The 87,606-nt window shown below is 38.1% G+C and carries 74 protein-coding genes; 53 read left to right on the top strand and 21 right to left on the bottom strand.

Annotation, left to right across the window (positions count from 1 at the left end):
• Window positions 1-756: 756 nt before the first annotated feature.
• Window positions 757-1,479, bottom strand: a complete 723-nt coding sequence (locus tag ACI6MV_RS11865; protein ID WP_407270512.1) for a 3-ketoacyl-ACP reductase — start codon at window positions 1,477-1,479, stop codon at window positions 757-759.
• Between the two features lie 585 nt (window positions 1,480-2,064).
• Window positions 2,065-3,492 carry an MDR family MFS transporter gene (locus ACI6MV_RS11860; RefSeq protein WP_407270511.1) on the bottom strand — a complete coding sequence of 476 codons (1,428 nt, stop codon included), beginning with the start codon at window positions 3,490-3,492 and terminating at the stop codon, window positions 2,065-2,067.
• Window positions 3,493-4,224: 732 nt separating this feature from the next.
• Here ACI6MV_RS11860 and ACI6MV_RS11855 point away from each other — a divergent pair.
• The 8 genes from ACI6MV_RS11855 to ACI6MV_RS11820 all read left to right on the top strand — a co-directional run bounded on the left by ACI6MV_RS11855 (window position 4,225) and on the right by ACI6MV_RS11820 (window position 11,421).
• Window positions 4,225-4,761 (top strand): TetR/AcrR family transcriptional regulator, encoded by a 537-nt coding sequence (locus ACI6MV_RS11855; RefSeq protein ID WP_407270510.1) that lies wholly within the window; start codon window positions 4,225-4,227, stop codon window positions 4,759-4,761.
• A 252-nt stretch (window positions 4,762-5,013) separates the two neighbouring features.
• Window positions 5,014-5,892: a beta-keto acid cleavage family enzyme gene (locus ACI6MV_RS11850; protein WP_407270509.1), complete on the top strand. Its 879-nt coding sequence runs from the start codon at window positions 5,014-5,016 to the stop codon at window positions 5,890-5,892.
• 14 nt (window positions 5,893-5,906) lie between these two features.
• Entirely contained in the window at window positions 5,907-6,866 is a 960-nt protein-coding gene (locus tag ACI6MV_RS11845; protein ID WP_407270508.1) for an L-carnitine dehydrogenase, read from the top strand.
• A 24-nt stretch (window positions 6,867-6,890) separates the two neighbouring features.
• The gene (locus tag ACI6MV_RS11840; RefSeq protein ID WP_407270507.1) at window positions 6,891-7,361 is read left to right on the top strand and encodes a thioesterase family protein; all 471 of its coding nucleotides are present in this window, start codon (window positions 6,891-6,893) and stop codon (window positions 7,359-7,361) included.
• Window positions 7,362-7,390: 29 nt separating this feature from the next.
• Window positions 7,391-8,173: a carbon-nitrogen hydrolase family protein gene (locus ACI6MV_RS11835; protein WP_407270506.1), complete on the top strand. Its 783-nt coding sequence runs from the start codon at window positions 7,391-7,393 to the stop codon at window positions 8,171-8,173.
• A gap of 21 nt (window positions 8,174-8,194) precedes the next feature.
• Window positions 8,195-9,184, top strand: coding sequence for a glycine betaine ABC transporter substrate-binding protein (locus ACI6MV_RS11830; protein ID WP_407270505.1), 990 nt, complete (start codon window positions 8,195-8,197; stop codon window positions 9,182-9,184).
• A gap of 159 nt (window positions 9,185-9,343) precedes the next feature.
• Window positions 9,344-10,201, top strand: a complete 858-nt coding sequence (locus ACI6MV_RS11825) for an ABC transporter permease (RefSeq protein WP_407270504.1) — start codon at window positions 9,344-9,346, stop codon at window positions 10,199-10,201.
• A complete protein-coding gene (locus tag ACI6MV_RS11820; protein ID WP_407270503.1) occupies window positions 10,201-11,421 on the top strand; it encodes a quaternary amine ABC transporter ATP-binding protein in 1,221 nt (406 codons plus the stop codon). The genes ACI6MV_RS11825 and ACI6MV_RS11820 overlap by 1 nt, the downstream gene beginning before the upstream one ends.
• Window positions 11,422-11,747: 326 nt before the next feature.
• Here the strand turns inward: ACI6MV_RS11820 and ACI6MV_RS11815 are convergent, their stop codons facing one another.
• Window positions 11,748-12,518 carry a helix-turn-helix domain-containing protein gene (locus tag ACI6MV_RS11815; RefSeq protein WP_407270502.1) on the bottom strand — a complete coding sequence of 257 codons (771 nt, stop codon included), beginning with the start codon at window positions 12,516-12,518 and terminating at the stop codon, window positions 11,748-11,750.
• A gap of 209 nt (window positions 12,519-12,727) precedes the next feature.
• Here ACI6MV_RS11815 and ACI6MV_RS11810 point away from each other — a divergent pair, with 209 nt between their 5' ends.
• From ACI6MV_RS11810 to ACI6MV_RS11765, 10 genes are all read left to right on the top strand, one after another.
• Window positions 12,728-13,483, top strand: coding sequence for a sugar phosphate isomerase/epimerase family protein (locus tag ACI6MV_RS11810; RefSeq protein ID WP_407270501.1), 756 nt, complete (start codon window positions 12,728-12,730; stop codon window positions 13,481-13,483).
• Window positions 13,484-13,495: 12 nt separating this feature from the next.
• The gene (locus ACI6MV_RS11805) at window positions 13,496-14,242 is read left to right on the top strand and encodes a ThuA domain-containing protein (protein WP_407270500.1); all 747 of its coding nucleotides are present in this window, start codon (window positions 13,496-13,498) and stop codon (window positions 14,240-14,242) included.
• 1 nt (window position 14,243) lies between these two features.
• Window positions 14,244-15,269: a Gfo/Idh/MocA family protein gene (locus ACI6MV_RS11800; protein WP_407270499.1), complete on the top strand. Its 1,026-nt coding sequence runs from the start codon at window positions 14,244-14,246 to the stop codon at window positions 15,267-15,269.
• 240 nt (window positions 15,270-15,509) lie between these two features.
• Entirely contained in the window at window positions 15,510-16,553 is a 1,044-nt protein-coding gene (locus ACI6MV_RS11795; RefSeq protein WP_407270498.1) for a Gfo/Idh/MocA family protein, read from the top strand.
• Window positions 16,554-16,571: 18 nt separating this feature from the next.
• A complete protein-coding gene (locus ACI6MV_RS11790; RefSeq protein WP_407270497.1) occupies window positions 16,572-17,540 on the top strand; it encodes a sugar phosphate isomerase/epimerase family protein in 969 nt (322 codons plus the stop codon).
• A 620-nt stretch (window positions 17,541-18,160) separates the two neighbouring features.
• On the top strand, window positions 18,161-19,054 hold the full coding sequence (locus ACI6MV_RS11785) for a carbohydrate ABC transporter permease (protein WP_407270515.1): 894 nt from the start codon (window positions 18,161-18,163) through the stop codon (window positions 19,052-19,054).
• On the top strand, window positions 19,055-19,882 hold the full coding sequence (locus ACI6MV_RS11780; RefSeq protein WP_407270496.1) for a carbohydrate ABC transporter permease: 828 nt from the start codon (window positions 19,055-19,057) through the stop codon (window positions 19,880-19,882).
• 75 nt (window positions 19,883-19,957) lie between these two features.
• Window positions 19,958-21,307: an ABC transporter substrate-binding protein gene (locus ACI6MV_RS11775; RefSeq protein ID WP_407270495.1), complete on the top strand. Its 1,350-nt coding sequence runs from the start codon at window positions 19,958-19,960 to the stop codon at window positions 21,305-21,307.
• A gap of 77 nt (window positions 21,308-21,384) precedes the next feature.
• On the top strand, window positions 21,385-23,184 hold the full coding sequence (locus tag ACI6MV_RS11770; protein WP_407270494.1) for a cache domain-containing sensor histidine kinase: 1,800 nt from the start codon (window positions 21,385-21,387) through the stop codon (window positions 23,182-23,184).
• The gene (locus tag ACI6MV_RS11765) at window positions 23,165-24,757 is read left to right on the top strand and encodes a response regulator transcription factor (RefSeq protein WP_407270493.1); all 1,593 of its coding nucleotides are present in this window, start codon (window positions 23,165-23,167) and stop codon (window positions 24,755-24,757) included. The genes ACI6MV_RS11770 and ACI6MV_RS11765 overlap by 20 nt, the downstream gene beginning before the upstream one ends.
• A 284-nt stretch (window positions 24,758-25,041) precedes the next feature.
• On the opposite strand, the gene ACI6MV_RS11760 is transcribed toward ACI6MV_RS11765, so the two are convergent.
• The 4 genes from ACI6MV_RS11760 to ACI6MV_RS11745 all read right to left on the bottom strand — a co-directional run bounded on the left by ACI6MV_RS11760 (window position 25,042) and on the right by ACI6MV_RS11745 (window position 30,598).
• A complete protein-coding gene (locus ACI6MV_RS11760) occupies window positions 25,042-26,139 on the bottom strand; it encodes a Ger(x)C family spore germination protein (RefSeq protein WP_407270492.1) in 1,098 nt (365 codons plus the stop codon).
• On the bottom strand, window positions 26,136-27,239 hold the full coding sequence (locus tag ACI6MV_RS11755) for a GerAB/ArcD/ProY family transporter (protein WP_407270491.1): 1,104 nt from the start codon (window positions 27,237-27,239) through the stop codon (window positions 26,136-26,138). Before ACI6MV_RS11755 ends, ACI6MV_RS11760 begins: the two co-directional genes overlap by 4 nt.
• A gap of 9 nt (window positions 27,240-27,248) precedes the next feature.
• Complete coding sequence (locus ACI6MV_RS11750; protein ID WP_407270514.1) at window positions 27,249-28,766, bottom strand: spore germination protein; 1,518 nt, start codon at window positions 28,764-28,766, stop codon at window positions 27,249-27,251.
• Between the two features lie 485 nt (window positions 28,767-29,251).
• On the bottom strand, window positions 29,252-30,598 hold the full coding sequence (locus ACI6MV_RS11745) for a LysM peptidoglycan-binding domain-containing protein (protein ID WP_407270490.1): 1,347 nt from the start codon (window positions 30,596-30,598) through the stop codon (window positions 29,252-29,254).
• 250 nt (window positions 30,599-30,848) lie between these two features.
• Here ACI6MV_RS11745 and ACI6MV_RS11740 point away from each other — a divergent pair, with 250 nt between their 5' ends.
• The 11 genes from ACI6MV_RS11740 to ACI6MV_RS11690 all read left to right on the top strand — a co-directional run bounded on the left by ACI6MV_RS11740 (window position 30,849) and on the right by ACI6MV_RS11690 (window position 45,774).
• Window positions 30,849-31,841 (top strand): galactan degradation operon transcriptional regulator GanR, encoded by a 993-nt coding sequence (locus ACI6MV_RS11740; protein ID WP_407270489.1) that lies wholly within the window; start codon window positions 30,849-30,851, stop codon window positions 31,839-31,841.
• Between the two features lie 219 nt (window positions 31,842-32,060).
• Window positions 32,061-33,338, top strand: a complete 1,278-nt coding sequence (gene ganS, locus ACI6MV_RS11735; protein ID WP_407270488.1) for a galactooligosaccharide ABC transporter substrate-binding protein GanS — start codon at window positions 32,061-32,063, stop codon at window positions 33,336-33,338.
• Between the two features lie 207 nt (window positions 33,339-33,545).
• Complete coding sequence (gene ganP, locus ACI6MV_RS11730; protein ID WP_407270487.1) at window positions 33,546-34,799, top strand: galactooligosaccharide ABC transporter permease GanP; 1,254 nt, start codon at window positions 33,546-33,548, stop codon at window positions 34,797-34,799.
• Window positions 34,800-34,802: 3 nt separating this feature from the next.
• On the top strand, window positions 34,803-35,654 hold the full coding sequence (ganQ, locus tag ACI6MV_RS11725) for a galactooligosaccharide ABC transporter permease GanQ (protein ID WP_407270486.1): 852 nt from the start codon (window positions 34,803-34,805) through the stop codon (window positions 35,652-35,654).
• A 36-nt stretch (window positions 35,655-35,690) separates the two neighbouring features.
• A complete protein-coding gene (locus tag ACI6MV_RS11720; protein ID WP_407270513.1) occupies window positions 35,691-37,748 on the top strand; it encodes a beta-galactosidase GanA in 2,058 nt (685 codons plus the stop codon).
• A gap of 135 nt (window positions 37,749-37,883) precedes the next feature.
• On the top strand, window positions 37,884-40,703 hold the full coding sequence (locus ACI6MV_RS11715) for a glycosyl hydrolase 53 family protein (RefSeq protein ID WP_407270485.1): 2,820 nt from the start codon (window positions 37,884-37,886) through the stop codon (window positions 40,701-40,703).
• A 249-nt stretch (window positions 40,704-40,952) separates the two neighbouring features.
• Complete coding sequence (locus ACI6MV_RS11710; protein WP_407270484.1) at window positions 40,953-41,657, top strand: response regulator transcription factor; 705 nt, start codon at window positions 40,953-40,955, stop codon at window positions 41,655-41,657.
• The gene (locus ACI6MV_RS11705; RefSeq protein WP_407270483.1) at window positions 41,654-42,649 is read left to right on the top strand and encodes a sensor histidine kinase; all 996 of its coding nucleotides are present in this window, start codon (window positions 41,654-41,656) and stop codon (window positions 42,647-42,649) included. The genes ACI6MV_RS11710 and ACI6MV_RS11705 overlap by 4 nt, the downstream gene beginning before the upstream one ends.
• Before the next feature lie 89 nt (window positions 42,650-42,738).
• A complete protein-coding gene (locus ACI6MV_RS11700) occupies window positions 42,739-43,503 on the top strand; it encodes an ABC transporter ATP-binding protein (protein WP_407270482.1) in 765 nt (254 codons plus the stop codon).
• On the top strand, window positions 43,478-45,376 hold the full coding sequence (locus tag ACI6MV_RS11695; protein ID WP_407270481.1) for an ABC transporter permease: 1,899 nt from the start codon (window positions 43,478-43,480) through the stop codon (window positions 45,374-45,376). Before ACI6MV_RS11700 ends, ACI6MV_RS11695 begins: the two co-directional genes overlap by 26 nt.
• A gap of 50 nt (window positions 45,377-45,426) precedes the next feature.
• A complete protein-coding gene (locus ACI6MV_RS11690; RefSeq protein WP_407270480.1) occupies window positions 45,427-45,774 on the top strand; it encodes a YxeA family protein in 348 nt (115 codons plus the stop codon).
• Window positions 45,775-46,008: 234 nt separating this feature from the next.
• On the opposite strand, the gene ACI6MV_RS11685 is transcribed toward ACI6MV_RS11690, so the two are convergent.
• The 3 genes from ACI6MV_RS11685 to ACI6MV_RS11675 form a co-directional block, all read right to left on the bottom strand.
• Window positions 46,009-46,719 (bottom strand): ABC transporter permease, encoded by a 711-nt coding sequence (locus ACI6MV_RS11685; protein WP_407270479.1) that lies wholly within the window; start codon window positions 46,717-46,719, stop codon window positions 46,009-46,011.
• Entirely contained in the window at window positions 46,716-47,564 is an 849-nt protein-coding gene (locus ACI6MV_RS11680) for an ABC transporter ATP-binding protein (RefSeq protein ID WP_407270478.1), read from the bottom strand. The genes ACI6MV_RS11685 and ACI6MV_RS11680 overlap by 4 nt, the downstream gene beginning before the upstream one ends.
• Before the next feature lie 117 nt (window positions 47,565-47,681).
• Window positions 47,682-48,731, bottom strand: a complete 1,050-nt coding sequence (locus tag ACI6MV_RS11675; protein WP_407270477.1) for a LytTR family transcriptional regulator DNA-binding domain-containing protein — start codon at window positions 48,729-48,731, stop codon at window positions 47,682-47,684.
• Window positions 48,732-49,120: 389 nt separating this feature from the next.
• On the opposite strand from ACI6MV_RS11675, the gene ACI6MV_RS11670 reads away from it, so the two are divergent.
• From ACI6MV_RS11670 to ACI6MV_RS11660, 3 genes are all read left to right on the top strand, one after another.
• Window positions 49,121-50,491: a PepSY-associated TM helix domain-containing protein gene (locus ACI6MV_RS11670; protein ID WP_407270476.1), complete on the top strand. Its 1,371-nt coding sequence runs from the start codon at window positions 49,121-49,123 to the stop codon at window positions 50,489-50,491.
• A 97-nt stretch (window positions 50,492-50,588) separates the two neighbouring features.
• The gene (locus tag ACI6MV_RS11665; RefSeq protein WP_407270475.1) at window positions 50,589-51,059 is read left to right on the top strand and encodes a FixH family protein; all 471 of its coding nucleotides are present in this window, start codon (window positions 50,589-50,591) and stop codon (window positions 51,057-51,059) included.
• A 72-nt stretch (window positions 51,060-51,131) separates the two neighbouring features.
• Window positions 51,132-51,557, top strand: coding sequence for a PH domain-containing protein (locus ACI6MV_RS11660; RefSeq protein ID WP_407270474.1), 426 nt, complete (start codon window positions 51,132-51,134; stop codon window positions 51,555-51,557).
• Window positions 51,558-51,630: 73 nt separating this feature from the next.
• Here ACI6MV_RS11660 and ACI6MV_RS11655 read toward each other — a convergent pair whose 3' ends face one another.
• Entirely contained in the window at window positions 51,631-51,765 is a 135-nt protein-coding gene (locus tag ACI6MV_RS11655) for a lmo0937 family membrane protein (RefSeq protein ID WP_407270473.1), read from the bottom strand.
• 378 nt (window positions 51,766-52,143) lie between these two features.
• On the opposite strand from ACI6MV_RS11655, the gene ACI6MV_RS11650 reads away from it, so the two are divergent.
• From ACI6MV_RS11650 to ACI6MV_RS11640, 3 genes are all read left to right on the top strand, one after another.
• Entirely contained in the window at window positions 52,144-52,785 is a 642-nt protein-coding gene (locus ACI6MV_RS11650; protein ID WP_407270472.1) for an SMI1/KNR4 family protein, read from the top strand.
• Window positions 52,786-52,960: 175 nt separating this feature from the next.
• Window positions 52,961-53,122 (top strand): hypothetical protein, encoded by a 162-nt coding sequence (locus ACI6MV_RS11645; protein ID WP_407270471.1) that lies wholly within the window; start codon window positions 52,961-52,963, stop codon window positions 53,120-53,122.
• Window positions 53,115-53,474 (top strand): hypothetical protein, encoded by a 360-nt coding sequence (locus tag ACI6MV_RS11640; protein ID WP_407270470.1) that lies wholly within the window; start codon window positions 53,115-53,117, stop codon window positions 53,472-53,474. Before ACI6MV_RS11645 ends, ACI6MV_RS11640 begins: the two co-directional genes overlap by 8 nt.
• A 52-nt stretch (window positions 53,475-53,526) precedes the next feature.
• Here the strand turns inward: ACI6MV_RS11640 and ACI6MV_RS11635 are convergent, their stop codons facing one another.
• Entirely contained in the window at window positions 53,527-53,982 is a 456-nt protein-coding gene (locus ACI6MV_RS11635) for an SRPBCC family protein (protein WP_407270469.1), read from the bottom strand.
• Window positions 53,983-54,193: 211 nt separating this feature from the next.
• Between ACI6MV_RS11635 and ACI6MV_RS11630 the strand changes: the two genes are divergently transcribed.
• From ACI6MV_RS11630 to ACI6MV_RS11600, 7 genes are all read left to right on the top strand, one after another.
• Window positions 54,194-54,910: a 5-formyltetrahydrofolate cyclo-ligase gene (locus tag ACI6MV_RS11630; protein ID WP_407270468.1), complete on the top strand. Its 717-nt coding sequence runs from the start codon at window positions 54,194-54,196 to the stop codon at window positions 54,908-54,910.
• 174 nt (window positions 54,911-55,084) lie between these two features.
• Window positions 55,085-55,306 (top strand): hypothetical protein, encoded by a 222-nt coding sequence (locus tag ACI6MV_RS11625; protein ID WP_407270516.1) that lies wholly within the window; start codon window positions 55,085-55,087, stop codon window positions 55,304-55,306.
• Window positions 55,307-55,461: 155 nt separating this feature from the next.
• On the top strand, window positions 55,462-56,733 hold the full coding sequence (locus ACI6MV_RS11620; protein ID WP_407270467.1) for a hypothetical protein: 1,272 nt from the start codon (window positions 55,462-55,464) through the stop codon (window positions 56,731-56,733).
• Between the two features lie 181 nt (window positions 56,734-56,914).
• A complete protein-coding gene (locus ACI6MV_RS11615) occupies window positions 56,915-57,412 on the top strand; it encodes a sigma-70 family RNA polymerase sigma factor (protein WP_407270466.1) in 498 nt (165 codons plus the stop codon).
• Window positions 57,405-58,538, top strand: coding sequence for an anti-sigma factor (locus tag ACI6MV_RS11610; protein WP_407270465.1), 1,134 nt, complete (start codon window positions 57,405-57,407; stop codon window positions 58,536-58,538). Before ACI6MV_RS11615 ends, ACI6MV_RS11610 begins: the two co-directional genes overlap by 8 nt.
• A 106-nt stretch (window positions 58,539-58,644) precedes the next feature.
• Window positions 58,645-59,097, top strand: coding sequence for an SRPBCC family protein (locus ACI6MV_RS11605; RefSeq protein WP_407270464.1), 453 nt, complete (start codon window positions 58,645-58,647; stop codon window positions 59,095-59,097).
• Window positions 59,098-59,136: 39 nt separating this feature from the next.
• The gene (locus ACI6MV_RS11600; RefSeq protein WP_407270463.1) at window positions 59,137-59,787 is read left to right on the top strand and encodes a YdeI/OmpD-associated family protein; all 651 of its coding nucleotides are present in this window, start codon (window positions 59,137-59,139) and stop codon (window positions 59,785-59,787) included.
• Between the two features lie 454 nt (window positions 59,788-60,241).
• On the opposite strand, the gene ACI6MV_RS11595 is transcribed toward ACI6MV_RS11600, so the two are convergent.
• Complete coding sequence (locus ACI6MV_RS11595) at window positions 60,242-61,252, bottom strand: DUF3231 family protein (RefSeq protein ID WP_407270462.1); 1,011 nt, start codon at window positions 61,250-61,252, stop codon at window positions 60,242-60,244.
• Between the two features lie 190 nt (window positions 61,253-61,442).
• Between ACI6MV_RS11595 and ACI6MV_RS11590 the strand changes: the two genes are divergently transcribed.
• From ACI6MV_RS11590 to ACI6MV_RS11560, 7 genes are all read left to right on the top strand, one after another.
• Window positions 61,443-64,199, top strand: coding sequence for a sensor domain-containing protein (locus ACI6MV_RS11590; protein ID WP_407270461.1), 2,757 nt, complete (start codon window positions 61,443-61,445; stop codon window positions 64,197-64,199).
• A 146-nt stretch (window positions 64,200-64,345) separates the two neighbouring features.
• Complete coding sequence (locus tag ACI6MV_RS11585) at window positions 64,346-65,941, top strand: ABC transporter substrate-binding protein (protein WP_407270460.1); 1,596 nt, start codon at window positions 64,346-64,348, stop codon at window positions 65,939-65,941.
• 15 nt (window positions 65,942-65,956) lie between these two features.
• A complete protein-coding gene (locus ACI6MV_RS11580) occupies window positions 65,957-66,949 on the top strand; it encodes an ABC transporter permease (RefSeq protein WP_407270459.1) in 993 nt (330 codons plus the stop codon).
• On the top strand, window positions 66,946-67,776 hold the full coding sequence (locus ACI6MV_RS11575; protein WP_407270458.1) for an ABC transporter permease: 831 nt from the start codon (window positions 66,946-66,948) through the stop codon (window positions 67,774-67,776). Before ACI6MV_RS11580 ends, ACI6MV_RS11575 begins: the two co-directional genes overlap by 4 nt.
• Before the next feature lie 16 nt (window positions 67,777-67,792).
• Window positions 67,793-69,235 carry an ABC transporter ATP-binding protein gene (locus ACI6MV_RS11570; protein WP_407270457.1) on the top strand — a complete coding sequence of 481 codons (1,443 nt, stop codon included), beginning with the start codon at window positions 67,793-67,795 and terminating at the stop codon, window positions 69,233-69,235.
• A gap of 175 nt (window positions 69,236-69,410) precedes the next feature.
• Window positions 69,411-70,400 (top strand): Gfo/Idh/MocA family protein, encoded by a 990-nt coding sequence (locus ACI6MV_RS11565; protein WP_407270456.1) that lies wholly within the window; start codon window positions 69,411-69,413, stop codon window positions 70,398-70,400.
• Between the two features lie 588 nt (window positions 70,401-70,988).
• On the top strand, window positions 70,989-76,733 hold the full coding sequence (locus tag ACI6MV_RS11560) for a rhamnogalacturonan lyase family protein (RefSeq protein WP_407270455.1): 5,745 nt from the start codon (window positions 70,989-70,991) through the stop codon (window positions 76,731-76,733).
• A 269-nt stretch (window positions 76,734-77,002) separates the two neighbouring features.
• On the opposite strand, the gene ACI6MV_RS11555 is transcribed toward ACI6MV_RS11560, so the two are convergent.
• On the bottom strand, window positions 77,003-77,197 hold the full coding sequence (locus tag ACI6MV_RS11555; protein WP_407270454.1) for a permease prefix domain 1-containing protein: 195 nt from the start codon (window positions 77,195-77,197) through the stop codon (window positions 77,003-77,005).
• A gap of 243 nt (window positions 77,198-77,440) precedes the next feature.
• On the opposite strand from ACI6MV_RS11555, the gene ACI6MV_RS11550 reads away from it, so the two are divergent.
• The 3 genes from ACI6MV_RS11550 to ACI6MV_RS11540 are packed head-to-tail and all read left to right on the top strand — an operon-like array spanning window position 77,441 to window position 80,256.
• Window positions 77,441-78,076 (top strand): hypothetical protein, encoded by a 636-nt coding sequence (locus ACI6MV_RS11550; protein ID WP_407270453.1) that lies wholly within the window; start codon window positions 77,441-77,443, stop codon window positions 78,074-78,076.
• A gap of 25 nt (window positions 78,077-78,101) precedes the next feature.
• Window positions 78,102-79,034 (top strand): ABC transporter ATP-binding protein, encoded by a 933-nt coding sequence (locus ACI6MV_RS11545; protein WP_407270452.1) that lies wholly within the window; start codon window positions 78,102-78,104, stop codon window positions 79,032-79,034.
• Window positions 79,027-80,256 carry an ABC transporter permease gene (locus tag ACI6MV_RS11540; protein ID WP_407270451.1) on the top strand — a complete coding sequence of 410 codons (1,230 nt, stop codon included), beginning with the start codon at window positions 79,027-79,029 and terminating at the stop codon, window positions 80,254-80,256. Before ACI6MV_RS11545 ends, ACI6MV_RS11540 begins: the two co-directional genes overlap by 8 nt.
• 169 nt (window positions 80,257-80,425) lie before the next feature.
• On the opposite strand, the gene ACI6MV_RS11535 is transcribed toward ACI6MV_RS11540, so the two are convergent.
• From ACI6MV_RS11535 to ACI6MV_RS11515, 5 genes are all read right to left on the bottom strand, one after another.
• The gene (locus ACI6MV_RS11535) at window positions 80,426-80,581 is read right to left on the bottom strand and encodes a hypothetical protein (RefSeq protein WP_407270450.1); all 156 of its coding nucleotides are present in this window, start codon (window positions 80,579-80,581) and stop codon (window positions 80,426-80,428) included.
• Between the two features lie 9 nt (window positions 80,582-80,590).
• Window positions 80,591-80,749, bottom strand: coding sequence for a hypothetical protein (locus ACI6MV_RS11530; protein ID WP_407270449.1), 159 nt, complete (start codon window positions 80,747-80,749; stop codon window positions 80,591-80,593).
• Window positions 80,750-80,865: 116 nt separating this feature from the next.
• The gene (locus ACI6MV_RS11525; RefSeq protein WP_407270448.1) at window positions 80,866-82,731 is read right to left on the bottom strand and encodes a PTS fructose transporter subunit IIABC; all 1,866 of its coding nucleotides are present in this window, start codon (window positions 82,729-82,731) and stop codon (window positions 80,866-80,868) included.
• 54 nt (window positions 82,732-82,785) lie between these two features.
• Window positions 82,786-83,700 (bottom strand): 1-phosphofructokinase, encoded by a 915-nt coding sequence (pfkB, locus tag ACI6MV_RS11520; protein WP_407270447.1) that lies wholly within the window; start codon window positions 83,698-83,700, stop codon window positions 82,786-82,788.
• Window positions 83,697-84,452, bottom strand: a complete 756-nt coding sequence (locus ACI6MV_RS11515; RefSeq protein ID WP_407270446.1) for a DeoR/GlpR family DNA-binding transcription regulator — start codon at window positions 84,450-84,452, stop codon at window positions 83,697-83,699. Before ACI6MV_RS11515 ends, pfkB begins: the two co-directional genes overlap by 4 nt.
• A gap of 345 nt (window positions 84,453-84,797) precedes the next feature.
• On the opposite strand from ACI6MV_RS11515, the gene ACI6MV_RS11510 reads away from it, so the two are divergent.
• A complete protein-coding gene (locus ACI6MV_RS11510) occupies window positions 84,798-85,445 on the top strand; it encodes a methyltransferase (RefSeq protein ID WP_407270445.1) in 648 nt (215 codons plus the stop codon).
• Between the two features lie 74 nt (window positions 85,446-85,519).
• Here the strand turns inward: ACI6MV_RS11510 and ACI6MV_RS11505 are convergent, their stop codons facing one another.
• Window positions 85,520-85,894, bottom strand: coding sequence for a DoxX family protein (locus ACI6MV_RS11505; RefSeq protein WP_407270444.1), 375 nt, complete (start codon window positions 85,892-85,894; stop codon window positions 85,520-85,522).
• 613 nt (window positions 85,895-86,507) lie between these two features.
• A complete protein-coding gene (locus ACI6MV_RS11500) occupies window positions 86,508-87,569 on the bottom strand; it encodes a DUF4362 domain-containing protein (protein WP_407270443.1) in 1,062 nt (353 codons plus the stop codon).
• Window positions 87,570-87,606 lie beyond the last annotated feature (37 nt).

The raw sequence follows: 87,606 nt of genomic DNA, 5'->3' as shown, positions 1-87,606 counted from the left end.
TGGATATCTTGCTGAGTTATTTAGCCACGTCCAGCGACTAGCGAGACTTCCCTCACCTCATGACACGATAAGTCAACATCGATTCAGGTTTATGGAAGGTCGACTAAAAGCGGACTTGTCGTCCAACGTCGACATACCCCCTATGTAGGGCCATGTTTCCTTTATCTCCTGCGGTTCAGTCCAGTCCGTACGTCGCTAACCGGCGCTCTGCGCTTTTGTTCAGAATCGGTGGGGGGCGGGTTTGACTAATTGGCTAAGTCTAGGGTAGTAACGAGTGAAGACATGTTCAAATAGGAAGTAAATGGCCAAGTCCTAGGTAGTAACGAGGCAAGATATGTTTGAATAGGCAATAAATGGCCAAGTCCTAGGTAGTAACAAGGCAAGATATGTTAGAATAAGCAATAATCGGCCAAGTCTCAGATAGAACTGAGTGAAGACATGTCCAAATCCGATTTAATCAGACATGTTTAGAAGAGTAGCCGGGTAAGATATGTCTAAATAGAGAATAAACAGCCATTTTTAATAGATTGCCCACAAGAGATATGGCCAAATAGTGTGTATTTATGCCATGTCATGAGGAATATTCACAATGCCACGCTTCGACAACAAAATAGGCACTTTATTAAAATCAACAAATACACCCGAATTTGAACACTTTCTAAGAAGATTGCTCGTGAGAACTGTCGTAAGTTCTCACGAGTATACCAACTCATGCACCCATATCCATTCAATAATCCTTCCAAAAAACAGCCAACTCTAAAACGGGTTTGTTGCCCACTGTAAAGATTGTTTAATGAAAATTCGATGATTTAATTTTAGTTGAGCAACCATAAATTCCGCTAGATCCTCGGGTTGCATATATTTATCCTTGTCATGTTCATCGAGGTTGTCGCCCATCGCCATTTCTGTAGCAACCAAACTTGGATTCATAGTGAAAACTCTGATATTGTTGCGCCGAACTTCTTGCATTAGCGCTTCTGTCATCCCTTGAATCGCAAATTTGCTGGCACTATAAGATGTCGACCCTGCTGTAGCTTTTAGTCCATTACTTGAGGATATGTTTATAATGTCACCTTTATCTTTCGCAACCATATGTGGTAACACAGCACGGGTCACATGATAGGTACCAAACACATTCACTTCAAACGTACGCTTCCAATCGGCAGGATCTGCTTCCAACAAACTTCCTTTCGATCCAATTCCGGCGTTGTTGATTAGAATATCTGCTGGACCTAACTTGTTTTCTAACTCGGCAACTGCTTGATCAACTGCGTCCATATTGGATATGTCTACTACAGCGACAGCTGCTTTTACACCAAGCGCTTCTACTTGTTGTGCTACTTCTTTTAGTTTGTTTTCCGTTCGAGCCATCAAGCCAACATGAATGCCTTCTTTGGCAAAGGAGAGTGCAGTAGCTTTTCCAATTCCACTACTTGCACCGGTGATATACGCCACTTTCCCTTTAATTTGTTGTCCCATAAAAACCATCCTCTCTACTTATCTCCTTTAATTGTAACGCTAAAAAGATGTGTAAATCCATTAATGTGGGATAGTGAAAACAAGTTGGAAGCCAAGTAATCGTTAATTACAAAAATAGGATTTAATATAAAAAATAAGGCTCTTTTCGTAAACTTTGTGCTATTCATCATTGATGGACACGTCGTCGAAGTTGTTCTTGCTCCACCAAGCTGTTGTTTTCTGCGGAGAACGCCGTCACCTGCCTATGATTAGGACACACAAGCAGGCTAGGAATATTCGCGGACACAGTAGCACTTATTTTACCTGTAATGCTGGTTTTTACTATTTGGCGGTCTCCAGAGCCCTTATTTGCTAAAAACAGCATATAACAGCAAGCATTTTTTTCAAATAAGTGCGCTGGAGGCCGCACAATTCTACATATAACACTTTTGTTACAAATAAGAGCTGTGGTGTCCGCCAGTGTCAAACAACCCCATTTCGCCAGGACAACCACAAACTTCGGTACATTTTCTTGTGTTAATAACAACAATCTTTTAGAAAACAGCTAAAAACAAAGAGGACGCCCCAACCGGGACACCCTCTCCATTATTCTTCCTCATAATCCGGTGACATACCTTTTCGAACAAACAGTGCAATCCCAAATGAAATCACAGTTAATACTAATGCAAACCAATAGGCATGATGCACGCCGTAGGTCATTGCAGTATCAGCTACATGCTCTGTTATTTCGCCTGACTGTTTGTCTAGGTAACTGTCTCTTCCTTGTGTCATAATGCTAACAAACACAGAAACGCCGAGTGCTCCTGCTACTGGCTGCAATGTATTGGCAATCGCTGTACCATGAGGGTACAAGCGTTTTGGTAGCTCATTCAACGCGTTTGTTTGTGATGGCATCATAATTGCCGAAATAGACAGCATTAGTAAAATGTACACAATAATAAACGACCAAATTGGAACGGAAGGATTGATATTGCTAAAAAATAGCATTACTCCGACTAGCACAATGGTTCCAGGGATCATCAATTTTCTTGGGCCAAATTTATCAAATAAATTCCCCATAACCGGAGACATAATCCCATTTAACAATGCACCTGGCAATAACAGAATGCCAGCTATTTTGGCAGAATAGCCAAGTGGCCCTTGTAAATACATTGGCATCACAATCTCGGATGCAAACATGGCCATAATGACAATCACAAACAGTCCGACACCTAGTGTATAGTTTTTATACTTGAACACACGTACATCTAATAAGGGTTCATCTAACTTCAATTGACGAAGCACGAATAAAATCATACTTAGTAAACTAACAGAGAGCACAGAAAGAAATGTTACAGATAAGAAACCTTCTGGCTGTTCACCAGCACTACTAAATGCATATACGATTCCACCAATCCCGATCGTTGAAAGTATAATCGATAGTATATCGACCTTTGGACGTGTAATTTCTCCAACATTTGTTAAATATTTGATTGCAAACACAATCGAAAATAAGGCGAACGGAATAACAGTGATAAATAACCAACGCCAGCCAAGAAAATCAACAATGACCCCAGATAAAGTTGGTCCAATTGCGGGAGCAAACATAATCACTAATCCAAATGTCCCCATAATTTTTCCGCGAACCTCAGGACGATAAAGTAAAAGGATCGTATTGAAGATGATTGGTATTAAAAGCCCAGTACCAACCGCTTGAATCATACGACCAGTTAATAACATCGGGAAATTTAAAGCACACGCAGCAATCGTCGTCCCTAGCAAAAATACGCTCATCACACCAATGAACATCTGTCTCGTCGTAAACCATTGAATGAACAGCGCGGAAATAGGCATTAACACACCCATCACTAACATAAAACCAGTAGCCAACCATTGAACAGTCGGCTCATCAACCCCGAATACACGCATGAACTCTGTTAACGCAATATTAAGTAATGTTTCATTTAAAATAGCAAAAAAAGCACCAATCATAAACGTAATCAGAATGGGCTTCGTCTTGATCGTCGATTCCATATTGTACCTCCACATCACAATTATAAACTGAACATAAAATCATACTTATACATTATGGATTTATTACTCCCCTATATCAAACATAATGCACTGGGACGTATAGGGGAGCATCTTTCACTTATAAAAAGACGTATGAAAATATGAAGGAAGGATGAAGTTTGAGAAGGATGCATGAGAGTCATATTGGATGTTTACTTAACCCAAACTATTATTTGATTCAACAACCCCATAATGAGAAGATAGAATATAAAGGGGTTACAGCTTTAAAAGAAAGAGTAAGAAGAAATAAAAAATTTTATGCCAGTGTCTAGCTCCGATCGCCAGAAACTTGATGATTTCACGAATCGCTACAATAAGTCATCATTGATTCAAGTTTTATCGAAGGTCGACTAAAAGCGGACTTGTCATCCAATGTCGACATACCAAAATGGATAGGCGTGATTTTTTTATCTTAGTCGATTCGCTTCAGTCGCTACGTTTCTATGCGTGCACTCTGTGCTTTGACTATAAAATAGGAAACAACCATGGTTGCCAGGAACATGCCACCACTAAGAAAAGGATGAAACTTATATAGGACAGTTAAGTTGAACAAGCTTTATAAGTGTCTTTTTCAAAGCAACGTGAGCTGTGTGTTTATGAACCACAATCAATGCATAAAGGGATTGAATAAAAACCGTCTGAGTAGTATAGTAACAGTGATAAAATTTATATTATCATGAAAAGGGGATCAAAATGAGCCGGAATTCTAGGAAATTGGAAATACTTAATGCTGCGTCAAAAATTGTTAGTGAAAGAGGTATTTTTAACTTAACACTAGAAGCTACAGCTAAAGAAGCTGGAATTAGTAAAGGTGGACTACTTTACCATTTTCCTTCAAAGGAAGCGTTAGTGAGTGGAATGGTTAATCACCTAGCGGATAATTACAGAGAAAAAATAACGAATAATGCCGAAAATGACCTCAATGATAAAGGGAAATGGCTACGTTCATACGTTAACGTGACATTTAATCAAACCTATCAGAATAAAGATATGAACTCTGGTCTATTAGCAGCGAAGGCCGTTAATGCTGACTTGCTTGACCCTATTCGTCAATTATACTCCGAGTGGCAGGAAGAGATTGAAAATGATGGTATTGATCCTGTTAAGGCTACGATTATTAGGTTGGCCACAGACGGAATTTGGTTGGCAGAACTTTTCGATATTTATCATATCGGTGATGAAAAGAAAGATATTGTATATAAAACTCTTTTGGAATGGGCGAACGAATAATGTGATGGTTCCCCCTTTTTTTGTTCGCGGAAAGAATTTTCTTGTGTTTTTCTAGTATAGGTAAAAACCTTGATACTTCAAGTGTTATCAACAATTAACTATTTGATAATAATCCGATTTTTCACTTGATCCCTTGAAATAAAACCGTCTGGATGGTACAGTAATATCTAGATATAAAACCGTCTGGACGGTATACTTATTATTTTGGTTTAAATCAGGATTATTTATAATGAACTTGTTGGAGGGGAAAAAGTGAAGAACAAGGTTATGTTAACAGCCGCGGTAACAGGTGCTGGCGATACTACAAAAAAAAGCTCTTATGTTCCAGTAACACCAAAAGAAATAGCAGAAGCAGCTATCGAAGCTGCTAAATCGGGAGCAACGGTAGCTCACATACATGCTCGTGATCCCAAAACGGGAGGGATTAGTCACAGCATTGACCATTACCGTGAAATTGTTGATCGTATTCGGGATTCTGAAACGGATGTTGTGATTAACATTACATCAGGTGGTGGAGGTGACTTCATTCCGAGCTTAAATACACCAGCTGCTGGTGGCGAAGGAACAGATATTCAAACCCCTGCTGAACGCTATGAGCCTGTGGGTGAGTTGCTTCCGGAAATGTGTACACTCGATTGTGGAAGTGTGAATTTCGGTAACATGATTTACATGAGCCCCACGGATTGGCTAAGACAGCAGGCAAAACTCATTCAGCAGAGTGGCGTCAAACCTGAATTAGAATGCTTTGATACAGGCCACTTACGCTTTGCCAAGCAATTAATTAACGAAGGATTAATTGATGGAGATCCAATGTTTCAGTTTTGTTTAGGAATACCGTGGGGAGCAGATGCGGATACGGAAACGATGTTATATATGAAAAACCGCCTTCCTGAAAACGCACACTGGTCAGCATTTGGAATTGGACGTATGCAATTACCAATTGTTGCACAAACCGCACTACTCGGTGGAAATGTAAGAGTGGGATTAGAGGATAATTTATATCTTGAAAAAGGCGTACTGGCAAGAAATGATCAATTAGTGGAAAAGGCAACACAACTATTGAATAGCAATGGGATCGAGATAATGACTCCTCAAGAAGCACGAGATCACTATAAATTGAGAACACCATAAGGAGGAATGCGGAAGTGAATCAACATATAAAAAAACTTGCTGTTGTAGGCACGGGCGTAATTGGAAATGGGTGGATTGCTAGATTCCTAGCGCAGGGATACGAAGTGATAGCTTTTGACCCGGCAGAAGGGGCAGAGGAAAGAACACGTCAGACTGTGGAGCATGCTTGGCCATCTTTAGAAAAATTGGGACTTGCAGATCAAGCATCACCGAATCATTTAACATTTGTTCCTACTTTAGAAGAAGCAGTAGCAGATGCTGACTTAATTCAAGAAAATGTTCCAGAACGTGAAAGCTTAAAGAAAAGTGTATTAGCGAGTATCGATCAGCATGCAAAACCTGAGGCAATTATTGCATCTAGTACATCAGGGATTATGCCTAGTACGTTACAAGAGGGACTTCAACATCCTGGACGTATGATCGTTGCCCATCCATTTAATCCCGTATATATTTTACCTCTTGTAGAGCTAGTAGGAGGTAGCCTCACAGATTCTTCTGTTATAGATCGTGCAAGTGAATTTTTTAAATCTATTAACATGAAACCTTTAGTCATTCACAAGGAAGTTGAAGGTCATCTGGCAGATCGTTTAATGGAAGCACTCTGGCGTGAGGCACTTCATCTAGTCAATGATGGAGTTGCTACTACAGAAGAGGTCGATGCGGCGATTATTTATGGCGCTGGCCTACGTTGGGCACAAATGGGCCCTTTCTTAACCTTCCACTTAGCTGGGGGAGATCAAGGGATGCGCCATATGTTAGAACAGTTTGGACCTGCCTTAAAGCTTCCATGGACAAAGCTACAAGCACCAGAGCTTACTGATGAATTAAAGGAAAAAATAATTGAAGGCTGTGAATCACATGCCGGAGATGTATCCATCACTGAGCTAGAGCAAAAGCGAAATGAGTTTTTAGTGAAGCTGCTTGATTTAGTTGATGAATACTGGCCGGAGTCTAGAAATACAGTAACCAACTAGAAGCGCATGGAGGTGGAGTAAACCATGATAAAGGATTCTTTCTTGTACGAAGATCAAGTTCGCAGCGAATGGGTAGATTATAACGGACATATGAATGACTCTTCCTATGCAAAAGTGTTTAGTTTAACCGTTGATTCATTTATGGATTACATCGGCTTAGACGCTAAAGCCCGAGAAAATTATAATTATACGATTTTCACCTTGGAGACGCATCTCTGCTATTTGAAAGAGGCACATGAAGATGAAAGTCTCCATGTATCGATCCAGTTATTAAATATTGATGCCAAACGCATGCATGTGTTTTTTGAGATGAAAAATGCAGATGGAAACTTGATAGCAACAAGTGAACAGATGCTTATGGGAATGGATACAAACCAAGAAAAGCCGGCACACTTCCCCGCAGCTGTTGGAGCAAGTATAGAAGCGATGTGGAAAATACATGACCATATGGATGCTCCTAAACAAGTAGGAAGAATAATCGGAATTAAGCGGTAAATCTTACCTGGAGAAGGGAAGCGTTCTTTATGAAAATAGCTTTAGGTCAATTTCAACCAGTATTAGGGGATAAGGCTAAAAATTTACAATCAATCAAACAACAAATGGAGCAAGCAGCTGAGCAAAAGGCAGATCTCATCCTTTTTCCTGAACTCTGTTTAACCGGTTATTTCATTCAAGATGCAACAGACAACCTTGCAGAACCGGTGAATGGTGAAAGTGTGAAACAGGTTCAAAAATGGAGTAAAGAATTGAATCTATATGCTGTCTTTACTTGGCCAGAATTAAAGGACGATGGATTAGTCTATAATTCTGCAAGTCTTATTTCTAATACAGGAGATATTGTAGGGATTTATAGAAAAGTACACCTTTATGATGAAGAAAAATTAGTATTTACACCAGGAGAACGTTTCAAAGCGTTTGATACGGAACTGGGTAAAATTGGGTTGATTATTTGCTTTGATTTAGATTTTCCTGAATCCATTCGATCTTTAAAAATAGATCAAGCAGATATCGTATTATGTTCCACGAATAATATGGAACCTTATCAGGATTACCAAGAAGCTTATTTAAAGAGTCGTTCGATGGAAAATGAGATTCCAGTAGCCATTTGTAATCGAATAGGAACAGAAAGAGATTTAACGTTTTTTGGAGAAAGTGCTATTTACAGTGAACGAGGCAAGAATTATATAAAGCTGGCTGAGCATCCAGTTACAAAAACAGTAGAAGTACCTATTAGGCTGAAAACAGATCCTAATTTGCAGTATGTGAACAACAGAAGGCCTGTTAGTTATCAATTGCTTAGCAAATAAAAAAATAAGGAGGAATTTGTTTTGATTAAAACAAAAAGTTTATTAAAATCAGCAATTTTTCTAATGTTACTAGTAGCATTAGTAGCTTGCGGCAATGATCAAGGGGAAGATGGAAAAGAAACAATCGTTTTTGGAGATTCAGGTTGGGACAGCCTTCGTTTTCACAATGAAGTTGCAAGAACGATTGTGGAAGAAGGATATGGATATCCAACGGAACAAACAGCAGGATCTAGTGAAATGGTTTGGACAGCAGTACGTGAAGGTGATATAGATGTTCATATGGAAGGATGGACGAAAAATCTAGGTGATATTTATACAGAAGGAATAGAAAGCGGAGACTTTGTGAAGATGTCTGTTAACTTTGACGATAGTTTCCAAGGCTTTTATGTTCCTAGATATGTGATTGAAGGAGATCCAGAGCGAGGAATTGAACCAATGGCTCCTGATTTAGAATATGTAACAGACTTACCGGAATATTGGGAGCTATTTCAAGATCCAGAAGATAGCTCAAAAGGTAGAATTATTGGAGCTATCTCTGGCTGGTCTGTAGATGAAATTCTTTTCCAAGCGTTTGAAGAGTATGGCTTAGATGAAACATATAATTATTTCCGCGCTGGTTCTGAAGCTGGTATTAATGCTTCATTGGCAGACGCATATGAAAAAGGTGAGCCTTGGATTGGATACAACTATGAGCCGAACTGGGTTCTAGGAAAATATGATATGGTACCTCTAACAGAAGAAGATCCAGAAGGAATTCTAAATAACGCTGCTAATCAAGATGTAAATGTTGTAGCCCATAAAAGCTTACTTGAGAGAGCCCCTGAAGTAGCAGAATTCCTAAAAAATTATCAAACTACAAGTGAATTAGCTAACGAAGCGTTAAAGTATATTTCAGATGAAGGTGCTACACCAAAAGAAGCTGCGATTAAATTTCTGAAGGAAGAGGAGGGAATTTGGACGGAATGGGTTCCGGAGGATGTAGCTGATGCGGTAAAAGAATCCATTCAATAGGAAGAGAGACAACTAGATAGAGCGTGTTTAAAAAAGAAGAATGTCTGTGGTAAAGAGGGAGCTAGTCAAACGGCATTGGCTCCCCTTTACCTATAACACGTACATATAGAAAAAACAAAGAATGCGAGGTGAAAAGACTGCATTTATGTAGTCGTGCCTATGGGGAATTTCCCTGATATTCAGAGTAATATAGGTAGTTATGTTGAAAAATTTGTAAACTTATTAGACGAATCATTAGAAGGATTATTTGATTTTATCTTTTTTATTGCATCCAATATTATTAACGGGTTCGAGGGCTTACTAGTTTCACTCCCTTGGTGGTTATTCATACTTTTGATTTTTTTCTTAGGTTGGTATTTTAAATCCGTTTTTTCCGGAGTTTTATATGCTTTTTTTATGTTTTTAGTAGGTACATTTGACCTATGGGCAGAGATGATGATGACAATTTCCGTTGTCCTTACTGCCGTATTAATATGTCTTGTTTTAGGTATTCCTCTTGGTGTATGGATGGCATTTAGTAAGAGGTTTTCTACTATCATGAGACCAATACTGGATGCGATGCAGACAATGCCAAGCTTCGTCTATCTAATCCCCGCTGTTTTTTTCTTCGGACTAGGTAACGTTTCAGCAATTTTTGCGACATTAATTTATGCGTTACCACCAGTCATTCGTTTGACAGAACTCGCGATTAGAGGTGTAGATCCAGAAGTTATTGAATCGGCCCAATCGTTTGGTTCATCAAGATGGCAAATGCTTAAAAAGGTACAACTACCACAAGCCTTACCAACGATCATGGCAGGTGTAAACCAGACCACAATGATGGCATTGGCAATGGTTGTTATCGCATCTATGGTAGGTGCAAAAGGGTTAGGTGAACAAGTACTCATTTCTATTCAACGAATTGATATATCGCTTGGTTTTGAAGCAGGTATAAGTATTGTATTTCTAGCTATTATAATTGACCGGGTAACAAGTGGGGTTGCTGAACGTTTTCAGAAGCATAGGAGGGTTAAATAGTGGCGAACAAAATTAAAGTAGAGCATGTTTCTAAAATCTTTGGTCCTAATCCCAAATCGGTCATTCCAAAGATAGTGGAAGGAATGTCCAAAGCCGAGATTCTAGAGGAATCGAATCATACTGTCGGCGTATATGACGCATCTATGGAGATTAATGAGGGCGAAATTTTCGTCATCATGGGTCTTTCAGGTAGTGGAAAATCCACATTAATCCGGTGTTTTAACTTATTAAATAAACCAACTGCCGGAGCAATTAAAGTGGATGGAGAAAATATCGTTGACTATAATTCCTCACAATTAAAGAAATATCGGCAAGATAAAGTTGCGATGGTATTTCAGCATTTTGGTTTGTTTAACCATCGTACTGTGTTAAATAATGTTGAATATGGACTAGAAATTAAAGATATGCCAAAAGAGGAAAGACAGAAAATAGCATTAGAAAATATTGAAATTGTTGGTTTGAAAGGGTATGAAGATAAGTATCCAGAAGAACTATCGGGTGGTATGCAACAACGGGTTGGTCTAGCAAGGGCTCTTACTAACGACCCAGATATTTTATTAATGGATGAACCCTTTAGTGCTCTAGATCCGTTAATACGAAGAGATATGCAATTGGAGTTACTAGACATTCAAGAGAGACTAAAGAAAACCATTATTTTCATTACACATGATGTCAATGAAGCATTTAAAATTGGGGATAGAGTTGCTGTGATGAAGGATGGTGAAATTGTTCAAATAGGTACGCCAGAAGAAATTCTTGAAGAGCCTGCGAATGATTATATCTCTGAATTTATTAAAGATATTGATAGGTCGAAAGTTTTACAAGCAGAGCATGTAATGATAAAACCAAATGCACTCGTATCTTTAAAAGATGGCTTAAAAGTAGCTGTAAAAGAAATGCAGCAAAATGGGATCTCTAGTGTATTTGTAGTAGATCGTAGTCGACATTTAAAAGGGATTGTTACGATCGACGCTGCTATTGATGGGATTAAACAAAAGAAAACATTAGAGGATGTATTAGAGCCTAATGTGACCATTGTTAAAAAAGAAGAATATGTAACGGACCTTATTCCAAAAGCGTTAGAGTCTAAATTCCCTCTGGCAGTAACAAATGAAGACAATAGATTAGAAGGTTTTATTTTGCGTGTCCATGTACTTTCAGGACTAGTGGCAGAAGAGATTGAAGAAAGTAAAGAATATCACGGGTATTTAAATAACTAGACTTGGGACGAAGGACGGTTCCTGTAATATAGTCTTTGGTTTCTTGAAAGTGTATGGTACCTAAAAGATGATCGAATTTACAAGGGCAAGGCAAAGAGCCTTGCCCTTATTTCATACCTTATCGATATAAATGATGAAAGCTACATGATCACGCCACTTTAAGGGGCCCACCTATATCATTATAAAAAATCCTAATAAATGTTCACAATCAACAGATATAGGTTTGAAAATAAGTCAATTCACCAATTACCATAAAGCCATGGGCATTAATATGTAAAAATGACGAAATCCTAATCTCAATTTCTAATGAAACCGACAAATTCACCCTAATCTCGATTACGATACACACCAGGTGCAACACCATATTGTTTTTTGAAAACCCGGTGAAAATAAGAATAGGTGCCAAATCCACAATTGTGAGCAATATTTTCCAATGTTAATGTCGTGTATCGCATTTGATCTACAGCGGTAGATAGGCGGATCTCTTGTGCATATTCCATAATGGTTTTGCTTACATGTGCTTTAAATAAATGAATAGATCGGGACACACTTAGAGCGGCATGATTGGCAACATCTTCAACTCTCAAAGAAGGCGTTGTCGCATGCTCTTCAATATAACGCATCATTCTCGTTACCACATAAGGGCGGTTGGATGATGGTGATTTTTCTGTAATGGCACGCTCAAGAGACAAGCATAACGCACATAACAAATAATTACTGATTTTTGTATTTTTTTCAGAAGAAGGTTTTCGTTCTTCTGCAATAATATAACGCCATATGGACAGTAGTTTTTCATCTAAATCGATGCGGCAGATAGACGGTTTAGGTGAAGCGTTATACCATGTGTCCATCCATTCACCGGTACAGATCAGGTGATAGTCACCACTTTTCTGACCTTCTTGGATAATTAATTCGTAATGGTCATAAGGTCCAACGAGGATGACGTCCCCTTTTTCGATGACAACTGTTTTTCCTTTAATGATCGCTTTACATTCACCTTCTGTTTGTAAGCGGATAAGATAGGCATCCATTCCAGATTTATATGAAGCGTAATACCCATTTGTATGGTAGGAATAGCCAGAAAATAAGATTTTCATGTGAATCCCCTTATATTTATTAATAGTTAAATAGTACATGTTTTAATCATATCATTTATGTTCAAATCGTGGTATTTCATTTATGATTTAATCAGATAGGAGAGGTAACAGGAGGTGCTATTTTCTTATAATAGAGCATACTAGGTTACTTTATAACATAATTTACATTTTGTAAACGCTTTAAAATACTGGTGAAATGAGGGTTAATATTGTCAAAAATTTCTATTGGAGTACAAATGTTCACACTCAGAGAAGAAGCAGAAAATGATTTTGCCGGCACATTAAGGAAGGTAGCAGAACTTGGATATGACGGCGTCGAATTTGCGGGTTACGGTGGTCTATCTGTCCAGGAAGTAAGAGCTTTATTAGATGAATTAGGATTAAAGGCAGCTGCTAGTCACGTCCCATTGGAGCAGTTAGAAGAGAGACTAGATCAAGTGATTGAAGAGCAAAAAGTTTTAGGTAGCAAATATGTTGTTTGTCCGTTTTTAACAGACGATCGCCGCACAGAAGAAAGCTATCGTCGATTGATTCCATTATTAGATCAAGTTGGAAAATCGTGTAAAGATGCAGGGATTACGTTTTGCTATCATAACCATGATTTTGAGCTAGAAGTATTATCAGATGGAAGAAAAGCGTTAGAAGTAATCTTTGATGATACAAGTGCTAGCAATGTCAAAACAGAACTTGATGTATATTGGCTTACAAAAGTAGGAGAAAACCCTGTTGATTGGATCAAGCGGTATCAAGGTAGAACACCACTCGTCCATTTAAAAGACATGACAACAGATGATGAAAATTTTTTTGCTGAGTTAGGGACTGGCGGAGTAGATTTAGATGGCGTGATAGAAACAGCGATGCATGCAGGTGCAGAATGGTTTATTGTCGAGCAAGATGTTAGTCGTTTAACTCCATTAAAAAGCATTGAGATTAGCATTAATTATTTAAAAGAAAAACTTAGTTAGGAGAATAACGAAATGACAAACGTAACAATCTGGAATGAAAACCGACATGAAAAGAAAAATCAAGTAGTGGCAGACATCTACCCTAAAGGTATACACGGTGCGATTGCTGACTTTCTAAAAGAAGACAACAATCAAATCAAGACAGCAACATTAGATGATACAGATCATGGATTGACAGATGAAGTGCTAAATAATACAGATGTTCTAGTATGGTGGGGACATCTTGCACATGACGAGGTTAGCGATGAAATTGTGGAGAAAGTCCACAAACGTGTGTTGGAAGGCATGGGATTAATTGTTTTGCATTCTGGGCACTTTTCGAAAATTTTCAAAAAATTAATGGGTACAACGTGTGATTTGAAATGGCGGGAAGCAGATGAGAAAGAACGGATGTGGGTAGTTGATCCAAGTCATCCGATTACAGAAGGGATCGGCGAATTTATTGAATTGGAAAAAGAAGAAATGTACGGGGAACACTTCGATATTCCAGCGCCGGATGAATTAGTGTTTGTAAGCTGGTTTGAAGGTGGAGAAGTGTTCCGCAGTGGTGCAACTTTTCAACGTGGAAAAGGAAAAATCTTTTACTTCCGACCAGGTCATGAAACATATCCTACCTACTATCACAAAGACGTACAAAAGGTAATAAAAAATGCGGTGAAGTGGGCAGAAAATTCGAACACTCCAACGCCTGTATACGGCAATGCAAAACCATTAGAAAAAATCGGTAACACCGCACATGTATTAAAGGAGGAATTATAAGATGAGTTTATTACGAGTAGGGATTATTGGATGTGGAAGTATAGCGAAGTATCGTCACTTAATTGAGTATCATAACCATCCATCCGTAGAAATTGTTGCAGTGTGTGACATAGTGGAGGAACGTGTAAAGGAAACTGCCGAAAAATATGGTGCAACGGCTTATACTGATTATAAAAAATTATTGGCAGAAGAGAAATTAGATGCAGTAAGTGTTTGTCTACCAAACTACTTGCATGCCCCTGTTAGCATTGCTGCTGCACAGGCAGGATGTCACGTGTTATGTGAGAAGCCAATGGCTACTTCAAGGGAAGAGGCCGAAGCAATGATAAACGCGGCTGCTGAAAACAATAAAAAACTGATGATCGCTCACAACCAACGGTTTGTTGAGTCTCATGTTAAAGCAAGAAAGCTAATCGAATCTGGTGAAGTTGGTAAACTTTACAGCTTCCGCACTGCTTTTGGTCATGGTGGACCAGAAGGATGGAGTGTTGACGGTAAAGAAAGCTGGTTTTTTAATAAAGAACAGGCATTTGTCGGTGCAATGGGTGATTTAGGTGTCCATAAATCGGATCTACTTCGCTACTTGCTAGGAGAAGAATTCACCGAAGTAGCTGGTTTTGTAGAGACAAATGCAAAAGAAGGCATAGATGTAGATGATAATGCTGTATGTGTGTTGAAATCAGAAAGCGGAATTATTGGCACATTAGCGGCAAGCTGGGCGTACAGCGCAAAAGAAGACAACTCGACGATTATTTATGGAGAAAAAGCTATATTGCGATTAGAAGATCATCCTGATTATTCGCTAATCGTCCAATATACGACAGGAGAAGTTGTGAAATATGAACTAGGTAAAATTCAATCCAATAATAATGGTGGTCAATCGAATTCACATGTTATTGAAAATTTTGTTGATTGCATTGTGAACGATAAAGAACCGTTAATTAGCGGGGAAGAAGGCAAAAAGTCACTAGAGATCATTTTGGGTGCATTACAATCAAACGAAACAAAGCAAATTGTAAAACTATAGCAAGATGTTCGAAAAATTCATTTTTTGTTACAAAGACTATTTTCACGCATCGAATATTGGGTTAAGCCGAAAAATCCAGTTCTCACGTAGATTCTCACTACACTCCGGTCTATTTTTTCTAGCTGCACCCAATGTTCTCGGTGCTGAAAAACGAACGTTTTGAATATGAACTATAGCGGAACAGGCAAGCAATGGTAGATAGGAGAATGATAAAATCATTTTCAGAATAGAGGTATAGTGATGAGTAGATTGAGAGTAGGCATTATTGGAGTAGGTGGAATCGCTCAAGATAGGCATATTCCGGTGCTTTTCAAGTTGAAAGATAAAGCAACGATTACGGCTGTTAGTGATGTAAACGAACAACGGGCACGTGAAGTCGCTGACAAGTTACACATTGAGCACGTATTTGCGAATAGTAAAGATATGCTAGATTATGTTGATGCAGTTATCATTTGTACACCAAACAAATTTCACGCAGAGCTCTCCATAGAAGCGTTAGAAGCTGGTGTCCACGTATTATGTGAAAAGCCAATGGCGATTACTGTGGAAGAATGCGAAAAGATGATTAGTGCATCGAAAAAAGCTAATAAAGTGCTAGCAATTGCGTATCACTTTCGTCATATGAAAGAGGCACAGGCAGCAAAGCAAGCGATGCTAGCTGGAGATGTAGGAGAGCCTCTTGTAACACGGGTGCAAGCTCTGAGAAGGCGAAAAGTCCCCGGATGGGGAGTGTTTACAAATAAGGAGCTGCAAGGTGGAGGCAGTTTGATAGATTATGGTTGTCATATGTTGGATTTAGCATTGTGGTTATTAGGTGATGCTGTACCTGTTGAGGTCAACGGGAGAGCATATAATCGGTTAAGTACGACGCCTAATCAAGTAAATGAATGGGGTCCATTTGACCATGAGAACTTCCACGTGGACGATCATGTAACAAGTTATATTACGTTTGAAAATGGAGCATCGCTGTTGTTCGAATGCTCTTGGTCTGCAAATATAAAAGAAGATGTGAACCACGTCAGTATTTCTGGTGTCGACGGTGGAATTAATGTTTTTCCATTTGAAATATATCAAGCAAAAAATAACGCTCTACTCAATACAGTTCCAACCATGTTAATTGGCAAAAACGATCCAAGTATAGCACAAGCCAAAAACTTTATTGATGCTTGTTTAGGTGCAGTGGAATTAGTTGTAAAGCCAGAAGAGGCGTTAAAAGTAACGAAAATTATCGATGCTATTTATAGCAGTAGTGAACGAGGTAGAACAGTTAACTTAAATACATGAAAGTAAGGGTGGAACGAAATGAAATTAGGCGTTTTTACAGTGTTGTTTTCTGAAAAATCATTAGATGAAATGTTAGATCATGTGAAAGCATCAGGGCTACAAGCCGTCGAGATTGGAACAGGTGGATATCCAGGCGACGCGCATTGCAAACTAGATGAATTATTAGAAAGTGAAGAAAAAAGAAATGAATTTATGGAAAAAGTTAATTCACGTGGACTTACTATTAGTGCGTTTAGTTGTCATGGCAATCCGATTTCACCAGATCAATCTTTTGCAAAAGAGTCACATGATGTTTTAGTGAAGACGATTAAATTAGCAAACCTTTTAAATGTTCCAGTTGTCAATACATTCTCTGGAACGCCGGGGGACAGCGAAGATGCGAAATATCCAAATTGGCCGGTAACCCCGTGGCCAACAGAGTATGCAGAAGTACTTAACTGGCAATGGGAAGAAAAACTAATTCCCTATTGGAAACAGATCGGTAAACTTGCTAAAGAACATGATGTGAAAATTGGGCTTGAATTGCATGCAGGATTTTTAGTGCATACGCCATACACGATGTTGAAATTAAGAGAAGCTGCAGGAGAGGCAATTGGTGCAAATTTAGATCCGAGTCATTTATGGTGGCAAGGCATTGATCCGGTTGCAGCCATTAAAATTCTCGGCAAAGAAAATGCCATCCATCACTTTCATGCAAAAGATACGTATATTGACCAGGACAATGTTAACATGTACGGCTTGACCGACATGCAGGCATATTCCGAAGTACAAACGAGAGCATGGAGTTTCCGCTCTGTCGGATATGGCCACAGCATACAAGAGTGGTCGAACATTATTAGTGCTTTACGTACATACGGCTATGATCATGTTGTTAGTATTGAGCACGAAGACCCGATCATGTCGATTGACGAAGGATTCACTAAAGCAGTTAACAATTTAAAACATGTACTTATTGAAGAGGCACCAACAGAGATGTGGTGGGCGTAAGTACCTGTTAAGAATGTAAAAGGGCTCCTGCATTGCGTAGGAGCCTTTTTGAAAGGCTGTTTTTAAAAGATTATTGTTATTGCGTAAAGTATCTATAATAAGACGTAACTTGTTAAACAGTAACATTGGAGGTAAAGCAGTTGGGAAATCAGTCGCTTGCGGCCACCAATGCGCTTATCTGTGACAAAATAGGCAATATTTGAATTAAGCGGTCACCAGCGCAGGTATTTGAATGATATTGTTGTTTCAGTGGGTTGTTATTAAAGATAAGGGCCGTGGTGGCCGTCAAATAAACGAAACTTGAATTTTATGCTAAATAAGCGCTTGTGTGTCCGTCAAATCCGGTTAGCTCCTCAGCTTAGTATCATCTTCTGATCCACTCCCAAAATAAACCGTTTTCCCTACTCGTAATTCTGCACCATCTATTATTATAACTTTTGATCGGAGCAAACAAGTCAATTTAGTACCCCTTTTTGTTCAATACAGTGTCTCTAAATGATAAGAAATTTATCTTATAATAGGTTTAGAAAGCGCTTACGATATTGAAAAGGTGGTGTCATTTGGTGAAAACAGAAGTAAACACGGCAAGTATTGCTACAGAGACGAAAAAATACCGAGATATGGTAAAAGCAAAGCGGCTGAAGCGTTTAAAAAAGGTAATATCTTACGCTGCGTTTGTTGGCCCGGCATTAATTTTCTTTTTAACTATACAAATTGTTCCATTTATAATGGGGATTTATTATTCGTTCACCTCATGGAACGGGATAAGCTCGACGGTAGAATGGGTCGGATTTGAAAACTATATCAAGCTTTTCACAGATGATCCAAAGTTTTTTGACTCCTTCGTCTTTACGACAAAATTTATGTTTACAGCTGTATTTATAAGTAACATTATTGGTTTTTCCTTTGCCTTGTTGCTTAACGAGGCACTAAAAACGAAAAATATTTTACGAACAGTATTTTTCATACCAAATGTTATTGGTGGATTGCTGTTAGGGTTTATTTGGCAGTTTATTTTTATTAAAGGTTTTGCCTCTATTGGTAATATTACAAATATTGGATTTTTCCAGCAACCTTGGCTTGGTGATGAAAAAACCGCATTTTGGGGCATCGTTATCGTGTTTGCTTGGCAAATTAGCGGTTATATGATGGTTATTTATATCGCTGCATTGCAAGGTCTTGATCGGTCGCTTTTAGAAGCTGCAAAAATTGATGGGGCATCGGGATTCCGTATGTTGACAAAAATTATTATTCCGCTAATTTTACCGGCATTTACGATTTGCTTTTTCTTAACTATTTCAATGGCATTTAAAATCTTTGACTTAAATATTTCTTTAACCGGAGGCGGACCGTTCAATTCAACAGAGTCTGTCGCGATTAATATTTATCAAGAAGCTTTTACTAACAACCGTTACGGGTTAGGGACAGCAAAATCTATTTTATTCTTCTTAGTCGTAGCTATATTTACAACGGTACAAGTAATATTTACGAAGAAACGGGAGGTGGAAGCATAAATGAGAGATAAATATACAAAAAAGACATTTGTGCTTGAAATTATAGGCATTCTTCTAGCAATAATTTTTCTCATTCCGTTTTACTTTGTAATTATCAATTCTTTAAAAAGTTTTCCAGCAATTTTGTTAGACGCAGCTGCTTTTCCGAAAGAGATTTTATTTAGTAACTACGCGAAAGTGTGGGAGATTTTAAATTTCCCTAAAGCGTTCTGGAATTCGTTAATCATTACTGTGTGCAGTATTACTGGGATTGTAATTATTAGTTCGCTAGCGGCCTGGAAGATGGTACGTACACCTGGAAAGTTTAGCAACATTTTATTTATTTTCTTTGTATCTGCCATGGTAATCCCTTTCCAAGCTGTCATGATTCCACTAATGAAGTTAGGTGGAATATTGGGGATTATGAATAGCATTTATGGCATTGTTATTATGTATTTCGGTTTTGGTGTGTCACTTTCACTATTTTTATATCACGGGTTCGTGAAGACGATCCCGCTTGAAATAGAAGAATCAGCACGAGTGGATGGGTGTAGTCAATTTGCCGTATTCTGGCGCATTGTGTTCCCTTTATTAAAGCCAATTACCGTGACTGTAATAATTTTGAACACACTTTGGATCTGGAATGACTATTTATTACCACTTCTTGTGCTACAGGACGCAGAGTTACGAACGATTCCATTAGCGACAAGTTCTTTCTTTGCACAATATACGAAGCAATGGGATATGGGACTTGCTGGTCTCGTATTAGGGATCCTGCCAATCATAGTTTTCTTTCTATTCTTACAGAAGCACATTATTAGAGGGATTGCGACTGGTTCGATCAAGTAATTGTTATATATTTTGTAACTTGATAGTTACAAGATTTATATATAATAAAAATATATCAAGGAGGTCAATACATTTATGAAACGTAGTCTGTTCTTATTAATTTCTATGTTAGTTGCCATTGGTATTATTGCAGGGTGTGCATCAAATAGTTCTTCAGGGGATGATTCATCGAACACGAAGGATGCTAGTAGTGGAGATACAAACAACACGGATACAAACACGAATACAAACGATAACGCTAGCAATGATGAGGCAAGTGACGAGGTGGTTACACTAGATTTCTTCCAATTTAAAGTAGAAATTGCTGATCAATTGCAAGAAATGATTAATGAATATGAAGCAGAGCATCCAAACGTGAAAATCAAATTAGAAACCGTTGGTGGGGGCGCAGACTATGGTGCTGCACTTAAAGCGAAATTTGCATCAGGGGAAGAACCTGATATATTCAACAACGGTGGGTTTAAAGAGTTAGAGCTGTGGAAAGAGCACTTAGCTGATTTATCTAATGAACCATGGGTAGAAAATTTACTTCCAATTGGAAAAGTACCAATGACAGATACAGACGGCAAGCTTTACGGGATGCCGGTTAATCTTGAAGGATATGGTTTTATTTACAATAAAGACTTATTCGAACAAGCAGGAATTACAGAAAAGCCAACAACCCTTTCTGAGTTAAAAGCAGCAGCACAAAAACTGCAAGATAATGGCGTTATCCCGTTTTCGGCGGGTTACGGTGAGTGGTGGGTTATCGGCCAACACTTACTTAACATCCCATTTGCCCAACAAGATGATCCAGTCGCATTCATCGAAGGATTGTATGATGGATCTGAAACATTTATCGGTAATGATCATTTTAAAGAGTTTCAAGAAGTTGTAGATACAGAAATTGGGTTCGGTAATGAAAATCCAATTACTACAGATTACAACACGCAAGTAACGCTATTTGCTTCTGGAGAAACAGCGATGCTGCAACAAGGAAACTGGACAGAAAACATGATATATGAGATAAATCCGGATATTAATATGGCATTCTTGCCGATCACGTTAAATGATGATGCAGATGCGGATCGTTTACCGGTTGGGGTACCAAACAACTGGGTATTAAATAAGGATTCAGAGAACTTAGAAGAAGCAAAAGCATTCCTAAATTGGATGGTATCTTCTGAAACAGGAAAGCGATTCATTACAGAAGAGTTTGCGTTTATTCCAGCATTTGATAATATTGAAGCATCAGGACTTGGTGCGCTTGGACAATCGATTCTTGAATATTCAAAAGATGAAAAGACAATTCCGTGGACTTGGTTTAGATGGCCGGATGGAGCAAACATGGAGTTTGCTGCTAAAATCCAAGAATATGTTGCTGGTAAAATTGAATACAGTGAAGTAATAGAAAGTTTTCAATCGATTTGGGATGATATGAAATAATATATGTGAACGGAAAGCATGTCTACTCGGTAGGCATGCTTTCAGCTCGCTATTCGCGGGAGGTGGAGGGGATGTTTATGATTAAAAGAAGTATTCGAAATCGGTTAATTGTTATCTTACTTACTATTACTATTATCCCCTTCGGCACTTCCATTGTAATTACCTATTACTATACGAAAGAATCAATAAAAGACCAATATATTGAAGAAAATGTCAACTTATTATATCAAGGAAAACTGAATCTAGAAGGATATATAGATGAATTAAAGGATTTAACGGTTTCCTTTTATAACAACCCTGATTTTGTGAAATACTTACGTGCTGGGGGCAAAGACCAAAGTTATCTTACCTTAGATTTGATAAAAGACGTGATGGTGACTTTATTATATGCCGAGAATAATATCAATCGAGTGACGATTACTTTTCCAGAAAATGAAAATGAAGTCTATCATTATGTTTCCGTTTCCAAACAATCAACCTTAACTTTTTCTTCTACCAATCAATTACCTTATGAATATTATTTTGAGAAAGCCGCGAATAATCGCTATTTTTTAACAATTGAACCAATGCACAGACAACCGGGAGATAGAAATGACAATGTTATTACATTTCACAGAGCATTAATTGATGCACCGCAGTTGACCAAGCTTGGTTATATTTCAATTGACATTCTTCCTGACCAAATATTTGAGCTTAGTGAAAACCTCTATCATAAAGATACAGAGCAATTTCATATTATATCACCAGAAGGAAATAGAATTTACAGCTCCAATAGCCAGTCAATTCAAGAAATGGATTGGTATATGCAGATCCTGGATGCAGAAGACGATGCGGGTACATTGGATTGGAATAATGATACTTACCAGGGGATAATTATTTATCAAAAGCTGCCAGAATCTGCTGGTGGGTGGATGCTTGTTAAACAAATTCCATATTTATCGTTATATGAGAGCGCATTAAGTGTCGCAAAGATTAATATTTTATTCGGTATTATTGGGTTAGTTTTAGTCATCTTAGCGACTTTTTTCGTCTCTTTTCGGATTACTTACCCGATACGTGTACTGCTGCAAAATATTCGACAAGTTGAAAAAGGAAACATGGAAGTACAGTTTGAATCGTTAGGACAAGACGAAATTGGAATGCTTGGTCATCGCTTTAAGAAGATGATGCATCGAATTAACCAGCTAATCAATCGGGAATATAAGCTGGAACTAGAGAATAAAACGAATCAATTGAAAGTGCTACAGTCACAGCTTAATCCTCATTTTTTAAATAATGCGCTACAGTCGATTGGTACGTTAGCATTAAAAAACAATTTAATACAGATTTATACGCTCGTCACCCATCTGTCAGAAATTATGCGGTATGGGATGAATATCGATGAGGATATGGTTCCACTAGTTAAAGAACGTGATTATATCCAAGCCTATTTACTTTTGCAGAAAGAGAGATTTGGAGAAAGTCTGTTATATAGTCTTGAATTTGATGAAAATATACTAAATATGAATATACCAAAAATGCTGCTGCAACCAATTGTCGAGAACTATTTCAAACATGGTTTTGATATAAGAGACGATGTGGGTGTTATCATCATTAAAGGCGCGATCGAAGCAAATAAACTAGTCATTCGCATTCAAGATAATGGCATAGGGATTTCGAAACAAAAAAGAAACGACATTTATGCGAGTATTCAAGATGAAAGAACACAAGGTGAAGGTTCAAATATTGGTTTAAAAAACGTATACCATCGTATGAAATTATATTACGGACAACAAGCAAACTTACAACTTGAAAATCATGTGGATGGAGGATTAGTCGTTACCATTCAACTTCCGGTGGAAATGGAGGGTGAACTGAATGAAGGCAATTATCATTGATGATGAAAAGCATGTACGAGAAGGGATTCAATTGCTTGCTGATTGGGATGAAGTTGGCATCAATAAAGTTTACGAGGCAAAAGACGGCGAAGAAGGCATAGAATTAATTGAGAAGTACCAGCCGGAAATTATTTTTACTGATATGCGCATGCCAAACAAAGATGGCATTTCGCTTTTAAATTGGATTCACGGTTCCAACTTGGCCAGCGAAACAATCGTAGTGAGTGGTTATGACGATTTTCATTATATGCGCAGTGCACTTTTTTATGGGAGTTTTGATTATATATTAAAACCAATCAATCCGGTAACACTGAATACAACGTTAAAGAATGCAGTGGAGAAATGGCGGATGCAGGCCAATAAGAGAGAGACGATGATTGAAAATAATCAAGTTATTAATGAAGTGAAGCCACTGTATTGGGACCAGCTGTTTACGAGTATAATTAATAGGAGTGAAGTGAAAGATGCTACTAACCGAAAAATAAGTAAGGAATTTGGCGTTGATTTAAACAAGGTTACTTCCACTGTATCTATTTTATCAATTTGCCCACTATTCATGGAAAAATTTAATGTAAATAAAGAGGTTACTTATTTTGCTTTATTAAACATTATTAATGAAGTTATCAGTGGAAAAGGCAGTGGATTCGGATTCCGTAATGTGAATAAAGAACATGAACTGATTATTTTACTCTGGAAAACAGAACAACAGCAGTTCTTGTTAGAAAAAATTCATAATAAGATTTATCAGTATTTGAAAATAAAGTGCACTATTTTTATGGGAGATGAGTCCGATTGTGCCCATATTTCCTATCAATCCGCTTCCTCTCTGTTCAAAAAAGTGGATCTTACAAAATCTAAAAAGGTCGTTAAACTTGAAGAACTAGAGCAGCGTCCTAGTCTTCATTTGCTAGATTATGCACAAGAGTTAAAATGGACATTGCAAAGTGACAGTAAAGAGCAAATGGATATGCTGCTTGATAAACTGTTCGATAAGCTGCAACATGAACATCATGTTTCTTTAGAACAATTGAAGCTGTGGGAAGATCAATTTCTTTTGTTAAAAAAGAATTGGTTGAAAGAATATGATGTTCATGAAGAGACGATTGACAATATAAGAAACCAATACTGGAATGATGATGGTACCTTTTCATTGGCTGCTTTTAAAAGAGAAAAGCAACAAGAGTTTTATGATTTATTAAAAATACTTAAAAAAATTAAATATCAAAAAGAGAGAAGTAGTATCCAAGAAATAGAAGCGTATTTAAGAGTAAATTATCAGTACGATATCAGCTTACAAGACATTGCCGACCAATTTTTTCTTAGTCGTGAGTACATTTCGAGAAAGTTTAAACACGAATACCAAGTAACATTAACAGATTATATGACAGAAATTCGCATGGAGAAGTCTAAAGAACTCCTTGCTAACCCACATTTAAAAATATATGATATTGCTTTTGAAGTGGGCTACAAAAACGATAAATACTTTAGTAAAGTGTTTAAAAAGACCAATGGATTAACACCAAATGAATATCGAAATCAATTGATTGAAAATGTGAAATCGCAAAAATTGTAATAGTGTCTAAAATCATTAATTAGACAGGGATTCATTATTGATAGCTCACATAGAATATATGTGTCATAAAAATTAAAAGAGGGTTTCAACTCTATTCGAATTCGTCATGGGCATTTATACGATAAAACCTCATAAAGGTTGTAATGAACATTTGTGAGGTTTATTGTATTAAATTTCTTGGGTCTCACACGATTAGGTAAATTACAGGTGACGTACGATTTTGCAAAATAGAGAGTCAGTAACACTAGCGGAGAAGAAATGAATTTTTATTCATACGTAGATGATTATTGTACTACGCCATTTTCCGTTATTTTAATATTAAACTTTAAATTTATTTCTAAATTCGGATAAATAGCGTCCCATTTTTCTTCATTCCATTTTCTGTTTCGTGTTTTAATTTCTTGCCCAATTCCAAGAGGATCAATACCTAAATTTTGGAAATTAGCAATCATTTCATCTCCTTGTTTTTCCATTTGCTTTTTCGCACTTTCTTCTATTTGCTTTATTATCTTTGAATTTACTTTACCTTCCGAATACTCTCTTACAGTAGCATTCATGTTGACGATAATGTTTACTGTAGGTGTATCGCTTTTAGGATTCAGAATATGATATTTTCTTTTTGAATTCACTTTAAATATACCAGCATATTTTTCTTCCTCATCATCTTCGTTAATTACCTTCACTAATACAGAATCTAATAATGACTTTGCATCCATTAAAGCTTTGAAAGTGAACATATTTTCTAATTCAATCTTTCCGACCATCTTATCTTTTTTAAAGAGTGCATTTCCATTTAACGTTACTTTATTTTTTTCCTTAGTTAACAAAGGTAAAAATGGATCTTTCCCTTCCTCATAATAAGATGACATGAATTCATGAAGATTAGTCCTTGGAAGTGAACCAATTTCGATGTTTTGTTGCAACATATTTGCTAAATAAGTTCCATTATCTTCTTGTCCAAGTTGCTGTTCTAATAATGATTTTACATCACCATCGACTACCGTAATAAAAACGCGGGAACCAACTGAAGGATCTCTATAAAGCGTATCAAGATAGTTAATAAGCCCTTGTTGAGCGATCTCTTTACTATAGAGAGTAATTTCAATCTTACCACTTACAAAAGGTTTAGATGACTGCATATTTAATTTGGAGCGCATATATTTACTTAGTGGACCCGTTTCTACAAAAATATCACTAGAAACCGATTTATCCGGTTTATAAGTAGGAACTACAGATGTGGATTGGAGTAGGCTTTCATCTCCATTTAAAAACTCATATCCCACGGCAGTAGACAATCGTACATCATCTAGTATTTCTTTTTGAACACATGCGGATCCTAGTAATAAAACAAAGCATGGTATCAAATATAACAATCGTTTCAATGCTTTCTACCTCTTTTCCACGGAAGTATAAAAGATAATGCAAATAATAGTGGGACATAGGCGACTAATAATGAAAGACCCATCCATGCAACAATGTTTCGGATTGTAGCTATTTGCTGTTTATCTTCTACTAAAAGGTTAAATATTAGCAAGAATAAGAGCATTATAAGCAGTGTTATTCGTTGGTTTAAACCAAATAACTGTCTGATTCCTCTAGAAGCACACCAAAGTGCTAAGCAAATGTTTGTTAGAATAATAAGAATCCAAGATGAAATGCCGATATATTCAAACCTTTCTACAAATGAAAATTCTACCATTTTCCACATCGTTAGCGTAGGATAGATATTCTTCGTTAAATGCTCTACACTAAAATAAGCAAGCGATAATAGCAACAGAATTCCATATACAATGGTCGATATAAAGCTTCCTAAGTGTGCCCATTTCTGTGTTTTTTCTGGATTTTTAATAAAAGGATAGTACATCAAGATTGTGCCAACCCCTAAAAAACTTAAGAACATCTCCTTGGTACCCAGTATCATTTCTTTATAGGAATGATTCCACATCGGCAACAAGTTTCTGAAATCTGTATGACCAAGTGGAAATATAAATGTTAATACTAAATAACTAGGAATCAAAATACCAAGAAAACATATTCCTGTTACTATTCGAAATCCCCCTGTTATTATATAGGTTACTAAACAAAAGAGTATTAAACAGAAGAAGAAAACGTTCATTTCTGGAAACATCCATACTTGAACAACCTCTATGTAAGAGCGGATAACAACTAGACTAATCGACCAAAAATAAACAATCCAAATAAGACTAAATAGAGCTCCTATGTATTTGCCAAAGATATCATAATGAATTGTAATAAGATCTCCTTGTCCGTTCTGGAGTATTTTGAATATCATCAATAGTAAAATATGTACAATTCCACCGGCAATAAAAACTGCAAATAACGCATCATTGCCTGCTTTTTCTACTACAGCCCGTTGAAAACTTAGAATTCCAATCCCAATTTGCATGGAGCAAACTAAATAAAGCACAAGGAAAGAGGAAATCTTATATTCTTCATTTACTTGTCGTTGCATCGCCTTCATAGGATTCTCCTATTCGTCTATTTCTTTTGTTTGTTTTGCCTTTTTTTTATTAAAACGCTTTGTCTTCTCTGCCTGCAATTCAATTGGGCGTTCTGATTGAAAAGAAAAAGGCAATCGAATAATGGCATCTTTTAAATCCGAAAATCTTGGTGGATAAATTGGTTCTAAAAATGGTCTACCTAATGAGGAAAGCCTTAATAAGTGAGTTAAAATAAAGCAAAAACAAATTGCAATACCCAAGAGCCCCCAAAAATGCGCGAATAAAATTAAAGGGAATCGTATCAGACGAATCGTGTTACCCATTTGATATACTGGTGTTGTAAACGACGCTAGAGCAGCAAGCGCAACAATAATCAACAAAACATTACTTGTCAGACCTGCTTCTACAGAAGCTGTTCCGATAACAATCCCACCTACGATACCGATTGTCTGACCGACCTTAGTTGGAAGTCTGGCACCAGCTTCTCGTAATAACTCAATAGCCAATTCAAGAAATATCGCTTCTAAAATTGGTGGAAGCGGGATTTCCCTTCTAGAAATGACCAAAATACTGAGTAAATCTTTCGGTATTAACTCATAATGATAAGTTAAAACCGCAACATAAAGAGGTGTGATTAATATGGAGAACATAACTGCAAATAAACGCACAAGCCTAAAAAATGATGCCACAATCCAATTTAAGTAATAATCTTCAAACGCTGAGAAAAATTCAATTAAGGTTGTTGGTCCTAATATGCCGTGCGGCGACCCATCTACAATAATTGCTACTTTTCCTTCTGAAAGAGCTGCTGCTACTCGGTCTGGTCTTTCTGTATCGATTAACTGTGGAAATGGGGAATTCCTGTTATCTGAAATTAATTGCACGATATACGAACTGTCACTTATTGTGTCAATTTCAATATCTTTAACTCTTTGAACAACAGTATTTACGTTTTCTTGATTCGTAATTCCGTCAATTGATAGAATGGCAATTTTTGTTTTCGTTAGTTTTCCAACCATAAGTTCTTCAACATGGAGTTCTGGAATTGTAATTCTTTTTCGAATAAGGTTCAAATTGGTATCGATCGATTCTACGAATGCTTCTTTTGGGCCAACAACGCTAAATTCTACTTCAGGGATAGAAACTTCTCTTGTTTTTTTCAGTTCTGAACGAATTAGTGCAACCTTTTTTTGGTTTTCATCTAATTGAATCATAATGGATCCAGTTAGAAGTTGAGTTTTGATCTTCTCTACATCACTTGTTATTTCTATTTTTTCAATAGGTACTTCAGATTTAATCTGTTCCAATGAGGATAATTCACCTTGGTTCAAGTAGGGTAAAATATCTCTGTGTAAAATTTCAGTATCCACGAGTGAAGAATAATAACAAATAGTAAAAGGCAAAGGTGAATGCTCATTTTTATAATGGATAAAATCTTTTGATTTCTTTATCTGTTCTATAAGACGAAAAATAGATCCAGTAGATTCTAATTGATTATTATTTAAGGGATTATTTCTTTTTTCTTTCTTTTCATACCATTTTCGTATCCTCAAGAATAATACTCCCTTCAAGAACATTCACTAAATACTATTATGCTCAAATGAAAACTTAATATGAAAACACAAATATATACACGATATTGCACAATTAATTTTTATAAAGATGCCTTTAAGGCAGTGAATTGTTTTCTTGCAGTATTGATACGAGGGCATGCCTGTGAAGTTGTTGAAAATATGAATCACAGGCTGATTTGATAGTCCGATATGCTCTGACATAAAGTTTGGGATCTGCCAAATAACCTTCGCTTTAATAGTTCGAACGACTCAGCGACCATGTCGATGGAACTTATAAAATGGCGTGTTGTTTGCTACTTGGATAGGGAAAGAAGGGTTTATAGGTGATTATGTCATAGCAAACCATTCTAGAGTGTTTGCGTTCGTCGTGAACTGCAAGTGTGGATGAAGCTAATTGGTCTGCCCACTCTGTCTATATTTATCCATATAGCAGGTCAGACCTTGTATATACAATACCTCTAATAAGCAAATGTATGATTACCTATAACAGTTGAAACGGTACGATCTAAAAGATACGGGCTCGATGTTTTATCAGGATTATAAAAAAATAGTGCCCCATTCGTTGGGTCTTCACCGTTAATCGCTCGTGTTGCTGCGTCTATATTTTCTACGCTAGGAGTCGCCGCATGAATCGCACCCGTTGCAGCTGGTGTAAATTGAAAATAGCCGTTACTTTTTTCAAATAAAACATCTTTGATATTGTTAGCAAATAAAGGACTTTCCACTCGATTCATAATTACCGCACCAACGGCAATTTGCCCTTCAAGTGTTTCCCCTCTACCTTCACTAAAAATCATTTTCGCGAGCCACTCGACTTCTTCTTGATTAACTTTTGCCTGCTGTTTTGCTTCGGTAAGAGGTGACGTTAATGATGTGGCTGTTGGAATCGTTAACGCTTGTCCAATTTGTAGAAAATCCGAAGATAATTGGTTGGTCTGCTTAATTGCATCAACAGTCGTGCCATTACGCGCTGCAATTTCAGAAAGAGTATCCCCGGAGACAACGATATACGAGGAACCGTTAGTTGAAGCCGGTGCTGATGTTCCACTAGCCGGGACATTCAACGCTTGTCCAACGTAAATAACATCTGAAGATAATTGGTTGGATTGCTTAATTGCATCAACAGTCGTGCCATTTTGTTCAGCAATTTCAGAAAGAGTATCTCCTGACACAACCGTATACGAAGTTGCATTGGTTTGAATCGGAAATGATGAGCCGCTACCTGGGACATTCAACGCCTGCCCAACGTAAATAACATCTGATGATAGCTGGTTGGTCTGCTTAATTGCCTCAACAGTTGTGCCACTCTGCTCGGCGATTTCAGAAAGGGTATCGCCAGGAACAACGATATAAGAAGTGGCATTTTTCTGGTGCGGTGCTAATGAGCCACTAGCCGGGACATTCAACGCTTGTCCAACGTAAATAACATCTGAAGATAATTGATTGGCTTGCTTAATCACCTCAACAGTTGTGCCACGCTGCTCAGCAATTTCAGAAAGGGTGTCCCCAGCTGATACCGTATACAAGGAAGGTGCGGGAGAAGCTTCCGCATGTTTGGCGGACAGTGTTCCAACTCCGAAACTAGTTAGTAACATTGCACCAGCCATAATTTTAACGGTTTTAACTTTTAATGAGGGAAACATTCTTTTTACAAAGCTAACTGCTTCCTTATTAATATTGGACTCTCCCATTTTTGAAGTAGTTCCTAACTCGTCAGAGAACTCCGTTAAGCTCTCATCAAGATATAAGATGATTTCAACTCCATGTGCTGTTTCGTTTAATTTATAGTGAGTAAAGGGTTCCATTTATTTCGACATCCTTTTTACCCATTACTATTCCCATACATATTATTTTTATAAGAAGAGCTTGTCCCGGCCATGCTTCCATAAATAAAAGAAAGTAAACTACCAGAAGTACAAAAGGCAAGAGCAGTAGGTTCGAATTAATATATCGTTAAACATCAATAAAATTTAGTGAAAATGTAGTAAAAAGTTTTACTTGTGATATAATTATAAACAATTAAACTGTATCGGTTTTCAATTGGGGGGATGAATTGTGGCTACAATTAAAGAAGTTGCGAAAGATGCGGGCTATTCGATTGCTACCGTATCACGCGTATTAAATAATGATCCTAAGCTTTCGGTATCAGATGAAACGCGTGAAAAAATATATGAAGTTGCAGATAAATTAAATTATAAAAAGAAGATGGTTCGCCCGTTAGTGAAGAATGTTGTGTTCTTATATTGGTTAACAGATAAAGAAGAACTGGAAGATGTGTATTTTAAATCTATGCGGTTAGAGCTTGAGAAATTAGCGAAGAAATTTAATGTAGAATTAACTACGCATAAAATTACTGATGGAATCGAGCGAATTCCGACTGATATTGAGGGTTTTATTGCAGTGGGCACTTTTTCTGAAAAGGAATTAAGTCACCTGAGGAAGCTCACAATGAACGGTGTGTTTATTGATACGACTCCAGACCGGTGCAATTATGACTCGGTTCGACCGGATTTGTTGCAAGTAACGAAAAGAGCGATTGACTTTTTCATTGAAAAAGGACATAAGGATATCGGGTTTATTGGTGGAACTTACCATAATCCGAATACAGATGAAGATGACATGGATATTCGAGAAGTAACGTTCCGGCAATATATGCAAGAAAAGGGATTGTTGAAGGAAGAATATATATTCACGCATCGAGGCTTTTCTGTAGATAATGGTTATCATCTTATGTTAGATGCAATTCATACATTAGGTGATCAGCTGCCAACTGCGTTTTATACCGCAGCTGATCCGATTGCGGTTGGTTGTTTGCAGGCGTTAAATGAGAATGGAATTGTGATTCCTAATCGAGTGTCTGTTATTGGAATAAACAATATTAGTGTTGCGAAATATGTATCACCCCCTTTGACCACATTCGATATTGATCTAAGTGAATTGTGTAAAAATGCATTGCAGTTATTAACAGAACAAATCGTTGAAAATCGAAAAATTATTAAAACTATGTATCTAGGACCTGAATTAATTATCCGAAAAAGTACAAACTAAATATAGAATATAAAACGACTTATTCTTAGATTAAGTCGTTTTTATATGACGAGGTAACAACATTCTAAAAAGTGAAAGTGAAATTTAAGTAAAACTTTTTACTAATTTAAAGTAAAAAAGTTGTTTACTTATTTTATTAGACGTGATATATTATTAGACATTAAGCGTTTACAACAAAAAAAGAGAAGCTTATCAAAGCCAGAAGGGATGTATCTATTTATGAAAGGTTTTAAAAAATATCTAGGTATTTTTAGTATCGTCACATTAATTTTAGTTTTAGCTGCTTGTGGACCACAGGAAAGTGACGAAGGTTCAAATAGTAATAATGAAGAAGAAGGTACGAAACAACTTACAGTATGGGCAGATATTGAAAAATCAGCTGGTATTGCAGATGCAATTGCTGCATTTGAAGAAGAAAATGATGTAGAAATTGAAGTAATTGAAAAAGCGTATGCACAACAAATTGAAGACTTACGTTTAGATGGTCCAGCTGGTACAGGTCCAGACGTATTCACTATGCCTGGCGACCAAATTGGAACGGCTGTAGTAGAAGGTTTAGTAAAAGAATTAAACGTTGGAGAAGATGTTACATCGATTTATACAGAAGCTGCAATGAACTCACAAACTGTTGACGGAAAAATTTATGGCTTACCAAAAGCTGTTGAAACAACGATGTTATTTTACAACAAAGATATCGTTTCAGAAGATGAAGTACCTACAACGCTTGAAGGCTGGTACGATCTTTCTAAAGAGTTAACAGATGGAGAAAACTTTGGTTTCTTAGCCCTTTTTGACCAAATTTATTATGCAAACAGTGTTATGAATGGTTACGGTGGTTATATCTTTGGACAAGATGAAAATGGTAACTATGATCCAACTGATATTGGTTTAAATAATGAAGGTGCCATTGAAGGTGCGCAAGTCATTCAAAAGTTCTATGCAGAAAATCTTTTCCCATCAGGAATTGTTGGTGAGCAAGGAATTAACGTATTAGACTCTTTATTCTCAGAAGGTAAAGCAGCAGCGGTTATCTCTGGACCATGGAACTTAGGTCCATATGAAGAAGCAGGTATTAATTATGGCGTTGCTAAACTACCAGAATTAGCTAATGGTGAAAACATGAGCTCTTTCATAAACGTGAAAAGCTTTAACGTAAGCACATATTCTGAAAATCCAGATCTAGCTGAACAATTAGTGATCTTCTTATCAAACGAAGAAAATGCAAAAACAAGATATGAAATAACGAAAGAGGTTCCTGCTGTAGCATCACTTGCGAATGATCCTGTCGTTACAGAAAGTGAAGCTGCTCAAGCAATCGCTCAGCAATCTCAATTCTCTGTATTAATGCCTGGTATTCCTGAAATGAACACAGTATGGACGCCTGCTGACGCAGCATTACAAACAATTGCTACTGGTAAAGCTGAACCAGAAGAAGCGTTAAATCAAGCTGTGGAAACAATTAAAGGTCAAATTGAAGCAAACCACAGTGGTCAATAAAAAACTACTAACATAATCAATTTCAAGCCATTCATAACAATATCACTATAGGTTATTGTATATGGCGGCATAAAGGAAATCTTGAAATTGAGTCAATTAATTAGAAGCGAATGGTGTCAAACGGATACGCGATGTTTGACACCATTCGAATTTAAAGACATTATATCGATAACATACGAGCGTTTTTTATATAAAGAGGTGAGCAAAGTGCAACATCGTCAAATAGCAAGTTTATTATCAATCATTCCTGGTTTAGGGCAATTTTACAATAAACAATGGGTAAAAGGGCTAGTCTTTTTAGGACTTGGAGTATCGTTTTTTGGCGTGTTTCATGAGTTGTTAAACATGGGATACTGGGGAATTGTTACTTTAGGGACTGAAGTGCCACGAGATAATTCGGTATTCTTACTGGCACAAGGTATTATTGCAATTCTTGTAACATTATTAGGGTTAATTATCTATTACTTAAATTTCCGTGATGCATATAAAAACGGTCAGTTACGTGATAAAAATATGCGGCTTTATTCATTAAAAGAGCAATACCATAACTTAGTGGAATCAGGTTACCCTTATGTAGTAAGTGGACCTTCCTTATTTATATTGGTGTTTGCAGTTATTTTTCCAATATTATTTAGCTTGGCAGTAGCGTTTACGAACTATGACTTGTATCATTCGCCACCAGCTAACTTAGTGGAATGGGTAGGATTTGATACATTCGCTAAAATTTTCACTGTCGATCTTTGGCGTTCAACATTCTTTGATGTTATGGGTTGGACGATAATCTGGACGCTTGTTGCGACTACGTTACAAGTAGGGATCGGTATTTTAATGGCGGTAATTGTCAATCAACCAGATGTTCGTATGAAACGATTTTTTAGAACGATTCTCGTATTGCCATGGGCTGTGCCGGGTTTCGTAACAATCTTAATTTTCGCTGGTTTATTTAATGATAGCTTTGGTGCAATCAATAATGATATTTTAGCTTTCTTTGGAATGGATCCGATTCCGTGGATGACAGATGCTGGTTGGACAAAGCTAGCGTTAATTTTAATGCAAGGTTGGCTAGGTTTTCCATATATCTTCCTTGTAACAACAGGTGTATTACAATCTATACCGGATGACTTATACGAAGCTGCGACAATCGATGGTGCATCAATTTTTGCGAAATTTAGACACATCACCATGCCGATGATTATGCTGGCGATTGCGCCGATTATTATTACACAGTATACGTTTAACTTTAACAACTTTAATATTATCTATTTGTTCAACGGTGGTGGACCTGCAGTACCAGGATCTACGGCTGGAGGAACGGACATCTTAGTATCATGGATTTACAAATTAACAATGCAAGACAGCCAATACGCACTAGCTGCTGCGTTAACTATTTTGTTATCTGTATTCGTCATTGCAATCGCATTATGGCAATTCAGACGGACAAATTCATTTAAGGAGGAATAAGAGATGGTTACAAATATGAAGAGAAAGAATTTTATACGACTCTTTACCTCTTATGCGATATTACTCTTTATGGTGGTAATCATTGTTTACCCATTGCTTTGGACAGTTGGTGCGAGCTTTAATCCGGGCAATAGTTTAATTAGTACGTCCATTATTCCTGAAAAACCTACGTTAGATCATTATAAAGAGCTGTTTGCAGGGAAGGAAAGCTTGCAATACGGGCAATGGTATATCAATTCGTTAAAAATCAGTGTAATAACAATGATTGGAACTGTTATTAGCGTATCCTTTACTGCTTATGCGTTTTCTCGATTTCGCTTTGTTGGTAGAAAGAATGGACTAGTGTTGTTCCTATTATTGCAAATGATTCCACAGTTTTCTGCGCTAATTGCATTATTTGTTTTAGCCCAAATTCTTGGAATGATGAACAGTCACTGGCTATTAATTTTCCTTTACATTGGTGGTCAAATTCCAATGTGTACGTACTTGATGAAAGGATATATTGACTCCATTCCAATGTCACTTGATGAGAGTGCACGGATCGACGGTGCAAGCCATACGAGGATTTTTTGGCAAATTATTATGCCGTTATCAAGACCGATGATTGCTGTTGTTGCGATGAATGGATTTATTATTCCACTCGCAGATTTCGTATTAGCATCAGTAATTTTAAGAAAATCGGAATTTTACACATTACCAATTGGTTTATATAACTTAGTGAACGACGTTATGGGTGCAAGCTATACAACGTTTGCAGCTGGTGCGATCTTAATTAGTATTCCAATTGCCGTTGTGTTTGTGATTTTACAGAAAAACTTTGTGTCCGGATTAACTGCTGGAGGAACGAAGGGTTAATTCGAGTCACGGTCAAAATACACCGAGAGGGTGGGCATATTGTCAAAACAACATAAGAAATATGTAACGAAAGCCAACTTCATGCTACATGGTGGTGATTATAATCCCGATCAGTGGTTAGATCATCCAGACATCTTAGCTGATGATATAAAGTTAATGCAACTTGCTCATACGAACACTTTTTCATTAGGGATATTTGCGTGGAGTGCGTTAGAGCCTGAAGAAGGCGTTTATCATTTTGAGTGGCTAGATAAAGTCATCAACGACATTCATAGCTATGGTGGAAAAGTAATATTGGCGACACCAAGTGGGGCACGTCCTGCGTGGATGTCACAAAAATATCCAGAAGTATTGCGTGTGAACGAAAGACGTGAAAAGCAGTTGCATGGCGGACGCCATAACCACTGCTTTACCTCACCTGTTTATCGTGAAAAAACGCAAGCAATGAACCGTTTACTTGCTGAAAGATACGGTGATCACCCTGCGATTATTATGTGGCATATCTCCAATGAATACGGCGGAGAGTGTCATTGTGATTATTGTCAAGAAGCATTTCGTGGCTGGTTGAAAGAGAAATATAATGAGGATCTTAAAGCATTGAATGATGCATGGTGGGGTCCGTTTTGGAGTCATACTATTTCAGATTGGTCACAAGTGGAGTCCCCGTCGCCAATCGGGGAAAATGCTGTACATGGATTGAATTTAGACTGGCGCCGTTTCGTAACCGATCAAACGATTAACTTTTTCGAAAATGAAATCGTACCATTGCGTGAAATTTCGCCGGACATTCCGATTACAACAAACTTCATGGCTGACACCTTTGATCTTATACCATTCCAATCATTGGACTACAGCAAGTTTGCTAAGCACTTAGACGTAGTAAGTTGGGATGCATATCCAGCATGGCACAATGACTGGGAAAGTACGGCTAATTTAGCAATGAAGGTTGGCTTTATTGATGACCTATATCGCAGCTTAAAGCAGCAACCGTTTCTTTTAATGGAGTCAACACCTAGTCTCGTTAACTGGCATGAGGTTAACAAAGCAAAACGACCAGGCATGCATTTACTCGCATCGATGCAGATGATTGCACACGGTTCTGACAGTATTCTTTACTTCCAATGGCGAAAGTCTCGTGGATCTTCGGAAAAATTCCACGGTGCAGTTGTGGACCACGACAATAGTTCGGAAAATCGTGTATTTAAAGAAGTTGCTGAGGTTGGTAAAACGTTAGAAAAACTAGGGCCGGTCGTTGGCACCAATCGTCCTGCAGATGTAGCGATTGTGTATGATTGGGAAAATAACTGGGCGCTAAATGATGCTCAAGGTTATGGTTTATCATCAAAACAATACCCACAAACATTACAACAGCATTACCGTACATTCTGGGAAAATGATATTCCAGTTGACGTTATTACGAAAGAACAAGATTTTTCAAACTATAAGTTGTTAATCGTACCGATGTTGTACCTAGTGAATGAGGAAACAATTGCGCGCTTGAAAGCCTTTGTGGAAAATGGTGGACAGCTTGTGATGACATATATAAGCGGCATTGTTAATGAACACGACTTAACATATCTTGGTGGATGGCATCATGATCTTCAAGAAATATTTGGAATTAATCCAACGGAAACGGACACATTGTATCCAAGTGATCGTAATTACGTGACATTCCGTAACAAGAAATATGAACTAAAAGATTATGCTACAGTAATCGACGTTCATGCTGCAACTACGGAAGCTACCTATGTGGAAGATTTTTATGCGAATAGAGCTGCGGTTACGAGTCAGACGTTTGGCAAAGGGAAAACTTATTACATTGGTGGGCGTTTAGAAGAAAAATTCCATGAAGATTTCTATTTGGAATTGATAACTGAGCTCGGTATACAACCTGTTGCTAAAGTAAAACATGGTAAAGGTGTATCTGTCCAAGCAAGACAAGCAGCGGACCGTGACTACCTGTTTATTATGAACTTTACTGAAGAACAGCAAAATGTAACCTTCGAAAAATCCGTAACGGACCTTGTCACAGGTGAAACTCTCGAAGGTGAAATAACACTTCAACAATATCAAGTTCGAATAGTAGCACAATAAAATGTACTAACTTGAATTAGTAACTACGGAACATCCAATCTAGTGTAGATAGACTGCTAGATTGGATGAATCGTTGGTTATATATGTAAGCGGTTTTATGTAAGTTATACTGATTAGTTAAGGGAGAGAAATGGAGTGGCCAACAAACATAACTGTAAAATTCTATTTTCGATCGTTTTAGTTTTCTTAATAATTTTTAGTTCACTCGGGTTGCAACCAAAAGTAAGCTTAGCAGTCGCATCAACGAACTTACTAGCCAACGGTGGGTTTGAGACTGATTTCTATAGTGAAGGCTCATGGACAATTAGCCCGAATAATTGGGATAATTGGAGCATTACTCATTATGATTATGCTGCTGATAAAGGCATGACAGCAGCTGAAGGTCAATATGCACTAAATTATTGGATAAAAGATACTGCAACTGGTAATCCATCAGCTACTTTTAGTCAAACGATTGCATCTTTACCAGCTGGAGAGTATGAGTTATCTGTCCAATCAACAGGTGGTTCTGATACTGAAGCTGGAAATGTTACATTATTTGCGGGAACGGAAACTTCTCCGACGGTAACAACGACAGGCTATAACAATTGGGAAACAATTTCACTTAGCTTTGAAGTTTCAGATGACACAACTAATTTTCAAGTAGGCGCAACGGTTACAGGTAATCTAAATGCGTGGGGATACCTCGATCAAGCAATCTTAACTGCAAAAACTGCGGGAGGTGCTGATCCTGTGCCAGATCCTATTCAAGCGGATATTTTTGTAGACAGAGTTGAGGGACTTTCTGATGATTTTATTAAAGGTGTAGACGCCTCTAGTATTCTTTCATTAGAAGATAGCGGTGTGAAGTTTTACGATCAAGCGGGTCAAGAACAGGACATTATGACAACATTTAAAGAAGCAGGTGTTAACTATGTTCGAGTCCGTGTATGGAACGATCCGTACGATACAGCAGGTAACGGATATGGTGGTGGAAACAATGACTTGGCGAAAGCGATTGAAATTGGAAAACGTGCTACGCAAAATGGACTTAAATTGTTAGTAGACTTCCACTATTCCGATTTTTGGGCAGATCCCGCCAAACAACAAGCACCAAAGGCATGGGAAAATTTAAGCTTTGATGAGAAAAAAATCACATTATATGAATATACGAAAGACAGTTTACAAACGATGGTAGATGAAGGCATAAATATCGGTATGGTGCAAGTTGGAAACGAAACAAATGGTGGTCTAGCTGGTGAGACTGACTGGACGAAAATGAGTGCACTATTTAATGAAGGAAGCAGAGCGATACGAGAAATTGATCCTGCTATTTTAGTAGCTTTACACTTTACTAATCCGGAAACTACCAATAGATATAGTTCAATCGCACAAACTTTAGACGAGAATAATGTGGACTATGATGTGTTTGCTAGTTCGTACTATCCATTTTGGCATGGTACACTAACTAACTTAACTGCTGTACTTAGCAATGTTGCCAATACGTATAACAAAAAAGTAATGGTAGCAGAAACTTCTTATGCGTATACTGCGGAAGATGGGGACGGTCATGGCAATACAGCTCCTAAAGACGAAGGGCAAGTACTCAATTATCCGATCACCGTACAAGGACAAGCGACTGCGGTTCGAGATGTAATCGAAGCGGTAGCAAATGTCGGTGAAGCAGGAATTGGGGTATTTTATTGGGAGCCAGCATGGTTACCCGTTGGGCCTCCATCAGAGTTAAATCAAAATAAAACACTGTGGGAACAATATGGATCGGGTTGGGCAACTAGTTATGCAGCCGAATACGACTCAGAAGATGCTGGCCATTGGTATGGCGGTAGTGCGGTTGATAACCAAGCGTTATTTGATTTCTCGGGTCATCCATTAGCTTCTATAAATGTGTTTAATTATGTAGACACAGGTGCGGTTACAGATTTACGCATTGATGAAGTAGAAGATATCAGATTAAGCTATACGGTTGGTGAGACGATTACATTACCAGAAACTGTAACAGCAACTTACAACGATGGATCAGAAGCAAATGTTGCAGTAACCTGGGATGATGCAGCACTAACACAAGCGATTAATGGTGGTGTGGGCACCTATACGATAACCGGTGTTACAGGAGATGACATTTCTGTTATTGCAACCGTTGAAATTACACCGGAAAATTTTGTGATCAATCCTAGCTTTGAAGATAGTGACACAAGTATGTGGAAGATTACCTATCCAGATGGAATAGCAGCACACACTGATTTTCAAAACAAAACGGCAGATGCTAAATCTGGTGACTATTCCTTACATTTCTACTCGAGTGCAGCGGTTGATTTTAAAGCAGAGCAGACAATTACTGGATTAGAACCTGGTTACTACAACTTCTCGATGTTCCTGCAAGGTGGAGACGTAACTGATCCAGAGATGTATGTGTACGCGAACACTGCCACTAATAATTATAAACAGGATACAGCAGTAAATGGCTGGGTAAACTGGAGTAATCCTGAGATTAACAATATTCTGGTAGAAGACGGGACGATAACGATTGGAGCGTTGATTAAATCTGGTGGTGGAGCATGGGGAACATTAGATGATTTTTATTTATACCGTGTCGGAGATTATCAACCACCAACGGATGAAGATGATAACGACGATCAAACGCCAAATCCAAACGACGATCAAGAACCAAACCCGAATGACGATGAAACCCCACCAGGTGATAGTCAAACGGGTTCCGATCAAGATGATACTGATGAACCATCATTAGAAGAAGGTGGAAACGTTAATGATGATTCACCACAAACTAACGATGAAACAGTAAACAATGATCAAGGGAATGGTCAATCCTCTGCTGATCAAGAAGAAAATGAATTACCTGACACAGCTTCAAGTATGTATAATATGTTGTTTTATGGACTGTTGTTATTATCTTTAGGCGGAGTACTAGTTTTAATTAGAAGAAAAGCAATAAAATAATATTACTAAAAACAGTGTAACCCTCATTTGTGTCGGGGTTACACTGTTTTTTTGTAAAGGTAGGAGAGCATATCAAATTAGATGTCTAACGTCTTGTCAACGAAGGTATGTAAAGACTGCCACACATTATTGCCTGAAACACTTTTTTCATGTTGTCTAAGTTGAGTTATAATAAGAAATTAAATAGATGCTTTTTGAACAACCTCTAATAGCAAAAAATCTTAAATTTAAACTAGGAGACTCTTACGCATGGAAAAAATTATGCTCGTTGAAGATGATATAAAAATTGCCGAATATTTGGGTAGCTATATAGAGAAATATGGCTATGAAGTGATCATCGCCAAGGATTTTGACAATGTTATTGGCTTGTTTCGTGAGGTCGAGCCGAAGCTTCTGTTATTAGATATTAATCTACCTAGTTATGACGGATATTATTGGTGCAGGCAAATTCGAAAAGAGTCGATTTGCCCCGTGATTTTCATTTCGGCTCGAACAGGTGAGATGGATCAAGTGATGGCAATAGAAAATGGTGGGGATGATTTTATTACAAAGCCATTTCATCCTGATATTGTGATGGCAAAAATCCGTAGTCAGCTGCGCCGTGCTTACGGGGAATATGCTACTAAGTATGCAGAGAGAGTGCTTATTCAAGAAGGCTTAAGCTTATATCCTGAACGGTTTGAGCTGCGCTTTGGAAATGAAATGACACAATTATCAAAAAAAGAAACGGACATTATTGAAATTCTGATGGATCGTTATCCACGTGTTGCTGGTCGAGAGGATTTGTTAGCAAAACTATGGGATGACCAAGCATATGTTGATGAAAACACGCTAAATGTGAATATCACACGCGTCCGGAAAAAGTTTCAAGAGATAGGGATTGAAGATGCTGTGGAGACTGTTAGAGGAGCAGGATATCGTCTAAGCATTACATGGAAAGAGGAAAAAGGATGAAATTGTTTCTGCGTGAGCATTTGTTGCTGATTGTAGTACAACTCTGCCAATTTGCATTGATAATTATTCTATTATGGTTAGATGGCTATAGAAGTATTGGTGTAAGTATCTATGCTATTGTTATCTCTCTCGTATTGTTAACGCTATTTCTTTTTTATAAATATAATAGTAGAAAAAATTTTTATCAAAGATTACAAACTTCAATGAAAACATTAGATGGATCCCTTGAGACCACTGAACGAACGCCAATATCAGAAGCTCTCGATCAATTACTCAGATCACAATATCATCTATATCAAGAAGAACTTCAAAAAGCGGAAGAAAGACAAGATGAGCATTTATTATTTATGGATCGATGGGTGCATCAAATGAAGACACCCCTTTCTGTGATTGAGCTTATGGCACAATCATTAGATGAGCCAGAATCGTCTAGCATTCGTGAGGAAACTGACCGAATGCGAGGTGGGCTGAATACTGTTCTCTACATGGCAAGACTCCGCACGATTGCTGAAGATTTTCAGATAAAACCAGTCACCTTGTCCAAACTAATTCATGAAGTTAATCAGGAGAACAAGCTTTTTTACATCCGAAATGAAGTATATCCGCAATTACAGCAAGCAAAAGAGAAGATCACCGTGGAGACCGATGAGAAGTGGCTTTTCTTCCTTTTAACACAACTAGTACAAAATGCGGTTAAATATTCTACTGGAAAAACAAAACAGCTGGTTATTTCTATTTATGAAAGAGCAGGAAAAGCGGTGCTTGAAGTGAAGGACTTTGGTATTGGTATCCCGCTGGTAGACCAAAAGCGTGTTTTTAACAAATTTTATACCGGTGAAAATGGGCGAAAATACCGGGAATCAACAGGTATGGGGCTTTACTTAGTAAAAGAGGTCGCTGAAAGGCTAGAACATCGTATTGAATTGCAATCAACAATCGGAGAAGGGACAACCGTACGAATTATTTTTTCAAAAACACAAAACCTTACATGATTGTAAGATTACTGAAAGCATAATCGATAGTTTAAGTTAGTTTTTCTGGCTATACTTCTACTATAGAAACGTTTGAGAGGAGAATGATTATGCTGAAACTTACGAACGTAAGTAAGGTTTATGAAGGTAAAGTAGCATACCGTGCGCTTACTGATATTAATTTAGAAATTGAAAAAGGTGAATTTGTTGCGATTATGGGTCCGTCCGGAAGTGGAAAAACGACACTGTTGAATATTATTTCCACGAACGATGCACCTACTACAGGAGAGGCAGAAATCGAAGGGAAAAACCCACACAAACTGAAAAAAAATGATTTGGCCAAATTCCGTCGCAATGAACTAGGGTTTGTCTTTCAAGATTTTAACTTACTGCACACATTGACTGTTGAAGAAAATATTGTACTACCATTAACATTGGATGGCACGCGTGTAAGAGAAATGAAGCAGAAAGCAGAGGAGATTGCGACAAGTTTAGGTATTGCTTCCATTATGAAGAAACGCACGTATGAAATATCCGGGGGACAGGCGCAGCGAGTAGCAATTGCGAGGGCGATGATTCATAAACCGAAGCTACTGTTAGCAGATGAACCAACAGGGAATCTCGATACCAAAGCTTCAAAAGATGTTATGGCAATGCTTGAATCGATCAATCAGAAGGAACAAACTAGTTTGCTAATGGTAACACATGACCCGCAAGCGGCAAGTTATTCAGACCGAGTCGTGTTTATCCGTGATGGCAAGCTTCACTCTGAGATTCATCGCGGGGAGAGTAGACAAGCATTTTTTCAGCAAATCATTGACATGCTTTCGTTGATGGGAGGCGATGGTAATGACTTTTCGTCAATTCGCGTTTAATAATGTAATGCGCAATAAACGACTGTATATCGCCTACTTCCTTAGTAGCATGTTCACGGTGATGGTTTTCTTTACCTTTGCAATCTTTGCATTCCATCCGACATTTTCAGAGGGTGATATTAATAATAATGCATTATTCGGTATGGCTGCTGCTGGTGGAATCATTTATGTGTTTTCTTTCTTTTTTGTCCTATATTCGATGAGTTCTTTCTTGCAGTCACGGAAGAAAGAGTTTGGCTTGTTAATGATGCTCGGTGCATCCAACAAGCAAATTCGCTTGATGGTTTTTTTGGAAAATATCATTATTGGCTTTTTTGCGACAGTTGGCGGCATACTATCAGGCTTGCTATTTGCAAAGGCGATTCTTTTAGTTGCTGAGAATGTGTTGATTATTAGTGAATCTCTTGATTTTTATTTGCCCACGCTTGCAATTGTTGTAACGTTTGTTAGTTTTATAGTTCTGTTTTTTTGTATATCAATCTTTGTATCGTTTATTCTTCGTACGAATAAATTAACTGATTTAATTAAAGGAGATAAAAAGTCCAAAGGTGAGCCAAAAGCTTCTATTATATTATCCGTATTCGCAGCATTATTGCTTATTTCGGGATACAGTACGGCTACTTTAGTTGAGGGTATTTATGTTGTCTATGCGATGATTCCAGTTATTTTAGTAGTAACACTTGGAACCTATCTCTTGTTTACACAATTAAGTGTGTATGTTATCCGGCGCTTGAAAAATAATACATCAATTTTTTGGCGGAAAACAAATATGCTCATGTTCTCTGATCTATCTTTTCGAATGAAGGATAACGCAAGGACATTTTTTATGGTGGCAATTATTTCAACAGTTGCTTTTAGTGCGATTGGTTCTTTATATGGATTCGGGTCCTACCTAACTAAAGGAATAAAGGAAGCTAGTCCCTATCCGATTACGTATAGCCCGTTTCTGGATGACAGTAAAGCGATGATCGAGGAAGATACGAACAGAATTAACTCTATCTTGCAAGAGGAAAACATCGATGCACAGATGGAATCGATGGAGCTAACCTATTTTGAACTAGGAGAACGGAATGTTTTAATTACAAGAGCTTCTGATTACAATCGCTTTGCAGCCTTTATTGGTGGCAAGGAACTACATCCAGATGAAAATGAGGCCATCGTCGTGGAAGAGAGTGGTGCGATCATCCAGGAGGGGCCAAAAGCAAGTGAAGTGTTAATGGAGGCTAATGTCCGACTAGAAAACGGGGAAGAAATTCAGGCCACAAGCGTAGTAGAATCATTCGTGTTATCAGCAATGAATGGGTATTATGTAGTGAATGACCAGGTTTTCGAGCAACTTGGAACACCGGAACGTTTGGATTATAGTGCTGTATGGAAAACAGAAGAAGGGCAGACGGATCAATTAATTGAGGCAGGAAGTAAAATAAGCAACTTAGATGGCAATTTACAGCATAAAACGTTCATCATTGATTATACAATTTATGAAATTAATAAAGCATACGGACCAATATTATTCATCGGTTTGTTTATCGGAATTGTGTTCTTTGTTTCCGCTGGTAGCTTTCTCTATTTTCGTTTGTTCACAGACTTGGACGAAGAAAAGCGTAAGTTCCAAGCTATTGCCAAAATTGGGTTAACACAATCAGAGTTGACAAAGATAGTTAACGGACAAATTGCGATTCTATTTTTCTCACCCATTGTTGTCGCATTAGTTCATGGTGCGGTTGCACTTACCGCTTTGTCCAGTTTGTTTAATTACAATTTAACAGTAGAATCTTCTCTCGTTTTAGGAAGTTTCTCTTTGATTCAAGTGGTTTACTTCTTGATTGTCCGATTTGTTTATGTGAAGCAAGTAAAGAGAATGGTCTTTTAGAGAAGTATAGATTTAGTCTTAGCAAACTTTAATTGAGGGAGAGGGGAAAAGTGAAAAAATCAGTAGGAATTATTGTAATTGTTTTGGCAGTTACCTTGGCTAGCTATTTTATGATTGTTCCAAAAATAGAAAGAGATCGTTTCAATCCCTTGTTTACTATGGGAGAGGTTTACGTTCAAATAGATGAAGAGCCTACTGTAGAAAAGGGTAGATATTACTATAATCTAACTGGCTATGATGAAGACGGAGAGAAAACAGAGATAGCATTCACTGCAGGGAAAGATTTAAAGGAAAACGCATTTTTGAGAATCACCGCAAAAGGCGCCTTTGTGAAAGGTTGGGAAGAAGTTCAGGCAGAAGCATTGCCTGAGGATGTAAATGCTAAGTTTGATATGTAATTTTAAGCCAAGAAAGCTCACAACCATTTGTGAGCTTTCTTGGTTTTGTAAATAATGTTTAAAAGATGTCGAGTGAAAGCTACAACTTTATAAAGGGAGACATCATGAATAGACAAAAAGACACTTCATAAATAATCAAATGCATCGCACTATCAAGTTGTCTGGAGATGGTATTTTTTATGCTGGTAGCATATTCGCTGAATGGTGGGACAAAAACTGTGGCCCACGTTATTGCTATTTATCCATTTCTCGTCTTTTGTATACTGTTACTACAAGTATACCTGCAACAATTGCCCACATCGTAATAACAGCTAATTGTGACCATACATCTGCTATTCCCCCTGCCATTTCCACCTCATTTGCTAAAGAAACCAATTGGATATTTGGAAGATACTCGACAAAACTTAGTACAGGATGTTTGTCTATATATCCTTGCAAAAATGTTCCAAATCCAAAAATGAACAGAAATGGCATGATTAGAACCGATGCTTCCACTACCGATTTTGTCATAAGTCCAAGTAATGTTCCTAGAGCGATATAAAATATAATAGATACAGTTATGGCGATTGAGATAATAAATATATTAGCAGGTTGATAACCAGACACGAACATACCAAGAATGATAGACACCCCAGTAAAAAGGAAAGTGAGTAGACTTTTGCCACCGAGAATTTCCAGTGTGCTTGCTGGTGACAACATCAGACCACGCAGCGTATTCTTCTCCTTTTCCTCCGCAATAATTGAGCATTGGAGGAATGCTGTGATTATTACAAATGTCAGATTGATTGCTACGTAGTGTGCCTCAACTGGTGGGTTATTTTCCCTTCCAGCAATGAAAGCAAGCACGAGCGGAACCGGTATCATAGTCGAAACATACAAATTTTTCAATATATCTTTAACATCTTTTTGAAAAATGGCATATAACCGTTTGATTGAGAATTTCATACTAGCTCCCTCCCTGTTATATCTACAAATATATCGCCGAGTGTTGGTTCGTTTGAATAAATAGCACTTACCTGACTAGTAGACATGTACGTATACAACTCTTGTGCACTTGAAGGACCAATCTGTAAAATTACCTTTCTCCCATCAACCAATTCCACTGTTACAGTAGCATCTCCGAATTTCCGGCGAAGCTTTGCGGGTTCATCGAGTTGTTGAATTTTCCCTTTATTTAAAAAGGCAACACGATCACATAATAAATCTGCTTCGTTCATATCATGCGTCGTTAAAAAAATTGTTGTTCCTTTTTCATTCAGCATTCTTAGACCATTATGAATATGCTGAGAATTCGCTGGATCAAGTGCAGCTGTTGGTTCATCCAAAAATAAAAGCTCTGGTTCATGTAAAAAAGTTCGAGCAAGTATAACTCGCTGTAGCATCCCCTTTGATAATTTTGATACTATTTTTTTCTGTTCGTTTTTTAAGTTCACCATATCCAGTACGTCATCAATTCGGCTTAACGGAACATCGTATAGAACACAATAGAGCTTTAGATTGTCGTAAATGGATAACCGATGATATAAGCCACTGTTGTCGGTAAGAACACCAAATCTTTTTCGGTTATCCGCTTTGTTTAATGATGAAGTTGGTATTCCAAATACTTGTGCCTCTCCATCTGTAGGAGATATTTGCCCGGTCAATATTTTAATTGTCGTCGTTTTACCCGAGCCACTTGGTCCAAGTAAACCAAATATCTCGCCCTTTTTCACATCAAAACTTACATTTTCTAATGCCTTCTGATTCGAAAACACTTTTACTAACGATTTAAGTTCAATTATATTCTCCACTATATCTCCTCCCCTTCTGTACGTTTAGAATAAAAGATATACAAATCCAACACAGCATGTATTCTATGAAAAGAGGTTATTTAAGGGTGAATGGAGAATATTCTTATTGAATGGAACTTAATTTAGGCCTAACATTCCTTTTAATTCTGCCATTTTAGTCTTTGATAGTGGAATTTCCGATTTCATATGATCTTCTAGGATTAAACTAAAACTATTGCGAGTCCAGGTCACTACTTCGCGAACTTTTTGTAAATTGACAATATAGGAACGATGACAGCGAAAAAAGCCGTAAGCCTTTAACCTTTCTTCAAGCTCCACTAATGTGAATACACATGGAAAACCTTCACCACTTATATATACATGCGACTGTCCACTATAGCTTTCAATATAATCAATTTCTGGGGGATCAAACAGGACAATTTTTTCATTTACCCTTGTTGGTATTTTATTAAATTGGATAGGAATTCCTTGTTCTTCTTCAAGAGATTCTTCTTTATTTTCTTCTGTAAAGAAACCACTCGATACATCCTCATTCACGTTAATTTTATATAATCCTTTTTCATCTAACCGGTAGGTAATGTCAGTTAAAGTAATCGCGCTTTCCATGTTTCCCGTTAAAAGTAAAATACTTTTGTCGTTTTGTTGTAGTTCTCTGAGTACTTTTAGTAGGAATCGTTTAGTTTCAACATCAACATTCTGATCCGGTTCTTCTAACACGATTAATGAAGGGTCGTGAAAAAGTAATCGAGCCATCTGAACCCTTCTTTTCTCAGAATAAGTTAAGCTACTTACTTTTTTGTGTTTAATTGTAGCCAATTGTACTCGCTCCAACATATCATCAATCATCTGGTTCGAACTATATAATCTTTTAAAAAACGTAAGATTATCCCTTATGCTTAGCCTTTCATATAAACCGTCATCTAGAAAGGAAATTCCTACCTGTGAATGGTAAGCCTTATTATAAAGAGAAGCTATTTCTTCATTAACAGTTATCTTTCCACTCAAAGTTGCAAATTCACCCATTATCATACGTAGTAACACATTGCGCACATTTGTATTTGAATAAATAGAAACCGACTGTCCCTTCAAGATTTCTAAGTTAAATTCAGGAAACACAATCGTATCTTCAATTTGCTTCTCCAATTTTTCAATATTTAATACTGCCACGTAAAAACACCTTCCCTATTGAAAACTACCACGATTTAATATCTATCTTATTCAATCCATCTTAAATATTTTTCAAATGAATATGAAGTACTGGATGGGACACAGTTATCTTATCATTATTATGAATCTCGTATGGACTAGATCCTTATTCTATGACACAGTTCAGTCATAGTGACTATTTAGAGCGCTTGCAAATAATGCATAGCTTCAGTCTATACCCCCAATATAAAAGGACATGGGGTAAATGTAAATAAGCTCGGGGACGAATGTTTTGATGAATTTGTCTGAGTTATTCCTAAAATCGACATAAATACTTCATACTTTCCTCACAACTATCACTTATACTATGACGAGTGAAGCTACAACTTTACCAAAGGGAGACAACATGGATGGGAGCAGTTAACATAGAACCACAAAAGAAACTTCAAAAACAATCAAAGGCATCACTTTATAAAGCTGTCTGGAGATGGCACTTTTATGCCGGGATTATATTTGCGCCATTTTTGTTTATTTTAGCTGTAACTGGCGGCATCTATTTATTTAAGCCGCAAATTGAACATGCTCTTTATCATCAATATTATCAAGTTACTCCGCAAGAAGAGAGGATCACAGCTGCTGAGCAAATTGAGATAGTTAAAGAACAATATCCAGAGGCGCTCGTAACGAAATATCGCCCTGGTGAAAGTGATACAAGGTCAAGTGAAGTGACGATAAACGGAGATCATGGTACATCTACCATTTTTGTTGATCCTTATACGGGAAATATTATCGGTGAATTGAACAGTTCAGACAGAGTAATGAATAAAATTGAAGAGATTCATGGTGAATTAATGGCTGGAACGATTGGCGACCGTATCGTTGAATTAGCAGCATGTTGGGCAATTGTTCTGATTGTAACAGGGTTTTACTTATGGTTTCCAAAAAAGAAATTCAATCTTTTCGGTGTTCTGCTACCAAGATTTAATAAAGGAAAAAAGATATTTAGAAGAGATTTGCATGCCGTACCTGCATTTTGGTTAGCTGCTGGAATGTTTTTCTTAATTATAACGGGCTTACCATGGTCGGGATTTTGGGGAAATAATTTTCAATCCGTGGCAACAAACAGCGGGGTAGGTTATCCACCTTCCACATGGTTAGGAAGTGCGCCAACCTCTACGGTTGAAACAAAAGATGTGGCAGAAGTTCCTTGGGCAGCGGAGAAATTAGACGTGCCAAAATCAGCGCTTCAGGGTTTTGTTCCGCTTCCTATAGATGAAGTTGTGACGATTGCGGATCGTGAAGGGATGCACCCTAGCTATACGATTAACATTCCTAACTCGACAGATGGTGTGTATACGTTATCTGCTTATTCACCAAAAGCACAAGACGAAGCTACCATTCATATTGACCAATATTCAGGAGCTGTTCTAGCAGACTATCGATTCGACCATTACGGAATCGTTGCCAAGATTGTAGCTTTGGGCATCACTTTGCATAAAGGCACTCAATTCGGATTAATAAATCAGCTCATCAGTTTACTAATCTGTCTAGGGATTATACTTGTAGTCTGCAGTGGATTTTATTTGTGGATCAAACGTAAACCTAGTAAACTAGGATCACCAAAAGCGCTTCCTATTAGAAAATCGTGGCCTTTCCTGATTTTGTTAATCGGTTTAGGAATTATCTTTCCTCTAGTTGGTTTATCGATGATTGTTGTATGGTTAATGGATTGGCTTATTATTCAAAGAGTTCCTGTTATGAAGAGATTTTTTAATGCATAATTTTAGTCAATTTCATAAACTGATTTTTAGCTATTCATAGCCGTGTAAGGTAATTATGAAATTGACTCATTTGAAAAAACAAAGGGTGTTTATCATTGTGAAAAATAAAGTAGCTTTATTGCCATTCGTCATCCTAAGCATCTTGTTAAGTGGATGTGTACTTGAACCAGATGTGGCGGAAAAATATAAACAAGCGCATCCACTCGTTGCAGATATTTTCCTACCTGAGACATTTCAACCGATGGAGTTGTCGACATTTGAGGTCGTTCTAACGCAAGACGGCAAGCAAATAGACGATGCCGATTTCGTTCATTTTGAGATATGGAAACAAGATGGGACCGTCAATTTTGGTATGGAGGAAGCGGAAGAAACCGCTGATGGAACGTATGCGATAACTAAAACATTGGAAAGTAATGGCTTATATTATATAAAAGTACATGCAAGTAATAATGGATCGCTGATCATGCCAAGAAAGCAATTTGTTGTAGGAGAGCTTTCTGAAAGTGAACTAGATTTTTTGAAAAGTGGAGCACAGTTGGAAAATACTGGTGTGGAAAGTCACCATTAGATGATTGGTATGCTTAAATTTCTGGTACTATTAGGTATGAAGATATTTTTAATCTAAGGAGAGTGAAAGCATATGGGTTTAATGGATGGTTTCTTAAATAATTATTCAGAAGTTTCTATTGATGATCTTCAGCATCAATATGGTCAATATTTAATGGCAGAAGAGAAAATAGAGATGGGATTTAGGCTAGTTCGTGATACGTTTATCGTTACGGATCAACGATTAATCTTACTTGACCATCAAGGTGTTACTGGAAAGAAAACTCGAATTCTATCAATTAACTTGGATGCTATTTTTGAAGTGTCAATGGAAACAGCAGGGTCTGGATTTGATGATAGTGAACTAACAATCCACTACATAACATCACCTTATTACAAAGCCAACAACGTGCAAACATCAACATATACGTTTGAATTTGGTAAGAAATTTAACGTACAACCATTTTATGTTGCATTAACCACACTTGCTCATAAAAACAGTACTCGAATTAATGCGTAATAAACAAAAACCCCACGTCGTGAAAGCACGCGTGGGATTTTAAAATCTTATCATAATTATCATGAAATACAGCTTATCTCCTTATCATTTTTAAAATAAAGACGATCAAGGCAACAACCAGCAAAATGTGTACAAGCCCACCAGCTATTTCAAATATAAATCCAAGTAACCAAATAAGTAATATTACCCCAATTATAGTCCAAAGCATCAACAAATCACTCCTTTATTTTTTCGCTTATAAAGAGACTTTGCCCTTTTTTGAATTATATTAAACATATGAGACGTGGTAGTTGGTACTTAATCGTGTATTCCTGATACGATATTTTGTATTTCTAATGTCAAAAAAGTAGGTAGCGAAATCTTATTAGTGCAGAGCAATTACAGAGACATCGAAAGAATGCAAACACTTTGATGATCTGAATAGTATTAGGACAACTACTATTTTCGCGTCGATAGATTTGTTGTTTTGTATTAATAGTTTAATAAATAGCTTAATAAATTGTTGTCAATCGTTTCCAGAATTTTGTTATACTTAATATAAATATATACCAAAATTTACAAGTGAACTATACTAGGAGTGAAATGAATGGATTATAATGTGCTACGGAAGCGAATCGATGTTATTTCGAAAAGCGTAAAGAAACTTGGTGGTGATGTTCCTGATTTAGTTATCGGAAAGCAAGCAACAATGCAACAAATAGCGAGGATGGAGCGCAAATTAGGTGTTGCACTACCAACTAGTTTCAGAAAAGTGTTGCTCGAGTTTTCTGCTGATCTAAATTTCCGATGGTTTTTGCCAGATGATGTTCACATGGATGAAGAACTGATAGATGCTACTAGTGGGTCAGTCCATTGGAACCTCGAGATGATGGAATTATTTGAGGAGCAACGGAAAAGTTGGATTAAAGAGGTTTTTCCTAACCCGGATGATGAATATGACAAGGTTTGGCACGATAAGTTAGCATTTTACGCTGTTAGTAATGGTGATTTGATTGCTTTTGATTTGAGTGACAATGATGGGGCGGTTGTCTATTTGAGTCATGAGGATGGTGAAGGCCACGGCTATAAACTAGGAGAAAACTTCATTGATTTCATAAATAAATGGTCAAGAATTGCATTCGTTGGAGGGGAAGATTGGATTTGGTTGCCATTTGCTTCAGAAAGTGGTTTCGTAGCTGATGATGAAGTGGCCGAACGGTTTAGAAAGATGCTAGATTTTGATAATTAGTACTATGTTATTTTTTTGTACCTTACATCTGTGTGGACAATTGTCTACCAGTTAGACAATTTTTTCGTTACTTTAGTGACAAGAATTTCAGGTTCTTACTTCTAATCTTTCATTAAAATTTTGTCTAATGTATAATCGAACTAAACAAATATAAGATAAAAGGGGAGGTTATGAAATGACTGCAGATGAGATTATGAAAGCAATTGAAGAAATGGATAATGGAGAAAGGATAAAATTACTTAATAAGTTATATGATAATTATTTTGATAGTAGACCTCCAAAAGAGCAAATTATAAAAGAGAAAGAAGAAATGTTCTGGGGGAAAGAAGATGAGTAAAATAGGTAAACGCGGAGAGGTTTGGACAATTGAATTAAATGGAAAAAGAAGACCAGTCGTTATTGTAAGTAATGATAAATTGTTGTTTATAGAAGTTGTTAAAAAAGTCGCCAAATGGTCAGCGGCGAACCTTAGAGTTGGTTCATCTTTCCAGTTATGTAATAGGAAATCACTTTTCCTTAACTCATGTGAGAATTGCCTACCCTTGAAAAAGAAAAACACAATTTCTGAGTGCAAGGATTATTCTTTCGAAGCAACAGCTTTCACTGCGGTCGCGGGGATTTTCACCCCATCGACCTTTTTGATGCTAATTCGCCAACTTTTTGAAAATACACTTTTTAGGAAAAAGTAGTACCTGATCCTTCCACGTAAGCAATCGAGTATACCAGGTACCACTCTCACATCTACTTAAAGACAGGTGTTAGTTTAGTCACCTTTTTAGCGATATTATTCGTTAGATCTGTCGCTGTTTTTGGAACGAATGATTTAAGAACCGAGTTAATCATAGGTCCCGTCATACCAGCTGCAGTAATCGTAATATTTCCTGTCATCTTAGTTTGGTTTTGGGAAATAGCTTCTGCTTTGAAATATCCTTTCCCAGTGAAGTTTTCGCTTAAGCCTTTTAGGTCAAAAGTAACTAATGTTGGCTCCTTCCACTCGGTGATATCAATCTGCATACTAACTTTCTTTTGGATAATGCCAACATCACCTTTAAATTTCCATGTGGATTGTTTTTCGTTTCGTTTGTTATGTTCCACATATCCAGGTACTAATGGAGCCCAATTGTTCATGTCACTGACGAAATCCCATATCGTATTAATGGGACTATTTACGCTCACCTCATGCGTTCCACTTGGCATTATGACCCCTCCTTTTTTACCTCTGTTATGATTTTATCAAGTGTTGTGGTTAAATATTCCTGAATTATTATAAGTTCGATAAAAATAAACGAATGTGTCTCCATACGCTCTATCTAATTTAAACGGAACATCTGTTTATCCTTTGTATGAAATTGCCTACATTGTTGATAAAATAATAGTAGGTTAAGAAATTGTAAAGTAGGTGTTTTTCATGATAACGAAGCAAGACATTCGTGAGTCAAAGTGGCAATATTTAACGGATCACAAGCTAGGTAGATTTCCATTTCCGTTGCAAAACCGGATTCCGAATTTCAAAGGCGCAGAGCGTGCTGCCGAGTTCGTGACGACTATTCCAGATTATAAATATGCGGAAGTAATAAAGGTCAATCCTGATGCGCCACAATTACCGATTCGAGCACAAATCATAAAAGATGGAAAAGTATTATTGGTACCAACTCCCAGATTAAAAGCTGGGTTTATCATGGTAAAACCGGAATGGGTTCCAGCGGGAGAAGAAAGAAAGGCGGCTAGTCTCTCCCATATCAAATCCTATGGCAGAGAAATTTTACTTTCTGAAGCTCCGAGAATTGATATGTTCATTGTCGGCTCTGTCGCTCTACATCGGGATGGAAGAAGAGTTGGCAAGGGAGAAGGATATGCAGACAGAGAATATGCGATTATTCGGGAGCTCGGTAATGCAGACATACCTATCGTCGGTACAATCCATAGTGCGCAGTTAACCGATCAAGATGTTCCTAGGGATCCGTTTGATATTACGGTCGATTGGATTGCAACAGAAACAGAATTAAGAAAAACTAACTCTCCATATGACAAGCCAACCGGGATTAACTGGGAACTGGTAACAGAGGAAGAGCTAGCGGAAATGCCGGTGTTAAGGGAGATACGAGAGCTTACGAAAGGGAGTTAGTGAAAAGAAATTATTTGAGTGTTGGATTAATTTGACCGTTTACAAGTCACCGGAATGATTTTATATTATTTCCATTCCTTGCTTTAATAATGCTAAAGTCATTAATTACCCCCAATAGTATTTGAATTTGGTAATATAGATATAGCAGATTTATTAAAACAAGGAGTTTCATAAATGGGAAATAAAAAACGTGGCCATTTCTGTAAAGTATGTGGTAGAACGCGTGCTAATGAAAAATTTAGTGGCAAGGGTCACCGTCTACATATTTGTAAGGATTGTAAAAGAACAGGTAAAAAAGCATATCAATCGTCAAATTTAACGGCAGCATATGATCAAGAAGGAAATAAGTTTAATAAAGCTGTTCGAAATTGTTTGAAATTACATACATGCTTATAGAGCAAGCTTCTTTTTGTTCGAATATCAAAATGACCGCTATATTACGAGAGATGATTTCGAATCTGAAATTTATGTTTATCAAAAGAGTGCCGAACAAAGATTTGCTTGAAAAGGATATAACGCACCATTAGATTATTTGGAAACAAGGTGAAATGATGGATAGTAGAATACAAGAATTTGTTGATTTTACAAGGACAAAATTAGGATTAGATGATTATTATTTAGAACGACATAGCTTTTATCAGAATGTTAACATCTTCAACGAGACGGAATATGTACTTTGCATGGAATGGTTTCCTAATCATGTAACCCAACAAGAGGATGATGATTCAAATCCAGAAGGTACAGCGGTTGTTGAGATTAATATACATTCGCGAAAGATTAAGAGCATTATTTTTGTAATGGGCAAGACATATGTGAAAGATGGAATTTCGTTTACTAGTCAGGGTAAAAATCAAGTGATTAGATGGATTGAAGAAGAAACAGGTCTTGCTTATGAAAAGCAATTTCAATTTCATAAAGAAGAAGAAGGAGAACTTACATTTAAAGAATACTATGAAGGTATAGAGGTGTCGCCATCGGGGATGATTGTAGTCAAATTTAATCACGAAGGAAAGCTCACCATGTTCGCTAATCAAGGTCAATTCCCTTCTAGAGAGAAGGTAAGAGAAGAAAAGTATACACTTTCTTTTAGAAAAGTGGAGAATATAGCAAAGAAACAATTACAACTAGTTGAATTTCCCACCTATGAGCAGAAGAAACTAGTTTTTATATTTGCTATTGAAGAGATTTACATTACGAATGAGGGGACATCGACGATACCATTTGAATGGATAGTAGATGTGAGATCGTATACGACAATGGAAAAAACTTTATATTGGGAAGAGCCAATGAGTCAACCATTTAATAAAAAAGAAATTATTTGGATTGAGGAGATACAACCAGAACAAGCATTTTTACTTGAGCCATCTCCTGATTCATTTCCAATAACAGAATTAGAACAAGATAAATGTGAGATCGTAGTCAAAGACCTATTACGACAAGAATACCCAAATGATACGGGAAAATGGAAGCTGAAAACGCTACATCGTGATAAAGGCTATATTCACGCAACATTAAGGAGAAATCATAAGGATCATCGTTTATTTCAGAGGAAAATAAAAATCCTGATTGATGCTAAAAGCCTAAAGGCAATAAATTACATAGATAATCAACTAATGATAGAGATCTTTGAACAATTTCAAACATCTGAACAGGCAATAATAACAATAGATGAAGCGTATGAAAAAATCAAAGGATTGCTTCAGCTTAAGCCCTATTATGTATATGATTTTGACCACAAACAATATATTTTATGTGGAAAATTGGATTGTCAATACGGTATACATGCAGAAAATGGAAGAGTGATTAATTTAGACGATCTGTAGAAAGCTGATTGAAGAATCGTACCATCTATTATAGATATTTCACTCTCGGTACGTCAGTCACACTAGCCCATGATAGTGTAGAACACAATCGGGGGTTAGGTGCCGTTTTTATTTTCAACAAATCAAAAAATTATTGTTACGTTTTCCGATGTTATCCGTTTTATAGGTGAGGGGGGAGCAGATGAAAGAAAATATAGATAGCATATATAACATGTACTTTCAAAATATATATCGATTTCTACTCTCCCTTTGTCACGATCATTATACTGCTGAAGATTTAGTGCAGGAAACGTTTTTTCGGGCGCACTTAACGCTTGAAGTTTATGAAGGCAAATCGATAAAAACGTGGCTGTTCACTGTTGCTTATCGTGCATATATTGACCACTATCGTAAACAAAAAAGAATTGTCATAAAAGATGATAAATTTTTCACCGGGATCTTTGATAAAAAGAAATATATCTTAGATGATCTCGTAGCAAATGAAGAAATTGAGGAGATTGTGCGATTGCTTGATGATATACCGGAAAAGCATAAGTACGCGGTTTTATTGCACGATTTTCATGGATTAACACAGCAGGAAGCAGCGGAAGTAATGAGCGTCAAGCCAAGCCACTATAAAGTATTGTTATTTCGTGGAAGACAAGCGATCAGACGGAGGAAGGCGGGAGAAAATGAGTGATGAATTTAAGAGAAAACTAGCAGCCTATGAAAAGGGTGAGCTGACAGACGCGGAAATAGAAGATTTTGAAAAAGAATTAGATAAACTAGAGAGCTATCATGAGTTTCTAGAAGACAATCAGGGTGATGAAACTAGCGAAATTAATCAGAAGAAACAAAAGAAGATACTAAGACGAGGCAAATGGAAGGCGAGGGTACAAACTGCTTTTTTTGCGCTTGCTATCTTTGTTTTATTTACGATTGTTGCTTCAATATTCACTTCGATTTACTATGCGTGGGGGACACCGGACCGGAATGAAGTGTTAGCAAGTATCATTGATCATACCTTAACCGTTACTGATCCCTATGGCTATATGGGACACACGAGTACGCATACAAATGCTTATTTTAGTATGACGGCAACGAGGGAAATGACTAAAAGAGTAGGCGATGAAAGAATAGAAGTCGGTGAAATGAATGTCAATTTCATTTTTTCAAAGATAGGTATCCCTGAAGAAAAACATTATGGGACAATCTCACAAAACAGACCACAATTTATCCACCCCGCATCTACAGATCAAGGTGAAGCGGATTGGGAACAATTAGAAAAATTACCTGAAGGAACCGTCGTATCTGCTTATTTATCTTTCTCTGAATTAATCGGCACGGAGCAGGTTTTAAGTTTATTTGAAGAAAAAGACATGGAATTATTATGGCTAGCTGTCGACACTGGAAAGGAGACAGACTGGAATAGTTTTAGTGAACCAATTGGTTTTCCGAGTTATCCTATTTGGCATCAAGACGATATGATTCTAACTTCTCATGAGGAAGAAGAGGGTCCTTTCTGGAGTAAAACAGTTTCAGAGGGTTATGTGTCACCAGACTATGAAGAAGGTGACGAAGAAATTTTGCATCAGCAGTTCTTGAAAACACTGCGATTTTTGAAAGAGCATGAAAACATGACAGATTACCTTACATTCGGCCGACTCAATTTATCGGAGCGTATAGATTATCTTGAAAATAATGGATTTTTGCATTATGGTGTTGTTATCACAGGACCAACGAAGGAAGTGTTGAAACTTCGTGAAGAATCATGGGTAAAGTATATAGATGTGGATGAGGTTGCTTTTTGGAATTGGGATAGATGAATATGGTAGGAATCAGGTTAGTGCTAGGCCTTGTGGATGCTAATGGGTCTGGCATCTTTTGATGTATGCTATACTCTAAAAAAGGATTTCTAAGGAGGTAGGTAACGTGAGTATTCGTTTTGAAGCGAAAGAAACTTTTCAAGTTCCTAAACAAAAAGTATACACAAGCTTACTGGACCTGGATTCTGCTAAGCAATGGATGCAAGGCTTGGTAAGTATGGAAAGATTGGATCAGGGACCGATGCAAGTGGGGAGCGAGTGGATGGAAACAAGAAAAATGTATGGAAAAGAAGCATCCGAACATTTTGAAGTTGTCGAGCTCCGTGAACCAGATAAACTTGTCCTTCGTTGTGATGGTACAAAAGGATCAATGGGGAAAGGTGAATTTGTGTTCACATACATAGTCACAGCATCTGATGATCATACAGAAGTTACTTTAGATGGTGAGATAAACGGACTTACCGGCTTGTCTAAATTATTCGGGAAGATGATGGCGGGGGCATTCAAGAAAGCTTGTGTGAAAGATTTGAATGCGTTGAAGAGCTATTTAAAAAAATAAAAGGTTAACGGATGAATCAGACCTGGCAAGGAGTATGCTATGACAATTATTGATAAGTTAAACCTGAATAAATATCAAAATTTGGCCGTACTTCACCAACCGAGTGAGTATCATTTGTTTGATGAATATAAGAATGATTTATCTTGCGAACATGATGCGATTTTCATTTTTGTAGAAACGGTTCAAGACATGGTTAACCATACGCAAAACATTATCAATCAGCAACAATTACTGGAAAAAGGATACTTGTTTTTTGCGTATCCCAAAAAAGGGAACAAGCGTTATGATACGTTCATTCACAGAGATGATATATTTCCAGCAATGAAAGTAGACGAAGATGGATATGTGTTAGATAGCGATATCAAATTTTCACGGATGGTAAGTATGGACGATGCATTTACTGTCATAGGATTAAAGCATGAAAAGAAAAAAGCTAAGAAATCATCGGCAGCAAGTCAGTGTGTAGCTGATTATGAGGATCATATGAAAGATATCGAGACGCTATTAGCAGATCATCCGAGTGAACTCGAATCATATCAAGAACTAACACCAGGTTACCAAAGGGATTGGGCTCGTTTTATCTTCTCCGCGAAGCAGCAGAAAACACGTGAAAAGCGTCAAGCACAAATGGTCGATGTTTTATCAAAGGGATATAAATCAATGGATCTTTATCGTCAAAAAAAGAAATAAAATACGATGGGAGGTGCGAGACACTTTGAGAGGTCTTGCACTTTTTATATTGCAGGAAATTATAAAATATACTAAATGTGGATAAGATTAAGCATTAGCCACGGCCAGCTCCGAGCGCCAGCGACTAGCGAGACTTCCCTCACCTCATGACACGATAAGTCAACATCGGTTCAGGTTTTAAGGAAGGTCGACTAAAAGCGGACTTGTCGTCCAACGTCGACATACCCCTTATGCAGGGGCATGTTTCCTTACTCCATCGAAAATACAATGCAATTTTCTTCGTGCGAGGTAACGCTTCGAAGCATACTCTGGTCCTACGGCTCAGTCCAAATGTTTTCGGTGGGGCGAGTAATCGCACTAAGGAAAGCTACAATGAATATACACCGCAGAAACAAGTGATTTTATTGTTTCGAGTCCCATTCCGTACGTCGATAACCGGCGCTCTGCACTTTTGTTATTTACTAGCTAAATTTTCTCGGTCTTCTGCTAATGGTGGTTGCTCCAGCCATCCATGTTTGATCAACAATTCGGCACCATCCTCCGCATATAACGCAACCTCTGCGATAAGGCGAGTGTATTCAAACGCTAAGTCTCTTCTTTGGGAAACAGACATTCCGGCTCCATAATAACCGACTGCTGCCGAAACAAGTATAACAATGTGGTTTAACATTAATTTATCGGAAAAAGGAGGGATTGTTGAATCCGTTACTTCAGATACCCATGAAGAAGGTGAAGCTAATCCCCCTTTAGTTAAGACAGAACTAAGGGAAGCGAACTGCTTCTCACACACTTTTTTTCCTCTTTGAAAGTATTTTTGAACATCTTTTGTTTCACAGACTTGGGCAAAACCAATTTCCAATACAACTTTAACAATAATTTTTACCATATTAAAGCTTACATCACTGATCTCAATAGCACTGAGTGGTCGCTTATTACCTAACCAGCCAGATAGATACTGTTGATTATTTACAATATCAACTTTGTCGGGTGTATTAATTCTTGGTGGTTTACTATAAATTCCTTTTTTCAGCATCACATGTGCAATCCGTTCATACAGTTCCATCGTTTCGGTATTGCATTGAATAAAGTACTTTATTTGGTCGGACCGAGATGATGTAGCTACAGCACCAGCGTATCCTGTCAAACCAAGTAATGTCATCACATGCATATAGACCAACATAAATGTGTCGGTAAATAAGGCTGGGGCTTCAATATTCACATCTTCCTCTATTGAAAAACCTTTTGGTACAGGAAAATTTTCTTGATGAAAAATTTTTGTCAGTTGTTCAATATGATTTGCTGCAAGACTGCGTGCGAATACGAGTATATCCTTAATTTCTTCATCTTTTGCATGTTCAATGGAATGTGTAAGAACACATATCGATGATGAATCATTTATGTATTGCGTCCAAAGATTTGCGATTTCAGCTGAAGTAAGCTCAACATTATGATTAATATATCCCATCAGAACACCTCAATAATCAGTTAATATGCTTGCCGATTCGTTTATTGTTGGTAGATATATTTAAATTATACGTTATGTTACCTACCAATTGTTTCAACCATCCCCGCGTTTGATTATAATTATGAAAGGGAAGGTAAACAATAAAAGCTAATGAATCCATCTTTGTTTTTGACAGCTAGGAGGAACAAGCATGTCTGACCAGAACAGAAAAATTCATGTTACATTATTTATCCTGATTGTTGTTAGTGCAATTGTGCCTATTAGTATAGAACACTTGCTTTTCCCAAAAACTCCACTTTCCATTTACCTATTATTTCTCGTCCCTATTATTTATATTTGTTTTTATTATGATAAAAAAGGGATTATTATCGGAATTATCTCTATTAATGCAATACATTTCATTTGGGGATTGATTGTCCTCCGTAGCTTATATGAGATTGATTTATATAATCGTGCCATAAACCACAGCGGCTTAACGTTAATCTCACTCGTAATAGCTATATTGTTAGGACGTTTATTTAAAATAATTGAAGGACAACAAACGAAATTAAAGGATAGTGAAAGCCTTTATCGAAATGTGGTCGAAACCTCTCCTAATCCTATGCTGATCCACAAAGCTGGAAATATTGTTTACGTAAATACAGCTGCTGTTAAGCTTTCAGGTTTAGGATCAAAAGACAAGCTAATCGGTCAGCCTATTGAGAAGTTTATGCATCCTACAAGTAAAGCAGTATATAACTCCAGGTTAGAATTTCTTAAGAAGCAAGATCTTGTTCGGATTGTTGAATATCAAATGGTTCGGCCAGACGGAGCAAAGTTGTTCATTGAAATCCTTGGAAAAAGAATAACATATAAAGGTGATAACGCAATTCTAGCTGTTGGGACAGATGTAACAGCAAGAAAAGAAAAAGAAGCAAAGCTACGAAAAAGTGAAGCTCTATTAGCCGTTTCTCAGAGGATGGCACACATAGGTAGCTGGGAAGCAGACTTAGTTGAAAACAAAATACACTGGTCGAAAGAAACCTACCGCATTTTTGGTGTTACGCCTGAAAATATCATGCCAGATTATCAATCCTTTTTGACTTTTGTTCCTTCTGAGGAGAAAGAATTTGTTGATCAAAAAACGAACGAAGCTTTAGAAGGAAAAGTATACAGCTTGAATCACCGCATTATCCGTAAAGATGGAGTCGAAAGGTTTGTTTACCAACAAGCAGAGATTACCTACAATGAGCAAGGACAACCGATATACTTAGTTGGTACGATTCAAGACATCACCGAAACTAGAGAAATACAACTGGAATTGAAGCAAAGTGAAGAGAAATTTCGTTCATTGGTCCAGCATTCCTATGATATGATTGCTATTGTAGATGCACAAGGCATCATTACGTACTTAAGCCCTTCAATTGAGCGCAAACTAGGATATAACATAGAAGACATTACAGGTCATCCTGCAGTAGATTTTATTTGTGATGAAGATGTAAAATATGGAAGAGAAAGGCTAAAAGAGGTTTTGAATGCTCCTAATAAAGCAAATCATAGTCAGATAAGAATTAAGGATAAAAGCGGCAAATTGCTGCATGTTGAATTGGTTTCAACTAACTTAATTGATAATCCAAATATAAAAGGAATCGTAGTGAATTTGAGAGATGTTACATCTCAAAAAAAATCGTATGAAACGATTCAACACCTAGCATTTCATGATGATGTTACAAGCCTTCTAAATAAACGAGGATTAGATGAATTGTTAGCAAATCAGATAGCTAAGGGTGAAAGCTTTTCTGTGCTATTTCTTGATTTGGACAACTTCAAATTCGTAAATGACAGCTTAGGGCATTATGTAGGGGACATGTTATTAAAAAATATAGCCATTCTATTGAGAGAACAAGTTAATGAACATGGTGAAGTTGCCAGAATGGGTGGAGATGAATTTGTCATTCTGCTAAGGCATACACCCAACAGACAATCGGAGAATCTTGCAAATAATATAATTGATCTGTTTAGTCAACCATTTGACATTTGTAATTACCAGTTCTTTATTACGGCGAGTATTGGTGTTGTTACTTACCCTGATGGTGGGCAAGATATCGATTCATTATTGAAGCATGCAGACATGGCCATGTATGAAGCAAAACATGCAGGTAAAAACACATTCAGAAGATTTGACAATGGAATGAAAAAAATAAACGAAAGAACCTTTCAACTTCAAAATGATATAAGAAACGCAGTAAAGTCTAATGAATTCACTTTATACTATCAACCTCGAGTTCGCACAGTAGATCTTAAAGTCGTTGGGGCAGAAGCCTTGGTTCGTTGGAATCACCCAAAGCTTGGTATGATTTCTCCTAATGAATTTATACCGATAGCAGAGAATTCGGGTTTAATTGTACCATTAGGAGAATGGATATTTGAAACTGCGTGTAAACAATTAATGAAATGGAAGGAAGATGGACAACCAGATTTGAAATTATCTATTAATTTCTCCACAGTTCAATTCATGCAAATTGATTTACACAAGAAGGTTAAGAAAATAGTTGAATTGCACAAGGTAAATCCTCAAAACATAGAAATTGAAATTACTGAATCTGCGATTATCGAAAATGATTTAGGTGTACAAGAAAATATAAAACAATTAAAAGAACTAGGTATAGAGATAGCAATTGATGATTTTGGAACAGGCTATTCATCCATGCTCTACATTAAAAAATTTAAAGCAGATACAATTAAAATTGATCGTACATTCATAGCTAACCTACAAGAAGATGACGACAATGCGGATATTGTATTAGCGATTATAAACTTAGCAAAGGCATTGAAATTAAACATCGTTGCAGAAGGTGTAGAGACCATCGAGCAATTTGAAAAGTTAAAACAGATGGACTGTCAGGAAATGCAAGGCTATTACTTTGCCAAGCCATTACCGATAGCTGAATTTGAAAAATACGTGTAGAAGCAGGAGCTGATTCTCTTGCTTTTTTTCTGTAGTGCCAGATACGTTTTCGAGTAGGATAACCGTCCCGAACTATCAAAGTCATCTAGACAAGCTAGTAGATTCAATCTATGATAATAGGTAGATGTGTTTAGAAGGAGAGCTTTATGAAAAAGATAATTACGTTTTTTTTGATATATTTATTAATTGGATGTTCAGCCCGACTTGAAGAAGGCGAAATACAAGATTCACAACCCGATGTTGATACTAAGGACGAATTGATACTGGCTGTTGGTAGTGAGCCGGAAGATGGATTTGATCCAACATTAGGGTGGGGGCGGTATGGTAACCCTCTATTTCAAAGTACGTTATTAAAATATGATAAGGATTTCCAGGTGACATATGATTTAGCAGAAAACTATCAGGTAAGTGAAGATGGTTTATTATATACGGTGAAAATAAGAGACGATGTTAAGTTTTCAGATGGTGAACCACTTGATGCTACCGATGTTGTCTTTACATATGAAACAACTAAAAATAGTGCTTCTGTTGTCGATTTGAACAATATAGAAAAAATAGAAGCGACAGGTGACTACACGATTCAGATTACTTTGCATGAGCCAGACTCTACTTTTGTGTACACGTTAGTAACAACCGGAATCGTCCCTGAACATGCCTATAGTGATATCTATAAGGAAAATCCTGTTGGCTCTGGTCCATATCAATTAGCTCAATGGGATAAAGGACAACAAATTATCGTGACAGAAAACCCCTATTATTATGGGAAAAAGCCATCTTTTTCGAAGCTTACATTTCTTTTTTTATCGGAAGATGCTGCATTTGCTGCTGCAAAGGCGGGAAATGTAGACATTGTTTCTGTTCCAGCTACGCTTGGCAACGAAAAAATTGATGGCATGCAATTAGTTCAATTAGAATCGGTAGATAATCGAGGGGTAATGCTTCCTTTTGTGCCGAGTGGAGAGACAACAGAAGATGGATTGCCAATCGGCAATGATGTTACAGCTGACGTGGCGATACGTAAAGCAATTAATCTTGGAATCGATCGACAAGCACTAGTAGAAGGGGTATTAAATGGCTTTGGATCACCGGCTTACTCTGTTGTAGATCAACTGCCTTGGTGGAATGAAAGCACAATCATAAATGACAATAATATAGAAGAAGCCAAACGAATGCTAGAAGATGCAGGATGGAAGGTAAAGGATAATGGTATACGAGAGAAAGAGGACATCGAAGCTTCCTTTACCTTACTTTATCCCGCAGGTGACCAAATTCGGCAATCGTTGTCACTTGCTTTTGCAGACATGATGAAGCCGCTTGGAATAGACGTTACAGCCCAAGGGGTAAACTGGAGTGAAATTGAGCGGAAAATGTATGCTCATCCTGTTATGATGGGCTGGGGAAGCCATAGTCCGATTGAAATGTATCATCTTAATAGCAGCAGTACTAGAGGCATTGGCTATTATAATGCCAACTATTATTCAAATCCGGTTGTCGATGATTATATGGAAAAAGCGTTGCGAGCAACCACACAGGATGAAGCGAATACGTGGTGGGAAAAAGCGCAATGGGATGGTGAAACCGGGTTATCTGCAAAAGGTGATGCACCGTGGGCATGGCTCGTGAATCTGGACCATTTATATTTTGTAAATGAAAACCTAGAAATCGGTGAGCAAAAGGTGCAACCTCATGGTCATGGTTGGCCGATTACTGATTTTATTCTAGATTGGCATTGGAAAGAATAGAAATGAGGCAGTAAAGTGATTAGCAAACACGTATTACCTTTTGTTTTAAGAAAAAGTATAGCACTTATATTATTACTAGTGGCAGTGAGTGCAATTTCCTATTCGCTGATGAGTTTTTCACCGATTGATCCAGTTCAATCTTATATTGGGGCAGATATGACAAGGGTTGGACCAGAACAACGAGAAGCGATTGCAAATTACTGGGGATTGAACGAGTCCAAGCCTGAACAGTTTATCAACTGGGCGTCATCCGTACTACAAGGTGACTTAGGGACATCGCTTATTTACCGGGCTCCTGTTACTGCTGTCATCGGTGAACGATTGCTCGCTACTCTTGCTTTAATGGGATTAGCGTGGATACTATCCGGAGTACTCGGGATCACCCTTGGCATCATTGCCGGAATGAAGCAGGGCACGTGGATAGATTACCTTATTAAGAGCTATTGCTATACGTTAGCTTCGACACCGGCATTTTGGGTAGGATTGCTTTTATTGATGTTTTTTTCTGTATGGCTTGGTTGGTTTCCAGTAGGATTAGGAACACCAGCGGGGATACTAGCAGAAGATGTGTCATTACTAGAGCAGTTGCAGCACCTTTGCTTGCCTGTTTTAACATTAAGTATTGTTGGAGTTTCTAACATCGCTTTACATACGAGACAAAAGCTAATTGATGTCTTAAATAGTGAATATATTCGCTTTGCAGAAGCAAAGGGGATAAAGGGGTTAGCATTACTTTCACTTCATGTTATTCGAAATATTTCTCTGCCAGCGATCTCTTTGCATTTTGCATCGTTTGGCGAAATATTCGGTGGTGCTGTCTTAGCTGAGCAGGTTTTTTCCTATCCAGGACTAGGACAAGCCGTTGTCAAAGCCGGTTTAGGCGGGGATGTGCCTCTATTATTAGGTATTGTCTTAGTTAGTGCTGTTTTTGTATTTGTTGGCAATACGCTTGCAGATCTCCTATATAAAGTGATAGACCCTCGCATTCAGAGGGGTGATTACGCATGAGCCTAAAAGTTTCTATTTCTAAAAAACAGCGTACATTACTTTTTATCGCTAGTGCTGTAGCGATTCTTTTGGCAATTGTCACAACAGGCATTTTTATTGGAGAACAACAAATCGGTATTAACTTGGATAACAAAAATAGTGTGCCATCAATAATGAATTTATTTGGGACTGACTGGCTAGGAAGGGATATGTTTGCTAGGACGATCAAAGGACTTTCACTAAGCATGGCAGTCGGTATATTAGCTGCTTTTATTAGTACTATCATTGCATTAACGTTGAGTGTACTTGCTTCTTGGAATATTGTCATCGACCGGATGGTCACGGGATTAATAGATTTATTTTTAAGTGTTCCACATCTTGTCTTATTACTGTTAATTTCATTTGCATGCGGTGGTGGCTATCAAGGGGTTATCATTGGTCTTGCTCTAACGCACTGGCCCTCGTTAACAAGAGTACTACGAGCCGAAATGATGCAAATTAATCGGACTGAATATGTCGGTGTTTCTCGTCAATTAGGAAAATCCAAGCTTTGGACTGCTAAGCACCATATGCTGCCACATATTAGCTCGCAACTAGTTGTTGGCTTTTTGTTATTATTCCCACATGCGATTTTACATGAGGCGGCTATTACATTTTTAGGTTTTGGCCTTCCGCCAGAGCAACCAGCCATCGGGATTATTTTATCCGAATCGATGCGCTATCTTTCTGTTGGTATGTGGTGGCTTGCTTTTTTCCCGGGGCTTTCGTTATTAATCATGGTAGGTTTATTTGATCTTTTAGGAAAGAATCTACAAGTCTATTTAGATCCTTTTAATCGTCAAAAATAACAAGGAGAAGAAGCCGATGAAACAGCAAGCAAAATCCAATCAAGCCCTTCTAAAAGTGAAAAACTTCTCGCTTTCTTTTCGTACTTATCAAAAGGGTTTAAAAGAAACAACCATAACCGTCATCAACAACTTAAACGTTACGGTCCATGCAGGTGAAATCGTCGCGATTGTTGGAGCTAGTGGGTCAGGAAAGAGCTTACTTGCAAGTGCCGTGCTCGGTATTTTACCAGAGCATGCCAGCTGGCAAGGTGATCTTAACTATAAAGGTAACAGGATGACAGATGCGTTGTTGCGGGAAGTGCGTGGGACGGAAATAGCTTACATCCCCCAGTCGGTTGAAGCACTTAATCCATTAATGAAAGTTGGAAAACAAGTGGAAGAAGCAGTGAACGGTAAGGAAAAGAAGAGCGTGCAGCAAGAAATCTTTACGCGTGTTGGTTTGCCGGAAGACAAAGCAAATCGATATCCGTTCGAACTTTCCGGTGGGATGGCGAGGCGGGTGTTACTTTCAACTGCAATGGTTAGCGCAGCGTCGCTAATTATTGCTGATGAGCCAACGCCAGGCCTAGACCCAACAGTCTTATCACAATCCACAAAGGCTCTAAAGCAGTTAGCGAATAGCGGCAAGGGAATAATGTTTATCAGCCATGATATTACAACCGCTTTATCGATTGCGGATAAAGTAGTTGTGTTTAATCAAGGAGAAACGATCGAAGAAGCAAGTGTCGAAGCCTTTTCTGGAAAAGGCGAGCAGTTGAAGCATCCTTTTACGAGAAAATTATGGAATTGTCTTCCTGAAAACCAGTTCTTCGAAAAGGAAAATAAGCCACCCGAGCTTGATAATTCATTGAATGGTCAACAATCATTTGAAGCAAGAGGTTTAAGCTTTAAATATAAAGCAAGTCCGTATCTTTTCAAAGATGTATCGCTTACGATTCGTCCGGGAGAAATCGTTGGTATGCAAGGGTATAGTGGTTCAGGCAAATCAACGCTGGCAAAGGTTTTAGCTGGCTATGAAAAAGCCTTGCATGGTGATGTAAACATCGCTGGAAAACCAAGTAGCATTTACCCAGTCCAACTTGTTTGGCAACATCCTGAAAAGGCAATAAACCCGATGTGGAAAATGAAAAAAGTGTTGGCAGAGAGTAACATGGATAAGAGCCTATTGTTGGATGAGCTTGGTATACAACAGGAATGGCTCGATCGTTGGCCAAGTGAATTATCAGGTGGAGAGCTGCAAAGATTTTGTCTAGCTCGCGCACTTTGCAACGATACAAAGTATTTGATTGCAGATGAAATGACGACAATGCTAGATTCGGTTACACAAGCAAAGCTCTGGGAAATCGTATGTCGAATATCTAGAGAACGTCAAATTGGTGTACTCGCCATCAGTCATGATCACAAACTATTACAGCGAATAAGTGACCGGATTATTGATTTTCAAGATATGATCAATTAGGAAAAGATGCTTGATCTAAATAAGAAATCCTGAATAAGAAATCAGAACGAACACATCGATAGTCGGAGTAATTTAGCTATCTGGTTTTACTATAGCCAAATAGATGAGATAATAGCAATAGACATCTTATGACTACGGAAGTATGGGGAATGAATATAAATGAGGAGGAGATTATATGGCAGTTGCTAAGGTAAGGTGGGGGATTATTGGCACAGGAGGCATATCCAATACGTTTGCCAAGGATTTAGCGTATGCAAAAAATGCGGCGTTAGTTGCGGTTGGTTCACGGACAAATGAAAGTGCTAAAAAATTTGCGGATAACTTTGCTATATCCAGAAGCTATGGTAGTTATCAGGAGCTGGCAGAAGACCCAGAAGTAGATGCAGTTTATGTGGGAACACCACACCCTTTTCATAAAGAAAATGTATTAACTTGCTTGCGTGCAGGAAAAGCAGTGCTATGTGAAAAATCATTCGCGATGAATGCACAAGAACTAGAGGAACTAATTAGCTTCGCAAGAGAAAAGAAGCTGTTTTTAATGGAAGCAATGTGGACGAGATTTTTACCACCAATTGTAAAGGTAAGAGAATGGATTGACAGTGGAAAAATTGGCGATGTTCGACTCGTGAAAGCGGACTTTGGTTTCCGAGCCCCATGGGATCCAGACTGGCGATTATTAAATAAGAATCTCGGTGGTGGCGCGCTGCTTGATGCAGGTATTTATCCTGTTTCATTCGCGTCGATGATCCTAGGATCAAAGCCTGATAATATAGCCAGTACAGCGCATATTGGTGAAACAGCTGTTGACGAGCATTTCTCTGTATTGCTGTCCTATCCATCAGGAAAAGCAGCACAATTAAATGGAGGCATTCAACTACGGTTGAAAAATGAAGCAATCATTCATGGGGCAGAAGGTTACATTGTTATTCCGGACTTCATAGGAGCTAAATCAGCGACACTTTATAACAATAGTAATGAGGAAATCGAAACATTTGAGGATGACCGACAAGCAAAAGGTTATGCCTTTGAGGCGGAAGAGGTAGGCAGATGTTTGCATGAAGGCGCATTAGAAAGCTCGGTAATTTCACTCAACGAATCCTATGAAATTATGAAAATGATGGATGAAATTCGTGGGCAATGGGGATTAAGTTATCCTTGGGAGTGAATGGAATGAAGTCTATCTATTTTAATGTAGGTAGGCTTTTTTTCCAAGATAAGAAAGTATATAAATTTGTACAAGTGTCTAGCTCCGCGCGTCAAAAAATAAGCGACTTTCATGAATCGCCTTACAATAAGTCATCATCGATTCAAGTTTTATGGAAGGTCGACTAAAAGCGGACTTGTCGTCCAACGTCGATATACCCGTACGCGGGGCATGATTCCTTTATCTCAGTTGATTCGCTCCAGTCGCTACGTTTCTAAGCGACGCACTGCGCTTTTCTTATTACCATATGTCAACGAAGCGATATCTCCAAATTCGACACACCTATCCAAATTCCAGCATCCAAACCTTTCCATATTTCGACGCCTGTCGGACCATTCTCTGATTTGTTAACAGATACCTCTGTTTCTACATGTTATCCGTTCGAACAAAATGTGCTAACATTTACTAATGTAAGCGCTTTAACAATTGTGCGCAAACGGAGAGGGGTGGAAAGTTCTTGCTGTAGGCGCTTTAGCGTTTACTTGGGAGGATGCTGAAAGTCACATCGTAGAATCTACTAGACTAATAAAAGTAGGAGGGTTTCAGAAGATGGCGAAGGGGTTAGTTCCAATAAAGCAATATTTTGCAATTTTTCTTAGTCTATTGTTAGTTGCAACGAGCATTCCGTTTACGACGATTCCAGTTCTGGCGGAAGAGGCTCCACTTGAGAAGCATTTTGACTTTGGAACGGACGATGGCGAAGTAGCAACTGGCTATACGAAGGTTTCGGATCAAACGGTTTATAGTGAGGAATTGGGCTATGGTTTTGCAGACAGATCCAAAGTAACTTCAACTAATCGTGACAGCGGTGAAGCGTTACAGAAGGATTTTGTGTCTTTTACCGAAACAGCATTTCTAGTAGATCTACCTGCGGGTGATTATGCAGTGGACGTTGTGATTGGGGATACAGAGAATGCTTCGGTAACAGGCGTGAAGGTGGAGCAAATCCAAAAAATCCAGGATGCGTCATTAAATTCTGGTGAGACAACGACGCGTGATTTTGAAATTGCATTAATTGATGGGCAATTACAGGTTGAGCTTACTGGCTCAAATGCAAAGATTAATGCCATTTCAATAACGGAACTGCCAGAACGCAGTGCAGCCGATCACCCGACAGTATTTGTAGCGAGTGATTCAACTGCACAAACGTATGATCCATACTGGAAACCGCAAGCTGGTTGGGGCCAGATGCTCGACCGTTATTTTACGGACGATGTAACGGTTGATAACCAGGCGATCGGTGGCAGAAGCTCACGAACTTTCTACTCAGAAGGTCGCTTAGATACTATTTTACGCGAAATTAAGCCAAATGATTACTTACTTGTTCAATTTGGCCATAACGATGCGACGCAAAGTGTTCCAGAACGATACACAAATGTCGAAGATTATAAAGAGTACTTAGAAACATACGTTACAGGTGTCCGCCAGCGTGGCGCGATTCCGATTCTTGTCACACCGGTTAACCGTCGTGATTTTAATTCGGCAACTGGTGTTTTCAATGAGAGTTTTCCAGGATATGTCCAAGGGATGAAGGAAGTGTCAGAAGATTTAGATGTGCTGCTCGTTGATCTAAGTGCAAGCAGTCGTGCTTATTTTAACGAAATTGGCCCACAAGGATCGCTTGCTGTGTTTATGCATTTCGACGCAGGGATTTATGAGGCGTATCCAGATGGACGAGCTGATGACACTCACTTCCAGGAATACGGTGCGATTCAAGTTGCTAGAATACTATCAACTGGTATTGAGGAGCTTGATACACCGCTAGCAAACTATGTAGCGGATATCGAAGCACCCGCAGCAGTACCAAAGAAACCAACTGGCGTATCGGTTTCAAACGTTAGTAATGCAGGTGCAGTGGTAGCGTGGGCTCCGGTTGAAGGTGCCGATATTTACAGAATCTACCGAAAGCTTACGAGTGAGTCAGATTACGAGTTGATTAGCACGTCGACCACTCCACAGTTGAACGTAACTGGTTTAGAAGAAGGCAATGCTTATGATATCGTGATTACCGCTATAAACGGTAAAGGTGAGTCAGAGCAATCTGAGCCAGTTCAAATTACGACGAAAGAAGCTGCATATAAATATGATTTCGGTCCGGCTGGCACACCAGTAGCAGAAGGTTTTACTGAGGTGACACCTGACACACTTTATACGAAAGAACGTGGTTACGGGCTTGCAAGTACCGATGGAGTGATCTGGCGTGACCGTGGTGGCGATGATTTAGTCCAACGTGACTGGATCGGATATTTTGGTAATGGTTGGGATTTTAATGTCGACCTACCGAACGGACTGTACGCTGTGAAAATTTATGTCGCAGATTTCATCGGAAGTGCACGTACAGACATTACTATTGAAGGAACAGACTATGGTAGTGCGAATGCACCAAGCAAAGGGTCTACGGAAAAGCTAATTCCAGAAGTCGGCATTACCGATGGACAATTTAATATCCACTTTGGTGGTTCAACAGGTATCGCTAACGGTTTAGAATTAACACCGATCTTATTGGCGCCATCTACTTTAACACTTTCCGACCAATCGTTCGATCCTGAAAACAGTTCAGCGACGATTACATGGGATGCAGCAGAAGGAGCAGCAAAATACAATGTGTACCGCAAAACGGCAGGCTCTAATCATGTTGAATTACTTGAATCAACAACTGACACGAGCTATACCGACACGACAGTAGCACTTGGAATGGAATATGTATATACAGTAACGACAGTCAACAATATCGGAACTGAAACTGTGCCTTCACTGCCACTATCAGTTACGATGATTGACGATTCACAACCTGTACCAGCAGCACCAGAAAACATAACACTTGGTGATGTGAATAAAAATGATATTACTTTAAACTGGGATGCAGTTGACACGGCGATTTCTTACAATGTGTATCGTACTGAAGATGAAGACGGTGAATACACACTTGTTGGCAATACGCGTGACACGAGCTATACCGACACAACTGTGCTAACGACGATTCCGTATTTTTATAAAGTAGCGGCAGTAAATGCTGGCGGTATTTCTGAATTGTCAGAGACGGTAGAAACACCTGCTAATACAATTTTGCTGAAACAAATGGAGGACCTTGAGCGCGATCCAGTTGCGGTGAAAACGGAGGAAGGTGTGCTCGTAAGCTGGCGCATGCTTGGAACCGACCCAACTGACATCGGATTTAATATTTATCGAGATGGAGAGCTCTTAACAAACGAACCAATTACCGACAAAACAAACTTCGTTGATGTAGATGGAACAGTAGATGCAATGTATGAAGTTCATCCAGTTGTTGGAGGCGTGGAGCAAGGTGCACGCAGCAAAACAACGGTTTTTGAAAATAACTATTTCGATATTCCGTTGAATAAGCCAGAAGCTGGCGAAACACCACTTGGCGATCCCTATGAGTATCGTGCGAATGATGCCAGTGTCGGTGATGTTGACGGCGATGGTGAGTACGAGTTAATCGTCAAATGGGATCCAACCAACTCTAAGGATAACTCTCAATCCGGTTATACTGGAAATGTGTATATCGATGCTTATGAAATGGATGGCACTTTGCTATGGAGGATTGACCTTGGTAAAAACATCCGTGCTGGTGCGCACTATACGCAATTTATCGTCTACGATTTTGATGGCGATGGCAAAGCGGAAGTAGCAATGAAAACTGCCGACGGCACAGTCGACGGTGTGGGTAACGTGATCGGTCGTGCTGATGCGGATCATCGTTATACGAGTGGATATGTCCTTCAAGGCGATGAGTTTTTAACAGTATTTAATGGAGCAACAGGCGCGGCAATCGATACGGTTGAATACGACCCACCGCGTGGTGATGTTGGTTCATGGGGTGACACTTACGGGAACCGTGTTGACCGATTCTTAGCAGGTGTTGCATATTTAGACGGAGAAACACCAAGTTTAATTATGTCTCGCGGGTATTACACGCGTTCCGTTGTAGTTGCTTATAACCTAGTAGATGGTGAACTAGTGAAAGAGTGGAAATTTGATACGAGTGATGAAGGCTATGCGGACTGGGCAGGTCAAGGCTACCACTCATTAAGTGTTGCTGATGTTGACGGTGATCAGAAAGATGAGATCATCTTTGGTCAAATCACAATTGATGATGATGGTACCGGTCTTTACAACTCAGGTCTCGGCCATGGGGATGCACTGCATGTTGGTGATCTTATTCCAGAACGAGATGGTCTAGAAATATTTACAGGCCAAGAGCATACGGACTCTCCATACGGCTATGATATGCGTGACGCAAAAACAGGTGAAATCATCTGGGGTGTGCATACAGGTCTGGACACTGGAAGAGCACTTACTGCTGACGTAGATCCAAACCATCCAGGTTCTGAATCGTGGGCCGTTGATGGTGCTTGGAACAGCACAACTGGTGGGCTGTACAGTACAACTGGTGAGCAAATTTCAACTTCCATTCCGAGTGCGAACTTTGCAATCTGGTGGGACGGTGACCTCAGTCGAGAGCTTTTGAATCACGATTGGGATGAGTCTTCAACTACTGGTGTAGGCACAATCGAGAAATGGGATTATGAAAATAACCAAACAGAAGTAATCTTGCATGCTGATGGTACGCTGTCTAATAACGGTACAAAAGGTACACCAGCATTGCAAGCCGATTTATTCGGTGACTGGCGTGAAGAAGCAATGTGGCGTCTAGAAGACTCTAGCGCACTACGCGTCTATATGACGACCGATCCAACTGATGAAAAAATTTACACACTTATGCATGATGCCCAATACCGTGCAGCAGTGGCGTGGCAAAACGTTGGATACAACCAACCGCCACACCCGAGCTTCTTTATCGGTACAGGCATGGATGCACCACCAACAGCAAATATCGATGTTGTCGATGTTGCACATAGCGATGAATTTGCACCAGAAACGTCCGTAACTATGGAACAAACTGCTACGAACGACTGGTACAACAAAGACGTAACAGTGAGCTTTGAAGCAACTGACAGAGAATCATCCGATGTTACGACACACTATATCGTTAATGATGGGTCTGAACAAACTGCTGACAGTGTTACACTGGTTGAGGATGGTACCCATACGATTCAATACTGGAGCGTTGACGCTGCCGGTAATACAGAAGAAACAAAAACAGTAACAGTAAACGTGGACAAAACAGCACCAACTGTTACATTCTCAGTTGACGATGGTGTAACTTACACCGTTGCAGAAATGATAACTATCACATGTGAAGCGACAGATGCATTGTCTGGCATCGATAGCTCAACTTGTGAAGAAATTGACGAAGCTGCTTATGAGCTTGGTGTGGGTACACATTCATTAACTGCAGAAGCTATTGATTTAGCGGGTAACACAGTTAATGAAACACTCGAATTCACAATAACCGTTGATTTCGACAGTTTATCTGCATTAACCGAGCAGTTTGCAGGGAACAAAGCAAATGGACTAACTGCCAAATTAGCTGCTGCCAAACAGTCAGCTGAAAAAGACAATGGTAATGCTGCTGACAATCAGCTTGATGCCTATGTAAATCAAGTTAATGCGAGCGTCGGAAAATCACTTACTGCAGAACAAGGTGAAGTACTCGTCGAACTTGCAGAAAGCTTGAAAAGCGGTGAACCAGGTGATGACGACGGCACTGGTGATAATGATGGAGAAACTCCAGGTGACAGCACAGAACTTACACTTGGCCAAGCGAAAGAAGTAACAGCGGGCCAAACATACACAGTTGCTGGAACGAAAGCAAAAATTACAATGCCAGCTGATTTGCCTTCAGGCACAAAAGTAACAGTTGAAAATGGCGATAGCGTCGAGCATGAGGGACTTGATGTTGCAGGTGAAGTACTTACCGTAACATTTGAATTCCCAGCTGGTTCTACTGCACCTGATGGTGGATATACACTTGTCTTAGGTTATGACGGAGATGCTGATACAGAAAAAGTAGCAATCTACTATTTTGATGAAGCGTCAGGCGAGTGGGAACTTCAAGGTGGAGAAGTAGATGAAGAGACGCAAACAATCACGCTAAAAGTACCGCACTTCTCCACATATGGTGTGTTCGTTGAACAAGCAACAACTGCACCGGGAGATGACGACACAAACTCAGGATCAGATGACGGTAAGTCTGATGGTGACAAGCCTGGGGATGGCAGTGGTAAGGACAACGGCAACGACGAAGGTATTGATGACGAGCTTCCTAACACTGCATCAAACATGTTCAATTGGATCTTGTTCGGAACGATCATTCTCGCAGCAGGAATTGCTTTACTAGTTTTACGAAATCGTAAAATGAAAGCATAAATCGAAGGCAGCCCTTGTGGCTGCCTTTTATTATGCATATAGTGTCTTCTGTCGGTCCCATCACCGTGCGAAGTGGTACATGCTTAGTGGCCACCATAACACTGCAAATACTGGGTAAATCGCCCACCAAATGATTGGGAAAATGTCATATAAAAACCAAGTATAATCAGGTGTTTCAAGATAATTTTCAATAATAATTACACTATACCAGTAAGCGACCTGTACGTGTTTTCCTTTTTTGATACTGTACACAGACACTGACCATAATGTTAAAGCAAATCATCGATGTCTCCAAAATCAAGCACGACCTTGTTAATTGCATCTTCTTCGGCTTTTCCATGCGCCATTAAATTCATTGTTTTTTCTTCTAGATTCTCTAACACTTCTTGCTTTACAGCGTTTTTTTGTTCATTTTCTGGAATATCTCTAAACAAATAATCAACGTGTTGCGTTAGTTTTTTCATCCTAATCCCTCCATAAATAAATCGATAATTTCTTTTGTAACTTTTCATTCTTCTGCCAGCTCTTTTAGATAGGCTTTTCCAAGGGTTGTAATGTGGTAATATTTTCGTTTGCCGCCTTGTGTAAATTCGCCAACGTAAGACTCAATCGGTGAAGGGGCCTAGGTAAGTTGCCTGTCCCCCTAATAGATTAATTTGAAATAGAATGAAACTTTCTGATTATATATTCGTATTACATTACGAAACATGAATAAAATCATACTATTACTTACAAGGTGCCAGCTCTATGTCGAAGATGAGGTAAAAAGTTGGTTAGTACAATTGTACAGCTGTTGGGTATTCAACCCGACTGCTTTTCTTTGGATGATTTGGAAAGCGGACGTGCAAAGCAAATTCGAATGGATTACGTTAAATTTTGCTGGAGCAATGATTATCGCGTGGTTGTTTTTATCCGGAAATTGGGCGAGGGTCAGCTATTACTTGCGATTTATAATTGTCTTCGCGCTATTGGTTGTAATCGTATCTTCTTGGCGGAAAAAGAGGAAACGAGACTTTGAAGTGTCATCTAAGCTGAAACATATTTTGGAGGTTGGGATCAACGTATGTTTATTGATTGTTTTCGGCTTGTATAATATATTCGCAATTAGTGGTTTTACAAACCAATCGAGCTTGCTTTTCCATTACAAGACGGCATCTATTATGTTTCTCATTGTGGAGCGGACACGATACACTGAAGTTGTAATAAGTGGGACTGCGATTGGTAGAGTCGGCAATTCAGGCAACACGACTGAACCACATTTACATATGCATGCAGAAAAAGATGGAGTGGGAATTCCGATTCTATGTGAAGAACGTTTTCTTAAAAGAAACAACATTGTCTAGTAAATAAAAGAAAGGAAGTGGACACATGGAAGTCATGTTAACTGTAGAAGGACTGGAAAAATCGTTTAAAGACAAGCAAGCATTAAAGGGAATTTCCTTTGATGTTCGCAAAGGCGAGATCATGGCTATTTTAGGGCCAAACGGAGCAGGGAAATCGACAACGATTCGTAATATTATGGGAATTATGTATCCGGATAAGGGTTCGATTACATTTAAGAACAATACAGGAAACGAAATTCCTCGTCATAAAATTGGCTATCTGCCAGAAGAAAGAGGCTTGTACAAAAATGTAAAGGTGATGGATATCTTATTGTATTTAGCCGATTTGAAAGATTATCCACTCAAAAAAGCTAGAGAGAGCGCGCTCGAGTATTTAAAAACGTTTGATTTAGAAGGCAAAGAAAATACGTCAGTAGAAGAACTATCAAAAGGAATGGGACAAAAAGTTCAATTTATCGGTTCGATTCTTCATGAGCCAGAGTTGTTAATATTGGATGAGCCATTTTCCGGATTAGACCCGGTTAGTCAGGAATTGTTCAAAGAAGAGATTCGTAATCTAGCAAACAACGGAACTGCAATTCTAATTTCTTCACACCAAATGAATTTAATTGAAGAAATGTGTGACAGATTGTTTATGATCCAACGTGGTGAAAAAGTAATTTACGGAACGTTAGATGATGTGAAAACAGAATATGCGAATTTTAAATGTACGATCTATGGACAAAATGATCGTGCGATTCTAGAAAGCATTCCCCAAGTGTTACGCGTCGAGCAAAAAGATGATGTATCTGTTTTATTTTTGGAAAAAGACGTGCAACCGGCAAAATGGGTGAAAGAGCTACCAGATCGTTTGGTCGTCAATGAGTTGAAAATAAACCGAATCTCACTTCATGAGATTTTCATCGATATTGCAACAGACAAAAACTTGTTAAAGGAAGTAGGTGAAATGCATGCGTAATGCAATGAAAGTAGCAAAATGGGAAATTAAACGAAACTTAAAAAACAAAACATTTGTGATCGGTTTGTTTCTTACACCTGTTTTATTCCTTGTGTTTTTTCTGCTCGGGAGCTTATTCGATGATTCTGATGCAGAGCCAGTGTCGACAACAGTGCTTGTCCATGACGAAATAGATGCATTTGCTAGTTTACAAGAAGCTGCGGAAACGTATGAGTTTAACTGGGAACTGGAAAAAGTGGACGTGGCGGAAGACGCGGCACAGGCAGAACTAGAAGATAAAGAAAATACAGCATATATAAGTGTTACAGAGCAGGGATTAGAGGCTGGCACTGTTCCCGTTTACACATCAGATGAAATAGATTCCTATTTTACGATGCAGGTGCAGCAACTTAGTGAGCCACTGCAAGGCATGCGAATCGGGCAACTAGGGTTATCAGAAGAAGAGCTCGCTGTCATTTCACAAGGTGTCATATTTGAAGAAAAATCTGCATCAACAGAAACCGATGCTGAAGGATCAGAAACAACAGAAGGGCCAAGTATGGAACAAGTTGTACCGGGAATTTTTGCAGGAATCATCCTGTTTGCTATCGTCATTACTGGCATGATGATTTTCCAAAGTGCATCACAGGAAAAGAAAGATAAAATTGCGGAGATCATTTTGTCGTCTGTTACGCCAGGAGAATTAATGCAAGGAAAAATCATCGGTTATTTCGTATTAGGAATGATTCAAGTCGGTGTCCTACTACTTTTCGCTGTACCGCTAGCAGTGTGGCAATTAGATATACCGATTCTAGAATATTTATTCGTCCCAGAAACATTGTTATTTGTTCTAATTGCGATCTTAGGTTATTTATTATTCGCAGCCATTTTTGTAGGAATTGGAGCAACGATGGCAGATATGTCCACCTCTGGAAACTTCCAAGGGATGGTTATGATGCTTCCGTTTATTTCATTTATTATCGCTGGACCAGTAATCGGTGACCCGAATGGAATGGTAGCAAAAGTAAGCTCATTTATTCCATTTACTGCACCTGGCACGCTAATCATGAGGCTCACCGTATTAGAAAAGTGGCCGTGGATCGAATTAATCATCGCACTAGTCGTGCTACTCGTGAGTATTTGGTTATTTATGAAACTAGCAGGAAAGATATTTAAAGTAGGCATATTAATGTATGGAAAAAACGCAACACCGGGAGAAATATGGAAGTGGATCAGGTCGTAAGGAGAATCTCTATATTGACGGGACATGATTTTAAAGGGTCTAACTCATGGGCGGATAGCTGTTCGTTGGGTTTGGCCCTTGTTTTTGATAGTTTTCAGTGATCTTGTTGGTTCATTTATATGAGCATGCCATTAAATTATTTGATAAATACCTGAATTTCATCTTCATTTTATTCTACTAAATCATCCAGCAACTTGTTTGCACTTTCGGTATATTTTATTGAATGGTCAATTGGTTCACCTAACAATTCAGTTATATAAACAACAATATAAACACCTTTTTCATCCAATGCCCCCTGCAACAAACAGTTTTGCTTCTTTAACATTCAAACAATTCATCGATTATATTCTTCCAATTCCTTTTCAATTTCTTCATTAGAAAGGAGTTCATTTTCTTGATTTTTGGAAATGATTTTTCGTAACTGATACTGAATTACTTCTAGACTATAAATAACAGACACCGCAAAAATAATTGCTAAGATGATCCAGATCATAAGCACTCACACTCCTTCACATAGAGTTACTTGCTTTGCCACTAAATTCAATATAAGAAAAAAACAAGTGGATTCATATAGAATCCACTTGTTTTTTATGTGCAGTAAATATTTTTTTATTGTCTCACAGGTTTTCTCCAAACACCGAGCATGAGTCCGGAAATGACTGACCCAATGACAAGGGCTAACAAGAAAAATAGTGCATTTTCTGCTAGTGGAATAACGAAAATGCCGCCATGTGGTGCAGGAATAGCTGTACTCCACAGTTGGGTTAATCCCCCAGCAATTCCTGCCCCAACGATTGAAGAAGTAATTACGCGCAACGGGTCGGTTGCGGCAAATGGAATTGCACCTTCTGTAATAAAGGAAAATCCTAATACATAGTTGGACAAGCCTGATTTACGTTCGTCTTCTGTAAATTTATTTTTGAAGAAGGTAGTTGCAAGTGCAATCGCAATTGGTGGGATCATCCCTGCAACCATAACCGCGGCCATAAAACTACCGTCACCCGTATCGGTAAATATACCAATTGCAAATGTGTAGGCAGCCTTATTAAATGGACCGCCCATGTCAATCGCCATCATGCCACCAAGTACTATCCCTAAAATTACTGCGTTACCTGTTCCGAGATTACCAAGGAAATCCAGCATTGCTGTATTGACAGTTGAAAAAATCGGACCAACAATAAAGTACATTAATCCGCCTGTTAATAACAAACCGAGTACAGGATAAATTAAAATTGGTTTTAAGCCTTCTAATGTTTTCGGTAAATTGCGGAAGACTTTTTTAAGGAAAATAATTAAGTAACCAGCTAGAAAACCAGCTGCTAAACCGCCGATAAAACCTGCATTACTATTAACAGCCATCAAACCGCCGACGATACCAGGCATTAAACCAGGTCGATCAGCAATACTCATTGCAATATAACCAGCTAAAATTGGAATAAGGAAGTTAAAAGCGTTACCACCAATTCCATTTAAGAATTGGAAAATTTCACTGTCACTACCTAAAATGTTTTCAAATAAAAACGAAATCGCCAGTAAAATCCCGCCACCGACAACGAATGGTAGCATATGGGATACCCCGTTCATCAGATCTTTATAAATTTTACTCCAAACGGTTGATTTAGTGTTATTGTTCTCGTCTTTTTTGCTTTCGCTCTTTTCAGCCGTGAAAACCGGAGCATCTTGTTTGATCGCCTTGTTAATTAATTCCTCTGACCTTTTGATGCCCGCTGTAACTGATTCATGAATTACATGCTTCCCGTCGAAACGTGCCATTTCTACATTTTTGTCGGCAGCAATGATTACACCGGCAGCTCGTTTAATTTCGTCATCTGTTAAAGGGTTTTTCGCACCTTCTGAACCATTTGTTTCAACACGAATGTCCACGTTCATTTCTTTTGCTTTTCTTATTAAAGCTTCTTCAGCCATATACGTATGGGCAATACCAGTCGGACATGCTGTCACAGCTACAACAAAAGGTTTATTATCTTCACTAGCTTGAGCTTTCGTGTCGCTTTTTTCTTCATCTCCAGATTGGTTAAATAGTGCAAGTACCTCATCCGGCGTGGATGCATTGTTTAAGCTTTCGATAAATTCTGGATTTAGTAGTAACCTTGAAAGTGACGCTAATGCTTGTAAATGGGTGTCATTTGCACCTTCGGGAGCGGCGATCATAAAAAAGAAATTAGTCGGTTGTCCGTCTAATGCTTCAAAATCAACACCATTTTGACTTTTTGCAAACAATACTGTGGCTTGATTTACCGCTTTTGTTTTCGCATGAGGCATGGCAATTCCGTCACCAAGACCGGTGGAAGATTGCTCCTCACGTTTCAAAATTGCTTCGCGATATATTTTCTTATCATTAATAATGTTCTGTTGCTCAAGACGTGCGATCATTTCATCAATAGCTGCTTCTTTTGTGGTAGCTTTTAAATCCATGATCATTACATCTTTATTCAATAAATCAGTAATTTTCATTTTTTTCTTCCTTTCTGTACTACTAAGTTGAAAAACTGAACGCTCTGTTTCTGTCTAGGACAGAACCTGAACTTCCATTTGATCTAGCAACGTGTCAATTTGAGCTTTTGTCGCTAAATCGTTGGTAAATGCTGTTGCGCTTCCTGAGGCCATCCCTTGCTTGAAAGCTTCGACAGTGTCTTTTGTGTTAAGATAATTTGCGATGAATCCAGCAATCATCGAATCACCTGCACCTACGGAATTAACTACTTTGCCTTTAGGTGAGATTCCTTTAAAGACACCAGTTTGCGTAAACAACATTGCACCTTCACCTGCCATCGAAACAATCGCATTTTTTGCACCTAACTGCAGTAATTTTTTCCCGTACAAGATAATATCATCTGTATCCTCAATGGTAGTGTCAAAAATTTGAGCTAATTCTTCTTTATTCGGTTTGACGAGTAAAGGTTGCAAAGGTAGGATTGATTGTAATTCTTTGCTTGCTGTATCAATCACAAACTCAGCTTTTGATTGGATGACCATCGCGGCAATCGTTTCATAAAAGTTTTCAGGTAAAGACGGCGGTTTACTTCCAGATAAAATAACAACATCTTGATCCGTCACATTTTTTAATTGCTCTAATAATAGATTTGCCTCTTCAGTTGAAATGTGTGGTCCGCGGCCATTGATTTCAGTTTCAGTATCAGATTTTAACTTGATATTAATTCTGGTATCATCTTGAACACGGATAAAGTCTGTTTTAATGTTGTCCTTCTGTAACCAGTCTTCGATAAAATCTCCGGTAAATCCACCTAACAAACCGAGTGCGGTTGAGTCCGTTCCAAGCCGTTCTAATATTCTTGACACGTTAATTCCTTTACCACCAGGATATTTAGCATCTGCATCGATTTTGTTCAATTCTCCAAGGTGAAGTTGCTCCACTTGAACGATATAATCTATTGATGGATTTAAGGTCATCGTATATATCATTTAATTGCCTCCATAATCGTAGTTAACTCGTTGTACTTTTGGCTATGACTAGTTGTCAATTTATCGGTTATGATGCACACTTCGTCAATGGAACATACTTTAACAAAGCTGACTTTATCCCATTTCGAGTGATCGGCTAACACATAACTTATGGCAGATTGCCCGAGTGCCGATTGTTTTAGTGTAGCTTCTTCCGGGTCTGGTGTTGTACATCCAAGCGATGCATCTATTCCATTAATCCCTAAAAATACTTTGTCAAATCGATAATCAGCTAACTGCTGCAGACTTTTTGCACCGATAACTGCTTTCGTTGTTTGTTTTATTTTACCTCCGAGCAGATAGGTTTCGATTTGCTGTTCTGCAAGCGTCGAGGCGTGTTGAATACCATTGGTAACAACCGTTATATGATCCGTAGTGCTTAGGAAAGGAATCATGGCGTATGTCGAAGACCCCGCATCTAAGAAGATAACATCGTTCTTATTTATAAAGCTTGCTGCGAGTTGACCAATCGCCTGTTTTTCGTGAATGTTTTTGAAAGTTTTTTCGTGCATTGTTTGTTCATCATCTAGATGGTACAGGCGCTTGGCACCACCATGAATCCGCTTTAATTGTTTTGCTTGCTCTAGCATGTCTAAATCTCTTCTAATTGTAGATTCAGAACAGTCTAATTCAACCATAAGTTCTTGTGATTGGACGACGCCAAATTGTTTTAATCGCTCTAAAATAAGAGAATGTCGTTTTTCTGTTAACACATGAAAACCCTCCCATCACCAACATAATACCATCAAAAACGTCCAAAAACAATCACGAAGAATATGCAAGTAAACTAAAACTTGGCTAAATGTGACGATTGTGAACAACACATGGTTAAAAGGGTACTGTTCCACCTTATTGTTACTTTCCCACAAAGGCTTGCATAGTAAACATGACCCGAAATTTGCCTATGTGGGTCTATAAAGTGATAAAATGGATTACAAGTATTTAAGTTAAGGTTTTTATTGATGTGGTTCGCTGTTAATTAAACCAAAGTACAAGAGGTATAGCCTTATTAGTATAGGCACTTACAGATTAACCTAAGGAAAAAATAGGAGAAGACCATGAATAAAGAGCATTTTTATGATAAATTATTAAACATCAAAACAGAAATATCTTCAGTTAACAACCCTAATCCCAATCATTACCATCCCTACGAGCCCACACCTTATTTAGCGCTTGAGGATCTTTTCAAACAATACGAAGTGAAAAGTAGTGATAAGATCGTTGATTTTGGTTGCGGAAAAGGTCGAGTAAATTTCTACATTAATTACTTTTATAAAGCGTCAGTTGTTGGTGTAGAAATGGTGGGGGATTTATATCAGTCGGCACAGAATAATATTCAAAGCTATACAAAAAAACATAAATTCCCCAAAGCAGAAATTCAGTTTCATTGCAGTCGTGCTGAAGAGTACCCAATTGACTATTCTTCTAGCCATTTTTATTTCTTTAATCCATTTTCAATTCAAATTTTCATGAAAATTGTAAACAATATCTTATTGTCCTACGAGCAAGCCCCACGACAAATGGAACTGCTATTGTATTATCCATCAAAAGACTATATTGACTTCATAGATAGACAAAGTCCATTTGAACTAAAAGAAGAAATTATTTTAGAAGCATGGTACCCGAAAAATCCCAATGAACGCTTCTTGATTTATCGTTTTGGGGAGAACCATGAGGACCATTCTCCCGTCCGATTTTTCGGATGATTTCTATGCAGTGCTGCTTGACCTTGAGACAAATTAGTCGAAATTGTTCTTTATTGCACTTTTTAACATACAATCTATTCGTTATCTTTTCTTCCCAGCTGTAAAGCTCCAACTATCAATGGGAGTTGCAAAGGTAAACGTAGCCATAAAATCCATGGATTTGTTTGTTTTCCTGACTGAAATGAAATTCGTTTAACAGCCATGTAAATATTCGCTGGAAAAACAGCGACCATAAAAAGCGCTAAGAGTTTCCCAGTGAACTGCTGTCCTTTTTTGACCCAGAGCAGTACCGAAAAGATGATTTCAAAAATGCCCGTGACTAATACTATTGCCCTTCGGAACGGAAGCATTTTCGGTACAATTTTACGAAAGCTACGTTCATGTACGAAATGCAAGACACCCGCTCCAAATAAGAGGATTGAATATAATGTGCGGAAAAACACCTTCATATGTTTTACCACCTTTCCAAATTATCTTTTATATCTATTTATCATAATATTAAAACAGATGAATCTTAGGGTTTCTTTTAAAAATTCAATCCTATTTGTTAGAGGTAGCCATGAAGGCGGTCAATACGGCGATGCGTGATTGAGTGTACCAGAAGCTTGAATCCAATTTGAATTTTTTGGACCAGATGTAAGTAGGATCTGAGTGAATCTTTTAGGAGAAATACGCGATTTTTTCCACAGTTTCCACCTGAATAGCATTTAGATAATGTATAATTAAACAAAAAATTTGGCTATAGATGAAACATTTGGTTTCAACTATAGCCCATATATTTATAAAAGGGGGGGTCAAATGAGTCAATTCCATAATGATCTTAGCCATGTGCAACGATTTTGTTGAATCGGCAATAAACCATAAAGTATGAAATTGAAAAAAAGAATTATAAGCTTTACTAGCTTTTACTATTTCATTTCCTTAATGAGTTAATTTTAAACATCTTTTTGAAAATTAACTGAAAAAAGTGTTTATTTTAAAGGTCAATCAAATGTTATTCGAAACCCTCATTAACTCCTTTTACACTCATAGCCCTCCATAACAGGTCAACTTTATAAAAAACTATTCACTTGCTTCTATCTTTGCAATTTCCTTCATCGTTGCACGACCAGGCTGTGAACCTATTATTTCTCCGTCAATCGTGGCGTGAATCTTATCACCTAACTGGAATTCTTCTTCATTTAAACCTTCCAAATAGACAAAATCTAAGGCAAATACGCTCAATTCATTTTCTTTAAGCGTATCCTTAATAGAATGATAATCTAGCCGATTGAAATCTTCACCGATTAAAATTGAATTATCCTTAACTTCGAGCACATAGCCTTGAACTGTTTTCGGCTCTTCAGGATGACTCGTTTCTGATTGCTCGACGATATACGTTGCAATCTTGGTGAAGTTTAAGGAGTCCTCTGTCTCGCCACAGGATGCAAAGCGGAAATTACGTTCTCCGCCATTGATGTACACTTGCAAATAATAGTTTGTTGCTTCTTCTGTAGTACAAGTATTTTTAAAAACTTTTTCATCCAAATAGTTGGCAAATACTAACCGTTTATAAACTTCTTGCTTCACACTGTCAGGTAGCTTGCTATGATCTGTTAGTGTGCTGATTTCATTATCTAGATCTGGTCCGTATTGTAACACAAAATCAAATCGATCTTGTTGTCCCATGTTATAACTGATCTCAAGAATATTAAACAGCTCGTATCGAGCATTGTCACAATCTATAGCAATATATGAAGTATTTGTCGGGTTAATTTCCTTTTTCAAATCACCACAGCTAATTGAACGAATTGAACCCTCACCATAATTATCTCTAGTCGTATCATCCGTGATTTCTAATGATTCGCCATCATAAGCTAAATCGGTTACCATTGGATCTCCTTCTATTGTATAGTGGACAATTCTTAAATCAGATGTAACCCCTTCCTGCACGTCCGTATAAAATTGCGATAATCTATTCAAGCCTTCTACAGATCCATGAGAATTTAGAACATCTACATCCTTTACGCCGCGCACTTTGGGTTGTGAATTTTCGGTACCGCCTGTGTTCGAGCCATTTGATGTGCTACAGGCTGCTAATGACACCAACAAAATTAGGAGAAAGCTGTATATCCATTTGCTCATAATTTTCACATCCATTTCAATAATCGTTATAAGTTAG

This window comes from Radiobacillus sp. PE A8.2 (assembly GCF_045635475.1).
Lineage (GTDB): Bacteria > Bacillota > Bacilli > Bacillales > Amphibacillaceae > JBJGXI01.
Note: the sequence above shows the minus strand (reverse complement) of the source record. Positions and strands in the feature narration are given on the sequence as shown.

Coding starts and splice junctions, on each gene's coding strand:
- ACI6MV_RS11865 (WP_407270512.1), bottom strand. CDS start 1,479: ATGGGACAACAAATTAAAGGGAAAGTGGCGTATATCACCGGTGCAAGT.
- ACI6MV_RS11860 (WP_407270511.1), bottom strand. CDS start 3,492: ATGGAATCGACGATCAAGACGAAGCCCATTCTGATTACGTTTATGATT.
- ACI6MV_RS11855 (WP_407270510.1), top strand. CDS start 4,225: ATGAGCCGGAATTCTAGGAAATTGGAAATACTTAATGCTGCGTCAAAA.
- ACI6MV_RS11840 (WP_407270507.1), top strand. CDS start 6,891: ATGATAAAGGATTCTTTCTTGTACGAAGATCAAGTTCGCAGCGAATGG.
- ACI6MV_RS11835 (WP_407270506.1), top strand. CDS start 7,391: ATGAAAATAGCTTTAGGTCAATTTCAACCAGTATTAGGGGATAAGGCT.
- ACI6MV_RS11825 (WP_407270504.1), top strand. CDS start 9,344: ATGGGGAATTTCCCTGATATTCAGAGTAATATAGGTAGTTATGTTGAA.
- ACI6MV_RS11815 (WP_407270502.1), bottom strand. CDS start 12,518: ATGAAAATCTTATTTTCTGGCTATTCCTACCATACAAATGGGTATTAC.
- ACI6MV_RS11805 (WP_407270500.1), top strand. CDS start 13,496: ATGACAAACGTAACAATCTGGAATGAAAACCGACATGAAAAGAAAAAT.
- ACI6MV_RS11800 (WP_407270499.1), top strand. CDS start 14,244: ATGAGTTTATTACGAGTAGGGATTATTGGATGTGGAAGTATAGCGAAG.
- ACI6MV_RS11795 (WP_407270498.1), top strand. CDS start 15,510: ATGAGTAGATTGAGAGTAGGCATTATTGGAGTAGGTGGAATCGCTCAA.
- ACI6MV_RS11790 (WP_407270497.1), top strand. CDS start 16,572: ATGAAATTAGGCGTTTTTACAGTGTTGTTTTCTGAAAAATCATTAGAT.
- ACI6MV_RS11785 (WP_407270515.1), top strand. CDS start 18,161: ATGGTAAAAGCAAAGCGGCTGAAGCGTTTAAAAAAGGTAATATCTTAC.
- ACI6MV_RS11780 (WP_407270496.1), top strand. CDS start 19,055: ATGAGAGATAAATATACAAAAAAGACATTTGTGCTTGAAATTATAGGC.
- ACI6MV_RS11775 (WP_407270495.1), top strand. CDS start 19,958: ATGAAACGTAGTCTGTTCTTATTAATTTCTATGTTAGTTGCCATTGGT.
- ACI6MV_RS11770 (WP_407270494.1), top strand. CDS start 21,385: ATGATTAAAAGAAGTATTCGAAATCGGTTAATTGTTATCTTACTTACT.
- ACI6MV_RS11765 (WP_407270493.1), top strand. CDS start 23,165: ATGAAGGCAATTATCATTGATGATGAAAAGCATGTACGAGAAGGGATT.
- ACI6MV_RS11755 (WP_407270491.1), bottom strand. CDS start 27,239: ATGAAGGCGATGCAACGACAAGTAAATGAAGAATATAAGATTTCCTCT.
- ACI6MV_RS11745 (WP_407270490.1), bottom strand. CDS start 30,598: ATGGAACCCTTTACTCACTATAAATTAAACGAAACAGCACATGGAGTT.
- ganS (WP_407270488.1), top strand. CDS start 32,061: ATGAAAGGTTTTAAAAAATATCTAGGTATTTTTAGTATCGTCACATTA.
- ganQ (WP_407270486.1), top strand. CDS start 34,803: ATGGTTACAAATATGAAGAGAAAGAATTTTATACGACTCTTTACCTCT.
- ACI6MV_RS11710 (WP_407270484.1), top strand. CDS start 40,953: ATGGAAAAAATTATGCTCGTTGAAGATGATATAAAAATTGCCGAATAT.
- ACI6MV_RS11705 (WP_407270483.1), top strand. CDS start 41,654: ATGAAATTGTTTCTGCGTGAGCATTTGTTGCTGATTGTAGTACAACTC.
- ACI6MV_RS11700 (WP_407270482.1), top strand. CDS start 42,739: ATGCTGAAACTTACGAACGTAAGTAAGGTTTATGAAGGTAAAGTAGCA.
- ACI6MV_RS11695 (WP_407270481.1), top strand. CDS start 43,478: ATGACTTTTCGTCAATTCGCGTTTAATAATGTAATGCGCAATAAACGA.
- ACI6MV_RS11685 (WP_407270479.1), bottom strand. CDS start 46,719: ATGAAATTCTCAATCAAACGGTTATATGCCATTTTTCAAAAAGATGTT.
- ACI6MV_RS11670 (WP_407270476.1), top strand. CDS start 49,121: ATGGGAGCAGTTAACATAGAACCACAAAAGAAACTTCAAAAACAATCA.
- ACI6MV_RS11660 (WP_407270474.1), top strand. CDS start 51,132: ATGGGTTTAATGGATGGTTTCTTAAATAATTATTCAGAAGTTTCTATT.
- ACI6MV_RS11655 (WP_407270473.1), bottom strand. CDS start 51,765: ATGCTTTGGACTATAATTGGGGTAATATTACTTATTTGGTTACTTGGA.
- ACI6MV_RS11650 (WP_407270472.1), top strand. CDS start 52,144: ATGGATTATAATGTGCTACGGAAGCGAATCGATGTTATTTCGAAAAGC.
- ACI6MV_RS11645 (WP_407270471.1), top strand. CDS start 52,961: ATGACTGCAGATGAGATTATGAAAGCAATTGAAGAAATGGATAATGGA.
- ACI6MV_RS11640 (WP_407270470.1), top strand. CDS start 53,115: ATGAGTAAAATAGGTAAACGCGGAGAGGTTTGGACAATTGAATTAAAT.
- ACI6MV_RS11635 (WP_407270469.1), bottom strand. CDS start 53,982: ATGCCAAGTGGAACGCATGAGGTGAGCGTAAATAGTCCCATTAATACG.
- ACI6MV_RS11630 (WP_407270468.1), top strand. CDS start 54,194: ATGATAACGAAGCAAGACATTCGTGAGTCAAAGTGGCAATATTTAACG.
- ACI6MV_RS11625 (WP_407270516.1), top strand. CDS start 55,085: ATGGGAAATAAAAAACGTGGCCATTTCTGTAAAGTATGTGGTAGAACG.
- ACI6MV_RS11620 (WP_407270467.1), top strand. CDS start 55,462: ATGGATAGTAGAATACAAGAATTTGTTGATTTTACAAGGACAAAATTA.
- ACI6MV_RS11615 (WP_407270466.1), top strand. CDS start 56,915: ATGAAAGAAAATATAGATAGCATATATAACATGTACTTTCAAAATATA.
- ACI6MV_RS11610 (WP_407270465.1), top strand. CDS start 57,405: ATGAGTGATGAATTTAAGAGAAAACTAGCAGCCTATGAAAAGGGTGAG.
- ACI6MV_RS11600 (WP_407270463.1), top strand. CDS start 59,137: ATGACAATTATTGATAAGTTAAACCTGAATAAATATCAAAATTTGGCC.
- ACI6MV_RS11595 (WP_407270462.1), bottom strand. CDS start 61,252: ATGGGATATATTAATCATAATGTTGAGCTTACTTCAGCTGAAATCGCA.
- ACI6MV_RS11590 (WP_407270461.1), top strand. CDS start 61,443: ATGTCTGACCAGAACAGAAAAATTCATGTTACATTATTTATCCTGATT.
- ACI6MV_RS11585 (WP_407270460.1), top strand. CDS start 64,346: ATGAAAAAGATAATTACGTTTTTTTTGATATATTTATTAATTGGATGT.
- ACI6MV_RS11575 (WP_407270458.1), top strand. CDS start 66,946: ATGAGCCTAAAAGTTTCTATTTCTAAAAAACAGCGTACATTACTTTTT.
- ACI6MV_RS11570 (WP_407270457.1), top strand. CDS start 67,793: ATGAAACAGCAAGCAAAATCCAATCAAGCCCTTCTAAAAGTGAAAAAC.
- ACI6MV_RS11565 (WP_407270456.1), top strand. CDS start 69,411: ATGGCAGTTGCTAAGGTAAGGTGGGGGATTATTGGCACAGGAGGCATA.
- ACI6MV_RS11560 (WP_407270455.1), top strand. CDS start 70,989: ATGGCGAAGGGGTTAGTTCCAATAAAGCAATATTTTGCAATTTTTCTT.
- ACI6MV_RS11555 (WP_407270454.1), bottom strand. CDS start 77,197: ATGAAAAAACTAACGCAACACGTTGATTATTTGTTTAGAGATATTCCA.
- ACI6MV_RS11550 (WP_407270453.1), top strand. CDS start 77,441: ATGAATAAAATCATACTATTACTTACAAGGTGCCAGCTCTATGTCGAA.
- ACI6MV_RS11545 (WP_407270452.1), top strand. CDS start 78,102: ATGGAAGTCATGTTAACTGTAGAAGGACTGGAAAAATCGTTTAAAGAC.
- ACI6MV_RS11540 (WP_407270451.1), top strand. CDS start 79,027: ATGCGTAATGCAATGAAAGTAGCAAAATGGGAAATTAAACGAAACTTA.
- ACI6MV_RS11535 (WP_407270450.1), bottom strand. CDS start 80,581: ATGTTAAAGAAGCAAAACTGTTTGTTGCAGGGGGCATTGGATGAAAAA.
- ACI6MV_RS11530 (WP_407270449.1), bottom strand. CDS start 80,749: ATGATCTGGATCATCTTAGCAATTATTTTTGCGGTGTCTGTTATTTAT.
- ACI6MV_RS11525 (WP_407270448.1), bottom strand. CDS start 82,731: ATGAAAATTACTGATTTATTGAATAAAGATGTAATGATCATGGATTTA.
- pfkB (WP_407270447.1), bottom strand. CDS start 83,700: ATGATATATACGATGACCTTAAATCCATCAATAGATTATATCGTTCAA.
- ACI6MV_RS11510 (WP_407270445.1), top strand. CDS start 84,798: ATGAATAAAGAGCATTTTTATGATAAATTATTAAACATCAAAACAGAA.
- ACI6MV_RS11505 (WP_407270444.1), bottom strand. CDS start 85,894: ATGAAGGTGTTTTTCCGCACATTATATTCAATCCTCTTATTTGGAGCG.
- ACI6MV_RS11500 (WP_407270443.1), bottom strand. CDS start 87,569: ATGAGCAAATGGATATACAGCTTTCTCCTAATTTTGTTGGTGTCATTA.